Source organism: Streptomyces sp. NPDC047117, from assembly GCF_040643545.1.
Taxonomy (GTDB): domain Bacteria; phylum Actinomycetota; class Actinomycetes; order Streptomycetales; family Streptomycetaceae; genus Streptomyces.
Window position 1 is genome coordinate 5,174 of sequence record NZ_JBEYUN010000025.1, and the last position, 109,057, is coordinate 114,230.

Sequence of the window (109,057 nt, forward strand, 5' to 3'; positions counted from 1 at the left end):
CGGCAGCTCTCCCGACGGCTCGCGGCGGAGCTTCGGGGGGCTTGAGCGCGGGGCAGCTCTCCCGACGGCTCGCGGCGGAGCTTCGGGGGGCTTGAGCGCGGGGCAGCTCTCCCGACGGCTCGCGGCGGAGCTTCGGGGGGCTTGAGAGCGGGGCAGCCCTCTCGACGGCTCGCGGCGGAGCTTCGGGGGGCTTGCGGCAGAGCTCCGGGCAGCCTTGCGCCAGAGAGCCGGGTGGCTTGCGACGACGGCCCGGGGAGGCCGCCGGACGGGACGGGGGTGTGGCGGGGCAGGGCGAAGCCGCCTGGGGACCTTTCCCCGCCGGGCTGGGAGGGGCCGCTACGGCCGGAGCCGGGGGTGGCTCCGGCCGGAGGGGAATCCGCCACCGGCGCGTGAGGAGGGGGGTGCACCGGTGGCGGTGTGCTGCCGGCCGCAGGCGGTGGAGAGGGTGGTCAGCGACGCAGCCAGCAGCGAGGCCGACACCGCATTGCGGAGACTCACCGGCAGCACGTCGTTGTGACGGACCGACGACGCGCTGGGTTCCCCGGAACGCCCCCATGCCGCCAGATTGGTACGGATTGGTACCACTGACACTCGGTGGAACTAGCACCCGTTTCCGCGGGCCCCCGCCCCCGGCTTTCACCGACCACTGTCACCCGGTTCCCCCGGCTCCTGTCACCCGGTTCCCCCGGCCCCAGCCACCCCCTTCCGACACCGCTCAACCGGCCCTCGCTTGCCCCGCCCCGACGCAGCTCACCGGGTCCCGCCGCCCCGCTCGGCGCTGCTCAGCCGCCCTGCCCCCACGCAGCCCGGCCGGGCCCCGACGCTCCGCCTCGGCGCTGCTCAGCCGGGCCTCGCCGCACCCCGGCCCCGACGCAGCTCGGCCGGGGCCTGCTCGCCTGCCCGACCGTCGTTCCGTACGCCCCGCGGCCCTACTTCGCCGCACTTGACTTCACTTCACTTCCCGGCCACCTCCAGCAGGTGTTCCAGGTGCTCCCGGCCGGCGCGGAGCAGGTCGGGGAGCGGGGCCGCCGACGGGTACCACCGCTTCTCGTACTCCCAGCACAGCCACCCGTCCCAGCCGTCCCCGACCAGCACCCCCAGGCAGTCGGCCAGCGGCAGCACCCCGGCGCCGAGCGGCAGCGGCGTCCTGTCCTCGGCCGAGGCGATGTCCTTCACCTGGACGTAGCCCAGATGCGGCGCGAGCACGGCCTGCGTGGTGGTCGGGTCCTCGCCGCCCAGCCAGGTGTGCATCACGTCCCACAGCGCCCCGACCGACCCGTGGCCCACCGGCCCGAGCACCTGCGCCGCCGCAGTCCCCGTGCGGTGCGAGTCGTGGGTCTCCAGCAGCACGGTCACCCCGCGGTCCGCGGCGAGCGGAGCGACGGCCCCGAGCCTGCGGGCGGCGTCCGCGTCGGCCTCCGCGGCCGGCCGGTCGCCCCCGCCGGGGAACACCCGTACGTACGAGGCGCCCAGGTCAGCCGCCAGTCCGACCAGCCCCGCCAGCTCGTCGGCCAGCGCCGCCTCACCCGCCTCGTCCTGGGCCTCGGCGGCCTTGGCGTACCCGGCGACGGTCAGGATCTCCACCCCGGCGTCCGCGAACTCCCGGGCCACCTCGGCACGCTCCTGAGCGCCCAGCCCCGTGTGCACCGATTCCTCCGGATGGGCGCGCAGCTCCACTCCGTGGTACCCGGCGTCGACGGCCAGCCGGATCACGTCGCGCACCGGCATCCCGGGTACGCCCAGCGTCGAGAAGGCGAATCGCATAGCCCTACAGCCCTACCTTTCGCAGCACTTCGAGACGGCACTTCCAGAAACCCCAGCAAGCTCCGGTTCCCCCGAGAGTCTTGCCTCCAGCTACCAGCTCTGAGCCTTCTGCTCCCAGCTCTCAGCTCCCGGCTCGCAGCCTTCTGCTCCCAGCTTTTCTGCCTCTGGCACTCACCGGTACCCGGTACCTCGTCACCCACCCTTCCGGCACCGCCGTCCGGGCTCACAGAGGCGCGCGGCACCGCCGTCCGGGCTCCCTCACAGGTCCCCCGGCACCGCCGTCCGGCCCCCTCGCAGAGGCAAACGCCAGTCCTGCCCCACCAGGTCCTGCCCGAAACTGTGGTGCGGCCGCTCGGCGACCAGCTCGAACCCGGCCCGCTCGTAGATCCGCCGGGCGGACGTCAGCACGCTGTTGGTCCACAGCACCAGCTCGTCGTACCCGGCCTCCCGGGCGAAGTCCGTGCAGGCTGCCACCAGCCGCTCGCCGATGCCGTGCCCCCGAGCCTCCGGCTCCACGAGCAACAACCGCAGCCGAGCCCTGCGTATCCGGCCCGTCCCCTCACCCTCCGCGCCCTCCGCGCCCCCGCCCCCGGCCGCGTGCCCCGAGCCGTCCTCCCTGCCTGTGCCGTCCCCCTCCGCTCCCTCCCCGTGCGAGTCCTCCGCGGCGCCCTCCGCCTCGTCCCGCACGCACAGCACCTGTCCGGCCCGGGTGCCGTCCAGTTCGGCGATCCAGGCACGGTCCCAGCGGGGGGCGAAGTGTGCGGCGAAATCGGCGACGATGCGGGCCACCAGCGCCTCGTAGGAGAGGTCGAAGCCGTACTCCCGTGCGTACAGCTCGGCGTTGCGCTGCACCATCCAGCCCAGGTCACCCGGACGCGTGGTCCGCAACGTCACACGACCGGAGGCAACAGGCCGGGCCCCCGCCCCACCCCCGGGCCCATCCCCCCGACCCCGCTCCCGCTCCCGGCCCTGCTCCTGCTCCCGCTCATGGACTTGGCCCCGCGTCCGGGCTTGGCCTCGCTCTTGCCCCCGCTCCCCGACTGTGTCGCCGAGGAGTTCGCGGATGGTCGCCATGGACTCCGTCAGCCGGGCGCGGTCCCGGTCCCGCACCTTGTCCAGGAGCCGGCCCGCAGTCTCCTGGGACCGTTCTTCCAGCACCGACGCCGCCTCCCGGCCGTGCGGGGTGAGGGCGATGCGCCGGCGGCGCGAGTCCTGCTCCGAGCGGCCGCGGGTGATCAGCTCGCGCTCCTCGAACTTGCCGAGCAGGCGGCTGAGGTACCCGGCGTCCAGGGAGAGCGTCACCCGCAGGTCCGCGGCGTCCACCTGCTCCTCGGTGTGGGCCAGCTCGTACAGCAGGCGGGCCTCGGTGAGGGTGTACGGGCTGTACAGGTGGCGGCCGTAATCGAGCGCGCCGATGAGATTGGTGTAGAAGCGGTTGAAGCAACGGAATTCCTGGACGGTCATGGCATCCCCCAAAAACCTTGACTGAGTCAAGGTTAGAGCGGAGCCGTCGAATTGCGTATCACCAATTCGGATGAAAGCAGCGTCATGCCGGCTGACGGCGCCGGCTCCCGGCCCATCGCCAGTCGGCCGGCCAGCGCCCCGGCGTCGCCCAGCGGCAGCCGGACGGTCGTCAGCGCCGGTGCCGCGTCCGCGCTGAACGGCAGATCGTCGAAACCGGCGACCGAGACGTCCTCGGGCACCCGCAGCCCGCGCTCGCGCAGCGCCGCGCAGACGCCGAGCGCGACCGTGTCGTTGGCCGCGACGACGGCGGTCAGCCGGTCGTCCCGCCGGAGGAGTTCGTGCGCCGCCGCGTACCCCGAAGCCCGGTCGTAGGCGCCGTGCACCGTGCGGCCGGAGACGTCCTCGACGCCGTGCGCGGCGAGTGCGGCGCGGTGGCCCTCCAGCCGGTGCCGGGTGGTGGTGAGCCGCGCGGGACCGGCGACGCAGCCGATACGGCGATGGCCCAGTTCGAGCAGATGCTCCGTCAGCGCCCGCGCGCCGCCCCGGTTGTCGAACGCGACGGTCAGCGGGGCGGGCCCGGCCCCCACGGCACGTGCCGCCGCGCGGCCGCCCGCCCGCCGCCCGTTCGCCGCCGGCGCCTCCGCCGCGCGGCCCTCAGCGGCCGCCTCCGCCGGCAGGGGCGGGCGGCCGCACAGCACGACCTGGGTGCCCGCCGCGGCCAGCCGGGCGATACGGGCCGCCAGCGCCGCCGTGTGGCCGGGGTCCTCGACGGCGCCGCCGGTCAGCACCACGGCGCCGGCCCGCTGCCGGTGCAGCAGCGTGAGGTACGTCAGCTCGCGCTCCGGGGAGCCGCCGGTGTTGCAGACGACGGCCAGCTTCTCGCCGCCGGGCCCGCCGCCGTCGCTCATCTCGGCCTGCACGGCGCTGGCGAGTACGCCGAAGAACGGGTCGGCGACGTCGTTGACGAGGATGCCGACCAGGTCGGAGGTGGCCGCGGCGAGCGCGCTGGCCGGGCCGTTCGCGACGTACTCCAGCTCGGCGACGGCCCGCAGCACCCGGTCGCGAGTGGCCTCGGCCACCGGGTAGTTGCTGTTCAGCACGCGCGAGACGGTGGCCGCCGAGACTCCCGCCCGCGCGGCGACGTCCGCCAGTGTCACGGTCATGATCGCTCCCCGTCCCGTCCCGCGGCGCCACGCACGGCGTCGCCCCTCTTGTGGCGTCTCGCGTCGCAGGCTAGCTTCTCTCGCGATGGAAAGCGCTTTCTATGCGGACGGGGTGAGCATCTCCGAACGCTGGGCGTCCATGCGTGCCCGTGCCTGTCCGGCACCGCCGACCGAACGTCGCGGGGTGCCCGCGCACGCGTCCGGCCGCGCTTTCCCGTGCGCTGTCCGTTCGCGGACCACGTGGGCCGCGACAGGTACCACCGGTTGATGTGAGGGGTCGGGTTGTGACACGCAAGACCGTACGGATCGCCATGAACGGCGTGACCGGGCGTATGGGATACCGCCAGCACCTGCTCCGCTCGATCCTCGCCCTGCGCGAGCAGGGCGGCCTGGACGCGGGCGGGGGCACGGTGATCTGGCCCGAACCGGTCCTGGTGGGCCGCGCGGAGCACAAGCTCGCGGCCCTCGCCGACCGGCACGGCCTCACGGAGTGGACCACCGACCTGGACGCCGTGCTGGCCGACGACAGCATCGACGTCTACTTCGACGCACAGGTCACCGCCGCACGGGAGGAGGCGGTCAAGAAGGCGATCGCCGCCGGCAAGCACCTCTATGTGGAGAAGCCCACCGCCACCGGGCTGGCCGGCGCCCTCGAACTGGCGCGCCTGGCCCGCGAGGCCGGCATCAAGAGCGGCGTCGTCCAGGACAAGATCTTCCTGCCCGGCCTGCTGAAGCTGAAGCGGCTGGTCGAGGGCGGCTTCTTCGGGAAGATCCTGTCCGTACGGGGGGAGTTCGGCTACTGGGTCTTCGAGGGCGACTGGCAGGAGGCGCAGCGCCCCTCGTGGAACTACCGGGCCGAGGACGGCGGCGGCATCGCGACGGACATGTTCCCGCACTGGGAGTACGTGCTCCACGAGCTGTTCGGGCCCGTGCGCACCGTCCAGGCCCACCTGGCCACCCACATCCCGCGCCGCTGGGACGAGGCCGGGAAGCCGTACGAGGCCACCGCCGACGACGCCGCGTACGGGATCTTCCAGCTGGAGGGTGGCGCGGTCGCGCAGATCAACTCCTCTTGGGCGGTGCGCGTCAACCGGGACGAGCTGGTGGAGTTCCAGGTGGACGGCACCGAGGGGTCGGCCGTCGCCGGTCTGCGCCGCTGCCGGGTCCAGCACCGTTCGGCGACCCCGAAGCCGGTCTGGAACCCGGACCTGCCGGCCACGGAGGACTTCAGGACGCAGTGGCAGGAGGTGCCCGACAACGCCGAGTTCGACAACGGCTTCAAGGAGCAGTGGTCGCTCTTCCTGCGCCACGTGGTGCTCGACGAGCCGTGGCGGTGGGACCTCATGGCCGGCGCCCGCGGCGTACAACTGGCCGAGCTGGGCATCCGCTCGGCCGAGCAGGGGCGCCGCCTGGACGTACCGGAGCTGAGCCTGTGAGCGCCGCACCAGGAGGCCCTGTGAACGCCGCACCAGGAGGCCCTGTGAACGCCGCACCCCGAGGGGCCGCGTCCTTCACCTCCCGTACCGTCTTCGCCGCCGCGCACGTGGTCGCCGATCCGAACGCCGACACCACCCCCGACGGGCCGGCCGTCCTCGACTGGGACGCCACGCTCGCCTTCCGCCGCCACCTCTGGTCGCACGGCCTGGGGGTCGCCGAGGCCATGGACACCGCGCAGCGCGGCATGGGCCTGGACTGGGCGGCCGCCGCAGAGCTGATCCGGCGGTCGGCCGCCGAGGCCCGGTCCGTCGGCGGCCGGATCGCCTGCGGCGTCGGCACCGACCAGCTCGCGCCCGGCGGCGCGGGCCTGTCGGACGTACGCCACGCCTACGAGGAACAGCTCGCCGTCGTCGAGGAGGCCGGCGGGCAGCCGATCCTCATGGCCTCACGGCAGCTGGCGGCAGCCGCTACGGGCCCGGAGGCGTACGGGGAGCTGTACGGCAACCTGCTCCGGCAGAGCAGCGAGCCGGTCATCCTGCACTGGCTCGGGCCGATGTTCGACCCGGCGCTGGCGGGCTACTGGGGAAGCGACGACCTCGACGCGGCCACCGAGACGTTCCTGCAGATCATCGCGGAGCACCCGGACAAGGTCGACGGCGTGAAGGTCTCGCTGCTCGACGCGGACCGTGAGGTCGCGCTCCGCCGCCGCCTCCCGGACGGAGTGCGCTGCTATACGGGGGACGACTTCCACTACCCCGAACTGATCGCCGGTGATCAACGCGGCTTCAGCCACGCCCTGCTGGGCATCTTCGACCCGCTCGGGCCGCTGGCCGCCGAGGCGGTGCGACTGCTCGACACGGGGGACACCACCGCGTTCCACAAGGTGCTGGACCCGACGGTGGAGCTGTCGCGGCACCTCTTCGAAGCGCCGACCCGCTACTACAAGACCGGCGTCGTCCTGCTCGCCTGGCTCTCGGGCCACCAGTCGCACTTCACGATGGCCGGCGGCCTGCAGTCCGCCCGCTCCCTGCCGCACCTGCGCCGGGCGTACGAACTGGCCGACGGGCTGGGCCTGTTCCCCGATCCCGAGCTGGCCCGCCACCGCATGGCGAAGCTGACCGCCGTCCTCGGAGGAGACGCATGACCGGCCCCGGAGCGCAGGACGACCTCGCGCGCCTCAGCCTCAACCAGGAGACCGTCAAGCAGTGGTCGCTCCCGGAGCTCGCGGACGGCTGCGCGGCGGCCGGGCTGCGCCACGTGGGGCTGTGGCGCGAGCCGGTACAGAAGTACGGCGTCGAGGCGGCCGCGAAGCTCGTACGGGACGCCGGACTGACCGTCACCAGCCTGTGCCGCGGCGGCTTCTTCACCGCCGCCGCCCCCGAAGAGCGCGCCGCGGCGCTGGACGACAACCGTGCCGCCGTCGACGAGGCCGCGACGCTCGGCACGGACACGCTCGTCCTGGTGTCCGGCGGGCTCCCGCCCGGCAGCCGCGACCTGCGGGGTGCCCGGGAGCGGGTCGCCGAGGCACTGGCCGAGCTGGGCCCGTACGCCGCGGGGCGGGGCGTACGGCTGGCGATCGAACCGCTGCACCCGATGTACGCGTCGGACCGCTGTGTCGTCTCCACGCTCGCCCAGGCGCTGGACCTCGCCGAACGGTTCCCCGCCGAGCAGGTCGGGGTGGTCGTGGACACGTACCACCTGTGGTGGGACGACACGGCCGGGGCGGGGATCGACCGGGCGGGGCGCGGCGGACGGCTCGCGGCGTTCCAGCTCGCGGACTGGGTGACGCCGCTGCCCGAAGGCGTCCTGCTGGGCCGTGGTCAGCTCGGGGACGGCGCGGTGGACCTGCGGTGGTTCCGCGAGCGGACCGAGGCGGCGGGGCACACCGGGCCCATCGAGGTCGAGATCTTCAACCCGGCCCTGTGGGCGCGGGACGGGGCCGACGTGCTGGCCGAGGTGATCGCCCGCTACCGGAAGCACGTACTGCCGAAGACACGTACTGCCGGAGACGTGACGCGCACCAGCCCCCTGCGGGAGACGTGACGGGCACCGCCGCCCTGTCGGAGACGTGACAGAGACGCGACACGCACCGCCGTCGGCGGGACCCGCGGCGGCCCGTGAGCAGCCGGGGCGCACGCGGGGCTCGTGTCGGCGGTGAACGCGCCGTGTGCGCCGTGCGTACGGGCGCGGACCGTGACAAGAACTGCGCCGAAAGAGGAGCGGAACGACGCAACCGTTCCGCCCCGTGGAGGGTCGTACAGGGCATCAGTGCCCGTGGGGGGAATCCGGGGGGATGACCGGGCGCCGATGTGGAGGGGGAACCCGAGGGGGGAATCGAGGGGCCCGGCAGCGCCGGGCCCCTCGAAGTGACCGCTCAGGCACCGGCCGTGCGGACCGGAACGGGGTTTTCCACAGGGTCCCGGCCGTGTCCGACCCCGGCGGTACCGTCGGACCATGCAGCGATCGCACGGGGGAGGGCCCGGACATCCCGGAGGACTTGCCGTCGTCGAAGGCGTCCTGGAGCGGATCACCTACGCCAACGAGGAGAACGGCTACACCGTCGCGCGCGTCGACACCGGGCGGGGTGGCAACGACCTGCTGACGGTCGTCGGCGCGCTCCTCGGCGCCCAGCCCGGTGAATCGCTGCGCATGGAGGGCCGCTGGGGCTCCCACCCCCAGTACGGCCGCCAGTTCACCGTCGAGAACTACCGGACGGTCCTGCCCGCCACCGTCCAGGGCATCCGCCGCTACCTCGGCTCCGGCCTGATCAAGGGCATCGGCCCCCGCATCGCCGACCGCATTACCGAGCACTTCGGCACGGACACCCTCGACGTCATCGAGCAGGACCCGAAGCGGCTCATCGAGGTGCCGGGGCTCGGCCCCAAGCGGACGAAGATGATCGGCGCGGCCTGGGAGGAGCAGAAGGCCATCAAGGAGGTCATGGTCTTCCTCCAGGGCGTCGGGGTGTCCACCTCCATCGCGGTGCGCATCTACAAGAAGTACGGCGACGCCTCCATCTCCGTCGTACGCAACCAGCCGTACCGCCTCGCGGCCGACGTCTGGGGCATCGGCTTCCTGACCGCCGACCGCATCGCCCAGTCGGTCGGCATCCCGCACGACAGCCCGGACCGGGTGAAGGCAGGCCTGCAGTACGCGCTGTCCCAGTCCACCGACCAGGGGCACTGCTTCCTCCCCGAGGAGCAGCTGATCGCCGACTCCGTGAAGCTGCTCCAGGTCGACACGGGCCTGGTGATCGAGTGCCTGGCGGAGCTGGCGGCGGACCCGGAGGGCGTCGTACGGGAGACGGTGCCCGCGCCGGACGGCGGAGACCCCGTGACGGCCGTCTACCTGGTCCCCTTCCACCGCGCCGAGCTGTCCCTGGCCGGGCGCCTGCGGCGGCTCCTGCGCAGCGAGGAGGACCGGATGCCGGCCTTCCGCGACGTCGCCTGGGACAAGGCGCTGGCATGGCTCGCGGACCGCACGGGAGCGCAGCTCGCGCCCGAGCAGGAGGCGGCCGTAAAGCTGGCGCTGACCGAGAAGGTCGCGGTGCTCACAGGCGGCCCCGGCTGCGGCAAGTCCTTCACGGTCCGCTCGGTGGTGGAGCTGGCCCGCGCCAAGAAGGCGAAGGTGGTGCTGGCGGCGCCGACCGGGCGGGCCGCCAAGCGGCTCTCCGAGCTGACCGGCGCGGAGGCCGCCACGGTGCACCGGCTGCTGGAGCTGAAGCCCGGCGGGGACGCCGCGTACGACCAGGACCGCCCGCTGGACGCCGACCTGGTGGTGGTCGACGAGGCGTCGATGCTGGACCTCCTGCTCGCCAACAAGCTGGTCAAGGCCGTGCCCCCGGGCGCCCACCTGCTCCTCGTGGGCGATGTCGACCAGCTGCCGTCCGTGGGGGCCGGTGAGGTGCTGCGGGACCTGCTCGCGGAGGGCGGCCCGGTGCCCGCCGTACGGCTGACCCGGATCTTCCGGCAGGCACAGCATTCGGGCGTGGTGACCAACGCGCACCGCATCAACGCCGGCACGCCGCCGGTCACGACCGGGCTGGCGGACTTCTTCCTCTTCCCGGAGGAGGACACCGAGGAGGCCGGGCGGCTGACGGTCGACGTGGCGGCCCGGCGGATCCCGGCGAAGTTCGGCCTGGACCCCCGCCGGGATGTCCAGGTGCTGGCCCCGATGCACCGCGGTCCGGCCGGTGCCGGGGCGCTGAACGGCCTCCTGCAGCAGGCGGTCACCCCGGCCCGTCCCGACCTCCCCGAGCGCCGTTTCGGCGGCCGCGTTTTCCGTGTGGGCGACAAGGTCACCCAGATACGGAACAACTACGAGAAGGGCCGCAACGGCGTCTTCAACGGCACGGTCGGAGTGGTCACGGCCCTGAGCGTCGAGGAGCAGCGGCTGACGGTCCGTACCGACGAGGACGAGGAGGTGCCGTACGACTTCGACGAGCTGGACGAATTGGCCCACGCGTACGCGGTGACGATCCACCGTTCGCAGGGAAGTGAGTACCCGGCAGTGGTGATTCCTGTCACGACAGGGGCGTGGATGATGCTGCAGCGCAATCTTCTCTATACGGCAGTTACCCGGGCAAAGCGATTGGTGGTGCTGGTGGGGTCCCGGAGGGCCCTGGGCCAAGCGGTGCGGACGATATCGGCGGGTCGCAGGCACACCGCGCTGGATCACCGGCTTGGCGGCACGATGTGAGGTGTCACCCCTTTCCCCTTTGGGGCGAAGGGGAGCAAGATGGGGCAGCTGGGCGGCACTGAGTGCCGCGATAAGGCCCTATGGCCGACCCCGAGTGCACAGGCAAGGTCCAAATGGGGGAAGGTATAGGCAGTCAGGGCACCTCGAAGAAGAGGCACAACGTCGGTGAGGGATGACGTGAGCGACAACTCTGTAGTACTGCGTTACGGGGACGGCGAATACTCCTACCCGGTCGTCGACAGCAGCGTCGGCGACAAGGGCTTCGACATCTCGAAGCTGCGCGCACAGACCGGTCTGGTGACCCTGGATTCCGGTTACGGCAATACGGCCGCGTATAAATCCGCGATCACCTATCTCGACGGTGAAGCGGGCATTCTCCGGTACCGCGGTTACCCGATCGAGCAGCTCGCGGAGCGCAGCTCGTTCATCGAGACCGCGTACCTGCTCATCAACGGCGAGCTGCCGACCGTCGATGAGCTGTCGTCCTTCAAGCAGGACATCACGTACCACACGCTGCTCCACGAGGACGTCAAGCGCTTCTACGACGGCTTCCCGCGGGACGCCCACCCGATGGCCATGCTGTCCTCGGTCGTCAGCGCGCTGTCCACCTTCTACCAGGACAGCCACAACCCGTTCGACGAGCAGCAGCGGTACCTCTCCAGCATCCGCCTGCTGGCCAAGCTGCCGACGATCGCGGCGTACGCGTACAAGAAGTCGGTCGGCCACCCGGTCGTCTACCCGCGCAACGACCTCGGCTACGTCGAGAACTTCCTGCGCATGACCTTCTCGGTGCCCGCCGCCGAGTACGAGCTGGACCCGGTCGTCACCAGCGCCCTGGACAAGCTGCTGATCCTGCACGCCGACCACGAGCAGAACTGCTCGACGTCGACCGTGCGCCTGGTCGGCTCCTCGCAGGCGAACCTCTTCGCCTCGATCTCCGCCGGCATCAACGCGCTGTGGGGCCCGCTGCACGGCGGCGCCAACCAGTCCGTGCTGGAGATGCTGGAGGGCATCCAGCGCGACGGCGGCAACGTCGACGAGTTCATCCGCAAGGTGAAGAACAAGGAAGACGGCGTGAAGCTCATGGGCTTCGGGCACCGCGTCTACAAGAACTTCGACCCCCGGGCGAAGATCATCAAGGCGGCGGCGCACGACGTCCTCTCCGCGCTCGGCAAGTCCGACGAGCTGCTGGACATCGCGCTGAAGCTCGAGGAGCACGCGCTGGCCGACGACTACTTCGTCGAGCGCAAGCTCTACCCGAACGTGGACTTCTACACCGGCCTGATCTACCGGGCCATGGGCTTCCCGACCGAGATGTTCACCGTGCTCTTCGCGCTCGGCCGGCTCCCCGGCTGGATCGCCCAGTGGCACGAGATGATCAAGGAGCCGGGCTCCCGCATCGGCCGTCCGCGCCAGATCTACACCGGCGTGGTCGAGCGCGACTTCGTCCCGGTCGAGCAGCGCTGACACCGGACGCTCCGCAGACCGGTCCGCAGGGCGGGCCGGTCTCCTGCGTGCGGCGGCCGCGAGCCGTGCGGGCTCCCCGGCCGCCAGGGCCCGGTCGACGGCCGCGGCTCCGCGTCGTGATGGCGGAAGCGTCGCGGCAGCGGAAGCGTCGCGACAGCGGAAGTGTCGTGAAAGCGGAAAGCGCCCCTCGCTCCAGATCCCCCCACGGGTCCGGAGCGGGGGGCGCTTCCCTTTCCCGGTTCGGATTCCCCCCACGGGATCCGTCCGGGCGTCCATTGAGGGCACCCTGCTCTACTGCCTTACGCGATCTGCCGGGACGCGCACGTACGGGAGGGCCGCTCAAAGCTCCCCGGGCACGTCGCCCCGGCTACGCGTAACCGGACGAAGTCCCCCAAGACCGGTCCGGTTGTCGAGTACAAGCCCCGCCGGGGTGCTTGTACTGCACGGTTAGACTCACGACCCCCTCGAATGGTTACGTCCGAACCTCTGTGATCTGGGTCTCTTGCCATATCGGGCGAATACGGTCAAGGGCCCCGATCAGGAGATCGGGGCCCCAGTGTATGGGTACGGTGCGGGTTGTGAGAACTGTGTGAAGGTCCCCAATCCGTGAAGAACCCCACGGGATTTCCGGGCGGGGGCGGGAATGTCGCACCCCCCGCGGGACGTCCCTCCCGGGGCCTCGCGCCGGGCGCTACCGGAAGGACCGCAGCCGCAGGCTGTTCGTCACCACGAAGACCGACGAGAACGCCATCGCCGCGCCCGCGATCATCGGGTCCAGCAGCCCGGCCACCGCGAGCGGGATCGCCGCGACGTTGTAGCCGAACGCCCAGAACAGATTGCCCTTGATGGTGCCGAGCGTACGCCGCGCGAGCCGAATGGCGTCGGCCGCCACGCGCAGATCCCCGCGGACGAGCGTGAGATCGCCGGCCTCGATGGCCGCGTCCGTACCGGTCCCGAGGGCCAGCCCCAGATCGGCCTGGGCCAGCGCGGCGGCGTCGTTCACGCCGTCCCCGACCATGGCCACCGAACGGCCCCGCTCCTGGAGCCGCTGGACGACCGCGACCTTGTCCTCCGGCATGACCTCGGCGAACACCTGGTCCGCCGCGATGCCCACCTCACGGGCGACGCTCGCCGCCACGGCCTCGTTGTCGCCGGTGAGCAGTACGGGCGTCAGGCCGAGCGCCCGCAGCCGCGTCACCGCCTCCGCACTGCCGTCCTTCACGGTGTCGGCGACGGACAGTACGCCGCGCGCCCGCCCGTCCCACGCGACCACGACGGCCGTACGCCCCGCGGCCTCGGCGCGGTCCCGGGCGGCGGCGAGCTCGGCGGGCAGGCCGGCGCCTTCGAGGCCGCCGTCAGGGGCCGAGGGGGGCGAGGAGGCCGAGGGGGCCGAGGGGGCCGAGGGGGCCGGAGCGTCCGGACACCCGGCCAGCAGCCGTTCCCGCCCCGCCACGACCTCGTGGCCGTCCACCGTGCCGCGCACGCCCAGGCCCGGTACGTTCTCGAAGCGCTCGACCGCGGGAAGGTCCCCCACGCGCTCCTGAGCGCCCTCCGCGACGGCGCGGGCCACCGGATGCTCGGACGCGTGCTCCAGGGCGCCTGCGAGCCGCAGCAGCGTCTTCTCGTCCGTGTCCGCCGCCGGGACCGCCTCGTACAGGCTCATCCGCCCGGTGGTGACCGTGCCGGTCTTGTCCAGGACGACCGTGTCGACCCGCCGGGTGGACTCCAGTACCTCGGGCCCCTTGATCAGGATGCCGAGCTGGGCGCCCCGGCCCGTACCCACCATCAGCGCGGTCGGCGTGGCCAGCCCCAGCGCGCACGGGCAGGCGATGATCAGGACCGCGACCGCCGCCGTGAACGACAGGGTGGCGTCCCCCGTCACCAGCAGCCGCACGACGAGCGTCGCGAGGGCGATCACCAGTACCACCGGCACGAAGACGGCGGAGATCCGGTCCGCGAGCCGCTGCGCCTCGGCCTTGCCGCTCTGCGCGTCCTCCACCAGCCGCGCCATCCGCGCGAGCCGGGTGTCGGCGCCGATGCGGGTGGCCTCGACGACCAGCCGGCCTGCGGTGTTCACGGTCGCGCCCGCCACCGCGTCCCCCGGGCCCACGTCGACCGGTACGGACTCGCCGGTGAGCATCGAGGCGTCCACGGCCGACGCGCCCTGCAGCACAGTGCCGTCGGTGGCGATCTTCTCCCCGGGGCGTACGACGAACCGGTCGCCGACGGCCAGCCGGTCCACCGGCTCCCGTACCTCCCGGCCGTTCCGCAGGACCGTTACGTCCTTGGCGCCCAGCTCCATCAGGGCGCGCAGCGCCGCGCCCGCCTTCCGCTTGGAGCGGGCCTCCAGGTAGCGCCCGAGAAGCAGGAATGCCGTGACGCCGGCCGCCGCCTCCAGGTAGATCGCGGAGGAGCCGTCCCCTGCGCGGGCCGTCGGTTCGAAGCCGTGCCGCATCCCCGGCATCCCGGCGTCCCCGAAGAACAGCGCCCACAGCGACCAGCCGAACGCGGCCAGCGTGCCGAGGGAGACCAGGGTGTCCATCGTGGCGGCGCCGTGCCGCAGGTTCGTCCAGGCCGCACGGTGGAAGGGGTACGCGCCCCAGACGACGACCGGCGCGGCCAGCGTCAGACAGAGCCACTGCCAGTTGTCGAACTGGAGAGCGGGGATCATCGACAGTGCGACGACGGGCGCGGCGAGTACCGCCGACACGATCAGCCGCTGCCGCAGCGCCGACAGCGCGTGATCCGGGTCGCCCTCGGAGCCGGCCGCGCGCGCGTCGTCCGAGTCCAGGTCCGAGTCCGGGGCGGGCGTCGGCGGCTCGGGCTCCGGCTCGCGCGCCGTGTAACCGGTCCGCTCCACGGTGGCGATGAGATCGGCGATCTCCACGCCGGAGTCGTAGGCGACCTTCGCCTTCTCCGTCGCGTAGTTGACGGTGGCGCTGACGCCCTCCATCCGGTTGAGCTTCTTCTCCACGCGCGCGGCGCACGAGGCGCAGGTCATGCCGCCGATGGCCAGCTCGACCTGCGCCTGCGACGTGGTGTCCGGCATGGGATCAGGCCTGGCCCACGAGCTCGTAGCCGGCCTCGTCGACGGCGGCGCGTACGGCCTCCTCGTCGAGCGGGGCCTGTGAGACGACGGTGACGAGACCGGTCGCGGCGGCGGCCTCGACCGAGCTGACGCCGGCGATCTCCGAGATCTCCTCCTTCACCGCGCCTTCGCAGTGACCGCAGGTCATGCCGGTGACCTTGTAGGTGGTGGTGACGGGCTGGTCGGCCGGTGCGGTCATGGGACTCTCCTTGTGCCGGGGTGACGGTGAGTGTTTCGTGGTTCCCGAGTCCACTGTATACCCCTATGGGGTATACACAGCAAAACCCTCCCACCGCGCCGGAAACATTGCCGTCCGGCAGCCCCGGGACGAGTCTGGAAGGACAGGAAAGGCCCGGACCGGACAGGAGGAGACCGGAACCGTTCGGGTGGGACGGAAACGGTCCGGAAGGGCGGGACCGGGACGGTTCGAAAGGACGGGACCGGATCGGTTCGGAGAGGGCCGGATCGGTTCGGACAGGACGCGAGCGGCCCGGAAATGACGGGCTCGGGACGCACGGGGGAGGGGACGCAGGGCGGAGGAGGCGGGGCCGCAGTGAACGCGCTCGCCATGTACGGACTGCTGGCGCTGACCACCGCGCCACCACTGGTGCCCAACGCCGCCCTGCTCGCCTGGGCCGGCGTCCTCGCCGCCGACGGCGACCTCCACCTGGCCCTCGTCCTCGCCGTCGTCGCCGGCAGCGCGCTCCTCGGCGACCTGCTGCTCCACCTGGCCGCGCGGCGCTTCGCCCGCCCGGTACGCGCCTGGGCGAACCGCCGCCCGCGCCGCCGGGCGCTCCTGGAACGGACGGCCCTGCTCGTCGACCGGTACGGCGTGCCCTTCGTGGCCGGCGTCCGCTTCCTCCCGGCAGGGCGGGTCGCCGCGGCGCTCGTCACCGGCCTCGTCCGGTACCCGGTACGCCGCTACCTCCTCGGCTGTGCCATCGCCGAGACGCTCTGGGCGTCGTACTCGGTGGGCATCGGCTACCTCGGCACCACCGCCACCCGCTCCTTCGTGCCCGCCCTGGCCCTGAGCATCGGCCTCTCCGCCCTCGTCTGCGGCGCGACGGCCCTGGTGCAGCACGTGGCGCTGGGACGCCCGGCGGCCCGGTCGGCGGAGCAGGTTGAGGCCGGCGAGAGTGGTGAGGAGAAGCGTGAGCCGGGTGAAGAGGGGCAGGCCGATGCGGTGGATGCAGCGGCGGCCGAGGTGGGCACCGAGCAGGACGCCGGGGAGCAGGACGGCGTCCAGCAGGAGGACGTCCGGGGCGAGCAGGCCCAGGCCGGCGCTGAAGGGCAGCTTGAAGACGTTCACCAGGAAGAAGAACCACGCCGCCGTACCGAGAAAGCCGAGCATGCCGAGGCCTGGGGCGAGCAGGTACAGGGACATCGCCGGACCGCCCGCGTTCGCGACCATGGTGGCGAAGCCGGCTATGAGCCCGGCCTTCCTCGGCACCCCCGCCCGGTATCGGCGCGCCCCCGTGCCGCCGTCCTCGCTGCCCTACGTGCTGCCACACGTGGTGGACCGTGATCGAGAGCAGCAGGACGCCGATGGTGCGGCGCACGAGCGTGTCGTCGGCGACGGCCGTGAACGCGACGCCGAGGAGGACGCCCGCCGCGACGGACGGGAAGAGGCGGAGCAGGGCGGGGCGGTCGGCGTGCCGGCGGTAGGCGCGTACGGCGATGAGGTCGCCGGCCGGCAGGAGGGGCAGCAGGGCGCCGGTGGACTCCTCGGCGGGGAGCGCCGCGGCGAACAGGGCCACGCCGACGGCGGCCACCCCGCTGAGTGCGGTCTTGGAGAAGCCCGCCGGCAGCGCGGCCACCACCAGGGTGAGCAGCGGGAGCAGCCCCAGGCCGAGCACGGTGACGGTGCGGCTCAGGCGCGGACGTCGGCGAGCGCGACCGGCTCGCCGGTACGGCGTGAACGCTCGCACGCCTCGGCGATGTAGAGCGCTTCGAGGGCGTCGGCGGCCGGGCAGGGGTTCTCCGCGCGGCCCGCCGCGACTTCTGTGAAGGCCGTCAGTTCGGTGACGTACGCGGCGTGGAAGCGCTCCATGAACGTCGCGTACGGGGTGGCCTGCCGCCAGGAGAGCGTGGCCTCGGCGGTGGGCATCGGGGCACGGTCGTCCAGGCCGACGAAGCGGGCGCTCTTGGACCCGCAGACCTCCAGGCGCACGTCGTGGCCCGCGCCGTTGTAGCGGGTCGCGGTGACCGTGGCGAGGGTGTCGTCGTCGAAGCGGAGCAGCGCGGCGCAGGTGTCGACGTCGTCGCCGTCGGCGAAGAACGGCTCGCCCTTGTTGGCGCCCTGGGCGAAGACCGAGACGACCTCACGCCCGGTCAGCCAGCGCAGGATGTCGAAGTCGTGGATGGAGCAGTCGCGGAAGAGGCCGCCGGAGGTGGGGATGTACGCGGCGGGCGGCGGCGTTTGGTCCGAGGTGCAGGCGCGCAGGGTGTGCAGCCAGCCCAGTTCGCCGGCGCGGAGCGCGTCGCGGGTGGCGTTGTAGCCCGCGTCGAAGCGGCGCTGGAAGCCGATCTGTACGGGGGCGGGGCTGTGCGCCGCGCGCTCGACGACGCTGAGCGTGCCCGGGACGTCCAGCGCCACCGGCTTCTCGCAGAAGACCGGAACGCCGTGGTCCAGGGCCTGGTGGATGAGGGCGGCGTGGGCGCTGGTGGCGGCGGTGATCACCACGCCGTCGACGCCGTCCGCGTACATGTCCTCGATGGTGGTCGCCGACCGGACGTCGAGCTTGTCCGCCAGTTCACGGGCGCGGGTGGTGTCCGCGTCCGCGACGACAACCTCGTGCACGCCGGGGACGCTCTTCAGGGTCTCGGCGTGGAACGCGCCGATGCGGCCGGTGCCGATGAGTCCGAGCTTCATAGCTGCCACTCCCTTGATGGAGGCACGACTGATGGAGGCACGACCGCGTCGGCGGCATGCCGCTTTGGAACGGTCCAACTTCCTGCTCCGGAACCCTGCATGTCCTTACATAGTCGTGTCAACCCTCGGAGGCCGGGTTTCCCGGCCGTCCGCTGACGTCTGTTGTCGCCTTTCGGGGTCCCTTCGGCGTCCACTGACGTCCATTGACGGAGCTGTGGAGCGGGTGGAAGGATCTCAGCTTATGGAACGGTCCAAAGGGCTCGCCGGGAAGCTGGAAAGGCCGCCGACGATCCGCAGTGTCGCCGAGCATGCGGGAGTCTCCAAGTCGCTGGTCTCGCTCGTACTCCGCGGCTCGCCGCAGGTCAGCGACGCCAAGCGGGCCGCCGTCCTGGACGCCGTCCGGGAGCTGGACTACCGGCCGAACGCCGCCGCACGCAGCCTCGTGGCCCGCCGTACGCACACCGTCGGCGTACTGCTCGACGACATGCGCAACCCCTGGTTCGTGGAGCTGCTGGACGGCCTGAACTCCGTACTGCACGAGCACGGCCTGCGCATGCTGATGGCCGACGGACGCCTCAGCCGCCGGACGGGCGAGGACTTCACCCGCGCCTTCGCCGAGCTGCGCGTGGACGGCCTCGTCGCGGTGGGCACGCTGCCGGACACCGGCGCGCTCGCGGAGGCCGCCGGACGGCTGCCCACGGTCGTCGCCGGCACCCACGACCCGGAGCTGCCCCGGGTGGACACCGTCGCCAACGACGACGAGCGCGGCGCCCGACTGGCCACCGAGCACCTCATCTCCCTCGGGCACCGACGGATCGCTCACCTCATGGGCCAGGGCAGCGTCGGCGCGCTGCGCCGCCACGGCTACGAAGCGGCGATGCGCGAGCACGGCCTCGAAAGCGGCATCGTGATGGCACCCAGCGACGCGACGGAGGAAGGCGGCTACCGCGCCGCCGTACGGCTGCTCGGCGGCACGCGCGGCGGCGAACGGCCCACCGCCGTCTTCGCGTTCAACGACATCGCGGCCGTCGGCGCCCTCTCCGCCGCGCAGGAACTGGGGCTCGACGTACCCCGTGACCTCTCCCTCATCGGCTGCGACAACACCTACCTCGCCCGGATCCGGCATCTGTGGCTGACGACGGTGGACAACGCCAGCCACGAAGTGGGCCGGCGGGCGGCCCGGTGCCTCCTGGAGCGCATGGACCACCCGTCCCGGCCGGCCGAACGGCAACTCGTCGAACCCACCCTGGAGATCAGAGGCACGGCAACGGCTCCACACTGAGGCGCGTGCCACGGCCCGTACTGAGGCGCGTGCAACGGCCCGCAATGAGGCGTGGCGGCGGGCCCCACCTCGAGGCGAATGGACGCATAGAACGGCCCCGCACCGGACGATGCGGGGCCTGCGGACGAATACCGGGCGCTCAGCTCTCGCGGTCGCGCCTGCCGCGGTGACCCGGTCGGCGGGCCACCCACTCCCGTACGGTGTCGGCGAACCAGTACGGTTTCCCGCCCTCCACGAGGTCGGGTGGTGGCAGCAGCCCGTGCTTCCGGTAGGAGCGCACCGTGTCCGGCTGGACCCGGATGTGTGCGGCGATCTCCTTGTACGACCAGAGCCTCCGGTCGGTCATGTTCTGCGCACCTCCTCGGCCGTACGCAGGGCGGCCCGAAGGAGCCCGCGGGGGAACTGCGTACGGCTTGGTGATCACTCAGCCTGTGCCTGGTGCAACGAGGTCCTTGAGCGACGGGGACAGCCTGTCGAGGGCCTGTGACGGAAGACCCGCGTAACGGTGACGACCGTGACGCGCCCCGGACGGCTGTTGCCGTACGAAGAAGCCGCATCGCCGCACGAGGGACGCGAGGAAGCCGCGCACGAGGGCCACGACTGAGCCGCACGAGGGACGGGAGCGAGCCCCACGAAGGACACGAGAGAGGGGACGCTCGCATACGGAGAAGGGCCGGGCAACCCTCGCGCCCGGCCCTGCCCCACCCCGTTCTCAGCCCGTTCTCAACCCGCTCCCGTCCCGTGGTGCGCCGAGCCGGGTCACGTCTGCGCCGCCGCCCTGCGCAGCTCGTGCTCCAGGTCCTCCAGGGCCATGCCCTTGGTCTCCGGCGCGTACCGCTTGCAGAAGACCAGCGACAGCACGCACGCCACCCCGAACAGCCAGAACGTGACCGCGGCGCCGGCCGCGTCCAGCAGCACCGGAAAGAGCAGCGCGACCGCGAAGTTGACCAGCCACATCACGAACACCGCGGCCCCCATGGCCAGCCCCCGCACCTTCAGTGGGAACATCTCGGCGAGCAACAGCCACACACCCGTGTTCAAGGTCGCCTGCATGAAGGCCATGTAGACCACCATCAGGCCCAGCACGAGGAAGCTGACACCGGCGGACCTCGGGAGGTGGAACGAGGCGCCCAGCAGAGCCAGGGACACGGCCATCCCCGTCAGCCCCCAGAGCAGCATCGGACGCCTGCCGACCCTGTCGATCAACGACATCCCGATCGCCGTGGCCACGACCGAGATCGCACCGACCGCGATCGTGGCGGTGATCGCGGCGTTCGTACCCAGGCCGGTGGTCAGCAGGATCTTCGGAGCGAAGTAGATGACCGCGTTGACACCGGTGATCTGCTGGACGATCGACAGACCGATCCCGACCAGCAGAAGCCGACGCACCCAAGGGGTACGCAGCTCCTGCCAGGCGCCGCGCTGAGCGCTCGTCTCCAGGGCTCGGGCCTGCTCGATGCGGGCCAGCTCGTCGTCCACCTCAGCGGCCGGCAGGGTGCGCCGCAGGACCGCGCTCGCCTCCCCCGTACGCCCCTTGCTCATGTACCAGCGCGGGGTGTCCGGCAGGAAGAACAGGCCGACGAAGAGGGCGACGGCGGGCAGCGCGGCCAGGCCGAGCATCCAGCGCCACGCCTCCCAGTGCGCGAGCACCGCGTTGATGAGGTACGCCAGCAGCTGACCGCTGACGATCATCAAGGAGTTGAAGGAGACCAGCCGCCCCCGGATGTGCGGCGGGGCGATCTCCGAGAGATAGAGCGGGGTGATGACGGACGCACTGCCCACGGCGAGGCCGAGGACGAAGCGCGCCACCACCATGAACGGGACCGAGGGCGCGAGCGCGACGGCGATCGCGCCCACGATGAACACCGCGCCCGACCAGAGCAGGGAGTTGCGGCGGCCCAGCCGGTCGGACATCCGGCCGCCCGCGAGGGAGCCGAAGGCCGCGCCGATCAGCAGGGCGCTGGTGATGACGCCCTCGCCGAGCGAGGTGAGCCCGAAGTGCTCCTCCATGAACGGGAGGGCCCCGGAGACGACTCCGGTGTCGTAGCCGAACATGGCACCGCCGATGGCGGCAATGGCAGCGATGCCGACGATGAAGCGCTTGGCGCGGCCTGCCGTCACGGCGGGGGCCTGACCCTCGCGGACGGGCGCGTCCGGTTCGGTCGGTGCGGCGACCATGGGATCAGCTCCAGTGGCGGGCGACGTACTCGTCGATCTTGGCCCGCATGAAGCGTGACGACTCCTTCGCACGCTCCTCCCAGGCGAAGACGGAAGAGACCAGGGTGCCGTCGAAGCCGTTGGCGGCCAGCTCACGGAAGAGCTCGTCGAAGTCGACCTCGCCCTGGCCCATGTCCAGGTGCTGGTGGATGCGTACGGCCGAACCGGGCGGGTTGACGATGTAGCGCAGCCCGGAGGAGCCGGTGTGGTCGAAGGAGTCGGCCAGGTGGACGGCGGTGGTCAGGTCGCCCGCGTGCTTCAGGATGCCCGGCGCGTCGTTGCCCATGTGGAAGGTGTGCGGCGCGCAGTACAGGAAGGACACCAGCGGGTTGTTGATGCCGCGGATCATGTCGACGGCGGCGTGGCCGTCCTCGATGAAGTCGTCCGGGTGCGGCTCCAGGGCGAGCGTGATGCCCTCCCGCTCGAAGACCGGGAGCAGCTCCTCCAGAGAGCGCCAGAACTGGCCCTCACTCGTGTCGGCCTTCTCGGGGCGCCCGTTGAACTCCGAGTTCATCGCGGACACGCCGAGGTCGGCGGTGATCTGGATGGCCCGCTTCCAGTAACGGACGGCGGCCTGCCGCTCGTCCTCGTCCGGGGAGGACCACCTGTACAGGGGCAGCACGGAGGAGATGCCGACACCCGCCGCGGTCAGCTCCTTGCGGAACTTCTGCACGGTGCCGTCGTCCACACGCGGGTGGAGGAAGAACGGGGTGAAGTCCTCGCGCGGCGACAGCTCGATCCACTCGAAGCCCAGCTCGGCGACGACACCGGGCAGTTCGAGCAGCGGAACGTTCCGGAACATGTAGGGGTCGAGGGCGATCTTCACGGAAGGGCAGCCTTTCAAGGTACGGGAGAAGCCGGGGCCCGGACGGGGCCCCACGAGGGAGCCCATGACGGAGCCCCACGACGGAGCCCCACGACGGAGCCCCACGGTGGCGGTCCGAACACCGGCACCTACGGGGGCCGGCGGATCAGCGGTACGAGGTGTCGCGACAGTCAGCGCAATGAAGGGGCGTGACGGTCACCGCTACAGGGACGTGGCGGCCACCGCTACAAGGAAACGTGTGGGTCAGCGCTACAAGGAATACGTGCGGGTCAGCGGTACAGAGCAGGCCGTTCGATCAGCTCGACGGCGACGCGCTCGCCGGTCTCCTGGGCGCGGACGCCGGCCTCGCAGACCACGGCGGCGGCGTAGCCGTCCCAGCAGCTGGGGCCCTCGACCTCGCCGCGGCGGGTGGCGTCCACCCAGCGCTGCACCTGGCGGTCGTAGGCGTCGACGAAACGGTCCTCGAAGCCGGGGTCGATGGCGCCGCCCCAGCCGTTGGCGGTGTTGGTGAACACGCCGCGGTCGTCACCGACACGGGCGGTGCCGTCGGTGCAGACCGCCTCGCACTGCACCTGGTAGCCGAAGCCGCAGTTGACGAACAGCTCGGTGTCGACGACGTGGCCGGCGGCGGTCTCGAAGAGGATGAGCTGCGGGTCGTTCAGGCCCTCGGGGGCCTTGTCGGTGGGCTTCGGGAAGAGCACGCGGACGGCGGTGATCTCCTCCTCCAGCAGCCAGCGGGTCACGTCGATCTCGTGCACCGCGGAGTCATTGATCATCATCGAGTTGGTGAAGCCGGGCGGGGCGGTGGGGTTGCGGTGCTTGTTGCGCAGCATCAGCGGCCGGCCGAAAGCGCCCTGGTCCAACTGCGCCTTGAGCTTCATGTAGTCGGCGTCGTAGCGGCGCATGAAGCCGACCTGGACGCGGCGGTGGCCCAGCTTCTGCTCGGCCTCCAGCACGCGCAGCGCGGAGGCGGCGTCCGGCGTCAGCGGCTTCTCGCAGAGCACGGGCAGGTCCCGCTCGAACGCGGCGAGCAGGGTTGCCTCGTGGGCCGGGCCGGGGGAGGCGATCAGTACGGCGTCGACCGCCGGGTCGTCCATCGCGGCGGCCGGGTCGGTGTAGGGCGTACAGCCGTCGATGCCGTCGGCGATGGCCTTCACGCGGTCGGCGTCGATGTCCACCACGGCGGCGACCCGCGCGCCGCTGATGACGTTCTTGATGCGGCGTACGTGGTCCGAGCCCATCCGGCCGGTGCCGATGACCGCCACCCCGAGCGTCCCGTACGAAGTCATGTCGTCCCTCATCCTTACGAGTGATAGCTACAGGCTGTGATGATCCCCGGGAGTAGAATCACTTTATGTAATCGTTGCCGGAGATAGAGGATGCGGCGCGGCGGACGAACGCACTGGCCACGCACCGCCGTACCGACCACGCACGCCGCACTGGACGCGCATGCCGCACGTGGGCACTCGCACCGCCCTGGACATGCATGCACACCGCATTGGACGTGCGTGCCTACGTAGGCACACGGGCCCGTGGGCACACGCGCCGCATTTTGAGCGCATTGAGCGCACACGCCGCGCCGGGCGGAACGCGCTCCGCCGGGCGGGACGTGCTCCACCGCGCCTAGGCGTACCCGTTCCGCAGGGCGTATTCGGTGCGGGGCGGGGTCATGCGCGGCGTGATCATGCGGGGCGAGGTCATGGGCTCGGGGTGGGGCGGGTCAGGCGCCGCAGGAGCGCAGGAAGCGGCGGGTGCGCTCGGCGATCGGGAAGGGCTGGGTGGGCGGGCAGGGGTACATGTCCTGCTCGACGATGGCGAAGAGGTCCACGTCCAGGGCCTGGGCGGCCTCCAGGACGGGCGGCAGGGCCGGTACGCCGAGCGGTGGCTCGCACATCACGCCCTGCTTCACGGCGGGCCCGAAGGGGGTGCCGTTGGCCTGGACGTCGGCCAGGATGTCGGGGTCGACCTGCTTGAGGTGGAGGTAGCCGATCCGCTCGCCGTACGTCTTGATCAGCTTGACGTTGTCGCCGCCGCAGTAGGCGTAGTGGCCGGTGTCCAGGCAGAGGTTGACCAGGTCCGAGTCGGTGCCGTCGAGGAAGCGCTCGACGTGCTCCTCGGTGTCGATGTGGGTGTCGGCGTGCGGGTGCACGACGATGTCCAGGCCGAACTCGTCGCGTACCTGCTTCGCGAGCCGCTCCATGCCGCCGGTGAGGTGCTTCCACTGCTCGGTGGTCAGCTCGTTCGGCTCGATGAGTTCGGCGGTCTTGTCGTCGCGCCAGAACGACGGGATCACGACAAGGTGGTGGGCGTTCATCGCCTTGGTCAGCGTGGCCACCTCGCTGACGTGCTGCCAGGTCGCGTCCCAGGCGTCGGGGCCGCGGTGCATCGAGGTGAAGATCGTGCCGGCCGACACCTTCAGGTCACGCTTGGCGATCTCGGCGTGCAGTACGGCAGGGTCGGTCGGCAGGTAGCCGTACGGGCCCAGCTCGATCCACTCGTAGCCGGCCTCGCTGACCTCGTCCAGGAAGCGTTCCCAGGGCACCTGCTGCTCGTCCTCGGGGAACCAGACGCCCCAGGAGTCGGGTGCCGATCCGACGCGGAGCCGGTCCAGGCGGGGAACGTTCGCGCTGGGTACGGACATGGTGCGGCTCTCCTCTCGCCGGTCGGCGATGACCGGGGGAAGGGATGGAGTGGGGTTGTGGTGCGCTCAGCCTTCATCGGCGTGCCGAACCTGTCAAGACTTCGTCCTGACATAAGGACTTAAGGACTTTGTAACTCCGAGCGGCTCCCCGGGTGACTCCGTCATCATTGCATCGCCGACGTCAGAATGTAAGGACAAACTGTTGACAGGGATTGAGTTGCCCCGTTAGACCTGTGGTCGGAGCCGACCTGGCCGGAGCCGACAGCCGGCACCGGGCGAATCGAAGGGGCGCACATGACCGAGCCGACCGACACCGGCCGCTTTGACCTGGTCACCATGGGCCGCATCGGAGTGGATATCTATCCGCTGCAGACGGGTGTCTCGCTGGCCGAGGTGGAGACGTTCGGGAAGTTCCTGGGCGGCTCGGCCACCAACGTCGCGGTCGCCGCGTCCCGTCAGGGCCGCCGGACCGCCGTGATCAGCCGCACCGGTGACGACCCCTTCGGTACGTACATCCACAACGCGCTGCGCGACTTCGGCGTGGACGACCGCTGGGTGACCCCCGTCGCGCAGTACCCGACCCCGGTCACCTTCTGCGAGATCTTCCCGCCGGACGACTTCCCGCTGTACTTCTACCGCCGGCCCAAGGCTCCCGACCTGGTCATCCGCCCCGAAGAGCTGGACCAGGACGCCATCCGCGCCGCGCGCGTCTTCTGGATCACCGGCACCGGCCTGTGCGAGGAGCCCAGCCGCTCCGCGACGCTCGCCGCCCTGGAGGCCCGCGCCAAGTCCGGGCCGACCGTCTTCGACCTGGACTGGCGGCCGATGTTCTGGGGCGGCCAGGGCGGCGCCTCCGGTGACGGCGGCGAGACCGGTGCGCAGGCGATGGCGAACGCGCGGCCGTACTACGAAGCGGCGCTGGCGCACGCCACCGTAGCGGTCGGCAACGTCGACGAGGCCGAGGTCGCCACCGGAGTGCGCGACCCGAAGGCCTGCGCCCAGGCGCTCCTGGACAGGGGCGTCGAACTCGCCGTCATCAAGCAGGGCCCCAAGGGCGTGCTCGCCGTGCACCGCGACGGCCGCACCGCCGAGGTGCCGCCCACCCCCGTGGAGGTCGTCAACGGCCTCGGTGCGGGGGACTCGTTCGGCGGCGCCCTCGTGCACGGCCTGCTCTCCGGCTGGGACCTGGAGCGCATGATGCGGTACGCCAACGCCGCCGGCGCCATCGTCGCCGCCCGCCTGGCCTGCTCCTCGGCCATGCCCACCACCTCCGAGGTCGAAGCGTTCCTCGCGGAGCGCTGACCACACCGCCGCACACCGCCCGCGCGGACCGCGCGGGCGCTCAAGAAGGTGAGTTACGCCTTGACCACTCCGCTCTCCGACCTCGTGCGGCTGCGGGCCCGGCACCCCGAAGCCGTCGCGGAAGCCGCGGCCCGCCGCACCCGCCGCCCCCTCATCGGCGACAGTGGTCGGCTGATGATCGTCGCCGCCGACCACCCCGCGCGCGGCGCCCTGGCCGTCGGTGACCGCAAGCTGGCCATGGCGGACCGCTTCGACCTGCTGGAACGCCTCTCGCTCGCGCTGTCCCGGCCGGGCGTCGACGGGGTGCTGGCCACCGCCGACATCCTGGAGGACCTGCTCCTCATGGGTGCCCTGGAGGGCAAGGTCGTGATGGGCTCCATGAACCGCGGCGGTATCGCCGGCGCGTCCTTCGAGATGGACGACCGCTTCACCGGTCACCGCCCGCAGGACATCGCCCGGCTCCGCTTCGACTGCGGCAAGCTGCTGATGCGCATCGACTACGACGACGCCGGATCGCTGGACACCATGGAGTCCACCGCGCGCGCCATCGACGCCATGGCCGAGCTGGAACTGCCCACCTTCGTCGAGCCGTTCATCTCCCGCCGGGTCGACGGGAAGGTGAAGAACGACCTGAGCGCCGAGGCGGTGACCAAGTCCGTCGCCATCGCCTCCGGGCTCGGCGGCACCTCCGCGTACACCTGGCTCAAGCTGCCGGTCACCGAGGACCCCGACGACATGGCGCAGGTCTGCGAGACCTCGACGCTCCCGACGGTGCTGCTCGGCGGGGACATCTCGGCCGCCGACCAGGACACGACGTACGAGAAGTGGCGCAAGGCCCTTCATCTGCCCACCGTGCAGGGGCTGGTCGCCGGGCGCTCGCTGCTCTACCCCGTCGACGGGGATGTGACAAGCGCTGTGGATACCGCGGTCGGCCTGCTCTAGCCGGAGTTGTCCACAGACATCTGTCACTGTCAGTGATCAGTAGGAGACTTGACGCCATGAACGCCGAATCCCGCTTCCACCGCCCGGCCGGCACCGCCGCCGACGGTCCGTACGCCCTCGACATCCATCCCAAGAACGCCGGCTGGGGGTACTCCTCCCTCCGCGTGCTCGAACTCCCGCCCGGCGGCCACCACTCCTTCCCGACCGGCGACAGCGAGTGGGTCGTGCTGCCGCTGTCCGGCGGGTGCACGGTCGCGGTCGATTCCGGCGAGGAGTTCGCGCTGACCGGCCGGGAGAGCGTCTTCAGCGGCGTCACGGACTTCGCGTACGTACCGCGCGACGCGCACGTGGGCATCGCCAGCGAGTCCGGTGGCCGCTTCGCGCTCACCGGTGCCCGCTGCGAGCGCAAACTCCCCGCGCGGTACGGCCCCGCCTCGTCCGTCCCCGTCGAGCTGCGGGGCACGGGAAACTGCTCGCGCCAGGTCAACAACTTCGCCGCGGCGGCCCCCGCCGGAGGCGACAGTGACTACGGCTTCGAGTGCGACAAGCTCATCGCCGTCGAGGTGCTGACGCCGGGCGGCAACTGGTCCTCCTACCCGCCGCACAAGCACGACGAGTGCCGGCCCGGCGAGGAGTCCGAGCTGGAGGAGATCTACTACTTCGAGATCGCCGCGGCGACCGGCGAGGACGGCACGACCAGGCCCGGCCTGGGCTACCAGCGCGTGACGCCCTCCGGCGACGGCAGTGAGACCGATGTGCTCGCCGAGGTCCGCGGCGGCGACGTCGTCCTCATCCCCGACGGCTGGCACGGCCCCTCCATCGCCGCCCCCGGCCACGACATGTACTACCTCAACGTCATGGCGGGCCCCGGCGAGGCCCGTGAGTGGCTGATCTGCGACCACCCGGACCACGGCTGGATCCGGGGCACCTGGCCCGAGCAGCCCGTCGACCCCCGCCTCCCCCTCTACAGCGCACCCGCAGGAGACCCTCGATGACCGCCCCGACGACGCGCCGCCTCACGGTCGCGCAGGCCCTGGTCGCATTCCTGGCCCACCAGTACACCGAGCGGGACGGCGTACGGCACCGCCTGATCGCCGCCACCTGGGGCATCTTCGGCCATGGCAACGTCGCCGGACTCGGCCAGGCACTCCTGGAGTCGCAGCCCACGGGCTACGAGCGGGGGACCACCCCCGAGTCCCCGGGCATGCCCTACCTCCAGGGCCGCAACGAGCAGGCCATGGTGCACGCCGCCGTCGGGTACGCCCGCCAGTCCGACCGGCTCTCCGCGCAGGCCGTCACCACCTCCATCGGCCCCGGCGCGACCAACCTCGTCACGGGCGCGGCGCTGGCCACGGTCAACCGCCTGCCGGTCCTGCTGCTGCCCGGCGACACCTTCGCCACCCGCCCGGCCGAGCCCGTGCTCCAGCAGCTGGAGGTGGCGTACGCGGGGGACGTCTCCGTCAACGACGCGCTGCGCCCGGTCTCCCGCTACTTCGACCGGGTCGGCCGCCCCGAGGCGCTGATCCCCGCCGCCCTGCAGGCGATGCGGGTGCTCGCCGACCCGGTGGAGACCGGCGCGGTCACCCTGGCCCTCCCGCAGGACGTGCAGGCCGAGGCGTACGACTGGCCGGAGGAGTTCTTCGCCGACCGGGTCTGGCGCGTCACCCGCCCGCAGCCGGACGCGGGCGCGCTGGCCGAGGCGGTGCACGCCATCCGCTCCGCCGAGCGGCCGCTGCTCGTCGCGGGCGGCGGCGTCCACCACTCCGAGGCCGAGGACGCGCTGCGGGCCTTCGCCGACGCCACCGGCATCCCGGTCGCCTCCACCCAGGCGGGCAAGGGCTCGCTGCGGTACGACCACCCGGCCGACGTGGGCGGTATCGGGCACACCGGTACCGCGACCGCGGACGCGCTGGCCCGCGAGGCGGACCTGATCATCGGGGTCGGCACCCGCTACACCGACTTCACCACCGCCTCGGCGACGCTGTTCGCCCGCCCCGGCGTGCGCTTCGTCAACCTCAACATCGCCTCCTTCGACTCCCACAAGCTCGGTGCGCACTCGCTGATCGCGGACGCCCGCGCGGGCCTGGAGGCGCTGTCCCGGGAGCTCGGCAGGCACCGGGTGGAGCGGGCGTACGAGGAGGCGTACGGCGCGGCCAAGGCCGAGTGGGAGCGGATGGTCGACACCGCGTACCTGACCGGTGCCGAGGACGCGCGGCCCAGCCAGACGCAGGTGCTCGGGCTGCTCGACGCGACCGTCGGCGACGACGACGTGATCATCAATGCGGCCGGTTCGCTCCCCGGTGACCTGCACAAACTGTGGCGCGCCCGGTCCCGCCGCCAGTACCACCTGGAGTACGGCTACTCCTGCATGGGGTACGAGATCCCGGCCGCGATCGGCGTCCGGATGGCCACCCCGGACCGTCCGGTGTGGTCGCTGGTCGGCGACGGCACGTACCTGATGATGCCCACCGAGATCGTGACGGCGGTCCAGGAGGGCATCAACATCAACCTCGTCCTCATCCAGAACCACGGCTACGCCTCCATCGGCGGCCTCTCGGAGGAGACCGGCGCCGAGCGGTTCGGTACGGCGTACCGGTTCCGGGCCAAGGACGGCTCGTACACCGGCGAGCCGCTGCCGGTGGACCTGGCCGCCAACGCCGCGTCGCTGGGCATGGACGTGATCCGCGCGGCGACCGTGGCCGAGCTGCGGGCGGCGCTCTCGGCGGCGCGCGCCTCCGACCGGCCCACATGTGTCTATGTCGAGACCGAAACGGCTGACACAGTGCCGGGCGCGCCCGCGGCGCAGGCCTGGTGGGATGTTCCTGTTGCCGAGACCGCGACGCGTGAGGCGGCGCTGCTCGCCCGGGAGGAGTACGACCGCCAGGCGGCCGGACGCCGCCGCCACCTCTGACCTCCGCTGAAGCTTTCGTCCCCAGAAAGGCCCCGCACATGAAGACCCTCAGCCACTGGATCGGCGGCAAGCCCGTCGAGGGCATCTCCGGCAACTTCGGTCCGGTCTACAACCCGGCCACCGGCGCCCAGGAGAAGCAGGTCCCCTTCGCCTCCGTCGACGAGGTCGACACCGCGGTCGCCGCCGCCAAGGAGGCCTTCCGGACCTGGGGCACCAGCTCGCTCGCCAAGCGCACCTCGGTCCTGTTCAAGTACCGCGAGCTGGTCGACGCGCACCGCGAGGAGATCGCGCAGCTGATCACCGCCGAACACGGCAAGGTGCACTCCGACGCCCTCGGCGAGGTCGCCCGCGGCCTGGAGATCGTCGAGCTGGCCTGCGGCATCCCCGAGAAGCTCAAGGGCGAGCTGTCCACCCAGGTCTCCACCCGCGTGGACGTCTCCTCGATCCGCCAGTCGCTGGGTGTGGTCGCCGGCATCACGCCGTTCAACTTCCCGGCGATGGTGCCGATGTGGATGTTCCCCCTCGCGGTCGCCTGCGGCAACACCTTCGTGCTCAAGCCCAGCGAGAAGGTGCCCTCGGCCGCCTTCAAGCTGGCCGAGCTGGCGGCCGAGGCGGGCCTGCCGGACGGTGTGCTGAACGTCGTCAACGGTGACAAGACCGCCGTGGACCGGATCCTGGAGCACCCGGACATCGCCGCGGTGTCCTTCGTCGGCTCGACCCCGATCGCGAAGTACATCCACACCACGGGCACCGCCAACGGCAAGCGGGTGCAGGCGCTGGGCGGCGCGAAGAACCACATGCTGGTGCTGCCGGACGCCGACCTGGACCTGGCCGCTGACTCCGCGATCAACGCGGCGTACGGCTCGGCGGGCGAGCGCTGCATGGCGATCTCCGTCGTGGTCGCGGTCGGTGACACCGCGGACCCGCTGATCGAGAAGATCAAGGAGCGGGCCGGGCAGCTGACCATCGGCCCCGGCGACGACCCGGCCTCCGAGATGGGCCCGCTGATCACCAAGGTGCACCGGGACAAGGTCGCCTCGTACGTGACCGGCGCCGGCGCGCAGGGCGCGACCGTCGCGCTCGACGGCACGGGCTTCACCGTCGAGGGCCACGAGGACGGCCACTGGATCGGCGTCTCGCTGCTGGACAACGTCACGCCCGAGATGGACTGCTACCGCGACGAGATCTTCGGCCCGGTGCTCTCCGTCGTCCGTGTCGACACGTACGACGAGGCCATCGCCCTGATGAACAACTCGCCGTGGGGCAACGGCACCGCGATCTTCACGCGGGACGGCGGCGCGGCCCGCCGCTTCCAGCTGGAGGTCGAGGCCGGCATGGTCGGCGTGAACGTGCCGATCCCGGTGCCGGTGGGCTACCACTCCTTCGGCGGCTGGAAGGACTCGCTCTTCGGCGACCACCACATCTACGGCAACGACGGCGTGCACTTCTACACCCGCGGCAAGGTCGTCACCACCCGCTGGCCGGACCCCTCCGACGGCGGCATCAACCTGGGCTTCCCCAGCAACAGCTGACGCCCGGAAGCGGAACTGAAGCGGATCGGAGGCGGAACGGAAGCGCAACGGACGGAGCCCTGCCGGTGCTGACCGGCGGGGCTCCGCCGACCGCACCGAGGAGGCGCGCCGAGGTCAGGAGCCGCGCCGCGCTCACGCGCCGCGGATCTCCGCCAGGTAGGAGGCGGCGGCCTCCGGGTCGGTGAGCCAGTGGCGGAAGTCGGCGGGGTCGGCGTAGCCGTTGACGAAGCGGTGGGCGACGGCCGGGCAGTGGGCGGCGGCCGCCAGCAGCCGCCGTACGTGGTCCGGGGGCGGCTGGAGCATGGCGTTGGTGAACTCCGTCGCGTACTGCGCGTGGTCCCAGAAGGTCTCGAAGGTCCGCTCCATCCAGGCCCGGTCGAAGGGCGCGGCGCCGCGTTCCCTGATCGCGCGGAGGTAGCGGGCGGCGCAGCGGGCCGCGTTGTTCGAACCCTGGCCGGTGACAGGGTCGTTGACGACGACCGTGTCCGCCATGCCGAGGACCCAGCGGCCCGTCGCCACCTCGGTGACCGGGCGCCGCACCGTCGGGGTGACCGCGCCGTAGAGCGTGCAGCGTGCGTCGGTCGGTTCGGCGTTCCGGCACAGTTCGTACTCCACGGGCGCGTACCGGCGCAGCAGGCTCTGGGTGCGCGTGAGGCAGCCGCTCGGGTCCGGGCGGTCCTGCCAGCAGTCGAAGGGGCCGCCCGGCAGCCCCTCGAAGAAGACGATGTCGCACAGTCCGCCCGTGGTGAGCGCGGGGATCACGAAGATCTCCCCGGCCTCGGCGGTGAGATGGGAGCGGGCCTGCGGCGCGGGGTACTCCGGCGGGTGCCCGACGCCGTGCAGGTAGATGCAGGCCAGGGTGCGTTGCGGCCGGTCGTACGGGGAGCGGGCCGGGTCCCGGGGGAAGAGCCGGGCGAGGTCGCCGCGGCCCGCGGCCACCAGCGTCAGGTCGTGCGAGGCGGCCAGCGCGGCCAGCCGGCGGGCGTCGGCCGCGCCGTACTCCACCCGACCGCCGCGCGCTTCGTAGAGGTCGAGCCAGTCGGCCGTCTTCACCCGCTGGTCGACGGATTGCGCCTCCTCGTCGAAGCGGCCGCTGAAGCGCAGCGCGGGCGTGCCCGGCGGATCCCAGACGGTGGCCTGGAGTGCCGTGATGCCAGGGGCCTTGCCGTCCCAGGAGTTCAGGCCCGCCGCCCGTTCGAGGCCCAGCGCGGGACCGAACATGATCTGTGTCGACATCACCCGGCCGGAGCGGATCTGCTCCGGTGTGCGGTCCGAGACGACGGTCACGTCGTACCCCTCGGCGAGCAGCCCGTGGGCGAGTTGCAGTCCCGCCTGCCCGGCTCCGACGATCGCGATGGCGCGCATGCCGCCTCCCACCCCCGCGGCCCGGTGCGGCGCCGGACCCCTTCTTCAGTTGTACTGGCGGTGCGCGGGGGGTGTACAGATCCGTTACGGTGCGCGGGCGCCGTACCGCCGTTCCGGCACCCGGCGCAGCTCGGCACATTGGCACAACATGAGAAAAGACGGGGGCGAGATGCCGCACAGTACGGTCCTCAGCAAGGGGGCGCGGATCACCGCGGGGGTGTTCTGCACGCTCTTCCTGCTGCACAGCGCCACATGGATGGCGATCGATGTCGCGGAGCGCGGGTTCGGGGCGCTGTGGGACTCCTGGGCCGGTGCCGGCGGCACGGGCATGGTGACCGACCTGTTCACGCTGGCGCTCGCGGTGGTGCAGCTCGGCGCGGTCTGGGCGGCGTTCACCGGGGCGCGGGCGGCCGGCGGCATCCTGGCCGTGGCGACGACGCTGACGTTCACCTCCAGCGTGCTGGTGTTCATCAGCACCGGCCAGCACACCAGCGACGACCGCTGGTTCCGCGGTGAGGTGGACAACAGCAGCGGCACCTTCGAGGGCGTCTTCATCAGCAGCGCCTTCGTCATCCTGTTGGCCTTCGCGTGCGGCGTGGTGCTCCTCGCGGGCATGCGCAGCTGGCCCACGCGGCGGCCCAGCGACCCGCCGATGCGTCCCGCGAAGCCGGCGGTCGCGACCGGTGCCGTGGTGCTCGGTGTCCTCGCGCTGTTCGGCGCGGTCTGGAACATCTACATGGTGGTGGAGTACGGCTCCGGCGTACTGGAGGCGCTGTATCTGGGCCGTGGCACGCTGACGGCGCTGCTGAGCGTGGCGGGCGGCTGGCAGTCCGTCGTCTTCGTCCTGCTGACCGCGGTCGGCGCGCTGCTGTGCCTCGGGCGTGCGGGGTCCGCGCGCGGCTTCGCGCTGGGGCTGGCGCTGGTCCTGCTGCCGCTCGCGCTGATGACGACGATCGCCCTGATCAGGTTCGGTGTGCTCTTCTCGGTGCAGCAGGGCCCGGCGTTCCCGATGATCCTGAACCACACGCAGATCCTGTTCGAGCTGGTGGGCGCGGTGGCGCTGCTGGTCCTGATGGGGCGTCCGGGCGTGCCCGTCGCCGCCGAGTGGTACCCGCCGGCGCAGTCGGGCGTGCCCGGGCCGGCGCCGTTCGCGATGCAGGGCGCGCAGCCGTACGGCGCGCCGGGCCAGCCGCAGCCGGGTTACGGACAGCCCGGGTACGCGCCGCCGATGCAGCAGCCGCAGCAGCAGCCCGGCTTCGGCCCCGCCCCGGCACCGGGCTTCGGCCCGCCCGCCGCGCCCCCGCAGGCCCCCGCGGTACCGCCGCAGGCCCCGCAGGCGCCGCCCATGCCGTACGGCGCGCCGCCGGCTCCGCCCGTCCCGCCCGCTCCGCCGGGCGGCGGTTTCGGTCCGCCGCAGGGCTGATCCGCGGTCCGCGCAGGGCTGATCCGCAGGTCGCGGGGGCCGGTCCGGAGTTCGTAGGGCTGACCCGGAGATCATTGGGCACCCCCGTAGGGTGAACGACATGGCTCTGAAGGTTCCCCGGCCGCGTGGCCGGCGACTGGTCGCGCTCGTGGCCGTGCTGGGCGTCCTGCTCGGCGGCGGCTCGTGGGCGGCCGTCGCCGCGTCCGACGACGCGGCCCCCGCGGTGCACCGCGAGGACCACGTTCTGACGCTGCCGGAGAAGCCCGGCAGCAAGTCCACCGTCCGGATCGACACCTCCTACTTCACCAGCACGGCGGACTCCGGCCGCCGGCCCGCCGTGCTGGTCGGCCACGGCTTCGGCGCGAGCAAGACCGCGGCCGCCGGCCAGGCCCGGAAGCTCGCGCGCGCCGGGTACGCCGTCCTCACCTGGTCGGCGCGCGGCTTCGGCCGCTCCACCGGCAAGATCGGCCTCAACGACCCGAAGGGCGAGGTCGCCGACGTCGGCGGGCTCATCGACTGGCTGGCGAAACGCCCCGAGGTGCAGCTGGACAAGGCCGGCGACCCGCGCGTCGGCATGACCGGCGCCTCGTACGGCGGCGCCATCGCGCTCCTCACCGCCGCCCACGACCCCCGGGTCGACGCGATCGCCCCGCAGATCACGTACTGGAACCTCGCCGACGCGCTGTTCCCCAACGGGGTGTTCAAGAAGCTGTGGGCCGGCTACTTCTTCACCACCGGCTCGGCCCCCGTCACCACCACCGTGCCCAACCCCGCACGCGGCGTGGCCTGCAACCGCTTCGAGGCGCAGCTGTGCCGGATGTACGAGCGGGTGGCGGTCTCCGGCCGGCCGGACGAGGCGGCCCGGAAGATGCTGGAGAGCCGCAGCCCGAAGGCGGTGGCCGACCGCATCAAGGTGCCGACCCTCATCTCCCAGGGCCAGTCCGACTCGCTCTTCCCGCTCGGCCAGTCCGACGCGCTGGCCAAGGCGCTGAAGAAGAACGGCGCGCCGGTCGCGGTGGACTGGATCGAGGGCGGCCACGACGGCGGCAACCGCGAGGAGTCCCGGGTCCTGGCGCGTACGGAGGCGTGGTTCGCCCGCTACCTGAAGGAGGACAGCGGCGCCGACACCGGTCCGGCGTTCCGGATCAGCCGGGCCGGGGGCGTGAACGCCCGCGACGGCGCCTCGCGGCTGCGCGGCGCGACCGGGGACAGCTATCCGGGCCTGCGCGGCGACCCGCGGTCCGTGCCGCTCGCCGGCCGCGAGCAGACCCTCGCCAACCCCGCGGGCGGCGATCCGCCCGCCATCTCCTCCGTCCCCGGCATCGGCGCCGCGCTCGGCAGCCTCAGCGCGCTGGGCAACAGCCCGTCGCTGGACTTCCCCGGCCAGTACGCCCGGTTCGAGTCCGCGCCGCTGAAGGAGTCCGTGCAGGTCACGGGGGAGCCCACGGCGAAGATCCGGGTGAGGAGCGACCACGACGAGGCCGTGCTGTTCGCCAAGGTCTACGACGTCGGCCCGGACGGGCAGAGCCAGTTGCTGCCGCACCAGCTCGTCACGCCGCTGCGGGTGACGGACGCGAAGGACGGCCGTACGGTCTCCGTCCGGCTCCCCGCCATCGACCACGAATTCGAGGCCGGGCACCACATGCGGCTGGTGGTGGCCGCCACCGACATGGCGTACGCGTCACCCGACGAGCCCGCCGTCTACAAGGTGTCGCTCGCCGGCAAGGACGCGCTGAGCGTGCCGACCGCGCCCGGCGTGCGGACCGCCCCCACCTCGCTGCCCTGGTGGGTGTGGGGGATGCCGCTCGCGGCCGTACTGATCGCCGGCGCGCTGCTGCTCACGGGACGCCGCCGCACGGCCCCGCCCGCGCCCGACCCGGACCTGGCGGACGTGCCGCTGCGCATCACCGGCCTGACGAAGAAGTACGCGGGCGCCGTGGACCGGTACGCGGTACGGGAGCTGACCTTCGGCGTCGAGCGCGGCCAGGTGCTCGGGCTGCTCGGGCCGAACGGCGCGGGCAAGACCACCACGCTGCGGATGCTGATGGGTCTGATCACGCCGGACGAGGGCGAGATCCGGGTGTTCGGGCACGCGGTGCGGCCGGGTGCTCCGGTGCTCTCCCGGGTCGGCGCGTTCGTCGAGGGCGCGGGCTTCCTGCCGCATCTGACGGGCCGGGAGAACCTGGAGCTGTACTGGCGCGCCACCGGCCGGCCGGCCGAGGACGCGCACCTGGACGAGGCGCTGGAGATCGCGGGCCTGGGCGAGGCGCTGCAGCGCGCCGTCCGTACGTACTCGCAGGGCATGCGGCAGCGGCTGGCCATCGCGCAGGCCATGCTCGGCCTGCCGGACCTGCTCATCCTGGACGAGCCGACCAACGGCCTGGACCCGCCGCAGATCCGCGAGATGCGGGCCGTGATGATCCGGTACGCGGCCGAGGGCCGGACCGTGATCGTCTCCAGCCATCTGCTGGCCGAGGTCGAGCAGACCTGTACGCATCTGGTCGTCATGGACCGGGGCCGGCTGGTGCAGGCGGGCCCGGTCGCGGAGATCGTCGGGAGCGGCGACACGCTGCTGGTCGGCACGGCGGCGCCGGTGCCGGACGGGGTGGTGGAGAAGGTGGCCGCGCTGCCGTTCGTCGCCTCGGTCGCGGGCGGTGACGACGGGCTGCTCGTACGCCTCGACGGCACGGCCGGCACCCCGGAGCTGCTCGCCGAACTCCTCCGGCTGGGCGTGCCGGTGGAGAGCGTCGGGCCGCACCGCCGCCTGGAGGACGCCTTCCTGACCCTGATCGGAGGGGACCGATGAGTACCGCCGCACATCCGGCCGGGCCCGCGGCCGGCTACCGCGCGGGCCGCACCCTGCCGCTGCGCGTCGAGGCGCTGCGGCAGCTGAAGCGGCGCCGCACGCTGGTGGTCGGCCTGGTGCTGGTCGCGCTGCCGTTCGTGCTGGCCGCGGCGTTCGCCATCGGCGGCGATCCGGCCGGGCGGAACAGCCGGGTCAACCTGATGGACACCGCGACCGCCTCGGCCGCCAACTTCGCGGCCACCGCGCTGTTCGTCTCGGCGGGCTTCCTGCTGGTGGTGCCGGTCGCGCTGTTCTGTGGCGACACGGTCGCCTCGGAGGCGAGCTGGTCCTCGCTGCGGTACCTGCTGGCGGCGCCCGTGCCGCGGACCCGGCTGCTGCTGAGCAAGCTGACCGTGGCGCTGGCCTTCAGCGCGGCGGCGATGGTGCTGCTGCCGCTGGTCGCGCTGGCCGTGGGCACGTACGCGTACGGCTGGGACGGGCTGCGGCTGCCGGGTGGAGGAGTGCTGCCGGCCGGGGACGCGGTGCCGCGGCTGGCGCTGGTGGTGGCGTACCTCTTCGTGTCGCAGCTGGTGACGGCGGCGCTGGCGTTCTGGCTGTCGACGGTGACCGACGCGCCGCTGGGCGCGGTCGGCGGCGCGGTCGGCCTCACCATCGTCGGCAACGTCCTGGACCAGGTCACCGCGCTCGGCAACTGGCGCGACGTGCTGCCCGCGCACTGGCAGTTCGCCTGGGTGGACGCGCTCCAGCCGAAGCTGGAGATCTCGGACATGGTGCAGGGCGCGGCGGTCTCGGTCTCCTACGCGCTGGTCCTCTTCGCGCTGGCCTTCCGCGGCTTCCGCACCAAGGACGTGGTGTCGTAGCGGACGCGGTGCCGGACCGGCCGGACGCGGGCACCCGGCCGGCGGCGAACCGCGCTCAGGCCTCCGGCTCCGCCGCCGGGAGGCCGTGGGCGCGGCGGAAGAACTGCTGCTTCTTCTCCTCGCGGACGACGATGCCCAGCGCGGCCAGTTCCTCGCGCAGCTGGGCGGCGTCGTCCGCGCGGCTCTTCTCCAGCGCGTGCGCGCGGGCCTTGAGGAGCGCGTGGGCGCCCGCGTCGAGGCCGGGCAGCCCGGCCACCCAGCGGCGGTACTCCTCGGCGTGCGGGTCGGTGTCCTGCCAGGGGTAGCCGTGCGCGCGGAACGCGGCGGCGAACGCGCCGGTGTCGAAGTCGCCCTTGAGGCGGAGCAGTTCCTCGGTGCGCCCGCCGAGGGCCACGAGGTGCGTGCCGTCCGGGAAGACCGCCGAGACGTCCGCGCGGTGCAGTATGTGGTTCCGGCCCCCGCGGGTGAGGACGGTCCGCGCGGGGCCGACGGCGGCGTGCACGTAGTCGTGTTCGGCGAGCAGCGCGAGCAGCACCCCGGCCAGCAGGCCGAGGAACGCGGCGCCGATCGTGGCCTGCGGCTCGGGGAGCGAGGCGACGAGCCGGAACAGGCCCTGGAACGGCGCCCACGGCAGCCCGGCCACCCAGCCCGCCACCGCGTCCAGCAGCCATCCCAGCGCGGCGCCCAGAACCGGGAAGCCGGCCCAGGCCAGCGTGCGGGAGCCGGTGCCCGGCCCGATCCGGGTCGCTTCCTTCCCGGCCGTGTCCTCAGCAGACATCAGGTGTGCCCTTCCGCTCGGGCCGGGGCCGGGACGCGGCCCACGAGCCAGTCGATGATGTGGCGCAGTTCGGCGGCGTGCGCCGCGGGGTCGAACCCGGCCTCGTCGGCGCTCAGGTAGGCGGCGTTGATCAGCCGCTGGAGCCAGCCGGCGGCGCGCCCGGGGGCGAACGCGAGCGGCCGGCCCTCGTCCGCCAGCCGCTCCAGCAGCGTCACGAGGGCGGCGTGGATGCGGGCCTCGTCGGCGGCGAGCATCAGCGCGAACGCCTCGTCCCGGTTGGCCTGGAGGAAGGCCGCCGCCGCGAGGCCGGGGACGAGCGGGTCGGGCAGGTCGGCGAGGAGGTGGTCCACCAGCCCGTCGAGGCCGTCGTCGGGCCGCTCGGCGGCCAGCGCCCGGTCGCAGGCCGCGGCGTGGCGCGGCACGTCGTCGGCGAACAGTGCGTGGAAGATGTCGCGCTTGGTCGGGAAGTAGTGGAAGAGGGTGCCGGAGCCGATGCCGGCGCGGCGGCAGACGGCCGCGGTGGAGGTGCCGTCCACGCCGTGGGCGGCGAACTCCTCGGCGGCGGCCCGGAGGATCCGGGCCCGCTTGCGGGCGTGCCGGTCGGGGTCGACGGTGCGCATCGAGCCAATAGTAGAGCACGCACTCTATTAATGGCGCCCGCTCGCGGCAGGGGTGCGCGGGCCTCCGTTGGGCCGGGCGGGTGCTTGCGCCGCGGGTCGTGCAACCCTCGCGCGGTGCGGCGTGTCTGCTCGGGTGAGGTCCGCATAATGCGGATGAAATCCGGAAGAAGAGGACATTCGATGATCCGTAAGGCTTCGCGAGCTGTCACCGTCTCCGCGCTCTGCGCCGCCCTGCTCGGCGGCGGCCTGACCCTCGCCGCCTCCGCCCCCGCCGCCAGCCCGGCCCCGAAGAAGGCGCCGGCCCGCTACGGCGCCGAGCAGATCCACCACTTCCTGGAGGGGTTCTACGGCAACCACGGGCCCCGCCGGTGGGAGCGGCGCCACATGGTCGGCGACGCGCTGAAGAAGCGCGTCGAGCAGAACAAGAAGTACGACGTGCTGCTCTGCGCGCAGAACGCCCCGCGCGACATCACCATCGGCCGGGTGACCACCGCGCAGTCCGCGGGCGTCGGCTGGGCGACGGTGACCACCAGCTGGCCGCGCGGCAGGGACCAGCACTTCACCGCCTACGTCGGCCTGGACGCCACCAAGCCGATCAAGCTCACCCAGATCGACTGCAGCCCCGGCCGCCGCTGACGGCCGCCCCTTCCTCCGTACCGGCCGTGATCCGAGGGGCGGCCGGTACGGAGGTGCCGCGCGTGGCAGGCCGCCCGATTTCCGCGCATGTGGCACGTATTCTCTCGCTATGACCTGGACGAGCGCGCTGAAGCAGACCGCCCGCGCCGGACTGTCCGTCGAACGCGCCAAGCTGACCCCGCTCATCGCGGTCCGCGGCGCGGTGGGCGTGGCCATCGTCATCGGGGGCTGCCTGTGGCTCGGCTCCCCGGTACTCGCCGTCTCCGCCGCCTTCGGGGCCTTCTCCGCCGCCATCGCCACCTTCCAGCGCAGCTGGCGGCCGCGCCCGCTGCTCGCCCTGGCCGTCGCCGGCGGCCTCTCGGTCTCCACCTTCCTCGGCTACCTCGCCGCCTCGCACACCGTGCTTTTCGTCCTGCTGCTCAGCGCCTGGACCCTGCTCGCGGGGCTGTGCTGGGCGGTCGGGCCGGTCTCCGGGCTGATCGGCACCCAGACGGTCGCGGTGATGCTGGTGACCGTCACGCTGCCGACCTCCGTCCTGGGCGCGCTGGAACACGCCGCGCTCATCGCGGCCGGCGGCTGCGTCCAGGCCGCGCTCATCGTGCTCTTCCCCGTCCGCCGCTGGGGACGGCAGCGGGACGCGCTGGCCGACGCGCTCGCCGCCGAGGCCGACTACGCGCGCCGGCTGCGCCACGACCCGGTCGCGCCCTTCGACCCGCAGCCCCTGATGGACGCCCGGCTCGCCTCCCGGGTCACGGCCCGGCAGGCCCGCCGCCGCCCCGCCCAGCTGCACGGCCCGCGCACCCTCGCCGAACAGGTGCGCCCGGTACTCGCCTCGCTCGCCGACCCGGTCGTCGGCGCGCCGTTGGAGGGGCCCGAGCGGGACCGCGTCCGCGAACTCCTGCACGCCGCGGCGACCGTGCTGGACGCGGTGGCCTCCGCCATCCGGCACGCCCGCCCGGTCCGGCTGCCCGCCGAGGTCATGGACATCATGGAGGTACCGGTCACCGGCGACCTGCTGACCGGCCCGGCGCGCCGCTCGGCGGCCCGGCTGCTGAGCCTGCTGGCCGACGCCGTGGAGGCCGCCGACGAACCGGTCGAGCCGACCGGCCCCGTCACCGACGGCGACCGCCCCCACCTGCTGCGCCCCGCCGTCCACCGGCAGGTCCCGGTGGTCCTGCGGGCCGTACGGCGTGAGCTGCGGTGGTCCTCCTTCGTGCTGCGCCACGCGCTGCGCGTGGCGGCGGTCGCCGCGGTCGGCTACCTCGCGGGCACCGCGCTGCCCTTCGGGCACGGCTACTGGGCGCCGCTCGCCTCCGTCATGATCATGCGCCCGGACTTCGCGCAGACCTACCAGCGGGGCATCGCCCGCTTCACCGGCACCCTCTTCGGCGTCGCCGTCGGCGGCGGCGTCCTCGCCCTGCTCCACCCCGGGCAGTACGTGGACGCGGCGCTGGCCGTCGTCTGCGTCTTCCTGATGTACCTGCTGCTGCGCACCGGCGTCGCGGTCACCTCCGCCTGCGTCGCCGCGTACGTCGTCTTCCTGCTCGGCATCGCGGGCGCCGGCTGGGAGCAGACCGTCCAGGAGCGGGTGGTCCTCACGCTCCTCGGCGGGGTGCTGGCGACCCTCTCGTACGCCGTCTTCCCGGCCTGGGAGACCTCACGGCTGCGCGACCGGCTGGCGGAGTGGCTGCTCGCCGGCGGCCGGTACGCCACCGCCGTCCTGGACATCTACGCCCGGCCCGCCGAACGCCGGCCGCGCCGGGTGCGCGAGGCCCTGCTCGACCTGCGCGCGGCGCGCGTCGCCTGGGTGAAGAGCGGGGAACGCGCCGAGCAGGAGCCGGTACGGCACCGCGGGCTCTCCCCGGCCGCCGAGGAGGACGCCGCAGCGGCCCTCAACACGATGGGCCGGGTCACCATAGTGATGGAGGCCCACCTGCCGGGCCCGGACGCCGAACCGTCACCGGGCGCCGAGGCGTTCGCCGCCGAGCTGGGGCCCGCGGTGGAGCGTGCGGCGCGGGCCGTTCGGGAGGGCGGCGACATGGACTGGACCGGTCTGCGCCGACGGCTGGCGGAGTGGGAGGCCGGGGCCGGGGCCGAGGGCGGGGGAGTGGCGTTGCGCGCGGCCGAGCTGCTGGTGGACGCGCTGGAGGAGTTCGCACGGGCACTGAACCGGACCCGGAGCTGAGCGCGTGTTCCTCCCCGGGCCGGGCGGCGTGCACCTATGCAACGCCGGTAGGGTAGGTAATCGCCCGTTATTGACGTCATTGCTGCCGTCTGGGGCGCGATGTCGGGGGGATCCGCACGCCGCGCCGCGGGCGTACCCGCAGTCCGAGCCGAAAGCGAGCGAACGAACTCCTCATGGCCAGCACTTCCTCCGGCGGTACGTACGACATAGGCATCGACCTGGGCACCGCCAACACCCTGGTGTACGCACGCGGCAAGGGCGTGGTGCTCGACGAGCCGTCCGTGGTCGCTGTCAACGCGGCGGGCGACGTCATCGCGGTCGGCGCGGAGGCCAAGCGCACCATCGGCCGCACCCCCTCCGGCATCACCGCGATGCGGCCGCTCCAGGAAGGGGTGATCGCCGACTTCGACGCCGCCGAGCGGATGCTGCGGGGGCTGCTGAAGAAGGCGCTGCCCGGACGCCGGTTCTCCCGCCCGCGCGTGGTGATCTGCGTGCCGTCGGGCATCACCGGCGTCGAGCGGCGCGCGGTCATCGACTCCGGCAAGCGCGCGGGCGCCCGCGAAGTGCAGCTGATCGAGGAGCCGATGGCGGCCGCGATCGGCGCCGGGCTGCCGGTCGCGGAGCCGGTGGGCTGCATGGTGGTGGACATCGGCGGCGGCACGACCGAGGTCGCCGTGGTCTCGATGGGCGGCCTGGTCACCGCCCACTCGGTACGGGTCGGGGGCGACGCGATGGACGCGGCGATCCTGGCGTACGTCAAGAAGAAGCACGCGCTGGACATCGGGGAGCGCACCGCCGAGGACATCAAGATCGCGATCGGTTCCGCGCTCCGGACGCCGGACGAGGACCGCGCGCCGCAGCCGCCCGCCGACGGCGCGGAGACGGACGCGGAGGCGGAGGTGGACGCGGACACGGAGACGGACGCGGAGACCACCGTGCCGGTACGTCTCGACTCCTGCACCGTCCGCGGCCGGGACCACGTCAACGGCCTGCCGCGGGTCCAGGAGATCACCGCGGAGGAGGTCCGGCAGGCGCTCGCCGAACCCGTCGACGCGATCGTGCGGGCCGTCCGCCGCACCCTGGACGCCTGCCCGCCCGAGCTCTCCGGCGATGTCATCGAGCACGGCATCGCGCTCACCGGCGGCGGCGCGCTGCTGCGCGGCCTGGACCGGCTGCTCACCCAGGAGACCGGCGTGCCCGTCGTGGTCGCCGAGGACCCGCTGAACTGCGTCGTGGCGGGCACCGGCCGGTGCGTGGAGGAGTTCGCCACCATGAACGGACTGCTGGCGGACGCCAGGAACCTGCCGCGGCGGACCGTGCGCCTCTGAGAACCCGCCCGTTGGTAAGCCGCGCGGCCAACTCCCTTGCCCGCGTGGCAAACCGGCGTGCCCGCGTGCCGTACGGAGGATGGTGTGCGGGTGGCCCGGAGGCGTCCACAGCGCGGACACTTCCGCCCGTTCCGCGCCCCGAATAGCCCTCCACCTGCGGCGACATGACCTGGCGTCAAGGAGTGATCAAGTCCGGTTATGCTGAGACCGGCTCAGCGTACTGGCAGTTACCACTGGTGATCTGTGTGTCGACGCTGCCCTCACCGCTGCGCCCGAGAACTTCCCCGTATCTTTCGATTGGTTGAGGGTGCTGATGGTTCGAGAAGGATCGTCGCCCGGAGGCCTGCGACCGGCTTCGGCGTTCGTGTGGATACTGCCGGCGGCGCTCACCGTGATCGCCGCCGTCGTCTCCGCCGTGCTGGTCCCCTCCGACGCGCTGACGCCGGTCCTGTGGACCGGAGGCGTCGCCACCGTCGCGGTGGCGCTCCTCTCCGCCGAGGTCGCCCGCCGCGGCCGGGCCCTGCTGGAACTGCGCCGGACCTCCCGGACGCAGGCCGAGGTGCTCGCCCGCCAGGAGGCCGCGACCGTACGGCTCGCCGAGGAGCTGCTGCCCGAGGTCGTCCACCGGCTCGGCCAGGAGGAGTTCCCCGAGGACGTCCTCGCCTCGATGACCGGGCGGCTGGCGCAGGAGGCCCGCGAGGCCCGGCTGACCCCCGAATTTACCGCGGCCCACGAGGCGGTGCTCCGCTCGGTCCTGGAGGCGGTCGTCGCCGAGGAGGACTTGCGCGAGTCCGCCCAGCGCGCGTTCGTGAACATCGCGCGCCGCGTCCAGGCCATCGTCCACCAGCAGGCGCAGGAACTGCGCGGCATGGAGGACCGGCACGGCCAGAACCACGAGGTCTTCGGCGACCTGCTGCGGCTGGACCACGGCACCGCGCTGATCGGCCGGCTGGCCGACTCCATCGCCGTACTGGGCGGCGCCCGCCCCGGCCGCCAGTGGAGCCGCGCCGTCCCGCTGTTCAGCGTGCTCCGCGGCGCGATGTCGCGGATCATCGACTACCAGCGCGTCGAGCTGCACTCCGTCACCGAGGTCGCCGTCGTCGGCCAGGCCGTCGAGCCGCTCATCCACGCGCTCGCCGAGCTGCTGGACAACGCCACCCGCTACTCCCCGCCGCAGACCCGGGTGCACCTGACCGCGGTCGAGGTGCAGTCCGGCATCGCCGTCGAGATCGAGGACGGCGGCGTCAGCATGAGCGAGGAGGCCCGCATGCGGGCCGAACGGATGCTTCAGCAGGCCCAGGAGGGCATCGACGTCAACGACCTGGGGGAGACCCCGCGGCTCGGCCTTGCGGTCGTCGGCCGGCTGGCCCAGGCGTACGACTTCCAGGTGTCGCTGCGCCCCTCGGCGTACGGCGGTGTGCGCGCCGTCCTCATCGTGCCGCAGGACCTGATCACCACGGCGCCGGCCACCGGACGCGCGCACGGCATCGGCGCGTCCTCCGGGCCGGTGAGCGAGCGCACCGCGCGCCCGGCGGTCCCGCGTCAGGCCACCGGGCCCGTGCCCGCGGCGCCCGTGGTTCCCGCGGCACCCGCAGCCCCTACGGCGCTGCCGTCCCGGGCCGAGAGCACCCAGGAAGACGTACCCGTGGTGACCGAGCGGACCGCCAACGGGCTGCCGCAGCGGCGCCGCAAGTCCCGCGCCACCGCGCCGGCCGGCCGGCCCGCGCCGCAGGCGTCCACCGCCCCCGACACCGCAGACCACCGGTCCTCCGCGTCGGAGCCCGCCCCCGAGGTGCAGCCCGGCATGTGGCTGGCCGCCTTCCAGAGCGGCCTCTCCGGAGAACCGGGCGGGGCCGCCGGGCCGAAGAGTGACGAGTCGTCGGAAAAGAGTGAGTTGCCATGATTCAGCACCGGGCCAACATGGACTGGATGCTCAAGGACCTGGCGGAGAGCGTCCCGCAGACCCGCAACGTCGTCGTGCTGTCCTCGGACGGCCTGCGGATGGCCCAGTACGGCACGGACAACGACACCGCCGACCGGCTGGCCGCCGCCTGTGCCGGCCTGCAGTCCCTGGCCGGTGCCGTCTCCGCCGAATTCCCGCGCAGCGACGGCAAGATGCGCATGGTCGTCATCGAACTGGACGGCGGGTTCTTCTACCTGATGGCGGCCGGCTCGGGCGCCTACCTCGCGGTGCTGGCCGACGAAGGGGTGGACGCCGGACTGATCGGGATGAAGATGCGCGACCTGGTGGCGCGGATCGGCGAGCACCTCAGCAGCCCGCCGCGCGGTGAGGGACCGGCCGCATGAGCACAGCGGGCCAGGAGTGGGAGGACGAGAGCCCCGAGCGGCTCTATGTGATCACCGGCGGGCGCACCGGCGCCGCCGACACCTTCTCCCTCGACCTGGTCACGCTGATCGTGGCCAAGAGTTCGCCGAGACCTGGCGTACAGCCCGAGCACGCCACGATCATGCGGCTGTGCCACTCCCCCCTGTCGGTGGCGGAGCTCTCCGCCTACCTGAAGCTTCCGGTCAGCGTGGTCACCGTGCTCCTGGGTGACCTGCTGGCCGACGGGCGGGTGGTGGCGCGCGCGCCCGTCCCGCCCGCAGAACTTCCGGACCGTTCCCTTATCGAGGCGGTGATCCATGGACTTCAACAGCTCTGAGCCGACCGCCGGACAGGCGCTCGCCGAGCAGCCCGTGGCCGGTCAGACGTTCGCCGCGGAGCCGGTCGTCGGGCCGCGGAGCGAGGACGAGCTGCCGGACTCGGCGACGGCCGCGGTCAAGGTGGTGATCGTGGGCGGCTTCGGGGTCGGCAAGACGACCCTGGTCGGCGCCGTCAGCGAGATCCGTCCGCTGACCACCGAGGAGACGATGACGCAGGCCGGCGTCGGCGTCGACGACACCCTGGGCGTGGAACGCAAGACCTCCACGACCGTCGCGATGGACTTCGGGCGCATCAGCCTCAACGAGGAACTGGTGCTCTACCTCTTCGGCACCCCGGGCCAGCAGCGCTTCTGGTTCCTGTGGAACGGCCTGTTCGACGGCGCGCTCGGCGCGGTCGTGCTGGTCGACACCCGCCGCCTGGAGGTCAGCTTCGACGTCATCGGGCGCCTGGAGGAGCGCGGCGTCCCCTTCGTCGTCGCCATCAACTCCTTCCCGGAGGCGCCGAAGTACCCCGTCGAGGAACTGCGCGGCGCCCTCGACCTGCCGCCCGATGTACCGATCGTGGACTGCGACGCCCGGCTGCGCACCTCCAGCCGCGACGTCCTGATGACGCTCATGCACTACCTGCACGGCCTCGCCGTCACCGCGGAGACCTGAGCCCCGAGGACTCCGCGGCGCGCTCGCCGAGAGGGCCCGGACCACCGGCAACCGCCGGGCCGGGCCCTCCGTCATGCCGCTGGGCCTGCTGTCGTGCTTGCCTGCGTGCGGTCCCGTGGGTGCGGTCCCGTGCGTGCGGTCCCGTCGGCCGGGCGTCGACACGCGGCCGAGTCGAATCGGCCGGAGTGCGGACACACATGGACGCCATCCCGGGGAACCCCGAATGACACACCGGGTCGAATACAACCCTTCCCAGGCATATGAGTGTCTTATCTCGTGGACCCACTGACTCAGGGACCAAACGCTCATCCTGGGGGAAGGAATCACCATGCGTACCTCCCGTCCCGCGCGTCGCCGCACCGCCGTCATCGGCACGGCCGCCGCCGCGCTCCTCACCGCCTCCGCCGCCATCCCGGCCTTCGGCGCCACCACGACACCGCCGCCCGTCCGGCCGGCGGCGCAGACGGCGGCCGAACCGGTGCGCGGCGGCAGCCCCGAATCGACCGTGGACCGGGTCGCGGACTTCTACGGCGCGTACATCGACGCCGTGTACGACGAGGACGGCCGGCTCGCCGGACAGCTGCGGACCCACTACCTCCGCGCCGACCTGCGCAAGCGCCTCGCCACGTGGGAGTCCAAGAACCACGCCGATGGCGTCCTGCGCGCGCAGAACGTCCCGGTCAAGTGGTCGGTCGCCTACGACGGTTCAGGCACCGGCAGCTCGTACACGGTCGTCACCCTGACCTGGGACTCGGGCAGCAGGCCGAGCACCTCCCGGGTAGCGGTCCGCAGCTCGCTGGAGACCCGCCAGATCACGGACATCAGGGAAGCACCGGCCAAGTGAGGTGAGGGCCGGGCGGAGAGGGACCCGGCCGTTCATGGGGGCCGGGGTCGGCCCGGCCGTTCACGGGGTGTGCGGGGGACTGCCGGAGGGTGGCGGGGGCTCATCGGAGGGTGGCGGTGGGTCCCCGTCCCGGGTACGGCCGTCCGCGCGGCTTTCCTGCGTACGGCCGTCCGCGCGGTTCTTGGCCCGGGTGGGCCGCGCCGGGTTCTTGCCCTGGGCGGCTCGGGGCGCGGGCCGCAGGTGGTGGACGTGGCGGACGTGTACGGCCCGGCGTACGCGGGGGAACACATGGCGCTCGGGGTGGTCGTGGAAGTGCCGCCCCAGCAGTGCCCCGCCGAAGACCACGAAGCCGACCCCGACCAGCCAGCACTCCACGATCAGCACGGTGCCCACCGGCCCGTAGCTGACCGCGTTGGTGACGATGAGCGGCGCGAACACCAGGTACGAGAAGGCACGCAGCCCCGTCAGGCCCGCCATGGTCGCGACCGCACCGGGCAGCAGCGCCCGCCACGCGACCTGCGCGCCGAGCAGGAAGCGCTGGCCCCACCAGAAGAACAGCACGCCGGCGAAGAGGTTCAGCACGATCCGCAGCGGCTCCGGTAGGGCGCCGCGGGACTGCACCTCGGCGTAGAGGTAGGCCAGCAGGACGGCCAGCCAGACGAGCTGTCGCCAGGCCCGGTGCCACGGGCCGACCGACAGGCTCCAGGTCTTCTCGTACCCGGTCTGCACGCTGCCCGCGAAGCTCAGCCCGAAGACGGCGAGGGCGACGAGGCTGACCGCGCTCGTGGTGGCGACCGCCTGGCGCGGCGCGGTGAAGACGCTCTCCACCGCGTCCGCCGAACGGCCGGACAGCGCCATGCCGTCGACCAGCCAGAGGGCGAAGCCGCGGTGCCGTACCGGGTCGGCCGCGGCCACCACGATCAGCAGCGGCACGAGCGTCACCAGCCCCAGCGCGCCGAAGCCCATGGCACGGTGCAGCAGCTCCAGTTCGCTGCCGCGTTCCCGGAACCGCCGGATCTGCAGCCGGTGCCGTACGCGCCGGATCAGGCGGCGCCGGTGCCGCCGCTCCGGGACGCGGCCTGGCCCTGCGGGTTCAGGTCCCGTCGACTCGAGTCCCGTCGACTCAGGTCCTGTCGACCCGGGTCCCGTCGGCTCGGGTCCGGTCGACTCAGGTCCCACCGTCATACGTCGCCACCGTCCTCCGCGCCCATGGCCTCCGTTCTCACTCCTCCAGCGAGACGACGACCTTGATGTCGTCCTCCCGCGCGGTGAACGCCTCCTGTGCGCGGGCCAGCGGCACCCGCCTGGTGATCATGCGGGCCAGCCAGTCGTGGTCGGCGCCGGCCAGCGCGTCGGCCGCCTGCCGGTAGTGCCGCATATTGGCGTTGACCGAGCCCACCACCGCGTCGTTCGCCAGCACCAGGTCCCGGTTGACGGTGCCCGCGTCGATGGTGAGCTGCCGTCCGGCCGGGGAGACGCCCGTCAGGCACACGATCCCGTACGCGGCCGTCCCGGCCATCGCGTCGAAGACCAGGTGCCCCGCCCCGGTGGCCTCGATGACCACGTCCGGGCGGAGCGCCTCGGTCACCTGGTCGATGTCCTCGCTGTGGTACGTCGCGCCCAGGTCCCGGACCAGTCCGGGCTTCGGCCCGCCGGTCACCCGGTCCAGTACGTGCACGTCGAGCCCCCGCTGCACACCGAGGAGCGCCGCCAGCAGCCCGATCGGCCCCGCGCCGGTCACCAGGACCCGTTCCGGCGCGAACCAGGCCCGGCCCCCGACCCGCTCCACCTGCTCCCACGCCTTGGCGACCACGGTGGTGGGCTCCATGAGCACCCCCACCCGGCGCAGCCCCGGGTCGAGCCGTACCGCGTACTCGCTCTCCACCGTCCACGCGCGGCTCGCGTACCCGTCCCGCTCCTTGATGCCCCGCTCGGTGTAGCGCCCGTTGCGGCACATGTCGAACTCGCCCCGCGCGCACGCCCCGCACGGTTCGGGGTCGGGCCGGCGGACCACCCCCACCACCAGGTCACCGCGCGCGAAGCCGCTCCCGGGAGGCGCCTCGCGCACGCGCCCGAGCGACTCGTGCCCGAGGACGAGCCGGTCCCGGCCCGGCGGCGGGGCCCCGTAGTCGCCGGCCGCGATCTCCTTGTCGGTACCGCACACCCCGACGTCGAGGCCGTCCACCAGCAGCTCGCCCGCCCCGGCCACCGGATCGGGCACCTCCCGCACCTCCAGCGAACCCGGCTGCAAGGGCCGGACGGTCAGCGCACGCATACTCACAAACCCTCTCGTCGCTCCACCACGCCCCACCGGCAGGCGTTCCACCACTACGGACGGGGTGCGACCGCGCACCACCGCGTACCCGTGGGGGTGACCCGAGTACCCATGGGAAGGCGCCCTCCGACCGGGCAGGGAGCACCCGGCCCCTCATTCACCTCCGAACCGTCCGCGCCGTCACCTCCCCACGCCGCCACCGCCCGACGAACCCACAGAGGGAGGGGCGGTGTCACCCGTCCGGGCGGGGCTTATGCGGTGGGGGAGATCTCGTGGGGTCTCGCGGGGTGGGGGCGACGAGGCGTCAGCTCAGATCCGACCGGCCGATCAGATTCGATCGGTCGATCAGATCCGACCGGCCGACCGGGCCGCCGCGAGGGCCTGTTCGGCGTAGCCGCGGCCGAAGAGCACGGTGTGGACCAGCAGGGGGAACAACTGGTGCAGGCCGATGCGATCGGCCCAGCCGTCGGCCAGCGGCGCGGCGTCCTGGTAAGCGGCGAGCACCCGATCCAGATGCGGGCAGCCGAACAGGTGCAGCATGGCCAGGTCGGTCTCGCGATGGCCGCCGTGCGCGGCCGGGTCGATCAGCCATACCTGGTCGTCCGCGCCCCACAGCACGTTGCCGCTCCACAGGTCGCCGTGGAGCCGGGCGGGCGGTTCGGCCGGGCCCGCCAGTTCGGGGAGGCGCGCCGCGACGCCCTCGATCACGGCTGCCTCGGCGGAACGCACCGTGCCGTCGTCGACAGCGCGGCGCAGATACGGAAGGACCCGGTGCTCGGCGTACCACTCGGGCCAGTCGGTGCCGGGGACGTTGCGCATCGGGGCGAGCCCGATGGCGGCGTCCCGGGGGCCGTCGGGCGGCGCGGCACCGAAGGCGGGTGCCCCGGCGACATGCAGGGCGGCCAGCTCCCGGCCGAAGCGTTCCGCGGCGCCCGCGCTCGGCCGTCCGGTCGCCACGCGGTCGATCACCAGTCGGCGCCCGTCCCGGCCGTGCACCTCGGGGACCCGGACCGCGTCGGCTTCGGCCAGCCAGCGCAGCCCGGCCGCCTCGGCCGCCACCGCGCCGGGGCTGTCACCCTGCTTGACGACCACGACCCGCCCGTCGTCGAGCGCGACCTCGGCAAGCGCTCCCGACAGCCGCGGTTTCCCACTCACCTGCCGCCCGGTGAGCCGGGCCGCCAGGGCCTCCGGGCCCTCGCCGTCCGAGGCCGCCGTACCGGCTGTCACGCGTCGTCCAGCCGCTCGCGCACCCAGGCGACAAGCCCCGGCATCGCGGCTTCGATCATGCCCAGCACCTCGTCGAACCCTTCGGGCCCGCCGTAGTACGGATCAGGCACCTCCAGCCCGGCCCCCGCGCCCCCGGCACCAGCCACTCGCGGATCGAAGCCCTCGGCACCGGCCGCCCTCGGATCGGAGTCCCCGGTACCAGCCGCCCGCGGATCGAAGGAGCGCAGCAGCCGCACCCGCGACGCGTCCGTCACCTGCCGGCGCAGCGCTTTCTCGTGACCGCGGTCCATCGCCACGAACAGATCGGCGTCCATGTGCGCGGCACCGAGCTGGGCCGCGACGTGCCGAGTGGGGTAACCGTGCCGGGCCAGCACCTCGCCGGCCCGTTCGTCGATGGGTTCCCCGACGTGCCAGGGCCCGATGCCGACACTGCTGACCTGTACCGCCCCGTCCAGCCCGGCCCGGCGCAGATGCTCACCGAAGACCAGCGCGGCCGACGGAGACCGGCAGATGTTCCCGCTGCAGACGAAACAGATGTGCACACGCCCAGCGTACGACCGCCCGCCTGCGACTACGCTGCCCAGCAGAAAGGCCCTCCCCAGGGAGGGCCTTGAAAGCGCCCCCGGCAGGACTCGAACCTGCGGCCAAGTGCTTAGAAGGCACCTGCTCTATCCACTGAGCTACGGGGGCCGGGTGTGAACGTGGATCACGGACCGCGGACCAGGATAGGGGGCCGCGTGCCTCGTCCCGGTTGCTTCACCTCCGTGGCACGTTGTGGAGGTTCGGTGAAGCGGTCCCGATAATCGCAGGCAGGTACGAATTCTGCACCGGTTTTGGCGCCTCACGGGACGGGTGTTGTGCACTCGTTATGCCTGAGCCCCTCCTGTCGCGGGCGTCCCACGCGCCACACATACCGTTTTGAGCGGGTTCGTACGGCGCGCACATGGGGCTATACGCTTCAAAAAGGCGTCGAAATTGGGCATTCTTCACATGTGGCGACCTTGGACGTAGGACCCCGGATCATCGACGCGCTCTCCGTGCTGCGTGACCGCGTCGCCGCCGCGCGCTTCCCGCTGCCGCTTCCAGGGGCCGCGCGAGCCCGCCGCGATCGTGCCGAACTCCTCGCTCACCTCGACGACTATGTGATGCCCCGTTTGCGTGCTCCTCAGGCACCGCTCCTGGCGGTCGTCGGCGGATCCACCGGCGCCGGGAAGTCCACGCTGGTCAATTCCCTCGTCGGGCGGCACATCACCGAGGCGGGCGTGCTGCGGCCCACGACGCGTACGCCCGTCCTGGTGTGCCACCCCGACGACCGGCACTGGTTCGCCGGCCCCCGCGTGCTGCCCGACCTCGTCCGCCTGTGGATGCCCGAGCAGGGCGGCGCCGGGAATCACCCGTATGGGGAGGGTTCGTGCGGAAGTGATTTTTACGGCGAGGGAGGGGGTGCGGGGGTCGGCGCCTACGAAGACGAGGAGGGGGACGGTGATGCTGCCTCCGAGGGCGATGGGCCCGCGCCGCTGCGTATTGAGACGGACCGGGGTGTCCCTCGGGGGCTCGCCCTTCTGGACGCTCCGGACATCGACTCCCTCGTGGCCCGCAACCGGGAGCTCGCTGCGGAGCTGATCTGCGCCGCGGACGTATGGGTGCTGGTCACCACGGCCGCGCGGTACGCCGACGCCGTCCCCTGGCACCTGCTGCGCACGGCCAAGGAGTACGACGTCACGCTCGTCACCGTGCTCGACCGGGTGCCGCACCAGATCGCGCCGGACATCACCGACCGGTACGCGGCCCTGCTGAACCGCGCGGGCCTCGGTGCCGTGCCGCGCTTCACCATCCCCGAGCTGCCCGAGTCGGCGGGCGGCGGCAGCGGCCTGCTGCCGGCCACCGCGGTCGCCGCGCTCCGCGCCTGGCTGGAGCGGCACGCCGAGGACCCGGTGGCCCGGGAGGCGGCAGCGGCCCGCTCCGTGGCCGGGGCGATCGCCTCGCTGCGCGCCCGGCTGCCCGCGCTGGCCGGTGCCTCCGCCGCTCAGCACGCCGCGGCGGTCCGGCTGGCCGACCGGGTCGACGAGGCGTACGAGAAGGCCGCCGTACGGGTACGGGCCGCGGTGACCGGCGGCGACGTCCTCTCGGGCGACGCTCGCGCCAACTGGCGCGACCACGCCCTCGGTGGCCGCCCCGACGAACTGCTGGACTCCCTCACCCGCGGCCTCGCCTCCCTCTTGTGCTGCGCGGTCGAGGAGGCGGACGAGCGGACGGCTGAGGCCTGGCGGCGCGACCCTGCGGCTGCCGGACTGGCCCTACTGGGGCAGGGCTCCTCGACACACGAGGGAGCGGCCGGGCCCGCCGCCTCCGGAGACGCGAGCATCGCCGGACGGCTCGGCATCCTTGCCCGGCGCTGGCGCCGCTGCCTGGAGGAACTCGCGGAGGAGGAGGCACGCGAGGCCCGCGCGGCACGGGAGGCGGCCGGGGACGCCCGCGGGCTGCTCGGCGGCGTACGGGGGCTGACACGCGACGCGCGCGCTGTCCCCGGAGAGCCGCGCGGTCCGGAACGTACGGGGGCCGCTGTACCCGAAGAGGCGGCGGCGCTGCTGGCCACCACGTTGCTGGGCGGCCGCCGGGCCCGTACGGCGGGCGAGAACCTCGCCGAGCTGCTCGGCGCCCACGGAGCGCTGCGGCTGCGCGACAAGGGGGGCGCGCTGCTCGACACGTACCTGGGCCGGGCCCTGGCCGCCGAACGCGAGCGCCGGCTGGCCCCCCTGGACGAACTGACCGTCCCGCCCGAGCAGCAGGTCGGACTGATCGCCGCCCTGTCGGTCCTGCGCACCGAACTGGCCGCCGAACGCGGCCCGGTGGCGGAGGGGGCGATGGCGGGGTGAGGGGCGCGGGCGGGGACGCCCTGGTCACGGACGACCCGGGCGGTGGCGGGCCTGGCGGTCACGGCCGCCTCGGTTGCCGTCGGTGATCTCGATGACGTTGAGCACTCTGCTGGTTCGTACGGAAAGGGCTTCTGGTGAGCGGTGAGCGCGAGGGTACGGACGGCGGCGCTGTACGAAAGAGCGGCTGGGACGACGGGCTGATCGCGCGCCGGGCCGCTCACGGGGAGCGAGCTGCTGACGGGAGCCGGGCCGGTCACGGGGAGCGTGCCGATCACGCCGGCCGTGCGGGGTACGCGGGTCGGCGGGTTGTGCCGGAGGACGATTCGGCCGCGCCTGAGGACTATCGCGCCGCGTCGGAGGGCGTGCCTGCCGCGCCGGAGGACTACCGCGCCGCCCCGGAGGAGCACCGTGCCGCGCCCGAGGCTGCGGCGGAGGGGTACCGCGCCATGCAGGCGGGCTACCGCGCCATGTCGGGGGAGGGCCACCCCGTACCGCAGGACCGGCACGGCGTACCGGAGGCCGATCGCGTGGCACCGCAGGCGGCTGTCCCCGCCGCTTCAGGGGGCGCGGCGGATGCGGCGCCAGGAGAGCCGGCGGCCGAGGCGGCACGGGACGCCGCCCCCTCGTACGCGTACGTGCCGCCCGTACGGCGCACCGTGGAGGACGAGCTGCAGCCCCGTATCGATGCGCTGCGCGAGCTGATCGGGCTGTCCCGGACGCGGCTGGACGGGCGGACGCTGGACGAGGCCGGAAAGGTGCTGGACGCGGCGGACGAGCGGGGCCGGCTGTCGGGCGAGCACACGGTCGTGGCGATCGCCGGTGCGACCGGCAGCGGCAAGTCGTCGCTCTTCAACGCGCTTTCCGGCGCCCCGTGTTCGGAGGTGGCCGCGCGCCGGCCGACCACCTCGCAGCCCGTGGCGTGCGTGTGGCCGGGCGACCGGGCAGGCGCCGAGGCCCTGCTGCACCGGCTGGAGATCTCCGTATCGCGGCGGTACGCCCCCGGTACGGCGGCCGGTCCGGGCGGTGTCCAGGGTGCCGAATCCGAAGGCGCGCCCGAAGGCGGGCGGGTCGGCGGTCCCGCAGGCGACCACGCCCTGCGCGGACTCGTACTGCTCGACCTGCCGGACCACGACTCGGCCGCGGTCGGTCACCGTGCCCAGGTGGACCGGCTGCTGAAGATCGTGGACGCCGTCATCTGGGTCGTGGACCCGGAGAAGTACGCGGACGCGGTGCTGCACGAGCGGTACCTGCGCCCGTTGGCGGGCTACGCCGAGGTGACGTTCGTGGTGCTCAACCAGGTGGACCGGCTGCCGGGCGACGCCGCCGACCAGGTGGTCGACGATCTGCGGCGGCTGCTCGACGAGGACGGTCTGGCGCTCAGCGAACACGGCGAGCCGGGCGCCACGGTACTCGCGCTGTCCGCGGCGACCGGCGAGGGCGTGGAGGAACTGCGGGACGCGCTGCGGCAGTTCGTGGGGGAGCGGGGCGCGGCGGGGCGTCGCCTGGCCGCCGACGTGGACGCGGCGGCGGAACGGCTGCAGCCCGTGTACGTGGCGGACGGCCAGGTCGGCCTGACCGAACAGGCACGTGAGGACTTCGAGGAGCGGCTCGCCGAGGCGGTGGGCGCCGCGGCGACCGGACGCGCCGCGGAGCGCGACTGGCTGCGCCACGCGGAGCGCGCCTGTGCCACCCCATGGGTACGCCTCCGCAACTGGCGCGCGGACGCGGCGAGACGGAGAGAAGCCGCTGCCGAGGGGCCACTCGGCCCGGTCACCGGAGCGGTGACGGGAGCGACGACAGGAACGGGGGGCGGGCAGCGCAGCGAGTACGGACAGGCCCATGTGTACGGGCGGGCTGCCGAGTCGCCGGGTGCCGTCGGCACGGCCTACGCCTCCAGATCGTCCGTTCACTCCGCTCCCTCCGCTCCCTCCGTTCCTTCCGTGCCGTCCGCGCGGTCCGTGGCGGCTGCTTCCACCGCCCCATCTGCCTCCACTGCCTCGAATGCCTCCGCCATCTCCTCCGGTTCCGCCGCGCAGACTTCGCGGACCGTTACGGAGCAGGCGGTACGGGCCGTGGCAGGTGGGGCGGCGCGGGGGTTGCCCGTGCCGTGGGCGCAGGCCGTGCGTGAGGCGGCGGACAAGGGAGCGCTCGGGCTGCCGGAAGCGCTGGACCGGGCGGCGGAGGCGGCCGACGAGGCACTGCAGGCCGGGCCGCCGGCGAAGCCGCGGTGGTGGACCGTGGCCGCCGGGGGACAGGGACTGCTGGTCGGGCTCCAGGTGCTGGGTGCCCTCTGGATGGTCGGCCTGCTGTGCGGGGTGGACCGGGCGTCCGGCGGAGCCGGCTGGCTGCCGGCGCTGGCGCTGATCACGATCGGTACGGTCGGCGGGCCCGCGTTGTCCTGGCTGTGCGGGGTGGCCGCGCGCGGCCCGGCGCGGCGGTACGGACAGGACGCCGAGCGGGAGCTGCGGGCCGCGGCGGCGGGGGCGGGCCGGGCCCGGGTGCTGGAGCCGGTCGCGGCCGAACTGCTGCGGTACCGGGAGGTGCGCGAGCAGTACGCGGTGGCGGCGGGCGCGTGAGCGCCTAAACCGGCGGGGGAGCGCCTGACCGGCGGGGGAGTCCCGGGCGAGTGAGGGGTGGCGGCTGCCCCGGCCGCTCGGGCTGCTCACCCACACGAGTGGCGGTCTTTTCCCCACCCGGCCCCCACCCGGCCCCCAATCCCTCGCCGACGTCCTTCCCGACCCGTCCCGCTCGGTGGTTGTCCACAGCCCCCGACGCGATTTCGCGGATCCGGGCAGCATGGTTTTCACGACGCGGCCGATGGCGGGCTCGGAGCTCGCCGGGGAGAACGGAACGGCCGCGACAGAACGGGGGAGATGACGATGACCGACACGATGGTGACGCTGACGGGGAACGCGGCGACGGCGGTGGAGCACCGCTATACCAAGGACGGTGCGGCAGCGGCGAGGTTCCGGATGGCGTGCACACCGCGCCGGTTCGACAGGGAGCAGGGCCGCTGGACGGACGGTCCCACGAGCTTCTACACCGTGCGGGCCTGGCGCACCCTCGCCGACAATCTCGCCGCCTCGGTGGCGGTCGGCGAACCGCTCCTCGTACGGGGGAGGTTGACGATGCGCGAGGGGGAGCACCCGCCGGAGCGGGGTGGCGGCCGGTGGTTCGCGGCGGAGGTCGACGCCGTGGCGATCGGGCACGACCTCACCCGCGGCACGGCCGCTTTCCGCCGCGTCGCCCGGACGACGGTCTCCGCCACGGACTTTGACGCGACCACCTCCGCCGCCGCAACCGGAACGGCAACGGCAACCGCACCCGCGCCCGACCCGGGCGCCAGCCCAAGCACCACTTCTGAAGCAGAAGGCGGTACAGCGGAAGGCAATACCGCCGAAGGCAATACAACCGAAGGCACTACAACGGACGGCTCTCCAACTGACCGCCCCCTGCCGGGAAGTGACCTCTTCACGAGCGGAACTGCGCACTCTGTAGCAGCAAATGAGGCCCGTGGGGGCGGAATTGATGCTTCCGTGATGGGAAGTGATTCGCCGGAGAAGGTGCCAGTGTCCTGAATTGCCCCCGGGGATTTGTCGATAATCCCAGGTCAGCGGCGCTTCGTTCGGTAACGATTGCGATTCGGATCGCTTGTCGTACGGCATCACTGGGGACGCTGTTGCGCTCGCTCTCTAGGATCCACGAGTGACTCACGGGGGCTGATCATCACGAGCACTCACGGGGGCTGATCGTTCCGTTCGGCTGTTGAGTTCTCGGTTCTTTCCGGCGAGGCCACCTCCCATCGACCTGCCTCGCCCAGAGGGGAATTTCATGATTTCTGTGAAGAGGCGCGGTGCGGCCCGCCTTGCCGCCGCGGTCCTGGCCTCGGGCCTGGCGGCGGCGGGCGCGATAGCCACTGCGGGGCCTGCTGTCGCGGATGACGCGCCCCCGGCGCACAGCGGCGTCACCGCCACGCTCGGCGGCCTGAAGGTCTACGACCAGGCCGTCATCCACGACAACGGCCGGGACCAGAAGATCGGCGCCGGGCTGTTCGAGATGGCTGTCGACAAGGGCGGTGCGCTCCAGACGTACTGCATCGACATCCACAACCCGACGCAGAACCAGGCCAAGTACCAGGAAGTGCCCTGGAGCCAGTCGTCGCTGCACAACAACAGCGACGCCGGCAAGATCCGCTGGATCCTGCAGAACTCCTACCCGCAGGTGAACGACCTGGCCGCGCTCGCGCAGAAGGCGGGCGCCGGGACGCTCACCGAGAAGACCGCGGCGGCCGGTACGCAGGTCGCGATCTGGCGCTTCTCCGACCACGCCGACGTCGACGCGGTGAACCCCGCGGCGGAGAAGCTGGCGGACTACCTGGAGAAGAGCGCGCAGAACCTCGCGGAGCCGACGGCGTCCCTGACGCTCGACCCGCCGGCCGTCTCCGGCAAGTCCGGCAGCCGGATCGGCCCGGTCACCGTCCACACCAACGCGCAGAGCGCGGCGGTCACCCCGGCGGCGGACGCCCCGTCCGGCGTCAAGGTCGTCGACAAGAGCGGCAAGCCGGTCACCAGCGCGCCCAACGGTTCGCAGCTGTTCTTCGACGTGCCGGCCGGTACCGAGGACGGTTCGACCTCGCTGACGGTCCAGGCCGCCACGAAGGTGCCGGTGGGCCGCGCGTTCACCGGTGTCGGTCAGCACGCCAAGAGCCAGACGCAGATCCTGGCGGGCTCCAGCGAGTCCACCGTCTCCGCCGTGGCCACGGCCTCCTGGGCGAAGCAGGGCGCGGTTCCGGCCGTGACCGCCGAGAAGGACTGCAAGAAGGGCGGCGTCGACGTCACCGCCAGCAACAAGGGTGACGAGGCGTTCCACTTCCAGCTGGCGGGCAAGGACTACGAGGTCGCGCCCGGCAAGTCCCAGACGGTGACCGTGCCGGTCGCCGAGGACCAGTCGTACGACATCACGGTCAAGGGTGACAACGGCTTCTCGAAGCAGTTCACCGGCGTCCTGGACTGCAAGACCGCGGGCAGCGGTGGCGACAGCACCCCGGCCCCGTCCGCGCACCCGAGCCCGGCGTCGGCCGGTGGTACCGGTGGCGACTCGGCGGGTGACACCGGTGGCGACCTGGCGGAGACCGGTTCCAGCAACGCCACGCCGATGATCGCGGGTGTCGCGGTCGCGCTGGTCGTGATCGGCGGTGCGGCGGTGTTCTTCCTCCGTAAGAAGAAGGCCGGCGTCACGCAGTAAGAGCGGCAAGTGCAGTAAGGGTGACGCTGCAGCAGTGGCGTGACCCGCGGTGAGCGACGCTCACCGCAAGCAGCAGGCCCCGGCCCCGGAGCGCCCCAGGCGCCCGGGGCCGTCGGCTGCCCGCTCTCCGGGAGCGCTCCCGCGCACGCCGCCCCACCCCGCCGGAGTGGCTCCCCGGAGGGGCTTCCGCCCCCGGGCTGAGGGGGCTCGGGTCGTTACCCGTTTTCATCGGGGGACCGGCGTACGGCAAGATGGGTAGTACTGCCCACTTCCAGATCCAGACTGCCGGACGGTTTCTCTTGGCTGAGTTCATTTACACCATGCGCAAGGCGCGCAAGGCGCACGGCGACAAGGTGATCCTCGACGACGTCACCCTGAACTTCCTGCCGGGAGCGAAGATCGGTGTCGTGGGCCCCAACGGTGCCGGTAAGTCCACGGTGCTGAAGATCATGGCGGGCCTGGAGCAGCCGTCCAACGGTGACGCGTTCCTGTCGCCCGGTTACAGCGTCGGCATGCTGCTGCAGGAGCCGCCGCTGGACGAGTCCAAGACGGTCCTGGAGAACGTCCAGGACGGCGCCCGCGAGATCATGGACAAGCTCCACCGCTTCAACGAGGTCGCCGAGCTCATGGCGACCGACTACAGCGACGCGCTCATGGACGAGATGGGCAAGCTGCAGGAGGACCTGGACCACGCCAACGCGTGGGACCTGGACACCCAGCTGGAGCAGGCGATGGACGCGCTGGGCTGCCCGCCCGGCGACTGGGGCGTCACCAAGCTCTCCGGTGGTGAGAAGCGCCGCGTCGCGCTCTGCAAGCTCCTCCTGGAGGCCCCCGACCTGCTGCTCCTCGACGAGCCCACCAACCACCTGGACGCCGAGTCCGTGCAGTGGCTGGAGCAGCACCTCGCGCAGTACAGCGGCACCGTCGTCGCCGTCACCCACGACCGGTACTTCCTCGACAACGTGGCCGAGTGGATCCTGGAGCTGGACCGCGGCCGGGCGCACCCCTACGAGGGCAACTACTCCACGTACCTGGACAAGAAGGCCACGCGCCTGAAGGTCGAGGGCCAGAAGGACGCCAAGCGCGCGAAGCGTCTGAAGGAAGAGCTGGAGTGGGTCCGCTCCAACGCCAAGGGCCGGCAGGCCAAGTCCAAGTCCCGTCTGACGCGGTACGAGGAGATGGCGGCCGAGGCCGAGAAGACCCGGAAGCTGGACTTCGAGGAGATCCAGATCCCGCCGGGCCCGCGGCTGGGCAACATCGTCGTCGAGGTCGAGCACCTCTCGAAGGCGTTCGGGGACAAGGTCCTCATCGACGACCTGTCCTTCACCCTGCCGCGCAACGGCATCGTGGGTGTCATCGGCCCGAACGGTGCCGGTAAGACGACCCTGTTCAAGATGATCCAGGGCCTGGAGACCGCGGACTCCGGTTCGATCAAGGTCGGCGACACGGTCAAGATCTCGTACGTGGACCAGAACCGCGCCAACATCGACCCCAAGAAGACCCTGTGGGCCGTGGTGTCGGACGAGCTGGACTACATCAACGTGGGCCAGGTCGAGATGCCGTCCCGCGCGTACGTCTCCGCGTTCGGCTTCAAGGGCCCGGACCAGCAGAAGCCGGCCGGCGTGCTCTCCGGTGGTGAGCGCAACCGCCTGAACCTCGCGCTGACCCTGAAGCAGGGCGGCAACCTGCTCCTCCTCGACGAGCCGACCAACGACCTCGATGTCGAGACCCTGTCCTCGCTGGAGAACGCGCTGCTGGAGTTCCCGGGCTGCGCCGTGGTCGTCTCCCACGACCGCTGGTTCCTGGACCGGGTCGCCACGCACATCCTGGCGTACGAGGGCGAGTCCAAGTGGTTCTGGTTCGAGGGCAACTTCGAGTCGTACGAGAAGAACAAGATCGAGCGGCTCGGCCCGGACGCCGCCCGCCCGCACCGCGCCACCTACAAGAAGCTGACCCGAGGCTGAGGCTGATCGCGTGCGACACGTCTACTCCTGCCCCCTGCGCTGGGCGGACATGGATGCGTTCGGCCACGTCAACAACGTGGTCTTCCTCCGCTACCTCGAAGAGGCGCGGATCGACTTCATGTTCCGGCTGGCGCCGGGGGACGGCAGCCCGTCGTTCTCCGGCGGGTCCGTCGTGGCCCGTCACGAGATCGACTACGTGCGTCCGCTGGTCCACCGGCATGCGCCGGTGACCATCGAGTCGTGGGTGACGCGGATCACCGCGGCGTCCCTGACGATCCAGTACGAGATCAAGGACGCCGCTACGCCGGAACACGGGGAGACCGTGTACGTGCGGGCCTCGACCGTCGTGGTGCCCTACGACCTCGAAGCGGGGCGTCCGCGGCGCATCACGGCCGAGGAGAAGTCGTTCCTGCAGAAGTACCGGGACGACGCCGACGACAGCGGCAACGGCAGCGCCGACCGCTCGGAGGCCGTCGCCGCATGACGGTTCTGCGCCTCGCCGACGAGGGGGAGGCGGCGGACCTCGCCGCCTTCCTGTCCCGGCTGCTGCACTACGACCGGGCCGCCGCGGTGCGTCTGCAGGCGGCGCCCGGCGGAGCCGGTGACGGCGGCGTGCTCGCCGTCTTCGGCCGGCCGCCGTCCTTCGAGGTGCTGGCCATCCGCACGGCGCGGCTCGCGGAGCCGGCCCGGCTGGACGCCACCGTCTCGGCCGGCGAACTGCTCGACGGCCTCGCGGAACCGGCGGGCACGCTCGCCGTACCCGCCGCGGTCACCGGCCCGCCGTGGGCCGGGGTGCTGCCGCCGCAGGGCGGCTGGCGTCGGGTGCCGGGGCTGCCCGCGCCCGACGCGCTGGGCCGGATGCTCGCGGCCTCGGTCGCCGAGTTCCGCGCCCGCGACGCGGAGCTGTCGCCGGAGCGGCGGACCCGTACGGAACGGGACCGCATCGGCCGGGAGATCTGGTCGCGCACGGTCGGCGACACGCATCTGCCGCTGCGCGCCGTGCACGCCGCGCAGTCCCTGGGCTTCCTGCGTCCGGTGCGCGCCGCGGTCGGCGCCGCGGGCGCCGGGCGCCTCCCGGAGCCGTACACGCTGCTCGCCGCGGGCGGCTGGCTCCGGTTCCGTACGCCGCACGGCTCCATCGCCGTCCGTAGCGGTGGCCTCCAGGGCCTCTCGGTCACCCCGACCTGAGCGACGTACACAGACGCACACAGACGTGCACAGCAGAGAGAGGCCGGGCGCCCCGAAAGGGGAGCCCGGCCTCTCGCCGTTCGCCGGACGGGCGTCGCGTGGGTCGTCAGCCCTCCGAGCCGACCCTCCGCGTCAGCCCTCCGAGTTGACCATCGACGCGGCCGCGTACGTCATGTAGTTCCACAGCTGGGTCTCCAGCTCGGGCGCCAGCTCCAGGGAGTCCACCGCGTCCCGCATGTGCCGCAGCCAGGCGTCGTGCGCCGCGCGGTCGACGGTGAAGGGCGCGTGCCGCATCCGCAGCCGGGGGTGGCCGCGGCCCTCGCTGTACGTACGGGGACCGCCCCAGTACTGCATGAGGAACAGCGTGAGGCGCTCCTCGGCCGGGCCGAGGTCCTCCTCCGGGTACATGGGCCGGAGCAGCGGGTCCTCGGCGACGCCCTGGTAGAAACGGTGCACCAGACGCCGGAAGGTCTCCTCGCCACCGACCTGCTCGTAGAAGGTCTGGTCCTGAAGCGTGCCGCGCGGAATCTCGTTCACCCCTCCATCGTCTCAGACGCACCGGCCGAGTACGGAAGATCTAGGACCACGGGCGGTGGGAGGACGGCCGGGGCACGGGCGTAGCACAGTGGAGGCATGAGCGGTAACGGCGCGGAACCGACGCACGATCCGTACGCCGCCGAGGCCGCGGCGGCCAGAGCCGGGCTGGTGCGGCTGATCACGCTGGGCGGCGGGCTCGCGGACCCCCGCTGGCGGGCGGCGTTCGCCGAGGTGCCCCGGCATCTGTTCGTCCCCGTGTACTACGTGGGCGCGGCCGGCGGGTACGAGCGGCGGGCCGCCGACCACCCCGATCCGCTGCGCCGGGCCGAGTGGCTGCGCGGAGCGTACACGGACGGCGCGCTGGCCACCCACGTACGGGAGGGGGAGCTGGTCTCCTCCAGCAGCCAGCCGTCGCTGATGGCCATGATGCTCGACGCGCTGGCGGTCGAGGACGGGCACGAGGTGCTGGAGGTCGGCACGGGCACGGGCTACAACGCGGCGCTGCTCGCGCACCGGCTCGGCGACGGGCGGGTCACCACCGTGGACCTCGACGAGGAGATCACCGGGCCGGCCCGGGAGCATCTGGCGGCGGCCGGGTACCGGCCCCTGGTGGTCACCGGGGACGGCGCGGCGGGCTGCCCGGAGCGGGCCCCGTTCGACCGGATCATGGCGACCTGCCGGCTGCCGTCCGTGCCGCCGGCGTGGCCGGCGCAGTGCCGGACCGGCGGGCTGATCCTCACGCCGCTGGCCACCGGGCTGGTCCTGCTGCGGGTGACCGGGCCGGAGCACGCGGAGGGGCGGTTCCTGTCGACCCCGGCGTACTTCGTGCGGCTGCGCGGCGGGTCAGAAGCGCCCGCGGAGCCCCGCGGCGCGTCGGGGGACGGTGGGCACGACCGGGTGCAGGCCGAGACCGCCGCGCTGCCCACCGAAGCGCTGCGCGACGAGCGCTTCCACTTCCTGCGCGCGCTGAGCGCCGGGACGCTGGACCCGCAGGCGGCGTACGCGCTGTGGCGCGCGGAGCACCGGCCGGACCGGGAGCGGTACGGGGTGACGGTCGCGGGCGAGCGGCAGTGGGCGTGGCTGGACGACCCCGGCGGTCCTCACCGCTGGCCGCTGCCCGGCCGGGACTGACCCCGGCCGGGGGAGCACGTCGGGGCTCAGCCCCGGCGGACCGTGATCGTCGTCCAGGCGCCGACATGCACCCGGTCGCCCTCCTGGAGCGGGATCGGGACGTACGGCTGGATCGGCTCCTCGCCGCCGTTGATCGTCGTGCCGTTGGTGGAGTTCTGGTCCACCACGGCCCAGCCGCCCTCCGGCTGCTGGACCAGCATCGCGTGCTGGTGCGAGACGCCCGGGTCCTCCGGCGGGCGCGCCAGGTCGATGTCCGGCGACTCGCCCGTGCTCTGCCGGCGGCGGCCGATGGTGACCTGCTGGCCGGAGAGCGGCAGCTGCTGCTCGGGGGAGTAGGCGGGCAGGTTCAGGCCGGCGGCCTCCGGGCCGCTGCGGCCCATCATCGCCATGAAGTACTCACGGTCCGGAGCGATCACCGCGACCCAGCCGGCCGCGGTCGGCACGGGGCCGGTGCCGCCGCCCGGGGGCCACGGCTGCTCACCGGCCCGGGCCTGCTGCTGGCCCTGGTCGTACGGAGGCGGCTGCTGGCCCTGCTGGTCGTACGGGGGCGGCTGCTGCTGCGGGAACGGCTGCTGCTGCGGCTGCTCCCACGGGGCGGACTGCTGCGAGTCGTACGGGCCGGGCGGCGCCGGGGGCGCGGACTGCTCGTACGGCGGGGGCGGCGGACCGGGCTGGTCGAAGCCCTGCGGACCGGGGCCTTGCGGGCCCGGACCCTGCGGGCCGGTCTGCTCGAAGCCCTGCGGGCCGGGGCCCTGGGGGCCGGGGCCGTGCTGGCCGGGGACGGGCGGTCCGTACGGGCCGGGGCCGCCGGGCGGCGCCGGGGGCTGCGGGGCGGCGTTCTGCGGCGCGCCGGGCGGCTGCGGGCCGCCGGGGGGCGGGAGCAGCCAGTCGTCGCCGCCCTGGGACTGGCCCTGCTGCTGCGGCGGAGGCGGCGGGCCCGCGTCACCGAAGGGCGCGGGCGGCGGCGTCGCGTCGCCGTACGGCGGGGGCGGGCCGGCGGGGCCCGGCTGCTGGCCGGGGCCCAGCGGTTCGGCGGGCCGGTTCATCTGGGAGGGGCGGGAGCCCTGGTACTCGTACTGGTCCGGCGGGCCGGGCTGGGGCGGGAAGCCGGGCGGCTGCGCGGACTGCTGCTGCGGCGCCGGGTACGAGGCGGAGGTCGAGGAGTGCGTCAGGAAGTTGTACCGGCACTCCTCGCAGAACGGCGCCGTGGCCTCGCGCGGCGTACCGCACTGCGGGCACAGCTCGGCCTGGCCGGTGGCGGGACCGGGGGCCTGGCCGGCGCCGGGCGGGGGCGGCGGGAAGCCGTATCCCCCCTGCTGGGGCGCCGGGGCGCCGGGGAAGCCGGGCGGTGGGGGAGGCGGAGGAGCGACAGGGCCCGCCATGCGGTGGCCGCACACCTCGCACCAGTCTTCGGCCACTGACTGGTGGCCGTTCGGGCAGGTCGGCATGTCGGTATGTCCCCCTCCGTACCGTCTTCCGACGGTGTTACGTCTCGCTCGTCACTCGTGTGTCATTTTTTGACGCGAACTGTCTTGGTTGAGCGTGTTTCGAGTGTCATCTCGTCCGCTTCCGCAACCTTCGCCTTCAGCCGCACAGTACCGGTCGCGGCATCGACGACGTCCACCACCTTCGCAAGGAGTTTCGCGGTGTCCGCGTTGCCGGAGGCGCTCGCGAGCTGGACGGCACGGCCCAGCCGGGCGGTCGCTCCGTCCGCATCGCCGGACTTGCGCGCATCGAGTCCCTGCTGGATGGCGCGCGCCAGTTCCGCCTGCCCCGTGTAATGCGCCACCTGCGGGTTGATCTGCGTCGATGCGGCCATGTCCGACGTCCACACCGCCCGTACGAGGCCCTGCGCGAGCGTCCGGGGCGCCTCGCCGCCCGGCACAGGGAGCACCAGTGCCACCCGCGCGGCCAGCATCTCCCGGCCGACACCGGCGTCCGGGACCCGTACGCACAGGTGATAGTCGCGGGACTCGTCGCCCCAGGAGCCGGTCGGGTAGACGCCGGCCCGCGGTCCGGCGTCGGTGCGCCGGCCCGTCAGGTCCTCGACGGTCGGCGCGACCTGCTTCACGAACTGGATCTCGGCGCCCTGCGGCGTCCACACCCGCAGTCCGACGTCCGCGACCTCCTTGCCCATCGCGGTCTCCATCATCCGCGTGAAGTCCGCCGCCAGCCCGGCCGGGTCGGCGACGATGTCGGCGCTGCCCAGCAGGGCCGAGGCGATGCCGGTGACCTCCGCGACCTCCCAGTCCGTGCCCACCCCGCGTGCGTCGCAGGTGAACCGCCCGGCGCAGGCGTCCAGCACGGCCCGCAGGTCCTCGGGCGACTCGTGCTCGTTGCGGCCGTCGGTGAGCAGGATGCCGTGCCGGATCGCCGCGTCGGAGGAGGTCAGCAGCCGGTCGGCCAGCCGCAGCCAGGTGCCGATCGCCGTGCCGCCGCCCGACCGCAGCCGGCGCAGCGCCTCCTTGGCCTGGCCGCGGGTGGCGGGCGAGGCCTGCGCGAGGCGGCCGCCGCCCGGATAGACCTCGGCGGCCTGGTGGGTGCCGGCGACCACCGCGAAGGCCACCCCGTCGCGCAGGGTGTCGATGGCCGCGGCGGTGGCCTCGCGGGCGCCTCGCATCTTGGCCGGCGGGTACTCCATCGAGCCGGAACAGTCGACCATCACGACCACGGCGGCGTCCGGGGCGCCCGGCGCTGCGTACGGGCCTTCCGCGGCGCCGGCGAGCGGCCGGCCCCCCGACGTGCCGCCGCCGGTGGCGGTGACCGTGACGATGGCGTTCACCTCGCGGCCGCCCTCGGGGAGGTACTCGTTCTGGTACACCTCCGCGGAGAACCGCGGCACCGTGGACTTGGAGAAGTTGGCCATCTGTTCCGCTCCTTGACGCTCCGTCGAAGCTCGTCGGCATGCGGGCGGGCGGAAGTACCCCAGGCCGTCCCCCCGTCGGCACCTCCCCAGGTGCCGGACCGTTCACTGCGGTTACTGCGCGGCGCTGCCGCCGCGGTGACTCAGGCCGATCCTGCCCCGCCGGCGGGAACCGGGAACGGCACCAGGGCCACTGTTACGTTGTCGTGGCCCCCGCTGTCCAGGGCGTGGTGCACCAGCGTTCGGGCGCCGTGCAGCGGGCGTTCACCCGCGTCCGGGGGCAGTATCTCGGCCAGTTCGTCCGCGGCCTCGGTGTAGTTCCACAGGCCGTCGGTGCACACCACGACGACGCCGGGGCGGTCCGGCCGGAAAGCGGCGGTGTGCGGCTGGAGTTCGTACGCGTCGGCGCCGAGCCAGCCGGTGATGGCGTGGGCCCGTTCGTCGGCGTACGCCTCCGCCTCCGTCATCAGGTTGTTCGCCACCATCTGTGCGGCCCAGGAGTCGTCCTCGGTGAGCCGGGCGCCGGGCGCCGTGCGGTCGTCGGGGATCCAGTACACGCGGCTGTCGCCGATCCAGCCGACGGTCAGCACTCCGGCCGCCGCGACGGCCGCGACCAGCGTGCAGGCCGGGGCGTTCTGCCGGCGGTACGGGTCGTGCTCCTGCGGCCCGTCGGGCGAGGCCGCGAGCGCGTCGACGGCCTTGGCGGCGGCCACGATCGCGTCGTGCATGGCCTGTTGGGGCTGCGGTTCCCGGGGGAGCGCCGCCACCAGCGCCTCGGCCGCCGTCTCGGCCGCGGCCTGCGACGCGTCGTCGGGCCTGGTCGCGGAGGAGACGCCGTCGCAGACCACGGCGAGCACGGCCGGGGAGCCGTCGGTGAGCGTGGTGCCGGCGACGGCGAAGAAGTCCTCGTTGCGGTGGTGGCGGTGGCCGCGGTCGCTGACCGCCGCGACCCGCCCCAGCTCCTGCTCGAAGTGGTCGCGCTCGCGGGGCTGGGCGTGGCCGCAGTGCTCGCAGTAGCCGTCCTGGTCGATGGTGCCGGTCCGGCACGCGACACAGGACGGGGCGGCGAACGTCTCGCGGGGGTCGGCGGGTGCCTCGGCCGGGCCGGCCTCCGCCGCCGGCACCGGGGCGGGCGCCGCCGGAGCGGGCGGGGGCGCCGCCCGGTACGCCTCGTCGGGCCGTCCGGCCCCGGAACTCCCGTACGCACCGCCGGGCGCCCCTTGGGGGCTGAGCGCGAGCGTCGGGTGGTCCCCGGCCGCGGCGTTCCCGTCCGCCGTGGCGGAGCGCTCGGCTCCGCACACGCCGCAGAAGTTGTCCCCCGGCTCCAGCGGCTCGGCACAGCCCGGGCACCGGGAGGGACCTGTCACTGCCATCTCACACCCACGTCCTGGGGCGGAAGCGGTTGGCCCGCTCCACCAGTTCGATCCTCTCATCACCGCGCTGGGCCAGCCTGGCGAGCAGCCGGTAGGACCGCTCCAGGCCGAAGCGCAGTCCGCGCTCGTCCAGCGCACAGCCGAGCAGCACGGGGCGGCTGCCCGCCGCCACCTGACCCGCCGCGTCCGGCGGGCCGGGCACCCGCTCCCCGGCCCGTCCGGACAGCACCCAGTCCAGGGCGCAGCCCAGCACTTCCGTCGTCAGCGTCTCCCGGCGCTGCGCGTCCAGCCCGAAGTCCGCGAGCCGCTCGATCTGCCCGGCCGCGGCCCGCAGGTCCGCCAGCAGCGGTTCACCGGCCGGGCGCTGCCGGAGCCGGGCCCGCACCGCGGCGATGCGGGCCGCGGTGAAGTGGATCGAGGACTCGGGCACGGCCTCCAGGGCACGTACCGCACCCGCCCGGTCACCGGCCGCGAGCCGCACTCGTGCCAGCCCGAACGCCGCGCTCACGTAGCTGTGGTCGGTGGACCACACCAGGTGGTAGTACTCGGCGGCGTTGTCCAGCTGGCCCAGCACCTCGGCGCAGACGCCCAGCGCGAGCTTGGGCGCGGGCTCACCGGGGAACGCGTCGTACACCGCGTCGAAGGACAGCGCGGCGGTCTCCTTGTCGCCGGTGGCCAGGGCCACAAGGCCGCGGTTCCAGACCACCCGCCAGTCCGACGCCCACTCCGCCAGCGGGTCCGTCTCGATCTCCCGCAGCACCCGCCGGGCCTCGGGCCCGTCGCCCATCTCCAGCCGCGCCCGCAGGTCGCGCAGCCGGACCTCCAGCGAGTCGGCGGGCGCGGAGCGGAGCGCGGCGACCAGTTCGGCGGGGGCGGCGGCCAGCAGGCCGGCCAGGAAGCCGGAGTTCGGGTCGCCGGGGTCCACCCGCGGCGCCGGCAGCGCCAGCACGGTGGCCGAGGTGTCCAGGGTGCGCAGCGCGGGGCCTTGACGCCCGTACCCGGGCAGCGGGGAGACCTCGTACGACACCTGCGCCGGGATCGACGGCGTGTCCGGTGCGGCGCCCACGAGCCCCGCCGTCGGCCCCCGGCCGGGCAGGGCCGCAGCCGCCTGCCTGCGCCGGCCCAGGCGGCGGGGCGGCGCGGCCCGGCCGCCCAGCAGCGAGGTGTCGCCGTCCACGGCCGGCATCAGCTCGGTGTCCACGACGCGCAGCTCGGGCCCGAACAGCTGGGACAGCGCGGGCCGTTGCTCGCCCGTCTGGAGCGCCACGACCTCCCGCAGCACGCCCGTCAGCTGCTCGGCCATCTCCTCGGCGTCGGCGAACCGGCGCGCCGGGTCGGGGTCGGTGGCGCGGACGAGCAGCCGGTAGAAGGACTCGTACCGGCGGAAGACCTCGATGTGCTCGGGGTCCGGCAGGGAGTCCGCGAAGACGTTGGTGTAGCCCTGGAAGTCGAAGGTGAGGACGGCGAGGGTGCGCGCGACGGTGTAGAGGTCGGAGGCGACGGACGGGCCGACCTCGGCGACCTCGGGCGCCTGGTAGCCGACCGTGCCGTAGATCGCGCTCTCGTGGTCGTCCATCCGGCGCACCGCGCCCATGTCGATCAGCTTGAGCTGGTCGTTCTGCTGGATGGCGTTGTCGACCTTGAAGTCGCAGTACAGCAGGTTCCGGCTGTGCAGGTGGCCCAGGGCCTCCAGCGCCTCGATGCCGTACGCGCAGGCCTGCTCGACCGGGAGCGGGTCGCGCCTTCCCTGGGGTGTGCGCCGGTCGTTGGCGATCTCCTTGAGGGACTTGCCGCCGACGTACTCCATGACGATGTAGCCGTCGAGGCTGCCGGTCGTGGGGTCGAGGTGCTCGACGAAGTTGTAGATCCGGACGATGTTGGAGTGCTCGATCTCGGCGAGGAAGCGGCGCTCGGAGACCGCGACCGCCAGCGCTTCCTCGTCGCCGGTGTCCAGCAGGCCCTTGAGCACCACCCACCGGTCGGAGACCGCGCGGTCCACCGCGAGGTAGATCCAGCCGAGCCCGCCGTGCGCCAGGCAGCCCGCCACCTCGTACTGGCCGTGCACCACGTCACCGGCCCGCAGCTTCGGCACGAAGCTGTAGGGGTGGCCGCACTTGGTGCAGAACCCTTCCGTACGGCCGGGGCGTCCGCTGCGCGCCCGGCCCACCGGCGCCCCGCAGTCGCTGCGGCTGCAGAATCGCTTGCGCTCGGGGACCTCCGGGTTCTCCAGCACGACCGTGTGCGGATCGGGCCGGGGCACGTCCGGCACCGCCACCAGCCCGGCACCCAGCCGCCCGCGCCCCGCGCCGGAGCCGGAGCCGGACGTGGAGCCCTGCCCCGAGCTTCCGCTGCGCACGGACACCAGCTGCGTCGACGGGCCGGACAGGGAGCGCGAGAGGCGCCCGGACACCGAGCGCCGGGAGCCGGCGGAGCGGGCGGAGGACGAGGAGCCGGAGCCGCCGGAGCTCCGCGCGGAACCGGATCCGGCGGAGGAGTGGGCCGCGCCCGCGACACCGGTCGGCGGCGAGGCCACCATGCCGGTCCGGGAGATGACCGGGGCCATGCCGCAGGTGTCGCAGTACAGTTCGCCGCCGCCGACGTCCTCGTACGTGCCACCGCACTCCGGCCGCTGGCAGTCGGTGTCCGGCGCGCCGCTCATGACTCCTCCTCGCGGTCCTGCTGTCCGGCCGCCACCGCCTCGGCCACCGCGTGCTGGTAGCGCAGCACGGCGTGTTCGGCGGCGCGCAGGTCGCAGGGCGCGCTCCACAGCATCCGGCGGGCGATGTCGTACCGCTCGACCAGCAGCAGGTCCTCGGCCAGGCCGTGCCGCGCCACCTTGGCCTTGTACGCGTCGAGCCGGCCGCGCAGCTCGGCGCGGACGGCCAGCGGCGCGGTCACCGCGGTCAGCGACTCGCGGGCACGCAGCAACTCCTCCTCGGCGCGCTCCTCCAGGCTCTCCAGCAGCGGCGACAGCAGGTGCCACTGGGAGCGTCTGCGGTATTCGGCGGCGGTGGCGAGCTGTTCGTGCAGCGCTGCGGACGGGCCGGAGACGGCCGGGACCTCGGACGCGGCGATCTTCGCCAGCACCTCGCCGCGCGCCTGCCGCGCCTCGGTGAGCGTACGGTCGGCGCGCGAGAGCAGGTCGCGCACCTGCATCAGCCGCCGTTCGGCGTCCTGCCGCACGGCGAGCACCGCCTCGATCTCGCGCCGTACGTCCTCCAGGGCGCGTGCCGCGCGGTCGTACCGGCCGGTGTCGGGGCGGCCGCCGCCGGGCGCGGCGCTGGCGTCGGTGGCGGGCACCCAGAAGGCGAGCGGGTCGGTGAGCACCTCGGCGCGCAGCCGGTCCAGTTCGGCGGTGATGTCCTCCAGGTCGTCGCCGGAGGGGTGTTCGCCGGGGCGTACGCCGACGGAGTGCGCGAGGGAGCGGGTGCGGCGCAGTTCGGCGGCGAGCAGGTCGATGCGGGCGGGCAGCGCGGTCCATACGGAGTCGGCGCTGACGATGACGTCCAGGGCGCGGGCGTAGAGGCCGTTCATCCGGTCGACCAGCGTCTCCAGGCTGAGCTGTTCGCTGAGCCGGCCGGGGCTGCCGGCGGCCGAACCGCCGGAGACCGTGACGCCGTTGCCGCAAAGCATGTCGGTGAGGGCCGCCAGATCGTCCTGGGAGAGCCAGCGGCGGCGGGCGCGCAGGTCGCGGGCGGCGTCCAGCGCGGCGGTGTACGCCTCGAAGTGCGCCCAGAGCACGGTGATCCGCCGCTCGGCCGTCGCCCAGCGGTCCTTGGTGACCCCGGTCAGCTCGGCGCCCTCCAGGAGGCGGCGGCCCGCGTGGTCCTGGAGTGCCAGCAGGGAGGTCTCGATCGCCTCGTGCTCGGCGCCGAGCCTGCCGAGGGCGCGGTCCACCTCGTCGCGGCTCATGGCCGGGGCGGGTCCAGGGACCCCCATCGATCACCTCTCCAGAGTGCGTGCGGTGCGCTGCGGACGGCCGGAAGCGGGGCGCGTCCGGCCGGGCCGGTCAGTCGCTGTACTGCGGGGCCGGCGGGCCGGAGACGCCCGGCAGGTCGGCCTTGAGCCACTTGTCGTACGCGGTCGTCCAGGGGCTGTCGGCGCCGCCTTCGCGGTACTCCTCCAGCACCTTGTTCACCCGCCGCACCAGGTCCTCGTCCTCCTTGTTCATCGCTACGCCGTACATGTCCGTGCTGAACGGCTCGCCCTTGAGCTCGACGGTCGGGTCCTGCGCCGCCTGGCCCGCGGCCAGCGCGCTGTCCGTCACGACGGCGTCGGCCTCGCCCAGCTGGAGCCGGACCAGGCAGTCGAGCTGGTTCGGCACGGTCATGACCGTCGCGCCATGGGCCTCCCGCTTCAGCTCCTGCTCGCCCGTCGATCCCTTCGCCGTGCAGATCTTCTTTCCCCGCAGCGAGTCGTCGAACGCGTCGATCGACGACCTCTTCGGCGCGAGCACCTGCTGCCCGGCCTTGAAGTAGGAGGTGGAGAAGGCGACCTGCTGCTTGCGCTCGCAGTTGATCGTCATCGTGCGCACCACCATGTCCACCCTGCGCTGCCGTACGGCGTCGATGCGCTGGTTGGTGGGGATGGCGCGGTACACGATGTCCGGGTCCGGCCCGAGGATGTCCTCGGCGACGGCCTTCGCCAGGTCGATGTCGAAGCCGATGAGGTTCCGGGGGTTGTCGGGGTCCCGGTAGCCCCAGCGGTAGCTGTTCTGGTCGACGCCGACGACCAGCCGGCCCGCCTTCTTGATCCGCTTCACCGCGTCGCCGTCGGCGCCGGAGGGGCGCAGGCTCTCCGCGGCGTTCTCCGCCGTGCAGCCCGTGGAGTCCGTGGCGGCGGGGGCGGCCACGGCGGCGCGGGGCGGCGCGGGGTCGTGCGGCCGGGGCGGCACCGCGGGGGCGTTGCTGAGCACCGGCACCAGCACCGCGGCGGCCGCGGCCATCACCCCCATGCCGGCGGCCACCGGGGCCAGCGTGGAGCGGAGGTCCGCCATTCGCGCGCGCATGCTCATGCCCGCCCCCTTCACCGGTACTCCGACAGCCGGCGGCCGATGCCCAGCACCGCGCCGGCGGCGGCCAGCACGGCCAGTACGGCGGCGCCCCCGGCCAGCCCGGACAGCGCGCGCCTACCGCCTTCCGCCGCGTCCCGGAACTCGGTCTGCTCGTGCCGGAGCGCCTGCTGGAGGGCCGCCTCCACCTTGTCGAACGACTCCTTCGTCGGCCGGTCCTTGCCGATCACCTTCGCCAGCGCGCCCTCGTAGTCGCCGCGGTCGTTCTCCGCGCGGGCCTCGGCGTGCCGGGACTGCCACTCCCGTACGTTCTTCAGGGCCTCCCGCACCGGCGCGCGGCCCGCCTCGTCGTCCGCCAGCGCCAGCGCCTCCCGCAGCTTGCCGCCGGCCGGCGCCCCGGCGCCCTTCCCCGTGCCGGCCAGGTCCCGCATGCCCGCGGCGTACTCCGTCTCGTAGAAGTCCCGCTGGTCGCCGCCGGTCACCTTCCCACCGCGCGCCACCAGCGTCAGATTCTCGTCGCCGCGCGCCTGAAGGGTCGCGATGCGCGCCTCGTTCAGGACCCGCAGCGACCTGGCGCCGTGCTCGATGGAGTCGTCCAGGCCGGCGCGGGCCACCGCGTGCCCGCCCACCGTCCACAGCAGCACCACGGCGGAGGCGGCCGTGGCGATCAGCAGTCCGTGGTTGAACACCCGGTTCGTCCGCAGGTAGTTGCGGCGCTGCGCCCAGCCGAGCCCGCCGATCGCGACCACCCCGGCGGCCAGTGCCACCCACGGCCAGGCGGTCGCGTCGTCGTGGTCGGCGTCGAGCCGGCCGGTCTCGGTGACGTAGAGCCGGCGGGCCGCGGGCAGCAGCTGGGTGCGCATCCGGTCGTTGGCGTACTGGAGGTAGGCGCCGCCCACGGGCAGGCCCTGGCGGTTGTACATCCGGGCGGTCTCCACCAGGCCCGTGTACCGCGGCAGGGCGTCGTTCAGCCGCTCGATCTGCTCGCGGGCCGTCGCCGAGCCCCGGGAGTTGGCGGACGCCCGGACCAGCAGCCGGGCCGCGGTGGCGATGTCGTCGCTGTACCGCTTGCGGGACGCCGCGCTCTCCCGGTCGCCGGCCAGGAAGCCGCCGGCGGCCGTGGTGTCGGCGTCCGCCAGCGAGCGGTAGATGTCGGCCGCGTCCCGGCTCAGCGGTTGGCTGCTCTCCAGGACGTCGCTCGCGGCGGCCGACCGGTCCGTCACCTGCCAGGCGGTCAGCGCGCCGAACAGCACGACCAGCGCGGCCAGTACGGCGCCGATGACGCGCAGCCGGCCCGGCTCGGTGGTCGCGACGGCGCGCAGCCGCCGCAGCCCTTCGATCCAGACGGCGCGCTCACCGGAGGGCGGCGGGGGCTCGGCGGCAGGCGTGGCGGCCGCGTCCGGCTCCGGGGCCGGGGCGGGGGCGGGCGGTGCCGCGCTGCCGGTCGGCGGGTATGACACGGAACCTCCCCCTCGGTCGCTGGACGTGCACCCGCGACCCGGGCCACGGAAAGGGGTGCATGGCCAGCAGTATGGCCGCAGGGACCGGTCACCACACCGGTATTGCCACGATCTTGTTCGGATCGCGATCTCGTTCGGGTCCCGTCGCCCGGCGGTCTCGTCCCCGGCCCCCGTTGCCTCCCCTTGTGCCCCTCTGGACGCATTCGCACGGTGTTCGGTTCCCGCCGGGGCAGTCACCGGAGCCCGGGGCTGACTAGAGTTGCCTGACGTCAGGTGACCTGTGAACCGCGGGCGGCCGGCGGCGGACGCCGGGGCACGAGGCCGGCGGAGGGGAGGGCGGCGTGCGGACGGTGCGCAGGGTGTCGCTGGTGGAGACGGCGACCGACGAGATCCGGGAGCAGATCGTCAAGGGCGTCTGGCCCGTGGGCGGCCGCATCCCGCCCGAGAGCGCCCTGTCCGAAACGCTCCAGGTGAGCCGGGCCTCCGTACGGGAGGCGATCCGCGCCCTGGTGCACGCCGGGCTGCTGGAGACCCGGCAGGGCGACGGCACGTTCGTGATCTCCGACGACGACAGCGCGGTGGCGCTCCGGCGCCGCCTGGAGCGGGCCGAGCTGACCCATGTCACCCAGGTCCGGCAGGGCCTGGACGTGATCGCCGCGCGGCAGGCGGCGCGGCACCGCACGGACGCCCAGCTCGCCGCCATCGAGGCCGTGCTGGCCCGCCGCCGGGCGGCGCTCGCGGCGCACGAGGACGAGGCGTTCACCGCCGCCGACGCCGACTTCCACGTTCTGGTCGCCGAGGCGAGCGCCAACCCCGTACTGGCCGACATCTACCGCTCGCTGAGCACGGCGCTCCGCGCGGAACTGCGCCGCGCCGCCTGCCTGGACACCGCGACGGCGGCGCCCACCGACCCGCACCACCTCCTCGTCGAGGCGATCCGGGCGCAGGACCAGGGGGCCGCGGTGGACGCCGCCGTGAAGCTGCTCGCCGGGCACGTACGGGACCTCGCGCTGCCGTTGGACGACTAGCGGACCGCCACGGTCCGGCCGTCGGACGACCGGCGGCCGCTGCCGACCGGCCGTTGGACGACTGCCGGCCGCTACGGTCCGGCCGTCGCGTAGTGCGCGCGCAGCCGGGCGTACGCGCTTGCCGGTGCGGCCGTGGTGTCCAGCGCCAGCAGGGCGGCGCCCAGTACCGGGGGAGCGCCGACGACCCGCGGTACCGCCTTCGGGGCCCGTTCGGCCAGCAGCGCGACCACCGCCTCGTGCAGGACCGGGTGCCGCGCCGCCAGCACCCCGCCGCCGAGCACCACCGGAACCGGCTCGGCGAGCAGGTCCAGGCGGCGCAGCGCGACCGTGGCCATGACGACGATCTCCTCGGCCTGCCGCGCGACGAGCGCCCGCGCCACCGCGTCCCCCTCGGCCGCCACCGCGAACAGCACCGGCACCAGCTCGTGGCGCCGCTCGGCCGGCACCTCCTTCAGATGCAGCGCCTCGATGAGCCGCGGCATCGACGGCAGCCCGAAGTGGGCGGGCAGCCGGTCCGCGAGGGCGCTGGGCACGCCCCGGCCGTCGTCGGCGCGCGCCGCCCACCACAGCGCCTCCTCGGCGAGGTGCCCGCCGCCGCCCCAGTCCCCGGATATCCGGCCGATGGCGGGGAAGCGCGCGGTACGGCCGCCGGGGCCGAGCCCCGAGCAGTTGATGCCGGCACCGCAGACCACGGCGACGCCGGTGTGCGGTCCGTCGTCCGGCAGCCCGGCCCGCAGCAGCGCGAAGGTGTCGTTGGCGACGGTGACCGTGTCCGACCGGCCGCGCGCCGTCAGCAGCTCGGTCAGCCGCTCCTCCTCCACCGGCAGATCGGCGTTGGCCAGGCAGGCGGACAGGTGCCCGACCCGGTCGGTGCCCGCCTGCCGCAGTGCCTCGTCGACGAGTGCGGCGAGCCCCGCGACGGCCCGCGGGGCGCCCACCGTGGGCGGCTGGAACCCGCCGCCCCGTACGGAACTCAGCACCCTCCCGTCCGCGCCGACCACCGCCACGTCGGTCTTGCTGTTCCCCGCGTCGACCGCCAGCACGGCCGGGGGGCCGTTCCCGTTCCCGTTCCCGCTCAGGCCCACGCGAGGTGCTCCCGGTTGTGTGCGAGCAGCTCGTCGGCCAGCCGGTCCGCGTACTCGATCTGCCCGACGAGGGGATGGGCGAGCAGCGCGTCGAAGACCCGGCCCCGGCCGCCCTTCAGTGCCGCCTCCAGTGCCAGGTGCTCGTACGCCGTGACGTTCGCGATCAGGCCGGCGTACAGCGGCTCCAGCGGACGTACCGGCACAGGTACGGCGCCGCGGGCGCCCACCGTGGCCGGCACCTCGATCACCGCGTCGTCCGGCAGGAACGGCAGCGTCCCGTTGTTCAGCGTGTTCACCACCTGTACGTCCCCCGTGTCGCGCAGGAGGGAGGAGGTGAGCGCTACCGCCGCCTCGGAGTAGAAGGCGCCGCCCCGCTTGCCCAGCAGCTCCGGCTTCTCGTCCAGCGCCGGGTCGCCGTACATGGCCAGCAGTTCCTTCTCCATCGCCGCGACCTCGGCGGCCCGCGAGGGCTTGGTGCGCAGCTCGCGTACGACCTCGTCGTGCTGGTAGTAGTAGCGCAGGTAGTACGAGGGGACCACGCCGAGGCGTTCGACGAGCGTCCGCGGCATGTGCAGGTCGGCGGCGATCGCGTCGCCGTGCTCGGCGATCAGCTTCGGCAGCACGTCCTCGCCGCCGACGCGGACAGCGCGCTCCCAGGTCAGATGGTTCAGCCCGACGTGTTCGAGCTGGACGTCCTGCGGGGCCACGTCCAGCAGCCGCGCGAACTTCCGCTGGAAGCCGATCGCCACGTTGCACAGCCCGACGGCCTTGTGCCCGGCGGTGAGCAGCGCCCGCGTCACGATCCCGACGGGGTTGGTGAAGTCCACGATCCAGGCGTCGGGGTTGCGGCGGCGCACCCGCTCCGCGATGTCCAGCACCACCGGCACCGTGCGCAGCGCCTTGGCGAGCCCGCCCGCGCCGGTGGTCTCCTGGCCCACGCAGCCGCACTCCAGCGGCCAGGTCTCGTCCTCGTTGCGGGCCGCCTGCCCGCCGACCCGCAGCTGGAGCAGGACCGCGTCGGCGCCGTCCACCGCGGCGTCCAGGTCCCCGGTCCAGGTGATCCGGCCCGGGTGGCCCTGCCTGGCGAAGATCCGCCGGGCCAGCCCGCCCACCAGCTCCAGCCGGTCCGCCGCCGGATCGACCAGGACCAGCTCGTCCACCGGCAGCACGTCCCGCAACCGCGCGAAACCGTCGATGAGTTCGGGGGTGTAGGTCGAGCCTCCGCCGACCACCGCAAGCTTGATACCTGTCATATGTGCTTCAGCCCTTGACCCCTGTGAGAGTGACGCCTTCGACGAAGGCCTTCTGTGCGAAGAAGAAAACGACGATCACCGGAGCCATGACCAGCAGCGTCGCCGCCATGGTGAGGTTCCAGTCGACCATGTGGGCGCTCTTGAACGTCTCCAGGCCGTAGGACAGCGTCCAGGCGCCCGGGTTCTGCGCGGCGTAGATCTGCGGCCCGAAGTAGTCGTTCCAGCAGTAGAAGAACTGGAAGAGGGCGACGGCCGCGATGCCCGGCTTCGCCATCGGCACCACGATCCGCAGCAGCGTCCGCAGCTCCCCGCAGCCGTCCACCCGCGCCGACTCCAGATACTCCTTCGGGATCGTCAGCAGGAACTGCCGCAGCAGGAAGATGGAGTACGCGTCCCCGAAGGCCATCGGGATGATCAGCGGCCACAGCGAGCCGGACAGATGGAACTGCTGGGCCCACACCAGGTACATCGGGACCACGATGACCTGCGGCGGCAGCATCATCGTCGAGATCACCAGCAGCATCGCCGTGCGCCGGCCGCGGAAGCGGAACTTGGCCAGCGCGTACGCGACCGGGAGGGACGAGCACACGGTGAGGACCGTGCCCAGCACCGCGTACATCAGCGAGTTGCGCCACCAGTCCAGGAAGCCCGGCGTGCGGAAGACCTGCGCGTAGTTCTCCCAGTGCCACGCGCGCGGCCACAGCTCACCGCTCATCGCCTGCCCGTCGCTCATCACCGAGGTCAGGAAGACGAACACGAAGGGCAGGACGAAGAAGAGCGCGGCGGCGACCGCGAGGGAGTGCACCGCTATCCAGTGCAGCACCCGCTTGCGGCGGACCGCCCGGACGGCCGGGCCGCCGCTGCTCCCGGTCCGGACGTCGGTCGCCGCTCTCAGGGTCGTGGTGGTCATCGGTCAGTCCTCCGCCGAGAGCAGGCCGGCGCGCTTGCGCATCAGCAACGTGGTGACGGCCATCGCGATCGCGAAGAGCACGAGCGAGAGCACGCACGCGGCACCGGTGTTGAAGTTCTGGAAGCCGAGCGAGTACACGAGCTGCGGCACGGTGAGCGTGGCGTGGTCCGGGTAGCCGGGCTGGATGACGGTGCCGGGGCCGACGGAGATGCCGGACGCGAGCTTCCCGGCGACCAGTGCCTGCGTGTAGTACTGCATCGTCTGCACGACCCCGGTCACCACCGCGAACATCACGATCGGGGTGATCGACGGCCAGGTGACGTACCGGAACCGCGCCCACGCGCCGGCCCCGTCCAGCTCCGCCGCCTCGTACTGCTCCTTCGGCACGTCCAGCAGCGCGGCCATGAAGATGACCATCAGGTCACCGATGCCCCAGAGGGACAGCATCACCAGCGACGGCTTGGCCCACGCCGGATCGTTGAACCAGGTCGGCGGCGATTCGATGCCGACCGCCGACAGGATCTCGTTGACGGGCCCGCTGCCGGGGCTGAGGAGGAAGACGAAGGCGACGGTCGCGGCGACCGGCGGGGCCAGGTACGGCACGTAGAACGCGGTACGGAAGAGGCCGACACCGGTCTTGATCTTCGTGATCAGCATCCCGATGCCGAGCCCGAAGACCACCCGCAGCGCGACCATGACGACGACGAGCCAGAGCGTGTTCCACAGCGCGGGCCCGAAGAGCGGCATCTGCGTCAGCACGTACGTCCAGTTCCGCAGCCCGACGAAAGTCGGCTCCTTGATCTGGTTGTAGTGCATGAAGGAGAAGTAGACGGTCGCGATCAGCGGATACGCGAAGAAGACCGAGAAGCCGACCAGCCACGGCGAGAGGAAACCGAGCGTACGGAGCCGGGTGCGGCGGTGCTTGCGCCGGAGTTCGGGCGCGTGGGAGAGAGCCATGGGATACGTCCTCAGCTCTTGGACTGGAGGGTGTCGGCGTCTATCTGGGCATCGAGCGTGCGCAGTCCGGACCGCAGATCGGGCACTTTCCCGGCCTCGACGTTGTAGGCGAAGTCCCGGAGCGAGACCACGTACTGTCCGCCGTTCGTGGACGGCGGCAGCGCCGTGCTGTACGGATTACGCGCGATGTCGAGGAACGTACGGAACGAGCGGTCCGCGTCCAGCTCCGGGGATTTCAGCGCTTCCTTCGTCGACGGCACGTTGTGAATGGCGTTGGCGAACCGCACCACCTGTTTCGTGTCCGCGGTCAGGAACTTCACCAGTTCCCACGCGGCGTTCTGGTGCCGGCTGCTGTGCGAGATCCCCACGACCGTCCCGGTCAGGAATCCGCGGCCGTACGTCTCCGGCCGGTCGTCCGGCACCGGCAGCGGCGCCGTACCCCACCGGAAGTCCGCCTTCGCCTCGTCCAGCATCAGCCCGCGCCACTCGCCGTCCAGATGCATCGCCACCTTCCCGGTGAGAAAGGCGTTCTGCGAGGACATCTCGTCGCCGAACGTCGTACGGAACTTCTCCAGCGGGGCGTATCCGCCCTGCGCCGTCATCAGCTCGCCGGTCGTCCGGAAGAACTCCGGAACCGTCTTCTCCTTCGCCAGCCGGGCATTCCCCTTGCTGTCGAAATACCGCGGCCCCCACTGCGCGAAGAGCCGGTCCGGACTGTTCTGGTACATCCGGAAGTTGGGCATGAACCCGACCCGCTCGTACCCGCCGTCCGCCTTCTTCCTGGTCAGCTTCTTCGCGTCCCGCACCAGCTCCGACATGGTCCGCGGCGGCCGCGCGATCCCCGCTTCCTCGAACGCGTCCTTGTTGTAGTACATCCCGTACGCGTCGGCGAGCAGCGGCAGCGCGCACTGCTTTCCCTCGTAACTGCTGTATTCCAGCAGCGTCTTCGGGAACACCTTGTGCTTGTCCAGCCCGGTCTTCTCCATGAACGGGTCGAGATCCGTCCACATCCCCGAATCGCAGTACTGCCCCACATTGTTGGTGGTGAACGACGACACCACGTCGGGTGCGTCGTTTCCGCCGGCCCGCAGCGCCTGATTGGTGGTCTCGTCCGACACGTTCCCGGTCGCCACCACATGGATATTCGGATGCAGTTCCTCGAACCGGCGGAGCGAATCATCGATCGCCTTCACCTCGCCCGGCGCCGACCAGCCGTGCCAGAACTTCAGCGTGACCGGCTTCGTCGGATCGTCCCGGTCGCTGCCGACGCCGGGATTGGCACAGCCGGCGGCCAGCAGCAGGGCGACGGCCGCCGCCGTGCAGCCGACGGCGCGTCTTGGTGAGAACATGACATAACCCTTCTCACGGGTGGGGGAGGGGTACGCGGGGCCGCCGCGTACGGCGCTCGGGCCGCGTTGCTCGGGCGGTGCTACTCGGGCGGTGTTGCTCGGGCCGTGTCGTTCAGGCCGTGTCGAAGACGACGTCCCGCGCCTGGACGAGGGCCGTCCGCAGGGCGCCCGTCAGGATCGGGTCGCCCTCGATGTCACTGATGCGCAGCTGCGGCCGGGGGAGCGCGAGCCCGGTCAGCTCCTCCTCGACCCGCACCCGCAGCCGCTCGCCGCCCGCCTGCGCGACGAGCCCCGACAGCACCACCAGCTCGGGATCGACCACGGCGACCACGGCCGCCAGACCCGTCGCCAGCCGGCGCGCCACCTCGTCCACGACCCGCTGATCCGCGAGCGCCGCACCGCTGTCGGCCGGGTCCAGCCCCAGGTCACGGGCGATGCCGAGGACGGCGGGCTGCCCCACCAGGCTCTGGAAACCACCGCCAGCGTCCGGCGCGGCCGCCGCGTCCGGACCGCCGCGCGCGAGCGGCGCGCCCGGCAGCGGCATGTACCCGATCTCGCCGGCGCCGCCGGTGGCGCCGCGCAGCAGCGTGCCCCCGAGGACGATCGCCGCGCCGACCCCCTCGTCCACCCACACCAGCACGAAGTCGTCGTGGTCCTGCGCGGAGCCTTCGTACTGCTCGGCCAGCGCGGCCAGATTCACGTCGTTCTCGACGACGACGGGCGCGCCCAGCGCGTCCCCCAGCTCCGCGAGCAGCGCCCGCGAGTGCCAGCCGGGCAGGTGCGGGGCGTACCGCAGCTCGCCGGTGCGCGGGTCCAGCGCGCCGGGCGTGCCGATGACGACCCGGTGCAGCGCGCCCCGGTCCAGCCCGGCCTTCTCCAGGGCCCCGTCCACGGCGGCCATGACCACCCGGGCGGTCGGGCTTCCGCCGCCCTGCCCGGCCGCGTCCACGGCGTTGTCCGCGACGCCGTCCACGGTGTCTTCCGTGTCGCTGTCGTCCACGGCGCCTTCCGCGGCGGCCCGCCGCTCGCCGACGACCCGTCCGGTGATGTCCGCGACGACGGCGGTCACGCCGCCGGGGTCCACCGACAGCGCGGCCACGTACGCCGCCGCCGGATTCACCTCGTACAGCTGCGCGCTGGGGCCCGGCCGCCCGGTCACGTTCCCCGTCGTCCGCACCAGCCCGGCCGACTCCAGCCGCCCCAGCAGCTGCGAGGCGGTGGGCTTGGACAGACCGGTCAGCTCGCCGATCCGGGTGCGCGTCAACGGACCCTGCGACACGAGCAGTTCCAGCGCGGCCCGGTCGTTCATCGCCCGCAGCACCCGGGGAGTCCCCGGAGTTCCGCCCGTCCCGCCCATTCCGCCCACCCGCCGTCACCCCGCCCCGGAACCCACCGCCCGGTGGCCGGAAGCTGATCTGTTAGGAAACTTTCCAATCAACTTCCAGGAAGGTAAGTCCTCGTACCGGCCCCGTCAATGGTCCGGACACGAATCGGCCCGCCCCCCGGAAAGGGGAGCGGGCCGACGAGGTGTCCCTGTTCGTGGACGGCTACTTGTTCAGGTTCGGCGGGGGAGTGACCGGGTTGCTGGCCACCGACTGGGGGGAGAGGGGGTTCGCGAAGGCGGACGGGGCGGCGACGGCGGCCGACGGGTCGGCCGCCTCCTCGCCCTCCGCCGGCAGCGGCGCGTTGCCGACGATGCGGATGCCGGCCTCGTCCAGGGCCCGCTTGATGCGCCAGCGCAGCTCCCGCTCGACGGCGAAGGACTTGCCCGGCATCGTCTTGGCGGAGACGGAGATCGTCATGGTGTCGAGCAGGACCTCGCTCAGGCCGAGCACCTCGACCGGCTCCCACAGGCGCTCGTTCCACGGCTCGGACTTCGCCATCGCCTCGCCCGCCTCGGTGATGATCTCCCGCACCCGGTCCAGGTCCTCCGTCGCGCGCAGCTGCACGTCGACGTTGGCGGTGGCCCAGCCCTGGCTGAGGTTGCCGATCCGCTTGACCTCGCCGTTGCGGACGTACCAGATCTCGCCCTCGGCGCCGCGCAGCTTCGTGACCCGCAGCCCGACCTCGATCACCTCACCCGAGGCGACGCCCGCGTCGATGGAGTCGCCGACGCCGTACTGGTCCTCCAGGATCATGAAGACGCCGGAGAGGAAGTCCGTGACGAGGTTGCGCGCGCCGAAGCCGATCGCGACGCCCGCCACACCGGCGCTGGCCAGCAGCGGCGCGAGATTGATCTGCAGTACGGAGAGGACCGTGAGCGCGGCTGTGCCGAGGATCACGAAGGACGCGACGCTGCGGAGCACCGAACCGATGGCTTCGGAGCGCTGCCGGCGGCGTTCGGCGTTGACGAGGAAACCGCCGAGCGGGCCGTTGCGCGCCGCGCCGGCGTTGCGGTTCATCCGGCCTATCAGCTTGGTGATCGCACGGCGGACCAGCGACCGCAGGACCACCGCGATGACCACGATGAGGATGATGCGCAGGCCGGCGTCGAGCCAGCTCTGCCAGTTCTCCTGCACCCAGCCGGCGGCGTCGGTGGCCTTCTCCGTGGCCTCGGATATGGAGGACGGGTCCGGCGCCGGGGCGGCTACCGGAGAAGCGGACCAGAACACAGCAAGGACCTTCCGTACGGGACAGCAGACCCGGGCGGCACGTAACCGCACATCGGGCAGACCAACCACACTAACGGGGCAACGCGGGCAGTCCGCGCCGTTGTTCGAGTAGACCGGGCCGAATTGCTGGGCAGAAAAGAAGTGTGGTCGAAAACACCTCCGACCCGTTACCTGGTCATGGTGGCGCTCCGACCAGGCACCGGGGGACACTGTGGGGAGATCGTCCCGGCGCGAGCCACGCGCCGCCGGCGTACAAGGAGGCACCCGTGCCGCATGTCCTGGTCCTCAACGCGTCGTACGAGCCGCTCGGCGTCGTACCGCTCCGCCGCGCGCTCATCCTCGTCCTCAATGAGAAGGCCGTCAGCCTCGAGGATTCCGGCGCCCTGATGCACAGTGCGACCCGTGCGCTCCCCGCTCCCAGTGTGGTGCGTCTCAAGCGGTTCGTGCGTGTGCCCTTTCGTGGCCCTGTTCCCCTGACCCGCCGTGCGCTCTTCGCCCGTGACGGCGGCCGGTGCGCGTACTGCGGTGGCGTCGCAACCAGCGTCGACCACGTGATCCCGCGCAGCCGCGGAGGGCAGCACACCTGGGAGAACGTCGTGGCCGCATGCCGTCGCTGCAACCACGTCAAGGCCGACCGGCACGTCGCCGAGATCGGGTGGCGGCTGCGGCATCAGCCCGCGCCGCCATCGGGGCTCGCGTGGCGGATCATCGGCACGGGGCATAGGGACCCGCGCTGGCTGCCATACCTGCAGCCGTACGGCGCGGATGATGCGATGGCCCGTATCGACGCGGTTTCCGCGTAGATCCGGGCCATTCACGTTCCCGGAGCGTGATCCCCGCGCCCTTTCAGGGGCGCGGGGAAGCGCGCGACCAGCCACGACGTGGCCGCAGCGGGCCACCGGACGGTCACCCCCGCGGCGGGTGGCCGTGCTCGTTCTCGTCTCTGCGGACGTGGTCGCCGTCGTCGTTCCGACGGCCCTGCTCGTCCCCGCGGTCCTGCTCGCCCCGCCGCCGGTGCTCGTCCCGGCGCTCGTCGTCATGGCCCCGGCGCCCGTCGCCGTCCCGGCGGCGGCCGTCGTCCCCGTGCCCGCGGCCGTCCTCGTGCCCGCGGCCGGCGACCGCATACGCCTCCACGCCCCACAGGGAGTAGCCGAAGCGGGTCGCCCGCTTGTCGCCCTGGATGCGGACGAACCTCGCGTCGGGCGCGTCCATCCGGACGCTCTCGCGGCCGCCCTTGCCGTCACGCACCGTGGCGGCCGTGCGCCAGGTGCGGCCGTCGGGCGAGACCTGGACGCGGTAGCGCGCGGCGTGCGCGTCCTGCCAGTGGAGGACGAGCCGGCCCAGGCGGACCGGGCGGTCCAGGGCGAACTGCAGCCAGGCGTTGTCCTCGGCCGGTGAGGACCAGCGGGTCTTCGGGTCGCCGTCGGTGGCCGCGGAGGCGGGGAAGTCGGCCGTCTCGTCGCCGGAGGAGGTCGCCCGCGCGCCGCGCGCCAGGTCCTTCCCGCCGGCCGGCGGGAACGTACGTACGGTCAGGGTCCGCTCCTCGTCCCCGAAGGAGACCGGGATCTCGTACGTCCCGGAGCGGGCGTTCTCCGGCACGGAGATCCGGAGGCGGGTGGTCGCGGTGCCGCCCCGCGGCGCGGTGAGCCGGTCGGGGGCGTGCACGGCGAAGCCCTTGGGTGCCTTGACGCGGAGCCGTCCGTGCACGTCGGAGGGGCGGCGGGAGAAGACCAGCGCGTCGACGGAGACCGTGCCGCCGGTGTCGGCGGCCACGTCCTTCCGGGAGAGTTCGAGGCCGGCCGGTGCCGTGTCGTCGAACCACGGCGTGAGGGACTTCACCGAGGGCGCCGGGCCGTCCTCGTCCCAGTGCAGCCGGATCGCGTCGGCGCGCAGCCCGTGGGCCGCCGTCTGGGTCCAGCCGGAGGCGGCGAGGCGGCCGATGCGCCGCCAGCCCTTGCCCGGCACGCGCGCCTCCACGGTGGCGCGCGCGGCGTCCCGGGACGGGTCGGTGAGCGCGGTGACCGCGGAGAGCGTACGGGGGCGCGCGAACGGCACGGTCAGGGACGTGGCGTGGGCCGCCTCGTGCGGCGCCGGGGTGTCGGAGGCGGCGCCGGTCCAGGCGTCGGACTCGCGCAGGGCGCGGTCGAGGAAGGGGCCGAGGACGCCCTTGCCGACCGTCGCGGCCCGCTCGCCGATGTCCTTGCGCAGCCCCTCGGCGGACCGCTGGGCCCGCCACGCGGCGGACCCGTCGCCACGGGCCTGGGCGCGCAGCATGTCGACGGCCTCCACCCCGGCCCGGCCGTACCGCGCCAGCTGCTCGGACCAGGGCCGGACCTCGTCGGCGAGGCCGCCGGTCAGGTGGTCGGGGACCTCGCTCATGGTGCGGAACGCCGAGCGGAGCGCGGCGGCCGCCTTGATGTACTCCTCGTCGTCGGCCGTGTCGCCGCCGTTGATCGAGGCGGCGCGGGTCGCCCAGAAGCGGTCGATGAGCGGCCGGAGGTAGCCCGACTCGCCGGTGTGCAGGACGGAGGAGGCGTCGTTGCCCGCGAGGGCGTACAGCGCCGCTCTGGTACGGGCCCGGCGGTCCGCGGCGGCCGTGCCGCCCGCCGCGGGCGCGGCCGGGGCCCCGGCCGGCGCTTCCGTGCCGTCCGTCAGGTCGGCGGCGAGGGCGTCGATGGCCGCCCGCCAGGACTCCCGGGGTCGGTAGTCGCGGGGGTTCCAGGCGTAGTCGGCGGCGGTGAAGAGCGGGATGCGGGAGGCCGTGGGCTGGGCCATCGCGTTGGCGAGGAGCGCCGCGGAGCCGGTGGCGACGGCGGGCTCGCGCCCGGTGTACGGGCCGAGGAAGATCCGGTCCTGCGCGTAGTCGTTGACCGGGTAGTTGTCCATCGTGATCAGGGGGTGCCCGAACGCCTCGCGGGTGGTGGCCAGTTCGCGGCCGGTGATGGTGCGGGGCACGACGCCGACGCCGGTCCAGGCCACCGCCACCCGGTCCGCGAGCGCGCCCGCCAGCGCGTCCCGGTACGCGGTCGAGCCGTCCTGGTAGTACTCCGTGGGCATCAGCGACAGCGGCGCCGAGCCGGGGTGGCGCCCGGCCAGGTGCGCGGCGAGGGCATTGGCCACCTGTGCCTGGGCGCGGGCGGCGGCCTCGGGTCCGGTGCCGAAGGCGTCCTCGTCGGCGTCGCAGTGCCACTCGCTGTAGCTGACGTCCTGGAACTGGAGCTGGAAGTCGCGCACGCCCAGCGCCCACATGGCGTCGACCTTGCGTTTCAGCGCGCGCACGTCCTCGGCGGAGGACATGCACAGCGACTGGCCGGGGGAGACGGCCCAGCCCAGCGTGACGTGGTTGGCGCGGGCCCGCTCGGCCAGCTCGCGGAAGTGGGCCCGCTGCGCGGCGGGGTACGGGTCGCGCCAGCGGGCCTGGCGGTAGGGGTCGTCGCCGGCCGCGTACAGGTAGCGGTTCTGCTTCGTACGGCCCATGAAGTCCAGCTGCGCGAGGCGCTCGGCCTGGGACCAGGGCGCGCCGAAGAAGCCCTCGGTGGTGCCGCGGGCCGCGGTGCCCGGCCAGTCGCGCACGGCGACGGAGGCCAGTTGCCGGCCGCCGGCCGGGCCGTCCGTGACGAGCTGCCGCAGCGTCTGCACGGCGTGGAAGACCCCGTCGGGGCCCGCGCCCTCCATGGCGACGGTGGCGCGGCCCGCGACCTCGCCGACGGCCAGGCGGTAGCCGCCGGACGGCAGATCCGTGCCGCGGGCCGGGGCGTGCAGGGCCCGCAGCGCGTCGGCCGCGTGCTGCCCGCCGACGCGGATCAGCGGCCCGGCGCCGGGCACCGGCGCACCGGGGCGCGCCTCGTGAACCGTGCGCACCCCCGCGCCCCGCAACAGCTTCAGGAGCGCCTCGACGGCGTACGGGTCGGTGTCCTCGGCGGTGACGACCGTGACGGCGGTGCCCAGCGGCACGGCCGTGCCGAGGCTCCGCAGCGACTGGGGGCGGGGCCACACGGCGGGCGGATCCCCCGCGTCGGCGGCCTGATCGGGGGCGCCGACGGGCGGCTCCTCGGGTGCGGCCTGGGCGGCCGGTACACCGCCGAGAAGGCCCCCTATGACGGCGGCGGCCAGCGCTGTCGTGCCTGCCACCCTGGCGCCGGACCCGGCGCCGTTCCGTTTCCTGGCGCCGGCGCCACGGAATCGCACGGCCTCTCCTCGTCCCCGTCGGTCTGCAGCCTCGCCGGCGGGCCGGCTCCGTGTGGTCGGTCGGCGGAGCGGCCGCCATGGGCTGTGAGCCCACCACTCGGGGGTCGAGGTGTCAACGACGGCAACCGAAGTGCCCCCGTTTGCCCTGTGTGACCGCCGAGGCTCCCGGGAGTGGCGGTCCGAGGGAAATGCCGCAGGAGTTTCGCTATGATGTCCATTTAGTCGGGATCTCCTGCGTGAGTGACCGGCCCCGCCGCTAAATCGTTCGCCGGAGCGGGGGTGTGAGGTGGAACACGTTTAGTGACCGGATACGTCTGCGGCGGCATGGATTGGGTAGGGCCCGGTTGTCCTACTCTCGACGAACGGGAGGCCCTCGTGGCTCCGTCCGCTCAGCTTCTTCTCGACGCCCTCTCCAAACCGACCGAGCCGGATCTGCTGGCAGGGGTCTCCGACCCGGACTGCGGCTTGGACGGATGCGGCTCGTTCACCTTCTCCGAGCCTCCTTTGACGAGCGAGCCCCCGCTCGCCGACAGCACCCCCCTCACCAGCGAGACCCCGATCGCCGCCGAGCTGCCGCTCACCAGTGAGCCCGCCGCCGCCGGCTACGGCACGGAGTCCATGGAGGTCTGATGGGCCGAGCGCGGCTCGCCCGGCTGCACGGCGTCACCACGTCCTACGAGCCCGCGCCGGGCCGCACCGTCCACGTTCCTGAGGACACGGTCGTCGCCGTACTCGCGGCGCTCGGCATCGATGCCTCCACGCCGGAGGCCGTACGCGCCGCACTGGACGCGTACGACCACGGCCCCGCCCGTGCCCTCCTCCCGCCCACCCTCGTCACCCGTGAGGGCCGCCCGCCCGACCTGGCCGGGCTGCCCGGCGGCACCACGCTGCGCGTGGACACCGAGGACGGGCGGACCCTGGACTGGGGCCTGGTCCCCGGAGGGCGGGCGGCCCCGCTGCCGCCCGGCGTGCACGTGCTGCGCGCCTCCGCCCCCGACGGCTCCGCCGCGCACTCCCACCTCGTCGTCGCACCCGACCGGATGCCCGCCGTGTCCGGTCGCGGGCACGGCTTCATGGTCCAGCTCTACTCCCTGCTCTCCCAAGCCTCCTGGGGCATGGGCGACCTCGGCGACCTGGCCCGGCTTGCCGACTGGTCCGGACGGACCCTCGGCATGGACTTCGTGCAGCTCAACCCGTTGCACGCGGCCGTACCGGGACCGCCCACCGACCCCTCCCCGTACCGCCCCTCCTCGCGCCGCTTCCCCGACCCCGTGCATCTGCGGATCGCGGACGTCCCCGAGTTCGCGCAGCTGTCCGGCGCCGCCAGGCGGCGCGCCGGCGAACTGGCCGGACAGGCCGCCGCGCTCCGCGACGCCGTACTGAAGAACGGCGCGCTGATCGACCGTGACGCGGTCTGGGAGCTGAAGGCGGAGGCGCTGGAGCTGCTGCGCACGGTGCCGCTGAGCGCCGAGCGGCAGGCCGCCCACGACGCCTTCCGCGCCGCCCAGGGCCAGGACCTGGAGGACCACGCCACCTGGTACGCACTGGCCGAGGCGCACGGCCCGGACTGGCGCGCCTGGCCCGACGGCCTGCGCGACCCCCGCTCGGCGCGCACCGAGCGGATGCGGCACGCCCTCGCCGACCGCATCGACTTCCACCGCAGGGCCGCCTGGCTCACCGACGAACAGCTCGCGGCCGCCCAGTACGCGGCGCACGGGGCGGGCATGCGCGTCGGACTGGTCCACGACCTGGCCGTGGGCGTGCACCCCGCCGGGGCCGACACCTGGGCCCGCCAGGACGCCTTCGCGGCCGGCATGTCCGTCGGCGCGCCGCCGGACGCCTTCAACTCCCGGGGCCAGGACTGGGGGCTGCCGCCCTGGCGCCCGGACACGCTCGCGGCGACCGGGTACGCGCCCTTCCGCGCACTGCTGCGCGGCCTGCTGCGGCACGCGGGAGCGCTCCGCATCGACCACGTGATGGGCCTCTTCCGGCTGTGGTGGATCCCGGAGGGCCGGCCGCCGACGGAGGGCACGTACGTCCGGTACGACGCCGAGGCGATGCTCTCCGTGCTGGCGCTGGAGGCCGCGCGGGCCGGCACCACGGTCATCGGCGAGGACCTGGGGACGGTCGAGAACGGGGTGCGCGAGGCCCTGGAGGAGCGCGGCGTCCTCGGGACGTCCGTCCTGTGGTTCGAGCGCGACTGGACCGCCGAGGGGCAGCCGCCGCTGCCGCCGGAGAGCTGGCGCGCGGATTGCCTGGCCACCGCCACCACGCACGACCTGCCCAGCACGGCGGGGCGGCTGACCGGCGAGCACACCGCGCTGCGGCACCGTATCGGCCTGCTGGACGGCTCCCTGGAGGAGGCGCGCGCCGCGGACGCGGCCGAGGTCGCCACCTGGCTGGAGTGGCTCGGCCGGCTGGGGCTGCTGCCGGAGGGTACGGCGACCGGTGACGCGGAGGCGGACGAGCGGGCCGCGGTCGCGGCGCTGCACCGCTTCCTGCTGCGCACCCCGGCGAAAATGGTCGGGGTCTGGCTGCCGGACGCGGTGGGCGACCGGCGGCCGCAGAACCTCCCCGGCACCTGGGACGAGTACCCGAACTGGCGGCTGCCGATCGCCGCGGCGGACGGCCGGCCGATGACGCTGGAGGAGATCGTGGAGTCGCCGCGGCTGCGCGCGCTGCTGGCGGAGTTCGACGCGACGCCGCGGGCGGACATCGGCCGTTAGGGCACCCCGAGCGCGCGGGTCGCTCGGGCGTCCGATACGTTGAGGTACGTGAGCAACAAGGTCAAGAACCACGCCCTGCGCGCCGGAACGATCACCGCCGGTACCGCGCTGCTGCTGCTGATGTCGTCCCCTGCTTTCGCGCTCACCCGCGACGACGGTGACGACCCGGGTCCGGGCCTGAGCGTCGTCGAGACGCTCGGTCTCTACGTCGTGACGCCCATCGTCCTCTTCCTGGTCATCGCCGGCCTGGTCATGCTGGGCGACAAGTCCCGCAAGGCCAAGAAGAGCTGACACCCGGCCTCCAGGCTCACCGGGCACCACGTACTGCACGGCGCCGAACGGTTCGCATGAACCGTTCGGCGCTTTTTGTCATGCCATGAGCCCCTTTTGTCCAGAATTCGCCACCCGATCGGAACGGCGGGTTCTCTTGACGTGGTCCTAACCTACGATGCCGTAACCTACGGTGCCGTAAGGTTTTCCACGTCCCCAGGAGACCCCGCATGACCATCGCCCCCGCCCACCATGACGGAGAGCGCGGCCAGACCGCCTGGAGTGACGCTCAGCTCCTTTACGCGCTCGAAGAGGTCGTCGAGAAGGAGCTGAACCGGCATCTCGGCATAGCCAAGGAATGGATGCCGCACGAGTACGTGCCCTGGAGCGACGGCCGGAACTTCGACGGCGTCATGGGCGGTGAGCCCTGGGCCCCCGAGCAGTCCAAGGTCACCGACATCGGCCGTACGGCGCTGGTCGTCAACCTGCTGACCGAGGACAACCTCCCCAGCTACCACCACGAGATCGCCACCCTCTTCGGGCGGGACGGCGCGTGGGGCACCTGGGTGCACCGCTGGACGGCCGAGGAGGGCCGGCACGGCATCGTCATGCGCGACTATCTGCTGACCAGCCGCGCCGTCGACCCGGTGCAGCTGGAACGCTTCCGCATGGCGCACATGTCGGAGGGGTTCGAGTCCGACAACAACCACAGCATGCTGCACTCCGTGGCGTACGTGGCCTTCCAGGAGCTGGCCACCCGCATCTCGCACCGGAACACCGGACGGCACTCCGGCGACCCGGTCTGCGACCGGATGCTCGCCCGGATCGCCACGGACGAGAACCTGCACATGCTCTTCTACCGCAACCTCCTCTCCGCGGCGTTCGAGCTGGCCCCCGACCAGACCATGAGCGCTGTGCGCGACGTGGTGGTGAACTTCCGGATGCCCGGCCACGGCATGCCCGGCTTCGAGCGGGCCGCGGCCCGGATGGCGATCGGCGGCATCTACAACCTCCGCATCCACCACGACGACGTCATCCAGCCCGTCCTGCGCTTCCTGAAGGTCATGGAGATCGGCGGCCTGGGCCCGGTCGGTCTGCAGGCACAGGAGGAGCTGGGCCTCTTCATGGGCGGCCTCGACGACCAGGCGCGCAAGTTCGACGAGCGGCTGGCGGCCCGGGAGGCCCGCAAGGCGGCACGCAAGGGCTGAGCCCTGCCGTTCGGTGACCTTTCAGCTCTGCTGAAAAGAATCATCGAAAACATTCGATGGACCTGAGGAGTCCTGGGCTGTCACGGTGAATGCCTCCGCGCCGACGAGAGGAAGCCGTGACAGTCCTGGACCAGGGAGAAGCCGTACGCACCGGGGGCACGGCCGGCCCCGCGGGCCCCGCCGCCACCCGCACCGCCACCGCCCGCAGCACCGCCCTCACCGGCCTCGCGCTGGCGCTGACCGCCACCGTCGCGTGGTCCGGCAGCTTCGTCGCGACCCGGGCGCTGCACGACAGCGTGCCGCCCGTGCAGGCCGTCTTCTGGCGCTGGGTGATCGCGCTGCTCGCCGTGGCGCCCCTGACGCTGCGCCAGGTCTGGCGGCAGCGCGCGGTCCTCCGCCGCCACCTGCGCTTCCTGCTCCTGGCCTCGCTGCTCGGCGTCGCCCTCTACAACACCCTGGTCCATCAGGCGGGGCTGACCACGCCGGCCGGCACGATGGGCATGTTCATGGCCGCGTCGCCGACGCTGATGGTGCTCTTCGGGCGGTTCGGTCGCGGCGGCGAGCGGATCGGCGCGCGGCGCGCCGCCGGCATGCTGATCGCGACCGCGGGCGTGCTGACCCTGATCGGCAAGGGCGACCCGACGGCCCTGTTCCGGCTGGACCTGAACGCCGGCAGTCTGTGGATGCTCGCGGCCATGGCCTGCTTCGCCGGGTACAGCGCGCTGGTGCGCCACAAGCCCGCGGAGATCGCCGGCCCGGTCTTCCTGTGCGTGACCTTCGTGCTCGGCACGCTGATGCTGGCCCCCGCGTACGCCGTCAGCCTCGCGGTGCAGGGCGGCTTCACGCCCGGCGCCGACACGGTCGGACCGCTGCTCTACGTCGGGGTCGTCTCCTCCGCCGTGGCCTTCTTCGCCTGGAACAAGGCCATCTCCCTCGTCGGCGCGGCCCGCGCGGGCGCCGTCTACTACCTCCAGCCGGTCTGCGTGGCCCTGCTCGCCCACCTCCTGCTCGGCGAGCACACCGGCCCGGTGCAGATCCTCTGCATGGGTCTGATCCTCGGCGGAGTGGTGCTCGCCGCGGGCGCGCGGCGAAGAGCCGCCCGGTGACCGCATACGCTGCCCGCATGGCCGACTGGGACATCAAGAAGCTGCGGATCCTGCGCACCCTCGGCGAGCTGGGCACGGTGACCGCGACCGCCGAGGCGCTGCACATGACGCCCTCGGCGGTCTCGCAGCAGCTGACCGGGCTCGCCAAGCAGCTCGGGGTGACCCTCCTCCAGGCCCACGGCCGCCGGGTCCGGCTGACCGACGCGGCCCACCTCGTCCTCCGCCACGCCGACGCGGTCTTCGCACAGCTGGAGCGGGCGGACGCGGAGCTGCTCGGCTACCTCCAGGGCGAGGTCGGCGAGGTACAGGTCGGCGCGTTCTCCACCGCCATCCCGGCGCTGGTGGTGCCCGCCGTCGAGCGGCTGCGCAAGACCCACCCGGGCCTGGTGGTCCGGGTACGGGAGGCCGAAGCGGCCGAGGCGTACGAGCTGCTGTCGGAAGGCAGCGTGGACCTCGCGCTCTCCCTCGCGGCGCACGCGCCCACGCCCCGCGACCCCAAGTTCGCCCGGCTCTCGCTGCTCGCCGACCCGCTGGACGTGGCCCTGCCCGCCGGGCACCCGCTGGCCGCCGAGCCCGGACTGCGGCTGGCCGACCTCGCGGGCGAGCCCTGGATCTTCGGCCGGAGCGGGCCGTGGTCCGAGATCACCACCACGGTCTGCGAGAACGCCGGCTTCGTACCGGAGCAGGCGCACGCGGCGGCCGACTGGGCGGCGATCCTGTCGATGGTCGCGGCCGGGATGGGGGTGGCGCTCGTCCCGCGGATGGCGATGCGCCCGGAGCGGGGCGGCGCGGGCGTCGCCGTCCGCGTCCTCCACGCCGACCAGCCCCGCCGCCACGTGGTCGCCGCCGTCCGCCGGGGCGCGGAGGACGCCCCCGGCATGTCCCGCGCCCTGGCCGCCCTCCACCAGGCGGCGGCGGAGTTGTCGGATCAGTAGGCGGAGGCCTTGGGGGAGCGGACGGGGAGCAGACCTTTCAAGTTTGCTTCACGTCCACTGCAGAAACTTTCGATAGACCTGCCCGAACGGCTCTGCGAAGGTCGATGGTGTGAACACGCACTACGTGCGGTGAGCACACCTCACCCCCGGACGACGAAGGGCAGAGATGACCACCACCCCGGCCGCCTCCTCCACTGATCCGCACGCCAACGACGCCGCCCCGTACGGCGGTGGCGACCCCTACGCCGACTACCGCGGCGGGGACTTCGCCTTCACCTCGCTCGTCGACCTCGCCGACCGCCGCTTCGGTGCCGGTGTGATCGCCGCGAACGACGAGTTCTTCGCCGAGCGCGAGAACCTGCTGAAGCCGGACCGCGCGGTGTTCGACCCGGAGCACTTCGGGCACAAGGGCAAGATCATGGACGGCTGGGAGACCCGGCGCCGCCGCGGCGCCGACGGTGACCACCCCTTCCCGACCGACGAGGAGCACGACTGGGCGCTGATCCGCCTCGCCGTGCCCGGCGTGATCCGCGGCGTCGTCGTCGACACCGCCCACTTCCGCGGCAACTACCCGCAGCAGGTCACCGTCGAGGCCACCTCCGTACCGGGCAGCCCCAGCCCGGAGCAGCTGCTCGCCGACGACGTGAAGTGGGAGGAGATCGTCCCCCGCACGCCGGTACGCGGCCACGCCGCCAACGGCTTCGAGGTCACCGCCGAGCGCCGCTTCACGCACCTCCGCCTCAAGCAGCACCCCGACGGCGGCATAGCCCGCTTCCGGGTGTACGGCGAGGTCGTCGCCGACCCCGAGTGGCTGGAGCTGCTCGGCACCGTCGACCTGGCCTCCGTCCTGAACGGCGGCGCGGTCGAGGACGCCTCGGACCGCTTCTACTCCTCGCCCACCCAGATCATCCAGCCCGACCTGTCCCGCAAGATGGACGACGGCTGGGAGAACCGCCGCCGCCGGGTCAAGGGCACCAACGACTGGGTCCGCTTCCGCCTCGCCGCGCAGGGCGAGATCCGCGCGATCGAGATCGACACGGCGTACCTCAAGGGCAACTCCGCCGGGTGGGCGGCGCTGTACGGCTGTGACGGCACGCCGGAGGACGAGTCCTCCTGGTTCGAGATCCTGCCGAAGACGAAGCTCCAGCCGGACACCCCGCACCGGTTCGCGCTGCCGGCCGCGGTGACCGCCACCCACGTACGGCTCGACGTCTTCCCCGACGGCGGCCTCGCCCGGATGCGCGTGCACGGCAGCCTCACCGAGGACGGCCGCGCCGCGCTGCGCCGCCGGTTCGACGAACTGAACGGCTGACGGGGCGGCCTACGGCCGCGGTTCATCGACTCGTCCGGCGGACGGCTGCGGATGGCTGCGCCGACGCCGGGCGGTACCACCACACCGAGGCTGGGGGGCAGCATCCGCTCGCTGCGGACCGTCCCGCCGTCTCGGTTGCTCGCGCCCACGCGGCGGAGCCGCATATCGACACTTCCCCGCGCCCCTTAAGGGGCGCGGGGAACTGCGCGCTCAGCGCCGACGGCGCCGCAGCCGGGCACGGCGGGGGAGGGGCACCCCCAGCGTCGACTCGGCGCCGCCGTCAGGCGGCTGCGGCGTCCGCCGCCCGGGCCTTCAATGCCCGCTCGATGCCCGCCCGGGACTCCGTCACCAGGCGGCGCAGGGCGGCGCTCGGCTCGGCCGTGGCCAGCCAGGCGTCCGTGGCCTCCAGGGTTTCCGGCGCGACCTGGAGCGCGGGGTAGAGGCCCACGGCGATCTGCTGCGCCATCTCGTGGCTGCGCGCCTCCCACACGCTCTTCAGCGCGTCGAAGTACTTCCCGGTGTACGGGGCCAGCAGCTCGCGCTGGTCGGTCTGGACGAAGCCGCCGATGACGGCCTCCTGCACGGCGTTCGGCAGCTTGTCCGTCTCCACGACCGATGCCCACGCCTCGGCCTTGGCCTCCGCCGTCGGACGGGCCGCGCGGGCCGTCGCGGCGTACCGCTCGCCCGCCGAGGTCCGGTCCCGCTCCAGCTCCGCCGCGATGGCCTTCTCGTCCGCGCGGCCGGTGGCGGCCAGCCGCTGCAGCAGCGCCCAGCGCAGCTCGGTGTCGACGGCGAGGCCGGTGATCTCCTCCGTGCCGTCCAGCAGGTTCTGGAGCAGGTCCAGCTGTGCGTCCGTACGGGCCGTGGCGGCGAACGCGCGGGCCCACGCGAGCTGGTGGTCGCTGCCGGACTCGGCGGCCCGCAGCTGCTTGAGGCAGGCGTCGGTCCAGTTCGCGAGGCCGGTCTCGCGCCACTCCGGCGCGGCGTACAGCTCCAGCGCCAGCTTCACCTGCCGCTGGAGGGACTGGACCACGCCGATGTCGGACTCCTTGCCGATGTTGGCGAGGATCAGCTCCAGGTAGTCGCGGGTGGCCAGCTCGCCGTCGCGGGTCATGTCCCAGGCCGAGGCCCAGCACAGCGCGCGCGGCAGCGACTCGGAGAAGTCACCGAGGTGCGCGGTGACGGTCTTGAGGGACTCCTCGTCCAGGCGCACCTTGGCGTAGGAGAGGTCGTCCTCGTTGAGCAGGATGACGGCCGGGCGCGGGGTGTTCGCGGGGAACGGCACCTCGGTGCGCTCGCCGTCCACGTCCAGCTCGATCCGGTCGGAGCGGACCAGCCGGCCGTCCTTGAGGTCGTAGCAGCCGACGGCGATGCGGTGCGGGCGCAGGACGGGCTCGCCGGTCGCGCCCTCGGGCAGCGCGGGCGCCTCCTGCAGGATGGCGAGGGAGGTGACGTTGCCCGCCGCGTCCGTCTCGATCTCCGGGCGGAGGACGTTGATGCCGGCCGTCTGGAGCCACTTCTTCGACCAGGTCTTCAGGTCGCGCCCGGAGGTCTCCTCCAGCGCGCCGAGCAGGTCCGAGAGCCGGGTGTTCCCGTACGCGTGCGCCTTGAAGTACTGCTGCACGCCCCGGAAGAACTCGTCCATGCCGACGTACGCCACGAGCTGCTTCAGCACGCTGGCGCCCTTGGCGTACGTGATGCCGTCGAAGTTGACGAGGACGTCGTCCAGGTCGCGGATCTCGGCCATGATCGGGTGCGTCGACGGCAGCTGGTCCTGCCGGTACGCCCAGGTCTTCATGGAGTTCGCGAAGGTGGTCCAGGAGTGCGGCCACTTGCTGCCCGGGGCGTACGCCTGGCAGGCGATGGACGTGTACGTGGCGAACGACTCGTTCAGCCACAGGTCGTTCCACCACTCCATGGTCACGAGGTCGCCGAACCACATGTGGGCCAGCTCGTGCAGGATGGTCTCCGCCCGCACCTCGTACGCCGCGTCGGTCACCTTGGACCGGAAGACGTACTGGTCGCGGATGGTCACCGCGCCGGCGTTCTCCATCGCGCCGGCGTTGAACTCCGGCACGAAGAGCTGGTCGTACTTGGCGAACGGGTACGCGTAGTCGAACTTCTCCTGGAACCAGTCGAAGCCCTGCCGGGTGACCGCGAAGATCTCCTCGGCGTCCAGGAACTCGGCGAGGGAGGGCCGGCAGTAGATGCCCAGCGGGACCCGCACCCCGTCCTTCTCGTAGCTGCTGTGCACGGAGTGGTACGGGCCCACGATCAGGGCCGTGATGTAGCTGGAGATCCGCGGCGTGGGCTCGAACGCCCATACTCCCCCGGACTTCGTCTGGGGGGACCCCCAGTCCGCCGGCTCCGGGGTCGGGGAGTTGGACACCACGGTCCAGCCCTCCGGCGCCTTCACGGTGAACCGGAAGGTGGCCTTGAGGTCCGGCTGCTCGAAGGACGCGAACACCCGCCGCGCGTCCGGCACCTCGAACTGGGTGTAGAGGTAGGCCTGCTGGTCCACGGGGTCGACGAACCGGTGCAGCCCCTCACCGGTATTGGTGTAGGCGCAGTCGGCCACGACCTTCAGCTCGTTGCGCCCGGCCGGCAGCCCCGCCAGCGCGATCCGCGAGTCCTGGAAGACCGCGGCGGCGTCCAGCGCCGCTCCGTTCAGCACCACCTCGTGCACGGCAGGCGCCACCAGGTCGATGAACGAATCCGCACCGTCCTCGGCCACGTCGAAGCGCACCGTGGTCTCGGACCGGAACACGCCCCCCTCCTGCGCGCCGCTCAGATCCAGATCGATCTCGTACGCGTCCACGGTCAGCAGGCGCGCCCGCTCCTGCGCCTCTTCACGGGTCAGATTCGTGCCAGGCACGCGGTCATCTCCTCGGTGTAGATCCTTCGTATGCGACGTTTCCGTCATCCTTCCACGGTGACCTGTGCCCGGGCCTCCCGGTTCTCGGCGAGCGTCACGTCCGATTGCCGCCGGAAGCCCGGGGGCGTTGCGCGCAGGCTGGGGGCATGACCAGGTATCTGCCGCGTCCCGTCGACGCCATCGCGCTGAAGGAACTTCGTACCGCTGACGACGCCGGGAAGGCGATGCGGGCGTTCACGGCCGCCGGGGAGGGGGCGCCGGTGGACGCTGTCGAGAGTCCGTTGCGGTGCTGTCTGCGGCCCGTTCGGGCCGGGGAGCGGGTCGCGCTCGTGTCGTACGCGCCGCTGCGGCGATGGGCCGCGGAGACAGGGGCCGAGCCGGGGGCGTACAACGAGCAGGGGCCGGTGTTCGTGCACGCCGAGGAGTGCGGCGGGCCGGACCCGGATGTCACCGGTTACCCGTTCACCCGTACCGGGGCGCTGCGTGTCCTGCGGCGGTATACCGCGGCCGGGCACATCGCCGGCGGGCGGCTGCTGGAGCTGCCCGAGGACGCCGACGCGGCCCTGGACGCCGCGCTGGACGAGGCCTTCGCAGATCCGGGCACCGCGCTGGTGCACGTACGGGCGGTGGAGTACGGCTGCCTGCACTTCGAGGTGCGCAGGCCGTAGCGCGGGGGAGGGAAGGGCGCGGGGCCCGTACGGACGCGTGTCCGTACGGGCCCCGCGGTGGTGCCGGTGGGGTCAGCCCTTGAGTTCGGCTGCGACCAGTTCCGCGATCTGGACGGCGTTGAGCGCCGCGCCCTTGCGGAGGTTGTCGTTGGAGAGGAAGAGGGACAGGCCGTTGTCGACCGTCTCGTCCTGGCGGATGCGGCCGACGAAGGACGGGTCCTGGCCGGCGGCCTCCAGCGGGGTGGGCACGTCGGAGAGGGCCACGCCCGGCGCACCGCCCAGCAGCTCGGTCGCCCGCTCGGGGCTGATCGGGCGCTCGAAGCGCGCGTTGACCTGGAGGGAGTGGCCGGAGAAGACCGGGACCCGCACGCAGGTGCCGGAGACCTTCAGCTCGGGGATCTCCAGGATCTTGCGGCTCTCGTGGCGGAGCTTCTGCTCCTCGTCGGTCTCGTTCAGGCCGTCGTCCACGATCGAGCCGGCCATCGGCAGTACGTTGAACGCGATCGGGCGGACGTACTTGTCCGGCTCCGGGAACTCCACCGCGGCACCGTCGTGCGTGAGCTTCGTCGCGTCCTGCTCGATCGCCTTGCGGGCCTGCTGGTCCAGCTCGGCCACGCCGGCCAGGCCGGAGCCGGAGACCGCCTGGTAGGTGGAGACGACCAGGGCGGTCAGCCCCGCCTCGTCGTGCAGCGGGCGCAGCACGGGCATGGCGGCCATCGTGGTGCAGTTCGGGTTGGCGATGATGCCCTTGGGGCGGTCCGCGATCGCGTGCGGGTTCACCTCGGAGACCACGAGGGGGACCTCGGGGTCACGCCGCCAGGCGGAGGAGTTGTCGATCACGACCGGGCCGGCCGCCGCGACCTTCGGCGCCAGCTCCTTGGAGGTCGAGCCGCCGGCCGAGAAGAGGACGATGTCCAGGCCCGAGTAGTCGGCCGTCGCCGCGTCCTCGATGGTGATCTCGGTGTCCTGCCACGGGAGCGTACGGCCGGCGGAACGGGCCGAGGCGAACAGGCGCAGCTGCTCCACGGGGAAGTTCCGCTCGGCGAGGATCCCTCGCATCACACCGCCGACCTGGCCGGTGGCTCCGACGATTCCGATCCTCATGGCACTCCTTCTAGGGAACTGGCGACGATTTCCGAAAGGAAACCCTGCTCAGAAGTTTGTCCATCATGCGTGTGACACCCGTCGCCTTGTCCAATCCGTTTCACGGAGTGGGAGTGGGGCACGGACTTTGCCACAGAGGCAAGTAACTACTGAGTCGCTGCTGACCTCCCATAATCTCGCAGTCGAAGACAGTGCGTAGGTCACGACGAGGTGCCGGCACAGGAAACCGTACGTACCGGTACCGAACGGGGCGTCCACGCCCGCAGAAAGGCTGTTGTGACCGCCCCCGCTCCCCTCGCCGACGCCCCGGAGGCCGCTGCCCCGGAGGCCACCGCCCCCGACGCCGTACGCCCCGCCCGCACCGGGCGGACCCTGCGCTCCGCCGCCCCGCCGCGTCCCCGGCCGCTCGTCCTGCTGGCCGCGATGGCCGCGATCGGCCTCGCGCTGCTCCTGCTGGCGGGGACCGGCGCCGTCATCGAGCACCCGGTGCTCATTCCGCCGCTCGCGGCCAGCGCCGCGCTGATAGCCGGCGCGCCGGCGCTGCCGCTCGCCCAGCCGCGGAGCGTCATCGGCGGCCATCTGCTCGCGGCCGGCGTCGGCTTCCTCGTGGTGGCCGTCGCGGGGCCCGGCGTCTGGAGCGCGGTCGTGGCCGGCGCGCTGGCCTTCGGGGCGACGTCCCTGGCCCGTACCCCGCACTCGCCCGCCGTGGCCACATCCGTGATCGTCGGCTTCCAGGGCCCCGACCCGCTGCCCTTTCTCGCCCTGCTGGCCGCGGCCACCGTGATCCTCTCCGGCGTCGGCGTCTGCCTGCACCGCCCGGGCTCCCGGAAGTACCCGGCGTACTGGTGGTGACGCGCGCCCCGGCGTACCGCTGAGGCGGTGCACACCCCCGCGTCCCCCGTGCGCGGTCCGGTACCCCGTGAGGTGAACACGACGTAACGCGCGGCCACCCGGCCCGCGAGCGGTCCGTTGCGGGCCGACCACGCCCCGGCCCGCCCGTGATCCCTGTGCGGAGATCGGCGGCCGCCGTTGTGGTCATGTTCACGCGCAGTCCACCCCCGGTGCGAAACATCCCTGGTGAGGGGGCGGCCGGCCCGCCCCGACACCACCGCGTCCGCACTCGGGGAGTTCGCGCATGTCCCGCACACGGTCCGCCGCCACTCTCGACCGCCGTACCTTCCTCGCCGCCACCGGAGTGGCCGGCGCCGCCGCCGGGGCCGGACTCACCCTCGGGCTGACCGGCCGGACGGCCACCGCCGTCCCCGCCCAGGCCGGACCTCCGCCCTTCGCGCCGCAGCCGGTCGCCGCGCCCGCCGTGCCGCCCGTGCCGTTCCGCCGCGGCACCACCCTCGACTCCGTCGCCACCCCGCGCGGCACCACCGGCTACCGCCGCCTCGGCGACGGCCCCGCCTGGTCCCGCGTCGTCCGTACCGAACTCGCGTCGGCCCGCTCCGGCCGCGACGAGCGGCGGACCACGCTCGCCTCCTTCGTCCAGTTCACCGACCTGCACCTGGTCGACGTGCAGAGCCCGCTGCGGTACGAGTACCTGCGCGCGCAGACCGCGAGCGCCTGGCGGCCGCAGGAGGCGCTGTCGGTGGCCGGCCTGGTCTCGCTCATCGAGCGGGTCAACGCGCTCAAGGGCGGCCCCGCCACCGGCTCGCCGCTCGCGTTCGCCATGACCACCGGCGACAACACCGACAACAACTCCAAGATCGAACTGGACTGGTTCCTCGCCGCGATGAGCGGCGGCCGCATCATCCCCAACACCGGTGACCCGCGGCACTACGAAGGCGTCCAGGACAGCGACCTGAAGCTGTACTGGCAGCCGGACAGCGACCTGCGCGACGCCGACAAGCAGCTCGGGTTCCCGCGGCTGCCCGGCTTCCTGGACGCCGCGATCCGCACCGTGCACAGCCCCGGCCTGGACATCCCCTGGTACACCACCGTCGGCAACCACGACCAGCTGCCCGGCGGCTGCTACGCCCCCGGCGATTCGTACTGGACGGAGATCGCGACCGGCGGCCGGAAGCTGGAGACGCTGCCGGCGGACGAGGCGGAGCGGGTCTGGACGGCGGTGAAGAAGGGCCTGGACCCCACGGGCGCCGACTTCAAGGCCCTGATGAAGGCGAACCGCCGGCACACCCGGCAGGTGACGCCGGACCCGCGGCGGGCGCCCTTCACCCGCGCCGAGTACGTACGGGCCCACCTCGACCCCGCCTACACCGGCAAGGGCCCGCACGGCCACGGCTTCACCGAGGCCAACGTCCACGACGATCAGCTGTACTACAGCTTCCAGGTGTCCGACGACGTGATCGGCATCAGCCTGGACACCACCGACCCCGGCGGCCACTACACCGGCTCGGTCGGCACCGGGCAGCTGCGCTGGCTGGAGCGGCAGCTGAAGGAGCACAAGGACTCCTACGTCCTGATCTTCAGCCACCACACCAGCAAGACCATGGACAACACCCGTCCCGACCCGGCCCGTCCGGACGAGGGGCGGCACGGCGGCGACGAGCTGGTCCGGCTGCTCTCCGGCCACCGCAACGTGCTGGCCTGGATCAACGGCCACAGCCACAAGAACGACATCACCGCGCACGACGGCTTCTGGGAGGTCTCCACCGCGTCCCACATCGACTTCCCGCAGCTCGCGCGGGTGATCGAGGTGGTGGACAACCACGACGGGACGGTCTCGCTCTTCACCACCCTCGTGGAGTCGGCGGCGCCGCACCGCACGGACTTCCACGACTTCTCGCAGACCGGCCTCGCCGCCCTCTACCGGGAGCTCTCCTTCAACGCGCCGGAGGCCCGCACCGATCTCGCCGGGGAGCCGGGGGACCGCAACACCGAACTCCTCCTCAAGCGCGGCTGACCGGGCGCGGGCCCGGCGCGCGGGCCCGGAACGCGCGGGGGCGGGTCCGGCACCGGACCCGCCCCTCCCGCTTCCCGCGAGCGCCGCCGCGGAGCTACTTCGGCAGCACCGCCACGTATGCGCTCGGCTCCCGGTCGACCGCCGCCATGAGGGCGGTCCGCACCACCATCGCCTGCTGCTCGGGGGCCTCCCGCAGCTTCTTCGGCGTCACCTGCACGACCGTGATGCCCAGCCGCTCCAGCCGCTCACGGGTGCGGGTGTGCTCCGGCCACAGCGTCCGGTCGGCGTACTTCGGGGACCGCGCGTCGATCGTCAGCGCCACCGCCTGCACCGGCCAGAAGGCGTCCACGCCGCCGAGGTACGGGCCGCCCGGCAGCCGCAGGTCCACGTTCCACACCGGGTCCGGCAGCCGGTGGTCCCGCACCAGCGCGTACAGCATCCCCTCGGCGAGCGCCCTGCCCTCCGCCAGCAGGCCGTCCACCGCGTCCATCACCTGGGGCTTGCCCAGCAGCCGGGCCCGGCTCAGCTCCCGCACCACCGCGGTGGGATCGCAGTGCCCGCCGCGCACCGCCTCGCTCAGCAGCCGGCGGATGGCGGTCGGCCCGCCGACCGCCTCCAGCGCGGTCATCTCGCTCTCCCCGAACCCCGAACGGGTGGTCTGCGGGCCGGTCAGCCGGGCCACCGCGTCGGCCAGCGCTCTGGGGACCGGGGCCACCGGCAGGCCCGTGACCTCGACCGCGGGCGGCGGCGTCTGGGCCCGGACGATCCGCGCGAAGCCCGCCGAGCGCAGCCGCCGCGAGCGCGGCACCAGCACCTCGATGCGGTCCAGGGACAACAGCGGGGGAGCGGAGGAGAAGCGGTGCAGGGCGAGCGCCGCCAGCCCGGTGATCATCGCCTCGGGCTCGTGCCGGTCGGCGCCGCCCTGCGGCGGTACGGCGGGCTCTCCGTCCGGCCCCGCGGACGCCGCGGGGGTGCGCCGGGCCGCGTACAGCAGGACGGCGTGCAGCCGCTCCTCACTGGTGGGCGGGCCCGGGTGGAGCAGGTGCACCCCCGGCAGGATCTGCTGCCAGGGGCCGCCGGGCCGGCACCGCTCGGCGAGGTCGGACGGCGCGATGCCGTGCTCGCGCAACTGCCGTGCGGTCAGGACGCGGTGCCGTACATCGGAGAGGTGGTGCAACGGGCGGGGAGAGAGCGGGGTGTTGTGGTTCATGTCACCGCCCTTTCCCTCGCCCGAGCCGCCGCCTAACCGCTGTTACCGATCCGTCGACGTTTACGCACAACCGCGTCCTAAAGTACGAGCGTTCGACGGCCGATAAGTGCTGGTCCTCCCCGGGGTTACGGCCTCGCGCCGACCTTTGCGTCACAAGCCTGTGCCCGCAGCGCCCGCGCGAGATCGTCGCGGGACTCCGACACCAGGCGGCGCAGCGCGGGGGCCGCCTCCGGGTGCGCGATGAGCCAGGCGTCGGCCGCGTCCAGCGTCTCCGCGCTGCTCTGCAGCGCAGGGAAGAGGCCCCGGACGACGGCCATCCCGATCTCGATCGACCGCTCCTGCCACACCTTCTGCACGGCGTCGAAGTACCGCGGCGCGTAGGGCGCGAGCAGGGCACGCTGACCCGGCTGGTCGAAGCCCGAAATCGTGGCCTCCACCAGGGCGTTGGAGAGCACGTCGGACTCCACCACGTCCGCCCAGGCACGGGCCTTGACGTCGGCGGACGGCCGGGCCGCCAGGCAGCGGACCTGGTGCCGCTTGCCCGACGCGGTGTCGTCCCGGGCCAGTTCGGCGTCGATGCGCCGCTCGTCGGCGGCGCCGTGCGAGGCCAGCGGCTCCAGGAACGCCCAGCGCAGCTCCTGGTCGACCTCCAGGCCGTCGATCTTCGCGGTGCCTTCCAGCAGGCCGTTCAGCAGCTGGAGGTCGGACTCGGTGGAGGCGACGGAGGCGAAGAAGCGGGCCCAGGTCAGCTGGTGGCCGCTGCCGGGCTCGGCGAGCCGCAGCTCGCGGAGCGCGCCCTGGGCCAGCAGCTGCGCGCCGGCCTGCCGCCACTCGGGGGCCGCGTAGTGGTGCAGCGCGGTACGGGCCTGGGCGTGCAGGGTCTGGAGCACGCCGATGTCGGACTCCCGCCCGGCGAACCGCAGCACGATGTCGAGGTAGTCGCGGGCCGGCATCAGCCCGTCGCGGGTCAGGCCCCACAGCGCGGACCAGCACAGGGCGCGCGCCATCGGGTCGGTGATCTCGCCGAGGTGGCCGCGCAGGGTGGCCAGCGACCGCTCGTCGAAGCGGATCTTGCAGTACGTCAGGTCCTCGTCGTTCACCAGGATCAGGTCGGGGCGCTCGGCCCCCGCCAGCTCCGCCACGACCGTGCGCTGCCCGGAGACGTCCAGCTCGGCGCGGGCGTACCGGACCAGCGCGCCGTCCGCGCCGGCGCGGCGGTACAGGCCGACCGCGACCCGGTGCGGCCGCAGCTCGGGCCGGGCCGGCGTGGCCTCCTGGAGGACGGACAGTTCCGTGATGCGGTCCTGCGCGTCGTAGGTGGCCTGCGGGGTGAGCGCGTTGACGCCGGCCGTCTGCAGCCAGGAGCGGGACCAGGAAGCCAGGTCGCGGCCCGAGGTCTCCTCCAGCGCGGACAGCAGGTCGGCCAGGGTGGTGTTGCCGTACGCGTGCCGCTTGAAGTAGCGCCGCGCGCCGTCCAGGAAGGCGTCCCTGCCCACGTACGCCACCAGCTGCTTCAGGACGGACGCGCCCTTGGCGTAGGTGATCCCGTCGAAGTTGAGCTTGGCGTCCTCCAGGTCCCGGATGTCGGCGGTGATCGGGTGGGTGGAGGGCAGCTGGTCGGCGCGGTACGCCCAGGCCTTGCGGCCGTTGGCGAACGTGATCCAGCCGTCCTTGAAGCGGGTGGCCTCCGCCAGCGACAGCGCGCCCATGAAGTCCGCGAAGGACTCCTTCAGCCACAGGTCGTCCCACCACTCCATGGTGACCAGGTCGCCGAACCACATGTGCGCCATCTCGTGCAGGATGACGTTGGCCCGCCGCTCGTACGACGCCTGGGTGACCTTGCCGCGGAAGATGAACTCCTCGCGGAAGGTGACGCAGCCCGGATTCTCCATGGCGCCGATGTTGTACTCGGGGACGAACGCCTGGTCGTACTTGCCGAAGGGGTACGGGTAGTCGAAGTGGTCGTGGAAGAAGTCCAGACCCTGCTTGGTGACGGTGAAGACGTCGTCGGCGTCGAAGTGCCGGGCCAGCCCCTTGCGGCAGAGCGCGCCGAGCGGGACCTCCAGCTCGGTGCCGTCCTCGAACGTACGCCGGTAGGTGTCGGAGACGTAGTGGTACGGGCCGGCGACGACGGCGGTGATGTACGTGGAGATGGGCTGCGTACGGGCGAAGCGGTGCACGGTGCCGTCGGCGGGGCCCTCCTCGACGCCGTTGCTGAGCACGACCCAGCCCTCGGGCGCGGTCACCTCGAAGGTGAACGGGGCCTTGAGGTCGGGCTGTTCGAAGTTCGCGAAGACCCGGCGGGCGTCGGCCGGCTCGTACTGCGTGTAGAGGTAGACCTCGCCGTCCTCGGGGTCGACGAAGCGGTGCAGGCCCTCGCCGGTGCGGCTGTAGGCGCAGCGCGCGTCCACGACGAGGACGTTCTCCGCGGCCAGGTCGGGCAGAGTGATCCGGGCGCCGTCGAAGACGGTGGCGGGGTCCAGCTCACGGCCGTTCAGCGTCACCCGGGCGACCTCGGGGGCGATGAGGTCGGCGAAGGTGTCGGCGCCCGGTTCCGCGCAGCGGAAGCGGAGGGTCGTGCGGGAGCGGAACGTCCGGGAGGCGTCACCCTGCTCCACCGCGGACCGCAGGTCCAGCGCCACTTCGTACCCGTCGACGGTCAGCAACCGGGCCCGTTCGCGGGCCTCGTCTCGGGACAGGTTTTCACCGGGCACGACGCGACTCCCTCGTCTGTGTCTCGAATATCGAACACTGGGAATCATGGCACGGCACGCCGCGGTTGAACCGGCTACCGACCCGCTCGTAGAGGAGACTCTCGTGTCCGACACCGGTAAGACCCCCGCAGACTTCTGGTTCGACCCGCTGTGCCCGTGGGCCTGGCTGACCTCCCGCTGGATGCTGGAGGTGGAGAAGGTCCGGCCGGTGGAGGTCCGCTGGCACGTGATGAGCCTCGCGGTGCTGAACGAGGACAAGCTCGACGACCTGCCCGAGAAGTACCAGGAGATGATGCGGACCGAGGCGTGGGCCCCGGTGCGGGTCTGCATCGCGGCCGAGGAGAAGTACGGCAGCGAGGTACTCGCCCGGCTCTACACCGCGCTCGGCACCCGCTTCCACAACCAGGGCCTGCCGCGGAACCGCGAGACGATCCTCGCGGCGCTGGAGGACGCGGGCCTGCCCGCCGAGCTGGCGGACGCCGCCGACACCGACGCGCACGACGAGCGGCTGCGCGCCTCGCACAAGGAGGGCATCGACCTGGTCGGCCAGGAGGTCGGCACCCCGGTCATCGCCGTTCCCGGCCCGGAGAGCAGCGTGAGCGAAGCGAACTCTTCTGGGGGTGGAGGTCGGGCGACGGGTGGGCAGATCGCCTTCTTCGGCCCCGTCGTCACCCCGCACCCGAAGGGCGAGGAGGCCGCCAAGCTCTGGGACGGCACCCTGATGGTCGCGTCCATCCCGGGCTTCTACGAGATCAAGCGCACCAGGACGGCAGCCCCCAGCTTCGAGTGAGCCCCGCGCCGCACGTACAGAACCGCCCCCGCGAGTCAGGTCCTCGCGGGGGCGGTTCCGTTATCCGCCCGCCAAGTGAAAGGTGAGAAGACGATCACGAGGCAGGACGCGTGGGGGTACTACGGCCTCACGGGGCCAGCAGCAGGTTGTTCGCGCGCTCCTTCGCGGACGCGTACCGCTTGGCGACGTCCTGCCAGTTGACGACGCGCCACATGGCCTCGATGAAGTCGACCTTCTGGTTCTTGTACTGGAGGTAGAAGGCGTGCTCCCAGGCGTCGAAGACCAGGATCGGGACCGAGCCCTGGCCGACGTTGCCCTGGTGGTCGTAGATCTGCTCGACGATGAGGCGGCCGGTGACCGGCTCGTACGCGAGGACGCCCCAGCCGGAGCCCTGGGTGGTGGCCGACGCCTTGGTCAGCTGGGCCTTGAACTTGTCGAAGGAGCCGAAGCTCTCCGCGATGGCGTCGGCCAGCTCGCCCACGCCGTCCTTGTCCAGGGGCTCGCCGCCGCCGTCGCCGGTCATGTTGTGCCAGTAGATGCTGTGCAGGATGTGGCCGGAGAGGTGGAAGGCCAGGTTCTTCTCCAGGCCGTTGATCGAGCCCCACTGGTCCTTGTCGCGGGCCTCGGCGAGCTGCTCCAGGGTGTCGTTGGCGCCCTTCACGTAGGCCGCGTGGTGCTTGTCGTGGTGCAGCTCGATGATCTCGGGGCTGATGACGGGCGCCAGCGCCGAGTAGTCGTAGGGGAGTTCAGGAAGTGTGTAGGTCGCCATGTACGCCCAGCCTCCAAGCTGCTCAACAGCAGTAGTTGCAATCAATTTGCAAGAGCAGGCTAACAGCAGGTGCGGGGCGAACCCGGGGAAGGGGGGCGGGCCTGGGCCGAAAGACGGAGGCGGGGCGGGACTCCGGTAGGAGTCCCAGTTCGGTAGTGCACACCTCTGAACTCCAGTCCCCGCGGGGTGTATGGGGTA

At 72.8% G+C, this 109,057-nt stretch carries 81 protein-coding genes, 1 tRNA gene and 4 pseudogenes; 44 read left to right on the forward strand and 42 right to left on the reverse strand.

Going from position 1 to position 109,057, the window contains the following annotated elements; genetic code table 11:
- Window positions 1–954: 954 nt before the first annotated feature.
- The 3 genes from ABZ840_RS33510 to ABZ840_RS33520 all read right to left on the reverse strand — a co-directional run bounded on the left by ABZ840_RS33510 (window position 955) and on the right by ABZ840_RS33520 (window position 4,391).
- Entirely contained in the window at window positions 955–1,764 is an 810-nt protein-coding gene (locus ABZ840_RS33510) for a sugar phosphate isomerase/epimerase family protein (protein WP_361566430.1), read from the reverse strand.
- 258 nt (window positions 1,765–2,022) lie between these two features.
- Complete coding sequence (locus ABZ840_RS33515; protein WP_361566433.1) at window positions 2,023–3,228, reverse strand: helix-turn-helix domain-containing GNAT family N-acetyltransferase; 1,206 nt, start codon at window positions 3,226–3,228, stop codon at window positions 2,023–2,025.
- A gap of 32 nt (window positions 3,229–3,260) precedes the next feature.
- Window positions 3,261–4,391: a LacI family DNA-binding transcriptional regulator gene (locus ABZ840_RS33520; protein WP_361566436.1), complete on the reverse strand. Its 1,131-nt coding sequence runs from the start codon at window positions 4,389–4,391 to the stop codon at window positions 3,261–3,263.
- Window positions 4,392–4,675: 284 nt separating this feature from the next.
- Between ABZ840_RS33520 and ABZ840_RS33525 the strand changes: the two genes are divergently transcribed.
- From ABZ840_RS33525 to ABZ840_RS33545, 5 genes are all read left to right on the forward strand, one after another.
- Window positions 4,676–5,827 (forward strand): Gfo/Idh/MocA family oxidoreductase, encoded by a 1,152-nt coding sequence (locus tag ABZ840_RS33525; RefSeq protein ID WP_361566439.1) that lies wholly within the window; start codon window positions 4,676–4,678, stop codon window positions 5,825–5,827.
- 20 nt (window positions 5,828–5,847) lie between these two features.
- The gene (locus tag ABZ840_RS33530) at window positions 5,848–6,972 is read left to right on the forward strand and encodes a dihydrodipicolinate synthase family protein (RefSeq protein WP_361566442.1); all 1,125 of its coding nucleotides are present in this window, start codon (window positions 5,848–5,850) and stop codon (window positions 6,970–6,972) included.
- On the forward strand, window positions 6,969–7,871 hold the full coding sequence (locus ABZ840_RS33535) for a sugar phosphate isomerase/epimerase family protein (RefSeq protein WP_361566445.1): 903 nt from the start codon (window positions 6,969–6,971) through the stop codon (window positions 7,869–7,871). Before ABZ840_RS33530 ends, ABZ840_RS33535 begins: the two co-directional genes overlap by 4 nt.
- A 411-nt stretch (window positions 7,872–8,282) precedes the next feature.
- Window positions 8,283–10,526, forward strand: coding sequence for an ATP-dependent RecD-like DNA helicase (locus ABZ840_RS33540; RefSeq protein WP_361566448.1), 2,244 nt, complete (start codon window positions 8,283–8,285; stop codon window positions 10,524–10,526).
- A 177-nt stretch (window positions 10,527–10,703) separates the two neighbouring features.
- A complete protein-coding gene (locus ABZ840_RS33545) occupies window positions 10,704–11,993 on the forward strand; it encodes a citrate synthase (protein WP_361566451.1) in 1,290 nt (429 codons plus the stop codon).
- A 691-nt stretch (window positions 11,994–12,684) separates the two neighbouring features.
- Here ABZ840_RS33545 and ABZ840_RS33550 read toward each other — a convergent pair.
- Window positions 12,685–15,042 (reverse strand): heavy metal translocating P-type ATPase, encoded by a 2,358-nt coding sequence (locus tag ABZ840_RS33550; RefSeq protein ID WP_361566454.1) that lies wholly within the window; start codon window positions 15,040–15,042, stop codon window positions 12,685–12,687.
- Between the two features lie 4 nt (window positions 15,043–15,046).
- The gene (locus ABZ840_RS33555) at window positions 15,047–15,280 is read right to left on the reverse strand and encodes a heavy-metal-associated domain-containing protein (RefSeq protein ID WP_052866971.1); all 234 of its coding nucleotides are present in this window, start codon (window positions 15,278–15,280) and stop codon (window positions 15,047–15,049) included.
- Between the two features lie 369 nt (window positions 15,281–15,649).
- Between ABZ840_RS33555 and ABZ840_RS33560 the strand changes: the two are divergent.
- A pseudogene (locus ABZ840_RS33560) lies at window positions 15,650–16,057 on the forward strand (VTT domain-containing protein); the annotation flags it as partial.
- A gap of 201 nt (window positions 16,058–16,258) precedes the next feature.
- Here ABZ840_RS33560 and ABZ840_RS33565 read toward each other — a convergent pair.
- The 3 genes and pseudogenes from ABZ840_RS33565 to ABZ840_RS33575 form a co-directional block, all read right to left on the reverse strand.
- Window positions 16,259–16,492, reverse strand: a pseudogene (locus tag ABZ840_RS33565) (sulfite exporter TauE/SafE family protein); the annotation flags it as partial.
- A 136-nt stretch (window positions 16,493–16,628) separates the two neighbouring features.
- Window positions 16,629–17,009, reverse strand: a pseudogene (locus ABZ840_RS33570) (hypothetical protein); the annotation flags it as partial.
- Entirely contained in the window at window positions 16,952–17,953 is a 1,002-nt protein-coding gene (locus ABZ840_RS33575) for a Gfo/Idh/MocA family oxidoreductase (protein ID WP_361566458.1), read from the reverse strand. The gene ABZ840_RS33575 and the pseudogene ABZ840_RS33570, both read right to left, overlap by 58 nt.
- 241 nt (window positions 17,954–18,194) lie before the next feature.
- On the opposite strand from ABZ840_RS33575, the gene ABZ840_RS33580 reads away from it, so the two are divergent.
- Window positions 18,195–19,235, forward strand: coding sequence for a LacI family DNA-binding transcriptional regulator (locus ABZ840_RS33580; protein ID WP_361566461.1), 1,041 nt, complete (start codon window positions 18,195–18,197; stop codon window positions 19,233–19,235).
- Window positions 19,236–19,374: 139 nt separating this feature from the next.
- Here ABZ840_RS33580 and ABZ840_RS33585 read toward each other — a convergent pair whose 3' ends face one another.
- From ABZ840_RS33585 to ABZ840_RS33605, 5 genes are all read right to left on the reverse strand, one after another.
- The gene (locus tag ABZ840_RS33585; protein WP_361566464.1) at window positions 19,375–19,581 is read right to left on the reverse strand and encodes a MerR family transcriptional regulator; all 207 of its coding nucleotides are present in this window, start codon (window positions 19,579–19,581) and stop codon (window positions 19,375–19,377) included.
- Between the two features lie 413 nt (window positions 19,582–19,994).
- Window positions 19,995–21,413, reverse strand: a complete 1,419-nt coding sequence (locus ABZ840_RS33590; protein WP_361566466.1) for a sugar porter family MFS transporter — start codon at window positions 21,411–21,413, stop codon at window positions 19,995–19,997.
- Between the two features lie 4 nt (window positions 21,414–21,417).
- Complete coding sequence (locus ABZ840_RS33595) at window positions 21,418–22,278, reverse strand: sugar phosphate isomerase/epimerase family protein (protein ID WP_361566469.1); 861 nt, start codon at window positions 22,276–22,278, stop codon at window positions 21,418–21,420.
- Between the two features lie 269 nt (window positions 22,279–22,547).
- The gene (locus ABZ840_RS33600) at window positions 22,548–23,567 is read right to left on the reverse strand and encodes a Gfo/Idh/MocA family oxidoreductase (RefSeq protein ID WP_361566472.1); all 1,020 of its coding nucleotides are present in this window, start codon (window positions 23,565–23,567) and stop codon (window positions 22,548–22,550) included.
- Between the two features lie 431 nt (window positions 23,568–23,998).
- Entirely contained in the window at window positions 23,999–24,919 is a 921-nt protein-coding gene (locus ABZ840_RS33605; RefSeq protein WP_361566475.1) for a sugar phosphate isomerase/epimerase, read from the reverse strand.
- Window positions 24,920–25,213: 294 nt separating this feature from the next.
- On the opposite strand from ABZ840_RS33605, the gene iolC reads away from it, so the two are divergent.
- From iolC to ABZ840_RS33630, 5 genes are read left to right on the forward strand one after another with little or no spacing between them, the layout of a single operon-like run.
- Entirely contained in the window at window positions 25,214–26,221 is a 1,008-nt protein-coding gene (gene iolC, locus ABZ840_RS33610) for a 5-dehydro-2-deoxygluconokinase (protein ID WP_361566477.1), read from the forward strand.
- 60 nt (window positions 26,222–26,281) lie between these two features.
- Entirely contained in the window at window positions 26,282–27,163 is an 882-nt protein-coding gene (locus tag ABZ840_RS33615) for a deoxyribose-phosphate aldolase (RefSeq protein WP_361566479.1), read from the forward strand.
- 56 nt (window positions 27,164–27,219) lie between these two features.
- Window positions 27,220–28,158, forward strand: coding sequence for a 5-deoxy-glucuronate isomerase (iolB, locus tag ABZ840_RS33620; RefSeq protein ID WP_361566482.1), 939 nt, complete (start codon window positions 27,220–27,222; stop codon window positions 28,156–28,158).
- Window positions 28,155–30,074: a 3D-(3,5/4)-trihydroxycyclohexane-1,2-dione acylhydrolase (decyclizing) gene (gene iolD, locus ABZ840_RS33625; RefSeq protein ID WP_361566484.1), complete on the forward strand. Its 1,920-nt coding sequence runs from the start codon at window positions 28,155–28,157 to the stop codon at window positions 30,072–30,074. The genes iolB and iolD overlap by 4 nt, the downstream gene beginning before the upstream one ends.
- Before the next feature lie 38 nt (window positions 30,075–30,112).
- Window positions 30,113–31,606, forward strand: a complete 1,494-nt coding sequence (locus ABZ840_RS33630; RefSeq protein ID WP_361566486.1) for a CoA-acylating methylmalonate-semialdehyde dehydrogenase — start codon at window positions 30,113–30,115, stop codon at window positions 31,604–31,606.
- Window positions 31,607–31,738: 132 nt separating this feature from the next.
- On the opposite strand, the gene ABZ840_RS33635 is transcribed toward ABZ840_RS33630, so the two are convergent.
- Complete coding sequence (locus ABZ840_RS33635) at window positions 31,739–32,971, reverse strand: styrene monooxygenase/indole monooxygenase family protein (RefSeq protein ID WP_361566488.1); 1,233 nt, start codon at window positions 32,969–32,971, stop codon at window positions 31,739–31,741.
- Window positions 32,972–33,119: 148 nt separating this feature from the next.
- Between ABZ840_RS33635 and ABZ840_RS33640 the strand changes: the two genes are divergently transcribed.
- The 3 genes from ABZ840_RS33640 to ABZ840_RS33650 all read left to right on the forward strand — a co-directional run bounded on the left by ABZ840_RS33640 (window position 33,120) and on the right by ABZ840_RS33650 (window position 38,060).
- The gene (locus tag ABZ840_RS33640; protein WP_361566491.1) at window positions 33,120–34,394 is read left to right on the forward strand and encodes a hypothetical protein; all 1,275 of its coding nucleotides are present in this window, start codon (window positions 33,120–33,122) and stop codon (window positions 34,392–34,394) included.
- 100 nt (window positions 34,395–34,494) lie between these two features.
- Window positions 34,495–37,200, forward strand: coding sequence for a CocE/NonD family hydrolase (locus tag ABZ840_RS33645; RefSeq protein ID WP_361566494.1), 2,706 nt, complete (start codon window positions 34,495–34,497; stop codon window positions 37,198–37,200).
- Window positions 37,197–38,060 carry an ABC transporter permease gene (locus tag ABZ840_RS33650; protein WP_361566496.1) on the forward strand — a complete coding sequence of 288 codons (864 nt, stop codon included), beginning with the start codon at window positions 37,197–37,199 and terminating at the stop codon, window positions 38,058–38,060. Before ABZ840_RS33645 ends, ABZ840_RS33650 begins: the two co-directional genes overlap by 4 nt.
- A 55-nt stretch (window positions 38,061–38,115) precedes the next feature.
- Here ABZ840_RS33650 and ABZ840_RS33655 read toward each other — a convergent pair whose 3' ends face one another.
- Complete coding sequence (locus ABZ840_RS33655; protein ID WP_361566499.1) at window positions 38,116–38,838, reverse strand: hypothetical protein; 723 nt, start codon at window positions 38,836–38,838, stop codon at window positions 38,116–38,118.
- Window positions 38,838–39,458, reverse strand: coding sequence for a helix-turn-helix domain-containing protein (locus tag ABZ840_RS33660; RefSeq protein WP_361566501.1), 621 nt, complete (start codon window positions 39,456–39,458; stop codon window positions 38,838–38,840). Before ABZ840_RS33660 ends, ABZ840_RS33655 begins: the two co-directional genes overlap by 1 nt.
- A 180-nt stretch (window positions 39,459–39,638) precedes the next feature.
- Between ABZ840_RS33660 and ABZ840_RS33665 the strand changes: the two genes are divergently transcribed.
- The 8 genes from ABZ840_RS33665 (at window position 39,639) to ABZ840_RS33700 (ending at window position 47,772) form a co-directional block, all read left to right on the forward strand.
- Entirely contained in the window at window positions 39,639–40,094 is a 456-nt protein-coding gene (locus ABZ840_RS33665) for a hypothetical protein (RefSeq protein WP_361566504.1), read from the forward strand.
- A 109-nt stretch (window positions 40,095–40,203) separates the two neighbouring features.
- Window positions 40,204–42,279 carry an FUSC family protein gene (locus ABZ840_RS33670; RefSeq protein WP_361566506.1) on the forward strand — a complete coding sequence of 692 codons (2,076 nt, stop codon included), beginning with the start codon at window positions 40,204–40,206 and terminating at the stop codon, window positions 42,277–42,279.
- A gap of 173 nt (window positions 42,280–42,452) precedes the next feature.
- Window positions 42,453–43,607: a rod shape-determining protein gene (locus tag ABZ840_RS33675; RefSeq protein WP_361566509.1), complete on the forward strand. Its 1,155-nt coding sequence runs from the start codon at window positions 42,453–42,455 to the stop codon at window positions 43,605–43,607.
- Between the two features lie 313 nt (window positions 43,608–43,920).
- Complete coding sequence (locus tag ABZ840_RS33680; protein WP_361566512.1) at window positions 43,921–45,510, forward strand: ATP-binding protein; 1,590 nt, start codon at window positions 43,921–43,923, stop codon at window positions 45,508–45,510.
- Entirely contained in the window at window positions 45,507–45,914 is a 408-nt protein-coding gene (locus ABZ840_RS33685; RefSeq protein WP_361566514.1) for a roadblock/LC7 domain-containing protein, read from the forward strand. Before ABZ840_RS33680 ends, ABZ840_RS33685 begins: the two co-directional genes overlap by 4 nt.
- Window positions 45,911–46,270, forward strand: a complete 360-nt coding sequence (locus tag ABZ840_RS33690; protein ID WP_361566516.1) for a DUF742 domain-containing protein — start codon at window positions 45,911–45,913, stop codon at window positions 46,268–46,270. The genes ABZ840_RS33685 and ABZ840_RS33690 overlap by 4 nt, the downstream gene beginning before the upstream one ends.
- Window positions 46,251–46,928, forward strand: a complete 678-nt coding sequence (locus tag ABZ840_RS33695; protein WP_361566518.1) for an ATP/GTP-binding protein — start codon at window positions 46,251–46,253, stop codon at window positions 46,926–46,928. The genes ABZ840_RS33690 and ABZ840_RS33695 overlap by 20 nt, the downstream gene beginning before the upstream one ends.
- Before the next feature lie 328 nt (window positions 46,929–47,256).
- A complete protein-coding gene (locus tag ABZ840_RS33700) occupies window positions 47,257–47,772 on the forward strand; it encodes a hypothetical protein (RefSeq protein WP_361566520.1) in 516 nt (171 codons plus the stop codon).
- A gap of 315 nt (window positions 47,773–48,087) precedes the next feature.
- Here the strand turns inward: ABZ840_RS33700 and ABZ840_RS33705 are convergent.
- The 5 genes and pseudogenes from ABZ840_RS33705 to ABZ840_RS33725 form a co-directional block, all read right to left on the reverse strand.
- Window positions 48,088–48,816 (reverse strand): annotated as a pseudogene (locus ABZ840_RS33705) (ribonuclease BN); the annotation flags it as partial.
- Between the two features lie 178 nt (window positions 48,817–48,994).
- Window positions 48,995–50,047 carry a glucose 1-dehydrogenase gene (locus ABZ840_RS33710; RefSeq protein ID WP_361566523.1) on the reverse strand — a complete coding sequence of 351 codons (1,053 nt, stop codon included), beginning with the start codon at window positions 50,045–50,047 and terminating at the stop codon, window positions 48,995–48,997.
- A gap of 345 nt (window positions 50,048–50,392) precedes the next feature.
- A complete protein-coding gene (locus ABZ840_RS33715) occupies window positions 50,393–51,274 on the reverse strand; it encodes a fructosamine kinase family protein (protein WP_361566526.1) in 882 nt (293 codons plus the stop codon).
- Window positions 51,271–51,816: a low molecular weight protein-tyrosine-phosphatase gene (locus ABZ840_RS33720; RefSeq protein WP_361566529.1), complete on the reverse strand. Its 546-nt coding sequence runs from the start codon at window positions 51,814–51,816 to the stop codon at window positions 51,271–51,273. Before ABZ840_RS33720 ends, ABZ840_RS33715 begins: the two co-directional genes overlap by 4 nt.
- Before the next feature lie 75 nt (window positions 51,817–51,891).
- Window positions 51,892–51,964, reverse strand: a tRNA-Arg gene (locus tag ABZ840_RS33725).
- Window positions 51,965–52,275: 311 nt separating this feature from the next.
- Between ABZ840_RS33725 and ABZ840_RS33730 the strand changes: the two genes are divergently transcribed.
- The 7 genes from ABZ840_RS33730 (at window position 52,276) to ABZ840_RS33760 (ending at window position 62,546) form a co-directional block, all read left to right on the forward strand.
- Complete coding sequence (locus tag ABZ840_RS33730; RefSeq protein WP_361566531.1) at window positions 52,276–54,150, forward strand: GTPase domain-containing protein; 1,875 nt, start codon at window positions 52,276–52,278, stop codon at window positions 54,148–54,150.
- Window positions 54,151–54,512: 362 nt separating this feature from the next.
- On the forward strand, window positions 54,513–56,726 hold the full coding sequence (locus tag ABZ840_RS33735; protein WP_361566534.1) for a GTPase: 2,214 nt from the start codon (window positions 54,513–54,515) through the stop codon (window positions 56,724–56,726).
- Between the two features lie 303 nt (window positions 56,727–57,029).
- Window positions 57,030–57,728: a single-stranded DNA-binding protein gene (locus tag ABZ840_RS33740; RefSeq protein ID WP_361566537.1), complete on the forward strand. Its 699-nt coding sequence runs from the start codon at window positions 57,030–57,032 to the stop codon at window positions 57,726–57,728.
- Between the two features lie 253 nt (window positions 57,729–57,981).
- Window positions 57,982–59,394 carry a Cys-Gln thioester bond-forming surface protein gene (locus ABZ840_RS33745; protein ID WP_361566540.1) on the forward strand — a complete coding sequence of 471 codons (1,413 nt, stop codon included), beginning with the start codon at window positions 57,982–57,984 and terminating at the stop codon, window positions 59,392–59,394.
- Between the two features lie 299 nt (window positions 59,395–59,693).
- Window positions 59,694–61,358 carry an energy-dependent translational throttle protein EttA gene (gene ettA, locus ABZ840_RS33750; protein WP_361566543.1) on the forward strand — a complete coding sequence of 555 codons (1,665 nt, stop codon included), beginning with the start codon at window positions 59,694–59,696 and terminating at the stop codon, window positions 61,356–61,358.
- 10 nt (window positions 61,359–61,368) lie between these two features.
- Entirely contained in the window at window positions 61,369–61,842 is a 474-nt protein-coding gene (locus ABZ840_RS33755; protein WP_361566545.1) for a thioesterase family protein, read from the forward strand.
- Window positions 61,839–62,546, forward strand: a complete 708-nt coding sequence (locus tag ABZ840_RS33760) for a hypothetical protein (RefSeq protein WP_361566548.1) — start codon at window positions 61,839–61,841, stop codon at window positions 62,544–62,546. Before ABZ840_RS33755 ends, ABZ840_RS33760 begins: the two co-directional genes overlap by 4 nt.
- A 132-nt stretch (window positions 62,547–62,678) precedes the next feature.
- On the opposite strand, the gene ABZ840_RS33765 is transcribed toward ABZ840_RS33760, so the two are convergent.
- The gene (locus ABZ840_RS33765) at window positions 62,679–63,083 is read right to left on the reverse strand and encodes a globin (protein ID WP_361566550.1); all 405 of its coding nucleotides are present in this window, start codon (window positions 63,081–63,083) and stop codon (window positions 62,679–62,681) included.
- A gap of 96 nt (window positions 63,084–63,179) precedes the next feature.
- Here ABZ840_RS33765 and ABZ840_RS33770 point away from each other — a divergent pair, with 96 nt between their 5' ends.
- Window positions 63,180–64,214 carry a methyltransferase domain-containing protein gene (locus ABZ840_RS33770; protein ID WP_361566553.1) on the forward strand — a complete coding sequence of 345 codons (1,035 nt, stop codon included), beginning with the start codon at window positions 63,180–63,182 and terminating at the stop codon, window positions 64,212–64,214.
- A gap of 26 nt (window positions 64,215–64,240) precedes the next feature.
- Here the strand turns inward: ABZ840_RS33770 and ABZ840_RS33775 are convergent, their stop codons facing one another.
- From ABZ840_RS33775 to ABZ840_RS33805, 7 genes are all read right to left on the reverse strand, one after another.
- Complete coding sequence (locus tag ABZ840_RS33775; protein WP_361566556.1) at window positions 64,241–65,662, reverse strand: FHA domain-containing protein; 1,422 nt, start codon at window positions 65,660–65,662, stop codon at window positions 64,241–64,243.
- A gap of 62 nt (window positions 65,663–65,724) precedes the next feature.
- Entirely contained in the window at window positions 65,725–67,080 is a 1,356-nt protein-coding gene (locus ABZ840_RS33780) for a VWA domain-containing protein (RefSeq protein ID WP_361566558.1), read from the reverse strand.
- A gap of 140 nt (window positions 67,081–67,220) precedes the next feature.
- On the reverse strand, window positions 67,221–68,450 hold the full coding sequence (locus tag ABZ840_RS33785) for a protein phosphatase 2C domain-containing protein (RefSeq protein WP_361566561.1): 1,230 nt from the start codon (window positions 68,448–68,450) through the stop codon (window positions 67,221–67,223).
- 1 nt (window position 68,451) lies between these two features.
- Entirely contained in the window at window positions 68,452–71,109 is a 2,658-nt protein-coding gene (locus ABZ840_RS33790; protein ID WP_361566564.1) for a tetratricopeptide repeat protein, read from the reverse strand.
- Window positions 71,106–72,362 (reverse strand): hypothetical protein, encoded by a 1,257-nt coding sequence (locus ABZ840_RS33795; protein WP_361566566.1) that lies wholly within the window; start codon window positions 72,360–72,362, stop codon window positions 71,106–71,108. The genes ABZ840_RS33790 and ABZ840_RS33795 overlap by 4 nt, the downstream gene beginning before the upstream one ends.
- Window positions 72,363–72,459: 97 nt before the next feature.
- Window positions 72,460–73,464: a glutamate ABC transporter substrate-binding protein gene (locus ABZ840_RS33800; RefSeq protein ID WP_361566569.1), complete on the reverse strand. Its 1,005-nt coding sequence runs from the start codon at window positions 73,462–73,464 to the stop codon at window positions 72,460–72,462.
- 11 nt (window positions 73,465–73,475) lie between these two features.
- Window positions 73,476–74,801, reverse strand: coding sequence for a hypothetical protein (locus ABZ840_RS33805; RefSeq protein ID WP_361566634.1), 1,326 nt, complete (start codon window positions 74,799–74,801; stop codon window positions 73,476–73,478).
- 461 nt (window positions 74,802–75,262) lie between these two features.
- On the opposite strand from ABZ840_RS33805, the gene ABZ840_RS33810 reads away from it, so the two are divergent.
- Window positions 75,263–75,949, forward strand: a complete 687-nt coding sequence (locus tag ABZ840_RS33810; protein WP_361566572.1) for an FCD domain-containing protein — start codon at window positions 75,263–75,265, stop codon at window positions 75,947–75,949.
- 71 nt (window positions 75,950–76,020) lie between these two features.
- Here the strand turns inward: ABZ840_RS33810 and ABZ840_RS33815 are convergent, their stop codons facing one another.
- From ABZ840_RS33815 to ABZ840_RS33845, 7 genes are all read right to left on the reverse strand, one after another.
- Complete coding sequence (locus tag ABZ840_RS33815) at window positions 76,021–77,034, reverse strand: BadF/BadG/BcrA/BcrD ATPase family protein (protein WP_361566575.1); 1,014 nt, start codon at window positions 77,032–77,034, stop codon at window positions 76,021–76,023.
- The gene (locus ABZ840_RS33820) at window positions 77,025–78,287 is read right to left on the reverse strand and encodes a 6-phospho-beta-glucosidase (protein WP_361566577.1); all 1,263 of its coding nucleotides are present in this window, start codon (window positions 78,285–78,287) and stop codon (window positions 77,025–77,027) included. Before ABZ840_RS33820 ends, ABZ840_RS33815 begins: the two co-directional genes overlap by 10 nt.
- 7 nt (window positions 78,288–78,294) lie before the next feature.
- A complete protein-coding gene (locus ABZ840_RS33825) occupies window positions 78,295–79,197 on the reverse strand; it encodes a carbohydrate ABC transporter permease (protein WP_361566580.1) in 903 nt (300 codons plus the stop codon).
- A 3-nt stretch (window positions 79,198–79,200) separates the two neighbouring features.
- Window positions 79,201–80,154 (reverse strand): sugar ABC transporter permease, encoded by a 954-nt coding sequence (locus tag ABZ840_RS33830; protein WP_361566582.1) that lies wholly within the window; start codon window positions 80,152–80,154, stop codon window positions 79,201–79,203.
- A gap of 11 nt (window positions 80,155–80,165) precedes the next feature.
- The gene (locus ABZ840_RS33835; protein ID WP_361566585.1) at window positions 80,166–81,503 is read right to left on the reverse strand and encodes an ABC transporter substrate-binding protein; all 1,338 of its coding nucleotides are present in this window, start codon (window positions 81,501–81,503) and stop codon (window positions 80,166–80,168) included.
- 112 nt (window positions 81,504–81,615) lie between these two features.
- On the reverse strand, window positions 81,616–82,812 hold the full coding sequence (locus tag ABZ840_RS33840) for an ROK family transcriptional regulator (RefSeq protein ID WP_361566588.1): 1,197 nt from the start codon (window positions 82,810–82,812) through the stop codon (window positions 81,616–81,618).
- A gap of 238 nt (window positions 82,813–83,050) precedes the next feature.
- A complete protein-coding gene (locus tag ABZ840_RS33845; protein WP_361566590.1) occupies window positions 83,051–84,115 on the reverse strand; it encodes a mechanosensitive ion channel family protein in 1,065 nt (354 codons plus the stop codon).
- A 266-nt stretch (window positions 84,116–84,381) separates the two neighbouring features.
- Between ABZ840_RS33845 and ABZ840_RS33850 the strand changes: the two genes are divergently transcribed.
- A complete protein-coding gene (locus ABZ840_RS33850; RefSeq protein WP_361566593.1) occupies window positions 84,382–84,918 on the forward strand; it encodes an HNH endonuclease in 537 nt (178 codons plus the stop codon).
- A 103-nt stretch (window positions 84,919–85,021) separates the two neighbouring features.
- Here the strand turns inward: ABZ840_RS33850 and ABZ840_RS33855 are convergent, their stop codons facing one another.
- Window positions 85,022–88,246, reverse strand: coding sequence for a beta-N-acetylglucosaminidase domain-containing protein (locus ABZ840_RS33855; protein WP_361566637.1), 3,225 nt, complete (start codon window positions 88,244–88,246; stop codon window positions 85,022–85,024).
- Between the two features lie 432 nt (window positions 88,247–88,678).
- On the opposite strand from ABZ840_RS33855, the gene ABZ840_RS33860 reads away from it, so the two are divergent.
- The 7 genes from ABZ840_RS33860 to alc all read left to right on the forward strand — a co-directional run bounded on the left by ABZ840_RS33860 (window position 88,679) and on the right by alc (window position 95,860).
- On the forward strand, window positions 88,679–88,933 hold the full coding sequence (locus ABZ840_RS33860) for a hypothetical protein (RefSeq protein ID WP_030614919.1): 255 nt from the start codon (window positions 88,679–88,681) through the stop codon (window positions 88,931–88,933).
- Complete coding sequence (gene malQ / locus ABZ840_RS33865) at window positions 88,933–91,029, forward strand: 4-alpha-glucanotransferase (RefSeq protein WP_361566596.1); 2,097 nt, start codon at window positions 88,933–88,935, stop codon at window positions 91,027–91,029. The genes ABZ840_RS33860 and malQ overlap by 1 nt, the downstream gene beginning before the upstream one ends.
- A 48-nt stretch (window positions 91,030–91,077) precedes the next feature.
- Entirely contained in the window at window positions 91,078–91,320 is a 243-nt protein-coding gene (locus ABZ840_RS33870) for a hypothetical protein (protein WP_361566599.1), read from the forward strand.
- A gap of 209 nt (window positions 91,321–91,529) precedes the next feature.
- A complete protein-coding gene (locus ABZ840_RS33875; protein WP_361566602.1) occupies window positions 91,530–92,507 on the forward strand; it encodes an acyl-ACP desaturase in 978 nt (325 codons plus the stop codon).
- A gap of 230 nt (window positions 92,508–92,737) precedes the next feature.
- Window positions 92,738–93,613 (forward strand): DMT family transporter, encoded by an 876-nt coding sequence (locus tag ABZ840_RS33880; RefSeq protein WP_361566639.1) that lies wholly within the window; start codon window positions 92,738–92,740, stop codon window positions 93,611–93,613.
- A 17-nt stretch (window positions 93,614–93,630) separates the two neighbouring features.
- Window positions 93,631–94,548: a LysR family transcriptional regulator gene (locus ABZ840_RS33885; protein WP_361566605.1), complete on the forward strand. Its 918-nt coding sequence runs from the start codon at window positions 93,631–93,633 to the stop codon at window positions 94,546–94,548.
- 166 nt (window positions 94,549–94,714) lie between these two features.
- Window positions 94,715–95,860, forward strand: coding sequence for an allantoicase (alc, locus tag ABZ840_RS33890; protein ID WP_361566608.1), 1,146 nt, complete (start codon window positions 94,715–94,717; stop codon window positions 95,858–95,860).
- 280 nt (window positions 95,861–96,140) lie between these two features.
- Here alc and pepN (ABZ840_RS33895) read toward each other — a convergent pair whose 3' ends face one another.
- Window positions 96,141–98,735, reverse strand: a complete 2,595-nt coding sequence (pepN, locus tag ABZ840_RS33895; RefSeq protein WP_361566611.1) for an aminopeptidase N — start codon at window positions 98,733–98,735, stop codon at window positions 96,141–96,143.
- Window positions 98,736–98,881: 146 nt separating this feature from the next.
- Here pepN (ABZ840_RS33895) and ABZ840_RS33900 point away from each other — a divergent pair, with 146 nt between their 5' ends.
- Window positions 98,882–99,403, forward strand: a complete 522-nt coding sequence (locus ABZ840_RS33900) for a DUF1203 domain-containing protein (RefSeq protein ID WP_361566614.1) — start codon at window positions 98,882–98,884, stop codon at window positions 99,401–99,403.
- A 72-nt stretch (window positions 99,404–99,475) separates the two neighbouring features.
- Here ABZ840_RS33900 and ABZ840_RS33905 read toward each other — a convergent pair whose 3' ends face one another.
- Window positions 99,476–100,507: an aspartate-semialdehyde dehydrogenase gene (locus tag ABZ840_RS33905; RefSeq protein WP_361566616.1), complete on the reverse strand. Its 1,032-nt coding sequence runs from the start codon at window positions 100,505–100,507 to the stop codon at window positions 99,476–99,478.
- 276 nt (window positions 100,508–100,783) lie between these two features.
- Between ABZ840_RS33905 and ABZ840_RS33910 the strand changes: the two genes are divergently transcribed.
- Window positions 100,784–101,359 (forward strand): HPP family protein, encoded by a 576-nt coding sequence (locus ABZ840_RS33910; protein WP_361566619.1) that lies wholly within the window; start codon window positions 100,784–100,786, stop codon window positions 101,357–101,359.
- Window positions 101,360–101,642: 283 nt separating this feature from the next.
- A complete protein-coding gene (locus tag ABZ840_RS33915) occupies window positions 101,643–103,376 on the forward strand; it encodes a TIGR03767 family metallophosphoesterase (protein ID WP_361566622.1) in 1,734 nt (577 codons plus the stop codon).
- Between the two features lie 94 nt (window positions 103,377–103,470).
- Here ABZ840_RS33915 and ABZ840_RS33920 read toward each other — a convergent pair whose 3' ends face one another.
- Both ABZ840_RS33920 and pepN (ABZ840_RS33925) read right to left on the reverse strand, forming a co-directional pair.
- Window positions 103,471–104,586, reverse strand: a complete 1,116-nt coding sequence (locus tag ABZ840_RS33920; protein WP_361566624.1) for a hypothetical protein — start codon at window positions 104,584–104,586, stop codon at window positions 103,471–103,473.
- Between the two features lie 125 nt (window positions 104,587–104,711).
- Window positions 104,712–107,300, reverse strand: coding sequence for an aminopeptidase N (gene pepN / locus ABZ840_RS33925; RefSeq protein ID WP_361566627.1), 2,589 nt, complete (start codon window positions 107,298–107,300; stop codon window positions 104,712–104,714).
- Window positions 107,301–107,403: 103 nt separating this feature from the next.
- On the opposite strand from pepN (ABZ840_RS33925), the gene ABZ840_RS33930 reads away from it, so the two are divergent.
- The gene (locus ABZ840_RS33930) at window positions 107,404–108,090 is read left to right on the forward strand and encodes a DsbA family protein (protein WP_361566629.1); all 687 of its coding nucleotides are present in this window, start codon (window positions 107,404–107,406) and stop codon (window positions 108,088–108,090) included.
- Window positions 108,091–108,217: 127 nt separating this feature from the next.
- Here the strand turns inward: ABZ840_RS33930 and ABZ840_RS33935 are convergent, their stop codons facing one another.
- Window positions 108,218–108,859: a superoxide dismutase gene (locus ABZ840_RS33935; RefSeq protein WP_361566632.1), complete on the reverse strand. Its 642-nt coding sequence runs from the start codon at window positions 108,857–108,859 to the stop codon at window positions 108,218–108,220.
- Between the last annotated feature and the right edge of the window lie 198 nt (window positions 108,860–109,057).

Bases quoted from the DNA above. Each gene is read 5' to 3' on its own strand.
- alc (WP_361566608.1), top strand. From the start codon at position 94,715: ATGACCACCACCCCGGCCGCCTCCTCCACTGATCCGCACGCCAACGAC.
- ABZ840_RS33770 (WP_361566553.1), top strand. From the start codon at position 63,180: ATGAGCGGTAACGGCGCGGAACCGACGCACGATCCGTACGCCGCCGAG.
- ABZ840_RS33695 (WP_361566518.1), top strand. From the start codon at position 46,251: ATGGACTTCAACAGCTCTGAGCCGACCGCCGGACAGGCGCTCGCCGAG.
- malQ (WP_361566596.1), top strand. From the start codon at position 88,933: ATGGGCCGAGCGCGGCTCGCCCGGCTGCACGGCGTCACCACGTCCTAC.
- ABZ840_RS33920 (WP_361566624.1), bottom strand. From the start codon at position 104,586: ATGAACCACAACACCCCGCTCTCTCCCCGCCCGTTGCACCACCTCTCC.
- ABZ840_RS33800 (WP_361566569.1), bottom strand. From the start codon at position 73,464: ATGAGCATGCGCGCGCGAATGGCGGACCTCCGCTCCACGCTGGCCCCG.
- ABZ840_RS33580 (WP_361566461.1), top strand. From the start codon at position 18,195: ATGGAACGGTCCAAAGGGCTCGCCGGGAAGCTGGAAAGGCCGCCGACG.
- ABZ840_RS33605 (WP_361566475.1), bottom strand. From the start codon at position 24,919: ATGTCCGTACCCAGCGCGAACGTTCCCCGCCTGGACCGGCTCCGCGTC.
- ABZ840_RS33700 (WP_361566520.1), top strand. From the start codon at position 47,257: ATGCGTACCTCCCGTCCCGCGCGTCGCCGCACCGCCGTCATCGGCACG.
- ABZ840_RS33680 (WP_361566512.1), top strand. From the start codon at position 43,921: ATGGTTCGAGAAGGATCGTCGCCCGGAGGCCTGCGACCGGCTTCGGCG.
- ABZ840_RS33670 (WP_361566506.1), top strand. From the start codon at position 40,204: ATGACCTGGACGAGCGCGCTGAAGCAGACCGCCCGCGCCGGACTGTCC.
- ABZ840_RS33510 (WP_361566430.1), bottom strand. From the start codon at position 1,764: ATGCGATTCGCCTTCTCGACGCTGGGCGTACCCGGGATGCCGGTGCGC.
- ABZ840_RS33515 (WP_361566433.1), bottom strand. From the start codon at position 3,228: ATGACCGTCCAGGAATTCCGTTGCTTCAACCGCTTCTACACCAATCTC.
- ABZ840_RS33600 (WP_361566472.1), bottom strand. From the start codon at position 23,567: ATGACTTCGTACGGGACGCTCGGGGTGGCGGTCATCGGCACCGGCCGG.
- ABZ840_RS33535 (WP_361566445.1), top strand. From the start codon at position 6,969: ATGACCGGCCCCGGAGCGCAGGACGACCTCGCGCGCCTCAGCCTCAAC.
- ABZ840_RS33835 (WP_361566585.1), bottom strand. From the start codon at position 81,503: ATGTTCTCACCAAGACGCGCCGTCGGCTGCACGGCGGCGGCCGTCGCC.
- ABZ840_RS33520 (WP_361566436.1), bottom strand. From the start codon at position 4,391: ATGACCGTGACACTGGCGGACGTCGCCGCGCGGGCGGGAGTCTCGGCG.
- ABZ840_RS33645 (WP_361566494.1), top strand. From the start codon at position 34,495: ATGGCTCTGAAGGTTCCCCGGCCGCGTGGCCGGCGACTGGTCGCGCTC.
- ABZ840_RS33630 (WP_361566486.1), top strand. From the start codon at position 30,113: ATGAAGACCCTCAGCCACTGGATCGGCGGCAAGCCCGTCGAGGGCATC.
- ABZ840_RS33790 (WP_361566564.1), bottom strand. From the start codon at position 71,109: ATGAGCGGCGCGCCGGACACCGACTGCCAGCGGCCGGAGTGCGGTGGC.
- iolC (WP_361566477.1), top strand. From the start codon at position 25,214: ATGACCGAGCCGACCGACACCGGCCGCTTTGACCTGGTCACCATGGGC.
- ABZ840_RS33585 (WP_361566464.1), bottom strand. From the start codon at position 19,581: ATGACCGACCGGAGGCTCTGGTCGTACAAGGAGATCGCCGCACACATC.
- ABZ840_RS33590 (WP_361566466.1), bottom strand. From the start codon at position 21,413: ATGGTCGCCGCACCGACCGAACCGGACGCGCCCGTCCGCGAGGGTCAG.
- ABZ840_RS33915 (WP_361566622.1), top strand. From the start codon at position 101,643: ATGTCCCGCACACGGTCCGCCGCCACTCTCGACCGCCGTACCTTCCTC.
- ABZ840_RS33660 (WP_361566501.1), bottom strand. From the start codon at position 39,458: ATGCGCACCGTCGACCCCGACCGGCACGCCCGCAAGCGGGCCCGGATC.
- ABZ840_RS33690 (WP_361566516.1), top strand. From the start codon at position 45,911: ATGAGCACAGCGGGCCAGGAGTGGGAGGACGAGAGCCCCGAGCGGCTC.
- iolD (WP_361566484.1), top strand. From the start codon at position 28,155: ATGACCGCCCCGACGACGCGCCGCCTCACGGTCGCGCAGGCCCTGGTC.
- ABZ840_RS33830 (WP_361566582.1), bottom strand. From the start codon at position 80,154: ATGGCTCTCTCCCACGCGCCCGAACTCCGGCGCAAGCACCGCCGCACC.
- ABZ840_RS33935 (WP_361566632.1), bottom strand. From the start codon at position 108,859: ATGGCGACCTACACACTTCCTGAACTCCCCTACGACTACTCGGCGCTG.
- ABZ840_RS33550 (WP_361566454.1), bottom strand. From the start codon at position 15,042: ATGCCGGACACCACGTCGCAGGCGCAGGTCGAGCTGGCCATCGGCGGC.
- ABZ840_RS33760 (WP_361566548.1), top strand. From the start codon at position 61,839: ATGACGGTTCTGCGCCTCGCCGACGAGGGGGAGGCGGCGGACCTCGCC.
- ABZ840_RS33885 (WP_361566605.1), top strand. From the start codon at position 93,631: ATGGCCGACTGGGACATCAAGAAGCTGCGGATCCTGCGCACCCTCGGC.
- ABZ840_RS33825 (WP_361566580.1), bottom strand. From the start codon at position 79,197: ATGACCACCACGACCCTGAGAGCGGCGACCGACGTCCGGACCGGGAGC.
- ABZ840_RS33655 (WP_361566499.1), bottom strand. From the start codon at position 38,838: ATGTCTGCTGAGGACACGGCCGGGAAGGAAGCGACCCGGATCGGGCCG.
- ABZ840_RS33635 (WP_361566488.1), bottom strand. From the start codon at position 32,971: ATGCGCGCCATCGCGATCGTCGGAGCCGGGCAGGCGGGACTGCAACTC.
- ABZ840_RS33905 (WP_361566616.1), bottom strand. From the start codon at position 100,507: ATGAGGATCGGAATCGTCGGAGCCACCGGCCAGGTCGGCGGTGTGATG.
- ABZ840_RS33675 (WP_361566509.1), top strand. From the start codon at position 42,453: ATGGCCAGCACTTCCTCCGGCGGTACGTACGACATAGGCATCGACCTG.
- ABZ840_RS33820 (WP_361566577.1), bottom strand. From the start codon at position 78,287: ATGACAGGTATCAAGCTTGCGGTGGTCGGCGGAGGCTCGACCTACACC.
- ABZ840_RS33665 (WP_361566504.1), top strand. From the start codon at position 39,639: ATGATCCGTAAGGCTTCGCGAGCTGTCACCGTCTCCGCGCTCTGCGCC.
- ABZ840_RS33795 (WP_361566566.1), bottom strand. From the start codon at position 72,362: ATGAGCCGCGACGAGGTGGACCGCGCCCTCGGCAGGCTCGGCGCCGAG.
- ABZ840_RS33745 (WP_361566540.1), top strand. From the start codon at position 57,982: ATGATTTCTGTGAAGAGGCGCGGTGCGGCCCGCCTTGCCGCCGCGGTC.
- ABZ840_RS33575 (WP_361566458.1), bottom strand. From the start codon at position 17,953: ATGAAGCTCGGACTCATCGGCACCGGCCGCATCGGCGCGTTCCACGCC.
- ABZ840_RS33685 (WP_361566514.1), top strand. From the start codon at position 45,507: ATGATTCAGCACCGGGCCAACATGGACTGGATGCTCAAGGACCTGGCG.
- ABZ840_RS33780 (WP_361566558.1), bottom strand. From the start codon at position 67,080: ATGGCCAACTTCTCCAAGTCCACGGTGCCGCGGTTCTCCGCGGAGGTG.
- ABZ840_RS33710 (WP_361566523.1), bottom strand. From the start codon at position 50,047: ATGCGTGCGCTGACCGTCCGGCCCTTGCAGCCGGGTTCGCTGGAGGTG.
- ABZ840_RS33785 (WP_361566561.1), bottom strand. From the start codon at position 68,450: ATGGCAGTGACAGGTCCCTCCCGGTGCCCGGGCTGTGCCGAGCCGCTG.
- ABZ840_RS33740 (WP_361566537.1), top strand. From the start codon at position 57,030: ATGACCGACACGATGGTGACGCTGACGGGGAACGCGGCGACGGCGGTG.
- ABZ840_RS33900 (WP_361566614.1), top strand. From the start codon at position 98,882: ATGACCAGGTATCTGCCGCGTCCCGTCGACGCCATCGCGCTGAAGGAA.
- ABZ840_RS33555 (WP_052866971.1), bottom strand. From the start codon at position 15,280: ATGACCGCACCGGCCGACCAGCCCGTCACCACCACCTACAAGGTCACC.
- ABZ840_RS33540 (WP_361566448.1), top strand. From the start codon at position 8,283: ATGCAGCGATCGCACGGGGGAGGGCCCGGACATCCCGGAGGACTTGCC.
- iolB (WP_361566482.1), top strand. From the start codon at position 27,220: ATGAACGCCGAATCCCGCTTCCACCGCCCGGCCGGCACCGCCGCCGAC.
- ABZ840_RS33775 (WP_361566556.1), bottom strand. From the start codon at position 65,662: ATGCCGACCTGCCCGAACGGCCACCAGTCAGTGGCCGAAGACTGGTGC.
- ABZ840_RS33875 (WP_361566602.1), top strand. From the start codon at position 91,530: ATGACCATCGCCCCCGCCCACCATGACGGAGAGCGCGGCCAGACCGCC.
- ABZ840_RS33640 (WP_361566491.1), top strand. From the start codon at position 33,120: ATGAGAAAAGACGGGGGCGAGATGCCGCACAGTACGGTCCTCAGCAAG.
- ABZ840_RS33840 (WP_361566588.1), bottom strand. From the start codon at position 82,812: ATGAACGACCGGGCCGCGCTGGAACTGCTCGTGTCGCAGGGTCCGTTG.
- ABZ840_RS33650 (WP_361566496.1), top strand. From the start codon at position 37,197: ATGAGTACCGCCGCACATCCGGCCGGGCCCGCGGCCGGCTACCGCGCG.